This window comes from Micromonospora sp. WMMD736, assembly GCF_049179015.1.
Taxonomy (GTDB): Bacteria; Actinomycetota; Actinomycetes; order Mycobacteriales; family Micromonosporaceae; genus Micromonospora.
In genome coordinates this window covers 3794824-3907483 of the sequence record NZ_JBMHMI010000001.1, presented here as the reverse complement: position 1 = coordinate 3907483, position 112660 = coordinate 3794824, and the positions used below count along the sequence as shown (strand labels likewise).

113 protein-coding genes (1 of these 113 cut by a window edge) are annotated in these 112660 nt (G+C 72.0%); 59 read left to right on the top strand and 54 right to left on the bottom strand.

The features are described 5' to 3' along the window. Positions 1-111: the final stretch of a DUF47 domain-containing protein gene (locus ACN269_RS17390; protein WP_355050883.1), read on the top strand. It extends 516 nt beyond the left edge of the window; only the last 111 of its 627 coding nucleotides appear in the window; its start codon lies off the left edge, out of view; its stop codon occupies positions 109-111. A gap of 4 nt (positions 112-115) precedes the next feature. After that, the gene (locus ACN269_RS17385) at positions 116-1123 is read left to right on the top strand and encodes an inorganic phosphate transporter (RefSeq protein ID WP_421473415.1); all 1008 of its coding nucleotides are present in this window, start codon (positions 116-118) and stop codon (positions 1121-1123) included. A gap of 52 nt (positions 1124-1175) precedes the next feature. Here the strand turns inward: ACN269_RS17385 and ACN269_RS17380 are convergent, their stop codons facing one another. Both ACN269_RS17380 and ACN269_RS17375 read right to left on the bottom strand, forming a co-directional pair. Continuing rightward, on the bottom strand, positions 1176-2144 hold the full coding sequence (locus tag ACN269_RS17380) for a Gfo/Idh/MocA family protein (RefSeq protein WP_421473414.1): 969 nt from the start codon (positions 2142-2144) through the stop codon (positions 1176-1178). A 79-nt stretch (positions 2145-2223) separates the two neighbouring features. Further along, on the bottom strand, positions 2224-2658 hold the full coding sequence (locus ACN269_RS17375) for a hypothetical protein (protein WP_421473413.1): 435 nt from the start codon (positions 2656-2658) through the stop codon (positions 2224-2226). Between the two features lie 194 nt (positions 2659-2852). Here ACN269_RS17375 and ACN269_RS17370 point away from each other — a divergent pair, with 194 nt between their 5' ends. Further along, positions 2853-3686: an NUDIX hydrolase gene (locus tag ACN269_RS17370; RefSeq protein ID WP_421473412.1), complete on the top strand. Its 834-nt coding sequence runs from the start codon at positions 2853-2855 to the stop codon at positions 3684-3686. A gap of 259 nt (positions 3687-3945) precedes the next feature. Here ACN269_RS17370 and pstB read toward each other — a convergent pair whose 3' ends face one another. The 7 genes from pstB to ACN269_RS17335 all read right to left on the bottom strand — a co-directional run bounded on the left by pstB (position 3946) and on the right by ACN269_RS17335 (position 11001). Further along, a complete protein-coding gene (pstB, locus tag ACN269_RS17365; RefSeq protein WP_421473411.1) occupies positions 3946-4722 on the bottom strand; it encodes a phosphate ABC transporter ATP-binding protein PstB in 777 nt (258 codons plus the stop codon). Between the two features lie 17 nt (positions 4723-4739). Next, positions 4740-5828, bottom strand: coding sequence for a phosphate ABC transporter permease PstA (gene pstA / locus ACN269_RS17360; protein WP_421473410.1), 1089 nt, complete (start codon positions 5826-5828; stop codon positions 4740-4742). Then, positions 5825-6916, bottom strand: a complete 1092-nt coding sequence (pstC, locus tag ACN269_RS17355) for a phosphate ABC transporter permease subunit PstC (protein WP_421473409.1) — start codon at positions 6914-6916, stop codon at positions 5825-5827. Before pstC ends, pstA begins: the two co-directional genes overlap by 4 nt. Before the next feature lie 39 nt (positions 6917-6955). Beyond that, on the bottom strand, positions 6956-8062 hold the full coding sequence (gene pstS, locus ACN269_RS17350) for a phosphate ABC transporter substrate-binding protein PstS (RefSeq protein ID WP_421473408.1): 1107 nt from the start codon (positions 8060-8062) through the stop codon (positions 6956-6958). 213 nt (positions 8063-8275) lie between these two features. Then, positions 8276-9202: a mycothiol synthase gene (gene mshD / locus ACN269_RS17345; RefSeq protein ID WP_421473407.1), complete on the bottom strand. Its 927-nt coding sequence runs from the start codon at positions 9200-9202 to the stop codon at positions 8276-8278. Between the two features lie 63 nt (positions 9203-9265). After that, positions 9266-10138, bottom strand: a complete 873-nt coding sequence (locus ACN269_RS17340; RefSeq protein ID WP_421473406.1) for a polysaccharide deacetylase family protein — start codon at positions 10136-10138, stop codon at positions 9266-9268. Positions 10139-10281: 143 nt separating this feature from the next. Beyond that, a complete protein-coding gene (locus ACN269_RS17335; protein WP_179781168.1) occupies positions 10282-11001 on the bottom strand; it encodes a winged helix-turn-helix transcriptional regulator in 720 nt (239 codons plus the stop codon). A gap of 241 nt (positions 11002-11242) precedes the next feature. Between ACN269_RS17335 and ACN269_RS17330 the strand changes: the two genes are divergently transcribed. From ACN269_RS17330 to ACN269_RS17310, 5 genes are all read left to right on the top strand, one after another. Then, a complete protein-coding gene (locus ACN269_RS17330) occupies positions 11243-12295 on the top strand; it encodes a hypothetical protein (protein WP_421473405.1) in 1053 nt (350 codons plus the stop codon). 105 nt (positions 12296-12400) lie between these two features. Beyond that, complete coding sequence (locus ACN269_RS17325) at positions 12401-13198, top strand: DUF2993 domain-containing protein (RefSeq protein WP_421473404.1); 798 nt, start codon at positions 12401-12403, stop codon at positions 13196-13198. A gap of 116 nt (positions 13199-13314) precedes the next feature. Then, complete coding sequence (locus ACN269_RS17320; RefSeq protein WP_310503780.1) at positions 13315-13392, top strand: Ms5788A family Cys-rich leader peptide; 78 nt, start codon at positions 13315-13317, stop codon at positions 13390-13392. Positions 13393-13601: 209 nt separating this feature from the next. Next, positions 13602-14450 carry a sulfurtransferase gene (locus ACN269_RS17315; RefSeq protein ID WP_421473403.1) on the top strand — a complete coding sequence of 283 codons (849 nt, stop codon included), beginning with the start codon at positions 13602-13604 and terminating at the stop codon, positions 14448-14450. Positions 14451-14452: 2 nt separating this feature from the next. After that, complete coding sequence (locus ACN269_RS17310; protein ID WP_421473402.1) at positions 14453-14782, top strand: DUF1416 domain-containing protein; 330 nt, start codon at positions 14453-14455, stop codon at positions 14780-14782. A 67-nt stretch (positions 14783-14849) separates the two neighbouring features. On the opposite strand, the gene ACN269_RS17305 is transcribed toward ACN269_RS17310, so the two are convergent. The 3 genes from ACN269_RS17305 to ACN269_RS17295 all read right to left on the bottom strand — a co-directional run bounded on the left by ACN269_RS17305 (position 14850) and on the right by ACN269_RS17295 (position 20377). Beyond that, on the bottom strand, positions 14850-15599 hold the full coding sequence (locus ACN269_RS17305) for a hypothetical protein (RefSeq protein WP_421473401.1): 750 nt from the start codon (positions 15597-15599) through the stop codon (positions 14850-14852). Then, positions 15589-15774, bottom strand: coding sequence for a hypothetical protein (locus ACN269_RS17300; RefSeq protein ID WP_421473400.1), 186 nt, complete (start codon positions 15772-15774; stop codon positions 15589-15591). The genes ACN269_RS17305 and ACN269_RS17300 overlap by 11 nt, the downstream gene beginning before the upstream one ends. A gap of 208 nt (positions 15775-15982) precedes the next feature. Then, positions 15983-20377, bottom strand: coding sequence for a S8 family serine peptidase (locus tag ACN269_RS17295; RefSeq protein WP_421473399.1), 4395 nt, complete (start codon positions 20375-20377; stop codon positions 15983-15985). A 151-nt stretch (positions 20378-20528) separates the two neighbouring features. Between ACN269_RS17295 and ACN269_RS17290 the strand changes: the two genes are divergently transcribed. Further along, the gene (locus ACN269_RS17290; RefSeq protein ID WP_421473398.1) at positions 20529-21389 is read left to right on the top strand and encodes a hypothetical protein; all 861 of its coding nucleotides are present in this window, start codon (positions 20529-20531) and stop codon (positions 21387-21389) included. Positions 21390-21398: 9 nt separating this feature from the next. Here the strand turns inward: ACN269_RS17290 and ACN269_RS17285 are convergent, their stop codons facing one another. From ACN269_RS17285 to ACN269_RS17275, 3 genes are all read right to left on the bottom strand, one after another. Further along, positions 21399-23453, bottom strand: coding sequence for a glycogen debranching N-terminal domain-containing protein (locus tag ACN269_RS17285; RefSeq protein ID WP_421473397.1), 2055 nt, complete (start codon positions 23451-23453; stop codon positions 21399-21401). Next, positions 23450-23830 carry an SCP2 sterol-binding domain-containing protein gene (locus ACN269_RS17280; RefSeq protein WP_421473396.1) on the bottom strand — a complete coding sequence of 127 codons (381 nt, stop codon included), beginning with the start codon at positions 23828-23830 and terminating at the stop codon, positions 23450-23452. The genes ACN269_RS17285 and ACN269_RS17280 overlap by 4 nt, the downstream gene beginning before the upstream one ends. Before the next feature lie 71 nt (positions 23831-23901). Then, a complete protein-coding gene (locus ACN269_RS17275) occupies positions 23902-24276 on the bottom strand; it encodes a DsrE family protein (protein ID WP_421473395.1) in 375 nt (124 codons plus the stop codon). 12 nt (positions 24277-24288) lie between these two features. Here ACN269_RS17275 and mtfM point away from each other — a divergent pair, with 12 nt between their 5' ends. Together mtfM and ACN269_RS17265 are read left to right on the top strand one after the other, a co-directional pair. Continuing rightward, positions 24289-24393, top strand: coding sequence for a small membrane protein MtfM (gene mtfM, locus ACN269_RS17270; protein WP_267897534.1), 105 nt, complete (start codon positions 24289-24291; stop codon positions 24391-24393). Positions 24394-24400: 7 nt separating this feature from the next. Beyond that, positions 24401-24991, top strand: coding sequence for an FABP family protein (locus tag ACN269_RS17265; RefSeq protein WP_421473394.1), 591 nt, complete (start codon positions 24401-24403; stop codon positions 24989-24991). On the opposite strand, the gene ACN269_RS17260 is transcribed toward ACN269_RS17265, so the two are convergent. Continuing rightward, positions 24988-25869, bottom strand: coding sequence for an aminotransferase class IV (locus ACN269_RS17260; protein WP_421473393.1), 882 nt, complete (start codon positions 25867-25869; stop codon positions 24988-24990). The two genes, ACN269_RS17265 and ACN269_RS17260, sit on opposite strands and share 4 nt — an antisense overlap. Positions 25870-25937: 68 nt before the next feature. Here ACN269_RS17260 and ACN269_RS17255 point away from each other — a divergent pair, with 68 nt between their 5' ends. The 4 genes from ACN269_RS17255 (at position 25938) to ACN269_RS17240 (ending at position 29380) form a co-directional block, all read left to right on the top strand. Beyond that, positions 25938-26366: a Fur family transcriptional regulator gene (locus ACN269_RS17255; RefSeq protein ID WP_421473392.1), complete on the top strand. Its 429-nt coding sequence runs from the start codon at positions 25938-25940 to the stop codon at positions 26364-26366. Then, positions 26363-27475 carry a YgfZ/GcvT domain-containing protein gene (locus ACN269_RS17250; protein WP_421473391.1) on the top strand — a complete coding sequence of 371 codons (1113 nt, stop codon included), beginning with the start codon at positions 26363-26365 and terminating at the stop codon, positions 27473-27475. Before ACN269_RS17255 ends, ACN269_RS17250 begins: the two co-directional genes overlap by 4 nt. Before the next feature lie 23 nt (positions 27476-27498). Beyond that, on the top strand, positions 27499-28326 hold the full coding sequence (locus tag ACN269_RS17245; protein ID WP_421473390.1) for a 3-keto-5-aminohexanoate cleavage protein: 828 nt from the start codon (positions 27499-27501) through the stop codon (positions 28324-28326). Between the two features lie 94 nt (positions 28327-28420). Further along, positions 28421-29380 carry an asparaginase gene (locus ACN269_RS17240; protein WP_421473389.1) on the top strand — a complete coding sequence of 320 codons (960 nt, stop codon included), beginning with the start codon at positions 28421-28423 and terminating at the stop codon, positions 29378-29380. A gap of 698 nt (positions 29381-30078) precedes the next feature. Here the strand turns inward: ACN269_RS17240 and ACN269_RS17235 are convergent. Then, positions 30079-30876 (bottom strand): alpha/beta fold hydrolase, encoded by a 798-nt coding sequence (locus tag ACN269_RS17235; protein ID WP_421473388.1) that lies wholly within the window; start codon positions 30874-30876, stop codon positions 30079-30081. A 113-nt stretch (positions 30877-30989) separates the two neighbouring features. On the opposite strand from ACN269_RS17235, the gene ACN269_RS17230 reads away from it, so the two are divergent. From ACN269_RS17230 to ACN269_RS17205, 6 genes are all read left to right on the top strand, one after another. Continuing rightward, positions 30990-31613 carry a helix-turn-helix domain-containing protein gene (locus ACN269_RS17230; RefSeq protein ID WP_421473387.1) on the top strand — a complete coding sequence of 208 codons (624 nt, stop codon included), beginning with the start codon at positions 30990-30992 and terminating at the stop codon, positions 31611-31613. Continuing rightward, the gene (locus ACN269_RS17225; protein WP_421473386.1) at positions 31610-32347 is read left to right on the top strand and encodes a hypothetical protein; all 738 of its coding nucleotides are present in this window, start codon (positions 31610-31612) and stop codon (positions 32345-32347) included. The genes ACN269_RS17230 and ACN269_RS17225 overlap by 4 nt, the downstream gene beginning before the upstream one ends. 72 nt (positions 32348-32419) lie before the next feature. Beyond that, the gene (locus tag ACN269_RS17220) at positions 32420-32740 is read left to right on the top strand and encodes a DUF2516 family protein (protein ID WP_355050857.1); all 321 of its coding nucleotides are present in this window, start codon (positions 32420-32422) and stop codon (positions 32738-32740) included. Continuing rightward, on the top strand, positions 32737-33624 hold the full coding sequence (locus ACN269_RS17215) for an alpha/beta fold hydrolase (RefSeq protein WP_421473385.1): 888 nt from the start codon (positions 32737-32739) through the stop codon (positions 33622-33624). Before ACN269_RS17220 ends, ACN269_RS17215 begins: the two co-directional genes overlap by 4 nt. Before the next feature lie 11 nt (positions 33625-33635). Next, the gene (locus ACN269_RS17210; RefSeq protein ID WP_421473384.1) at positions 33636-34373 is read left to right on the top strand and encodes an alanyl-tRNA editing protein; all 738 of its coding nucleotides are present in this window, start codon (positions 33636-33638) and stop codon (positions 34371-34373) included. Positions 34374-34419: 46 nt separating this feature from the next. Then, on the top strand, positions 34420-35334 hold the full coding sequence (locus ACN269_RS17205) for an SDR family oxidoreductase (protein ID WP_421473383.1): 915 nt from the start codon (positions 34420-34422) through the stop codon (positions 35332-35334). Between the two features lie 45 nt (positions 35335-35379). On the opposite strand, the gene ACN269_RS17200 is transcribed toward ACN269_RS17205, so the two are convergent. Further along, on the bottom strand, positions 35380-36363 hold the full coding sequence (locus ACN269_RS17200; protein WP_421473382.1) for a helix-turn-helix transcriptional regulator: 984 nt from the start codon (positions 36361-36363) through the stop codon (positions 35380-35382). 68 nt (positions 36364-36431) lie between these two features. On the opposite strand from ACN269_RS17200, the gene ACN269_RS17195 reads away from it, so the two are divergent. Together ACN269_RS17195 and ACN269_RS17190 are read left to right on the top strand one after the other, a co-directional pair. Further along, on the top strand, positions 36432-37223 hold the full coding sequence (locus ACN269_RS17195; protein WP_421473381.1) for an EI24 domain-containing protein: 792 nt from the start codon (positions 36432-36434) through the stop codon (positions 37221-37223). A 1-nt stretch (position 37224) separates the two neighbouring features. Continuing rightward, the gene (locus ACN269_RS17190; RefSeq protein ID WP_421473380.1) at positions 37225-37740 is read left to right on the top strand and encodes an O-acetyl-ADP-ribose deacetylase; all 516 of its coding nucleotides are present in this window, start codon (positions 37225-37227) and stop codon (positions 37738-37740) included. A gap of 307 nt (positions 37741-38047) precedes the next feature. Here ACN269_RS17190 and ACN269_RS17185 read toward each other — a convergent pair whose 3' ends face one another. Then, positions 38048-38236 carry a DUF397 domain-containing protein gene (locus ACN269_RS17185; protein WP_421476388.1) on the bottom strand — a complete coding sequence of 63 codons (189 nt, stop codon included), beginning with the start codon at positions 38234-38236 and terminating at the stop codon, positions 38048-38050. A gap of 103 nt (positions 38237-38339) precedes the next feature. Beyond that, on the bottom strand, positions 38340-38762 hold the full coding sequence (locus tag ACN269_RS17180; protein ID WP_421473379.1) for a Scr1 family TA system antitoxin-like transcriptional regulator: 423 nt from the start codon (positions 38760-38762) through the stop codon (positions 38340-38342). 74 nt (positions 38763-38836) lie between these two features. On the opposite strand from ACN269_RS17180, the gene ACN269_RS17175 reads away from it, so the two are divergent. After that, positions 38837-39052: a hypothetical protein gene (locus ACN269_RS17175; RefSeq protein WP_421473378.1), complete on the top strand. Its 216-nt coding sequence runs from the start codon at positions 38837-38839 to the stop codon at positions 39050-39052. A gap of 256 nt (positions 39053-39308) precedes the next feature. On the opposite strand, the gene ACN269_RS17170 is transcribed toward ACN269_RS17175, so the two are convergent. From ACN269_RS17170 to ACN269_RS17135, 8 genes are all read right to left on the bottom strand, one after another. Continuing rightward, positions 39309-40202: a GNAT family N-acetyltransferase gene (locus tag ACN269_RS17170; RefSeq protein ID WP_421473377.1), complete on the bottom strand. Its 894-nt coding sequence runs from the start codon at positions 40200-40202 to the stop codon at positions 39309-39311. A gap of 1 nt (position 40203) precedes the next feature. Continuing rightward, positions 40204-40617 carry a RidA family protein gene (locus ACN269_RS17165; RefSeq protein ID WP_421473376.1) on the bottom strand — a complete coding sequence of 138 codons (414 nt, stop codon included), beginning with the start codon at positions 40615-40617 and terminating at the stop codon, positions 40204-40206. Between the two features lie 145 nt (positions 40618-40762). After that, positions 40763-41770 carry a LacI family DNA-binding transcriptional regulator gene (locus ACN269_RS17160; RefSeq protein ID WP_421473375.1) on the bottom strand — a complete coding sequence of 336 codons (1008 nt, stop codon included), beginning with the start codon at positions 41768-41770 and terminating at the stop codon, positions 40763-40765. Positions 41771-41789: 19 nt separating this feature from the next. Then, the gene (locus ACN269_RS17155) at positions 41790-43169 is read right to left on the bottom strand and encodes a GH1 family beta-glucosidase (protein WP_421473374.1); all 1380 of its coding nucleotides are present in this window, start codon (positions 43167-43169) and stop codon (positions 41790-41792) included. Next, positions 43166-43999, bottom strand: coding sequence for a carbohydrate ABC transporter permease (locus ACN269_RS17150; protein ID WP_421473373.1), 834 nt, complete (start codon positions 43997-43999; stop codon positions 43166-43168). The genes ACN269_RS17155 and ACN269_RS17150 overlap by 4 nt, the downstream gene beginning before the upstream one ends. Then, on the bottom strand, positions 43996-44988 hold the full coding sequence (locus ACN269_RS17145) for a carbohydrate ABC transporter permease (RefSeq protein WP_421473372.1): 993 nt from the start codon (positions 44986-44988) through the stop codon (positions 43996-43998). The genes ACN269_RS17150 and ACN269_RS17145 overlap by 4 nt, the downstream gene beginning before the upstream one ends. A 70-nt stretch (positions 44989-45058) precedes the next feature. Further along, on the bottom strand, positions 45059-46366 hold the full coding sequence (locus ACN269_RS17140; protein ID WP_421473371.1) for an ABC transporter substrate-binding protein: 1308 nt from the start codon (positions 46364-46366) through the stop codon (positions 45059-45061). A 183-nt stretch (positions 46367-46549) separates the two neighbouring features. Continuing rightward, entirely contained in the window at positions 46550-47308 is a 759-nt protein-coding gene (locus ACN269_RS17135) for a maleylpyruvate isomerase family mycothiol-dependent enzyme (RefSeq protein ID WP_421473370.1), read from the bottom strand. Positions 47309-47377: 69 nt separating this feature from the next. Here ACN269_RS17135 and ACN269_RS17130 point away from each other — a divergent pair, with 69 nt between their 5' ends. Next, positions 47378-48460 (top strand): UDP-N-acetylmuramate dehydrogenase, encoded by a 1083-nt coding sequence (locus tag ACN269_RS17130; RefSeq protein ID WP_421473369.1) that lies wholly within the window; start codon positions 47378-47380, stop codon positions 48458-48460. On the opposite strand, the gene ACN269_RS17125 is transcribed toward ACN269_RS17130, so the two are convergent. Together ACN269_RS17125 and ACN269_RS17120 are read right to left on the bottom strand one after the other, a co-directional pair. Further along, complete coding sequence (locus tag ACN269_RS17125; protein WP_421473368.1) at positions 48457-49248, bottom strand: class I SAM-dependent methyltransferase; 792 nt, start codon at positions 49246-49248, stop codon at positions 48457-48459. The genes ACN269_RS17130 and ACN269_RS17125 overlap by 4 nt on opposite strands. A gap of 16 nt (positions 49249-49264) precedes the next feature. Next, positions 49265-50029, bottom strand: a complete 765-nt coding sequence (locus tag ACN269_RS17120) for an SDR family oxidoreductase (protein WP_421473367.1) — start codon at positions 50027-50029, stop codon at positions 49265-49267. A 204-nt stretch (positions 50030-50233) separates the two neighbouring features. Between ACN269_RS17120 and mshA the strand changes: the two genes are divergently transcribed. The 3 genes from mshA (at position 50234) to ACN269_RS17105 (ending at position 53648) form a co-directional block, all read left to right on the top strand. Beyond that, positions 50234-51598: a D-inositol-3-phosphate glycosyltransferase gene (gene mshA, locus ACN269_RS17115; protein WP_421473366.1), complete on the top strand. Its 1365-nt coding sequence runs from the start codon at positions 50234-50236 to the stop codon at positions 51596-51598. 53 nt (positions 51599-51651) lie between these two features. Next, entirely contained in the window at positions 51652-52173 is a 522-nt protein-coding gene (locus ACN269_RS17110) for a YbjN domain-containing protein (RefSeq protein WP_421473365.1), read from the top strand. 683 nt (positions 52174-52856) lie between these two features. Continuing rightward, complete coding sequence (locus tag ACN269_RS17105) at positions 52857-53648, top strand: hypothetical protein (RefSeq protein ID WP_421476386.1); 792 nt, start codon at positions 52857-52859, stop codon at positions 53646-53648. Between the two features lie 372 nt (positions 53649-54020). Here the strand turns inward: ACN269_RS17105 and ACN269_RS17100 are convergent, their stop codons facing one another. Continuing rightward, a complete protein-coding gene (locus tag ACN269_RS17100; protein WP_421473364.1) occupies positions 54021-55292 on the bottom strand; it encodes an MFS transporter in 1272 nt (423 codons plus the stop codon). Positions 55293-55370: 78 nt separating this feature from the next. After that, positions 55371-56651: an MDR family MFS transporter gene (locus ACN269_RS17095; protein WP_421473363.1), complete on the bottom strand. Its 1281-nt coding sequence runs from the start codon at positions 56649-56651 to the stop codon at positions 55371-55373. A gap of 153 nt (positions 56652-56804) precedes the next feature. Between ACN269_RS17095 and ACN269_RS17090 the strand changes: the two genes are divergently transcribed. Next, positions 56805-57572 (top strand): phosphoglyceromutase, encoded by a 768-nt coding sequence (locus ACN269_RS17090; RefSeq protein WP_421473362.1) that lies wholly within the window; start codon positions 56805-56807, stop codon positions 57570-57572. A 51-nt stretch (positions 57573-57623) separates the two neighbouring features. Here the strand turns inward: ACN269_RS17090 and phoU are convergent, their stop codons facing one another. Then, positions 57624-58277 carry a phosphate signaling complex protein PhoU gene (phoU, locus tag ACN269_RS17085; RefSeq protein WP_421473361.1) on the bottom strand — a complete coding sequence of 218 codons (654 nt, stop codon included), beginning with the start codon at positions 58275-58277 and terminating at the stop codon, positions 57624-57626. 227 nt (positions 58278-58504) lie between these two features. Here phoU and ACN269_RS17080 point away from each other — a divergent pair, with 227 nt between their 5' ends. Together ACN269_RS17080 and ACN269_RS17075 are read left to right on the top strand one after the other, a co-directional pair. Next, on the top strand, positions 58505-59710 hold the full coding sequence (locus ACN269_RS17080) for a sensor histidine kinase (RefSeq protein ID WP_421476384.1): 1206 nt from the start codon (positions 58505-58507) through the stop codon (positions 59708-59710). Positions 59711-59733: 23 nt separating this feature from the next. Next, positions 59734-60417, top strand: coding sequence for a response regulator transcription factor (locus ACN269_RS17075; RefSeq protein WP_039906992.1), 684 nt, complete (start codon positions 59734-59736; stop codon positions 60415-60417). A 61-nt stretch (positions 60418-60478) separates the two neighbouring features. On the opposite strand, the gene ACN269_RS17070 is transcribed toward ACN269_RS17075, so the two are convergent. After that, positions 60479-61132: an NADPH-dependent F420 reductase gene (locus ACN269_RS17070; RefSeq protein ID WP_421473360.1), complete on the bottom strand. Its 654-nt coding sequence runs from the start codon at positions 61130-61132 to the stop codon at positions 60479-60481. Between the two features lie 623 nt (positions 61133-61755). Between ACN269_RS17070 and ACN269_RS17065 the strand changes: the two genes are divergently transcribed. Next, positions 61756-62334 carry a TetR/AcrR family transcriptional regulator gene (locus ACN269_RS17065; protein WP_421473359.1) on the top strand — a complete coding sequence of 193 codons (579 nt, stop codon included), beginning with the start codon at positions 61756-61758 and terminating at the stop codon, positions 62332-62334. Positions 62335-62344: 10 nt separating this feature from the next. Here the strand turns inward: ACN269_RS17065 and ACN269_RS17060 are convergent, their stop codons facing one another. From ACN269_RS17060 to ACN269_RS17050, 3 genes are read right to left on the bottom strand one after another with little or no spacing between them, the layout of a single operon-like run. Next, entirely contained in the window at positions 62345-62695 is a 351-nt protein-coding gene (locus ACN269_RS17060; protein WP_421473358.1) for a type II toxin-antitoxin system death-on-curing family toxin, read from the bottom strand. Between the two features lie 32 nt (positions 62696-62727). Next, entirely contained in the window at positions 62728-62928 is a 201-nt protein-coding gene (locus tag ACN269_RS17055; protein WP_355050827.1) for a hypothetical protein, read from the bottom strand. A gap of 34 nt (positions 62929-62962) precedes the next feature. After that, positions 62963-63760, bottom strand: a complete 798-nt coding sequence (locus ACN269_RS17050; RefSeq protein ID WP_421476382.1) for a hypothetical protein — start codon at positions 63758-63760, stop codon at positions 62963-62965. A gap of 80 nt (positions 63761-63840) precedes the next feature. Here ACN269_RS17050 and ACN269_RS17045 point away from each other — a divergent pair, with 80 nt between their 5' ends. Together ACN269_RS17045 and ACN269_RS17040 are read left to right on the top strand one after the other, a co-directional pair. Next, positions 63841-64785: a Ppx/GppA phosphatase family protein gene (locus ACN269_RS17045; RefSeq protein WP_421473357.1), complete on the top strand. Its 945-nt coding sequence runs from the start codon at positions 63841-63843 to the stop codon at positions 64783-64785. 75 nt (positions 64786-64860) lie between these two features. Continuing rightward, entirely contained in the window at positions 64861-65667 is an 807-nt protein-coding gene (locus ACN269_RS17040; RefSeq protein WP_421473356.1) for a sugar phosphate isomerase/epimerase family protein, read from the top strand. 9 nt (positions 65668-65676) lie between these two features. Here the strand turns inward: ACN269_RS17040 and ACN269_RS17035 are convergent, their stop codons facing one another. Genes ACN269_RS17035 through ACN269_RS17025 form a run of 3 tightly spaced genes read right to left on the bottom strand, consistent with a single transcriptional unit; the run spans position 65677 to position 67807 of the window. Further along, complete coding sequence (locus ACN269_RS17035) at positions 65677-66264, bottom strand: CGNR zinc finger domain-containing protein (protein ID WP_421473355.1); 588 nt, start codon at positions 66262-66264, stop codon at positions 65677-65679. 18 nt (positions 66265-66282) lie between these two features. Next, a complete protein-coding gene (locus ACN269_RS17030; protein WP_421473354.1) occupies positions 66283-67449 on the bottom strand; it encodes a glutathionylspermidine synthase family protein in 1167 nt (388 codons plus the stop codon). A 1-nt stretch (position 67450) separates the two neighbouring features. After that, complete coding sequence (locus tag ACN269_RS17025; RefSeq protein WP_421473353.1) at positions 67451-67807, bottom strand: hypothetical protein; 357 nt, start codon at positions 67805-67807, stop codon at positions 67451-67453. Here ACN269_RS17025 and ACN269_RS17020 point away from each other — a divergent pair. The 11 genes from ACN269_RS17020 (at position 67806) to ACN269_RS16970 (ending at position 77881) form a co-directional block, all read left to right on the top strand. Continuing rightward, positions 67806-68726 carry a proline dehydrogenase family protein gene (locus ACN269_RS17020; RefSeq protein WP_421473352.1) on the top strand — a complete coding sequence of 307 codons (921 nt, stop codon included), beginning with the start codon at positions 67806-67808 and terminating at the stop codon, positions 68724-68726. The two genes, ACN269_RS17025 and ACN269_RS17020, sit on opposite strands and share 2 nt — an antisense overlap. Before the next feature lie 68 nt (positions 68727-68794). Then, on the top strand, positions 68795-69370 hold the full coding sequence (locus tag ACN269_RS17015) for a TetR/AcrR family transcriptional regulator (protein ID WP_421473351.1): 576 nt from the start codon (positions 68795-68797) through the stop codon (positions 69368-69370). Between the two features lie 61 nt (positions 69371-69431). Further along, positions 69432-70721, top strand: coding sequence for a hypothetical protein (locus ACN269_RS17010; protein ID WP_421473350.1), 1290 nt, complete (start codon positions 69432-69434; stop codon positions 70719-70721). Continuing rightward, on the top strand, positions 70718-71257 hold the full coding sequence (locus ACN269_RS17005) for a hypothetical protein (RefSeq protein ID WP_421473349.1): 540 nt from the start codon (positions 70718-70720) through the stop codon (positions 71255-71257). Before ACN269_RS17010 ends, ACN269_RS17005 begins: the two co-directional genes overlap by 4 nt. Before the next feature lie 136 nt (positions 71258-71393). Further along, the gene (locus tag ACN269_RS17000; RefSeq protein WP_421473348.1) at positions 71394-72776 is read left to right on the top strand and encodes an efflux RND transporter periplasmic adaptor subunit; all 1383 of its coding nucleotides are present in this window, start codon (positions 71394-71396) and stop codon (positions 72774-72776) included. Next, complete coding sequence (locus ACN269_RS16995) at positions 72773-73669, top strand: ABC transporter ATP-binding protein (protein ID WP_421473347.1); 897 nt, start codon at positions 72773-72775, stop codon at positions 73667-73669. Before ACN269_RS17000 ends, ACN269_RS16995 begins: the two co-directional genes overlap by 4 nt. Further along, the gene (locus ACN269_RS16990; protein ID WP_421473346.1) at positions 73666-74850 is read left to right on the top strand and encodes an ABC transporter permease; all 1185 of its coding nucleotides are present in this window, start codon (positions 73666-73668) and stop codon (positions 74848-74850) included. Before ACN269_RS16995 ends, ACN269_RS16990 begins: the two co-directional genes overlap by 4 nt. Positions 74851-75050: 200 nt before the next feature. Then, on the top strand, positions 75051-75260 hold the full coding sequence (locus ACN269_RS16985) for a helix-turn-helix domain-containing protein (protein WP_007465625.1): 210 nt from the start codon (positions 75051-75053) through the stop codon (positions 75258-75260). 214 nt (positions 75261-75474) lie between these two features. Beyond that, a complete protein-coding gene (locus ACN269_RS16980) occupies positions 75475-75576 on the top strand; it encodes a 30S ribosomal protein bS22 (protein ID WP_007465623.1) in 102 nt (33 codons plus the stop codon). Between the two features lie 119 nt (positions 75577-75695). Continuing rightward, a complete protein-coding gene (locus ACN269_RS16975) occupies positions 75696-76772 on the top strand; it encodes an NAD-dependent epimerase/dehydratase family protein (RefSeq protein WP_421473345.1) in 1077 nt (358 codons plus the stop codon). Positions 76773-77023: 251 nt separating this feature from the next. Beyond that, positions 77024-77881, top strand: coding sequence for a lysophospholipid acyltransferase family protein (locus ACN269_RS16970; RefSeq protein WP_421476380.1), 858 nt, complete (start codon positions 77024-77026; stop codon positions 77879-77881). A 3-nt stretch (positions 77882-77884) separates the two neighbouring features. Here ACN269_RS16970 and ACN269_RS16965 read toward each other — a convergent pair whose 3' ends face one another. The 3 genes from ACN269_RS16965 to ACN269_RS16955 form a co-directional block, all read right to left on the bottom strand. Further along, positions 77885-78760, bottom strand: a complete 876-nt coding sequence (locus tag ACN269_RS16965; RefSeq protein WP_421473344.1) for an HAD family hydrolase — start codon at positions 78758-78760, stop codon at positions 77885-77887. Positions 78761-78964: 204 nt separating this feature from the next. Beyond that, on the bottom strand, positions 78965-79843 hold the full coding sequence (locus ACN269_RS16960) for a DUF5667 domain-containing protein (RefSeq protein ID WP_421473343.1): 879 nt from the start codon (positions 79841-79843) through the stop codon (positions 78965-78967). 289 nt (positions 79844-80132) lie between these two features. Next, positions 80133-81086: an ECF subfamily RNA polymerase sigma factor, BldN family gene (locus ACN269_RS16955; protein WP_421473342.1), complete on the bottom strand. Its 954-nt coding sequence runs from the start codon at positions 81084-81086 to the stop codon at positions 80133-80135. Between the two features lie 570 nt (positions 81087-81656). Between ACN269_RS16955 and ACN269_RS16950 the strand changes: the two genes are divergently transcribed. Genes ACN269_RS16950 through ACN269_RS16940 form a run of 3 tightly spaced genes read left to right on the top strand, consistent with a single transcriptional unit; the run spans position 81657 to position 84221 of the window. After that, complete coding sequence (locus tag ACN269_RS16950) at positions 81657-83294, top strand: AMP-binding protein (RefSeq protein WP_421473341.1); 1638 nt, start codon at positions 81657-81659, stop codon at positions 83292-83294. Beyond that, positions 83284-83538 (top strand): glutaredoxin family protein, encoded by a 255-nt coding sequence (locus ACN269_RS16945; protein ID WP_355050810.1) that lies wholly within the window; start codon positions 83284-83286, stop codon positions 83536-83538. The genes ACN269_RS16950 and ACN269_RS16945 overlap by 11 nt, the downstream gene beginning before the upstream one ends. A gap of 17 nt (positions 83539-83555) precedes the next feature. Further along, positions 83556-84221, top strand: coding sequence for an HAD family hydrolase (locus ACN269_RS16940; protein WP_421473340.1), 666 nt, complete (start codon positions 83556-83558; stop codon positions 84219-84221). Here ACN269_RS16940 and ACN269_RS16935 read toward each other — a convergent pair. From ACN269_RS16935 to ACN269_RS16925, 3 genes are all read right to left on the bottom strand, one after another. Then, positions 84202-84858 carry a response regulator gene (locus ACN269_RS16935; RefSeq protein ID WP_421473339.1) on the bottom strand — a complete coding sequence of 219 codons (657 nt, stop codon included), beginning with the start codon at positions 84856-84858 and terminating at the stop codon, positions 84202-84204. The genes ACN269_RS16940 and ACN269_RS16935 overlap by 20 nt on opposite strands. Positions 84859-84898: 40 nt before the next feature. Then, on the bottom strand, positions 84899-86200 hold the full coding sequence (locus tag ACN269_RS16930) for a sensor histidine kinase (protein WP_421473338.1): 1302 nt from the start codon (positions 86198-86200) through the stop codon (positions 84899-84901). Between the two features lie 203 nt (positions 86201-86403). Next, positions 86404-87378, bottom strand: coding sequence for an IS110 family transposase (locus ACN269_RS16925; protein WP_421472077.1), 975 nt, complete (start codon positions 87376-87378; stop codon positions 86404-86406). 686 nt (positions 87379-88064) lie between these two features. Between ACN269_RS16925 and ACN269_RS16920 the strand changes: the two genes are divergently transcribed. The 5 genes from ACN269_RS16920 to hemB are packed head-to-tail and all read left to right on the top strand — an operon-like array spanning position 88065 to position 93779. After that, positions 88065-88835, top strand: coding sequence for a redox-sensing transcriptional repressor Rex (locus tag ACN269_RS16920; protein WP_421473337.1), 771 nt, complete (start codon positions 88065-88067; stop codon positions 88833-88835). Then, positions 88832-90229, top strand: a complete 1398-nt coding sequence (locus ACN269_RS16915; RefSeq protein WP_421473336.1) for a glutamyl-tRNA reductase — start codon at positions 88832-88834, stop codon at positions 90227-90229. The genes ACN269_RS16920 and ACN269_RS16915 overlap by 4 nt, the downstream gene beginning before the upstream one ends. Beyond that, positions 90226-91194, top strand: a complete 969-nt coding sequence (gene hemC / locus ACN269_RS16910) for a hydroxymethylbilane synthase (protein WP_421473335.1) — start codon at positions 90226-90228, stop codon at positions 91192-91194. Before ACN269_RS16915 ends, hemC begins: the two co-directional genes overlap by 4 nt. Continuing rightward, a complete protein-coding gene (locus tag ACN269_RS16905) occupies positions 91191-92771 on the top strand; it encodes a uroporphyrinogen-III synthase (RefSeq protein ID WP_421473334.1) in 1581 nt (526 codons plus the stop codon). The genes hemC and ACN269_RS16905 overlap by 4 nt, the downstream gene beginning before the upstream one ends. A gap of 24 nt (positions 92772-92795) precedes the next feature. Further along, positions 92796-93779 carry a porphobilinogen synthase gene (hemB, locus tag ACN269_RS16900; protein ID WP_421473333.1) on the top strand — a complete coding sequence of 328 codons (984 nt, stop codon included), beginning with the start codon at positions 92796-92798 and terminating at the stop codon, positions 93777-93779. Here hemB and ACN269_RS16895 read toward each other — a convergent pair. Next, a complete protein-coding gene (locus ACN269_RS16895) occupies positions 93730-95256 on the bottom strand; it encodes a DHA2 family efflux MFS transporter permease subunit (protein WP_421473332.1) in 1527 nt (508 codons plus the stop codon). The genes hemB and ACN269_RS16895 overlap by 50 nt on opposite strands. A 9-nt stretch (positions 95257-95265) precedes the next feature. Then, positions 95266-95838: an NADPH-dependent FMN reductase gene (locus ACN269_RS16890; protein ID WP_421473331.1), complete on the bottom strand. Its 573-nt coding sequence runs from the start codon at positions 95836-95838 to the stop codon at positions 95266-95268. Positions 95839-95895: 57 nt separating this feature from the next. On the opposite strand from ACN269_RS16890, the gene ACN269_RS16885 reads away from it, so the two are divergent. After that, positions 95896-96243 carry a MerR family transcriptional regulator gene (locus tag ACN269_RS16885; RefSeq protein WP_421473330.1) on the top strand — a complete coding sequence of 116 codons (348 nt, stop codon included), beginning with the start codon at positions 95896-95898 and terminating at the stop codon, positions 96241-96243. 148 nt (positions 96244-96391) lie between these two features. Beyond that, entirely contained in the window at positions 96392-97033 is a 642-nt protein-coding gene (locus ACN269_RS16880) for a helix-turn-helix domain-containing protein (protein ID WP_421473329.1), read from the top strand. A gap of 57 nt (positions 97034-97090) precedes the next feature. Here the strand turns inward: ACN269_RS16880 and ACN269_RS16875 are convergent, their stop codons facing one another. The 3 genes from ACN269_RS16875 to ACN269_RS16865 form a co-directional block, all read right to left on the bottom strand. Then, positions 97091-100369 carry a lamin tail domain-containing protein gene (locus ACN269_RS16875; RefSeq protein ID WP_421473328.1) on the bottom strand — a complete coding sequence of 1093 codons (3279 nt, stop codon included), beginning with the start codon at positions 100367-100369 and terminating at the stop codon, positions 97091-97093. Positions 100370-100460: 91 nt separating this feature from the next. Continuing rightward, positions 100461-101477, bottom strand: a complete 1017-nt coding sequence (locus tag ACN269_RS16870; protein ID WP_421476378.1) for a GNAT family N-acetyltransferase — start codon at positions 101475-101477, stop codon at positions 100461-100463. A 67-nt stretch (positions 101478-101544) separates the two neighbouring features. Then, on the bottom strand, positions 101545-103149 hold the full coding sequence (locus ACN269_RS16865) for a lytic murein transglycosylase (RefSeq protein WP_421473327.1): 1605 nt from the start codon (positions 103147-103149) through the stop codon (positions 101545-101547). A gap of 37 nt (positions 103150-103186) precedes the next feature. Here ACN269_RS16865 and ACN269_RS16860 point away from each other — a divergent pair, with 37 nt between their 5' ends. Then, positions 103187-103396, top strand: a complete 210-nt coding sequence (locus tag ACN269_RS16860) for an FmdB family zinc ribbon protein (protein ID WP_421473326.1) — start codon at positions 103187-103189, stop codon at positions 103394-103396. A gap of 156 nt (positions 103397-103552) precedes the next feature. Continuing rightward, positions 103553-106429: an ATP-binding protein gene (locus ACN269_RS16855; protein ID WP_421473325.1), complete on the top strand. Its 2877-nt coding sequence runs from the start codon at positions 103553-103555 to the stop codon at positions 106427-106429. A gap of 103 nt (positions 106430-106532) precedes the next feature. Here ACN269_RS16855 and ACN269_RS16850 read toward each other — a convergent pair whose 3' ends face one another. Beyond that, the gene (locus tag ACN269_RS16850; RefSeq protein WP_421473324.1) at positions 106533-107072 is read right to left on the bottom strand and encodes a phospholipase; all 540 of its coding nucleotides are present in this window, start codon (positions 107070-107072) and stop codon (positions 106533-106535) included. Positions 107073-107250: 178 nt separating this feature from the next. Continuing rightward, on the bottom strand, positions 107251-108894 hold the full coding sequence (locus tag ACN269_RS16845; RefSeq protein ID WP_421473323.1) for a glycoside hydrolase family 10 protein: 1644 nt from the start codon (positions 108892-108894) through the stop codon (positions 107251-107253). 198 nt (positions 108895-109092) lie between these two features. Here ACN269_RS16845 and ACN269_RS16840 point away from each other — a divergent pair, with 198 nt between their 5' ends. Beyond that, a complete protein-coding gene (locus tag ACN269_RS16840; protein WP_421473322.1) occupies positions 109093-110586 on the top strand; it encodes an amino acid permease in 1494 nt (497 codons plus the stop codon). A gap of 112 nt (positions 110587-110698) precedes the next feature. Beyond that, positions 110699-111703: a LacI family DNA-binding transcriptional regulator gene (locus ACN269_RS16835; RefSeq protein WP_421473321.1), complete on the top strand. Its 1005-nt coding sequence runs from the start codon at positions 110699-110701 to the stop codon at positions 111701-111703. Here the strand turns inward: ACN269_RS16835 and ACN269_RS16830 are convergent. Beyond that, positions 111700-112425, bottom strand: coding sequence for a methyltransferase domain-containing protein (locus tag ACN269_RS16830; protein WP_421473320.1), 726 nt, complete (start codon positions 112423-112425; stop codon positions 111700-111702). The genes ACN269_RS16835 and ACN269_RS16830 overlap by 4 nt on opposite strands. Between the last annotated feature and the right edge of the window lie 235 nt (positions 112426-112660).

Below are 112660 nucleotides of genomic sequence, written 5' to 3'. Positions count from 1 at the left end.
GCGTTGACGGTGCTGAAGATGAAGGAGGTCGCCGACGAGCTGGAAGCCGCCTGCGACGCCTTCGAGCACGTGGCCAACACCGTCGAGACCATCGCGGTCAAGGAGTCCTGAACCGGTGACTCCCGAACTCATCGCCGTACTGGCGGTGATCGCGGTGGCCCTGGCGTTCGACTACACCAACGGCTTCCACGACGCCGCCAACGCGATCGCGACAAGCGTCTCGACCCGCGCGCTGACCCCCCGGATCGCCCTCGGCCTCGCCGCGGTCGGCAACTTCATCGGCGCCCACTTCGGCGCCGGGGTCGCCAAGACCGTCGGCGACGGCCTGGTCACCCTCCCCACGGGCGTGAGCAGCCTCGGGGTGGTCTTCGCCGGGGTGCTCGGGGCCATCGCCTGGAACCTGATCACCTGGTACTTCGGCCTGCCGTCGTCGTCCTCGCACGCGCTCTTCGGCGGCCTGGTCGGCGCGACCCTGCTGTCCACCGGCGGCATCGTGCAGTGGGGCAACATCGGCGAGAAGATCATCCTGCCGATGGTGCTCTCGCCGATCGTCGGCCTCACCCTCGGTTACCTGCTGATGCTGGCGATCCTCTGGCTGTTCCGCAAGGGGCAGCCGGGCAAGCTCAACCGGGGTTTCCGCCACGCGCAGACCGTGTCCGCGGCCGCCATGTCCGTCGGTCACGGCATGCAGGACGCCGCCAAGACGATGGGCATCGTGGTCCTGGCGCTCTACACCGGCGGCTTCCAGGAGAGCAAGACGCACATCCCGGGCTGGGTCTTCTGGACCTCGGCCACCATGCTGGCCCTCGGCACGTACGCCGGTGGTTGGCGGATCATCCGTACCCTCGGTCGTAAGATCATCGACCTCGGGCCGCCGGAGGGCTTCGCCGCCGAGACGGTGGCCAGCGCGGTGCTCTACTTCAACGCCCTGGTGCTCAAGGCCCCGATCTCCACCACCCACACGATCACCTCGGCGATCATGGGCGTGGGCGCGACCAAGCGACTCTCGGCTGTTCGGTGGAACGTCGCCGGCAACATCGTGATCGCCTGGGTCATCACGTTCCCGGCGGCCGCGCTGATCGCCTGTGTCACCTACCTGCTGGTCCGGCCGCTGTTCGGCTGACCGGTTCCGGTGCACGGAACGGCCCCCGAATGTCCGGGGGCCGTTTCGCGCATCACTCGTAGCGCACGCCGATCTGCTCGCGGACCGTGTCCAGCAGCGCCATCACCTCCAGGGTCGTGGCGTGCGGCACCACCGGGCTCTCGGTCAGCCCGGCGGCCAGGCAGCGCTGCACCTCGATCGCCTCGTACTGGTAGCCGTTGCCGGCCTCCTCGGCGGTGATCGTCTCGGGCTCGGCACCGTCCCGGTACAGGGTCAGCGAGGCCGGCCGGAAGAACGGCTCCGGCAGGTCGATGCGGCCGGTGCTGCCGGTGATCGAGGCGGCCAACGTGCTCGCCCCGATCATGCCGCAGCTCAGCGTGGCCACCGCCCCGCTGTCGTACCCAAGGAGGATGCCGGTGTTCTCGTCGGTGCCCTCCGGGCCCAGGTGCGCCCAGGAACGGATGTGCTGCGGCACGCCCAGCAGCAGGTGCGCCAGGCTGATCGGGTAGATCCCCAGGTCGAGCAGCGCGCCCCCGCCGAGCTTCGGGTTGCGCATCCGGTGCTCCGGCGGGAACGGTCCGGCCACCCCGAAGTCGGCCCGCACGTTGCGTACCGTGCCGATGGCGCCGTCCGCGACGAGCTGGACCACCCGCTGGATGATCGGGTTGGTCCGCATCCACATGGCCTCCATGAGGAAGACCCCGGCGGCGCGGGCGGTGTCCACCAGCTCGGTGCTGGTGGTCAGGTCGAGGGTGAACGGCTTCTCCAACAGCACCGCGCGGCCGGCGGTCAGGCAGGTCAGCGCCGCCTCGTGGTGCGCGGCGTGCGGAGTGGCCACGTAGATCACGTCGACCTCGGGGTCGGCGGCCAGCTCCACCCAGGAGCCGTACGCCCGCTGCGCGCCGTACGTGTCCGCGAACCGCCGCGCGCTGTCGGCGGAGCGGGAGCCGACCGCGACCAGTTCGGCGTCCGGCACCAGCCGGAGGTCTTCGGCGAAACGGCTGGCGATGTGGCCGGTGGCCAGGATGCCCCAACGAGTCATGCCCGAACGCTAACCGAGCCAGCTGAACGGCTCGCTGCCGGCCAGATCGCGGTGATTGGGTGGCGAAGAGTCCGGGGTGCTAACCAGCCGCAGACGCGTTGGTGGGCGCGCCACGGAGGGCGGGAGTGTTCGGCAGGCGGAGGCAGAATGCCAGGCCCAGGCCGGAGCAGACGAAGAACGCCACCCAGCGGACGCCATCCGACAGGATGGCGAACAGCGCAGGCAAGATCGTGAGCAGCAACCGTGCCAGGATCCGGTTACGCAGCCCGGTTGCCGAGATCGCCGCGATCAATCCTGAGCTGGCCATCCACGCTGCGGAGCCATAGCACGGCACAGTGAGTGCGACCGCGCCGAAGAGTCCGGCGATATCGATCGCGTCGCCCGTTGAGAACTGGTCAACCAGGGTAAGGGCCGCGATCGTCAGTGAGAGCACTGCCAGGCTGATCGGCCCGTTCCAGAGAAACCAGGCGATCCCCCAGCCGGACCCAGTTTCACGAACCGTCTCTGTCTCCACCAGCCCACCCTCAACCAGTCGCTGATCCCCTTCCGGCAAAGTGACACGGTCGAATCGCGAACAGCAAGTGCGCGTGATGAAGCGCTCGTTGGCCCTGCTCAGCCGTGAAGCTCGGGCCTGCTGGGCGAGTACCGGCGCTTCGTGGGCTGGGCGCGCGCCCGGTAGCGCCACCTGCGGCAACTAGGCTCGCGGGCATGACGATCGACAGCGACGGGTTCCCCGCACCGGCCGCCCTGGTCGAGCACGCCCGCCGGTTCCAGGCCGAGGGCGGCACCCCGGCGGTGCCGCGGGTCGCGGCCACGGTGTTGCTGCTGCGTCCGACCGACACCGACTTCGAGGTGTACGTCATCCGCCGCGTCGCGGCGATGACCTTCGGCGGGATGTATGCCTTCCCGGGCGGCGGTGTCGACCGCTCCGACTCGGAGGCACACCTCGGGTGGGCCGGCCCGACGCCGACCCAGTGGGCGGGCCGGCTCGGGGTGGCACCGGACGCCGCCCAGGCGATCGTCTGCGCCGCCGCTCGGGAGGTCTTCGAGGAGGCGGGCGTGCTGCTCGCCGGACCCGACCCGGCGACGGTGGTGGGTGATGTCAGCGACGACGGCTGGGAGGCGGCCCGGCAGGACCTGGAAGGGCGTCGGCTGGGCTTTGCCGCCCTGCTCGCCGATCGTCGACTCACGCTCCGGTCGGACCTGCTGCTGCCGTGGAGCCGGTGGATCACTCCGGAGTTCGAGCCGCGCCGCTTCGACACGTACTTCTTCGTGGCCCTGCTGCCGGCAGGACAGCGGACCCGCGACGTCTCCGGCGAGGCCGACCACACCCTGTGGATTCCGCCGGCGGACGCGCTGGCCCGCGCCGAGGCGGGCGAGCTGACCATGCTGCCACCGACCCTGGTCACCCTCGCTGAGGTGGCAGCGGCCGGTGACCTGGCCGCGGTGGCGCAGGCCGCAGCTGACCGGGACGCCGCCACCCCGATCACCCCGCGCCTGGACACCCCCCCGAACGGCGAGCCGCGCTTCGTCCTCGCCTGATCGCGCCCCGCGTCCACCTACGACCGCCACACGGCTTCGCCCGCGCCCGCTGCGCCACACGGCTTCGCCCGCGCCCGCTGCGCCGCCGCGTCCGCGCAAGATCGCGCTCGATCCCTGATGTAGTGGCCTCGTTGTGCGCAGGCGGCCACTACATCCATGTTCCAGCGCGATCTTGGACGCGATCGGGCAGAGACGCCCTCGGGAACGGCGTCGGCGCCCACGCCTGAGGGCGGGGCGCCGACGGTCGGGCGTGGTCGGCTCAGCCGAAGCGGCCGGTGATGTAGTCCTCGGTCTTCTTCACGCTCGGGTTGCTGAAGATCTTCTGCGTGTTGTCGTACTCGATGAGGCGGCCCGGGTCGCCGGTCTTCTCGATCGAGAAGAAGGCGGTCCGGTCCGACACACGGGCGGCCTGCTGCATGTTGTGCGTCACGATGATGATCGTGAACTTGTCCTTGAGCTGGAACATCAGGTCCTCGATGGCCAGCGTGGAGATCGGGTCCAGGGCCGAGCAGGGCTCGTCCATCAGGACGACCTGCGGCTCGACCGCGATGGTCCGGGCGATGCAGAGCCGCTGCTGCTGACCGCCGGAGAGGCCCGCGCCGGGCTTGCCGAGGCGGTCCTTGACCTCGTCCCACAGGTTCGCCGAGCGCAGCGCCTTCTCGGCGGCCTCGTCCAGGATCGACTTCTTGCGGACGCCGTTGAGCTTCAGCCCGGCCACCACGTTCTCGAAGATGCTCATGGTGGGGAACGGGTTCGGCCGCTGGAAGACCATGCCGATCATGCGCCGGACCGCGGTGACGTCCACGTCCCGGTCGTAGATGTCCTGGTCGTCGACGGTCAGGCTGCCCTCGACGCGGGCGCCCGGCAGCACCTCGTGCATCCGGTTGATCGACCGCAGGAAGGTGGACTTGCCGCAACCGGACGGGCCGATCAGGGCGGTGACCGTCTTCGGCTCGACGGTCAGGTTGATGTTCTCGATCGCCTTGAAACCGCCGTAGTAGGCGGTGACGTTCGAGGCTTCGACGCGCTTGGCCATGGTGGTACCTCCGGGGTTCATCGGCTGAGCCGGTTGCGACGGGCCAGCAACTTCGCCGCGATCGTCAGGATGAGCACGAGGGCGACCAGGGTGAGTGCCGCGGTCCACGCCCGTGCCGGCGCGTACTTCGACGCGTCGCCGGCCTGCTGGTAGACGAAGAGGGACAGCGACGACTGGTTGTTCTCGAAGGGGTTGGTGTTGATCGCGGCGCCACCGCCGGCGACCAGCAGCACCGGCGCGGTCTCGCCGGCCGCGCGGGCGATCGCGAGCATGACGCCGGTGACGATGCCGGGCAGCGCCGTCGGCAGGACCACCCGCAGGATGGTCTTCCACTTGGGTACGCCGAGCGCGTACGCGCCCTCGCGCAGCGGCGGCGGGACGAGGCGGAGCATCTCCTCGGTGGACCGCACGATGGTCGGGAGCATGAGCACGCTCAGGGCGAGCGCGGCGGCGAAGCCGGAGAAGCTGGGCCGGCCGTCGTTGAACCACGGCGACACGATCAGCACCCAGAACGCCAGCACGAAGAGGCCGGAGACGATCGACGGGATGCCCGTCATGACGTCCACGAAGAAGCGGATCGCGAAGGCGAACCGGCCCCGCCCGTACTCGACGATGTAGATGGCGCAGAGGATGCCGAGCGGGACGGTGATCAGGGTGGCGATGCCGACCTGCTCCAGCGTGCCGACGATCGCGTGGTACGCGCCACCGTTGGCGTCCCGGGCCCCGATGTTGTTCATCGAGGTCTGGAAGAAGTTGCCGTCGAACCGCTCGGTGCCCTTGCTGACGAGCGTCCAGACGACCGAGACGAGCGGCAGCACCGCGAGCACGAACGCGGAGTGGATCAGCGCGCTCCAGGTGCGGTTGCGGGCGGACCGACGGCCCTCGACCACGTTGGCCGCGGCGAAGAGCCCGGCCAGGTAGAGGATCGCGCCGAGAACGACGACGAGGACCGGGCCGCCGATGCCGGCGCCGTAGACGATCACGGCGGAGAGCGCGAGGGCCGCCACGGCGATGGCCGGTGCGGCGTACCAGGGCAGCCGCCTGGCCCGCAGCGAGGCGGGCTGGGCCGGCGGCCGGGTGCGGTGGGAGGTGACGGTTGTGGTCATGCGGCCGACTCCGTGAACTCCCGGCGGCGGTAGATGATCGCCCGCGCCGTGATGTTGACGATCAGCGTGATGGTGAAGAGCACCAGTCCGGAGGCGATGAGCGCGCCCCGACCGGTCTCGTTCGCCTCGCCGAACGCGTTGGCGATGTTGGCGGCGATGGTGTTGCCGCCGTTCTGGATCAGGTTGAACGAGATGTTGAAGGTGATGCCGAGGGTCAGCGCCAGCGCGATGGTCTCGCCGAGCGCCCGGCCGAGGCCGAGCATCACCGCGGCGATGATGCCGGGGCGGCCGTAGGGGAGGACCGCGGTGCGGAGCATCTCCCAGCGGGTGGCGCCCAGGGCGAGGGCGGCCTCCTCGTTGGCGGTCGGCGTCTGGAGGAACACCTCACGGGAGAGCGAGGTGATGATCGGCAGCACCATGATCGCCAGCACCAGGGCGCCCAACATGACGGACGCGCCGAACGGGCCGTCCCCGCCGAAGAGCGGGATCCAGCTGAAGTGCTCGTTCAGCCAGACCGAGAAGTCCCGGACCGGGTTGCTGAAGACGTCCCGCCCCCAGAGGCCGAAGACCACGCTCGGCACGGCGGCCAGCAGATCGACCAGGAAGCCGAGCGTGGTGCCCAGCCGCCGGGGTGCGTAGTGCGAGAGGTAGAGCGCGATGCCCAGCGCCACCGGCACCGCGATGAGCAGCGCGAGGGCGGAGCTGAGCACAGTGCCGAAGGCGAGCGCGCCGATGCCGAACTTCGGTTGGGTCTCGTTGGGGGACCAGCCCTCGTAGGTCCAGAAGTTCTCGGTGTTGGCGCGCAGGGCCGGCACCGCCTTGGCGACCAGGAAGATCGCGATGGCGGCGATGATGACCAGAACGGCGGTGCCGGCGGCCAGTGTGAGGCCACGGAAGGCCCGCTCGGCGCCGAACTTGCGGCTGCGCGGCAGCGCGCCGCCGCCGCCCAGCCCGGCGCCGCCCGGGGAACGGGTGCTGACTGGTGCCTCGGCCACACGCGCCGAGGCACCGGCGGGCCACTCGTGACTCTCGGTCACGCGCGTCCCGCCGGTGCCGGCGTCGGCCGAGCGGTGAGGGGTTTCACCCATCTGCTCGCTCGATTCGGTTGCGGAGGTGGTGGGTTCGGGTCAGGAGAGGTTCTTGACCGCGGTCTCGACCTTGGTGCGGACCGTCTCCGGCAGCGGGGCGTAGCCGAGGTCGGTCAGGGAGTTCTGGCCCTCGGCGCTGGCGGCGTAGCCCAGCAGACCCTTGACCAGCTTCAGCTTGTCGGCGGCGAGGCCCTTGCTGCAGACGATCTCGTACGTCGCCAGGACGATCGGGTAGGCCCCGGCCTCCTTGGTGTTGTAGTCGATCTTCAGCTTGAGGTCGTCGCCCTGGCCCTCGACGGCCGCGCCCGCGATGGTCTTGCCAGCCGCCTCGGCGGTCAGCGCCGCGAACTCGCCGTTGCCGTTACCGATCTTCGACATCTTCAGGCCGGCGTTCTCGGCGAACGACCACTCCATGTAGCCGATGGAGCCGTCGGCGCCCTTGACCCGGCTGGCCACGCCGTCCGAGCCCTTGGCGCCGGTGCCACCCGGGGCCTTCCACGCCTTGGCGTTGCTGAAGGTCCAGTCGCTCTCGGCGGTCTTCGAGAGGAACTTGGTGAAGTTGTCGGTGGTGCCCGACTCGTCCGAGCGGTGGACGGTCTGGATGGTGGTCGCCGGGAGGGTCGCGCCCGGGTTGTCGGCCTTGATGGCCGCGTCGTCCCACTTGGTCACCTTGCCGGCGAAGATCTTCGCCAGGGTGGCCGGCTTGAGCTGGAGGTTGTCCACGCCGCTGACGTTGTAGGCGACGGCCACCGGGCCGATGACCATCGGCAGGTGGATGGCCTTGCCGCCGGCGCACTTGGCGTCGGCCTGCGGCTGCTCCTCCGGCTTGAGCGCCGAGTCGGAGCCCGCGAAGTCGGCGGTCCCGGCGATGAACGCCTGGATGCCGGCGCCCGAGCCGGAAGCCTCGTAGTTGATGGTCGTGCCAGCACACTTCTGCTGGTACGCCTTGATCCACTCGGCCATGGCGTTCTTCTGGGCCGACGAGCCCTGGGCGTTGACCGTGCCGGTACCGCAGTCGACCGCGGCGGCGGAGCCCGAGGCGCTGGCGCCGGAAGTGGGCTCGTTGTTGTCCGAGCCGCATGCACTGAGGCCGAGCGTCGCGGCAAGAGCGAGGCAGGCAATAGTGCCGTACCGCTGGAGCTTCACCTGAGGGGTTTCCCTTCGCGTCTGACTTGGCGCCCCGATCCCGGGGCCCGAGGACCGGCACTGACCGGCTGACACGAAAGTTAGAAGTGCCAGGTAGCCGGTTCGCCGGTCGCAAATGAACGCGAGGTGAACAGGTACGGCCCCTGAGGTGACCGCTCGCTGAGGGTGAGTTGTCCGTTAAGTGAACCGGGGCACTTCAGTGCCCGTTGCTGTTCAGCCGAGGTGGTAGTTGATGTGCGCGGACCACCGGGCGAAGCCCACCCGCTCGTACAGCGCGACGGCACCGGTGTTCGAGTCGTCGACGTAGAGCATCACCCGGTCCAGGCCCCGCCTGTCCCGCAGGTAGGCGAGCCCTGCCGTGGTCAGCGCCCGGCCCAGGCCGCCGCCGTGCGCAGTGGGCTCCACCCCGAGCACGTACACCTCACCGATCCGGGCGGAGCCGGGCCGCTCGTGCACCTTCGTCCAGTGGAAGCCGAGCAGGCGACCGGTCGAGGTCTCCTCGGCGAGCAGGAAGCCGGCCGGGTCGAACCACGGCTCGGCGAGGCGGACCCGCAGGTCGTCCGGGGTCCACCGACCCTGCTCGGGGTGCTCGGCGAAGGCCCGCGCGTTCAGGGCCAGCCACGCCGTGTCGTCCGCCCCCGGCCGGAACGCGCGCAGCGCCACCCCGTCGGGCAGGCGCGGCTCGCCCAGTGGAGCCGCCAACGGCCGGCGGAGCTGCCAGAGCACCCGCGCCCGGGCGAAACCCAGGTCCACGGCGAGCGCCGCCGCCGACGGGTGGTCGCCGTGCGCCCACGCCCGCAGCGGCCCGGTCGCCGAGGCCAGCACCCCCCGGGCCAGCGCCCGACCGGTGCCACGCCGCCGGTACGCCGGGTGCACCACCAATTCGACACCGATCCCGCTTACCGGGTCGGTGGTGTCCAGGTGCGCGTACCCGGTCAGTGTGCCGTCGTCGGCGCGGGCGAGCAGGTGTACGGCCGGAGCGTCCGGGTCGCGCAGGCGGAGCAGGGTGTGCTCGTCCAGCGGGTCCGCGCCGTCGGTGTCGCCCGCCGTACGGGCCAGGGCCAGTACGCCGGCGATCTCCGTGGGGGACAGTCGGTCGGTCCGGGTGACCTGGTCGCTGGTCGGTTCCGCGCTGCTCATCCCGTCACCGTAACCGTTGCCTCCGGCGCGTCCCCGACGGTCGCCCGACGTGGCGTGCTCAGGTCACGTGGGGTCGGTGGGCAGCGCCTCCAGCTCGTACCGCGCGGTGAGGTCGGGCAGGATCCGGCGCAGCGCGTCGACCGTGCCCTGCCGGTCACCGCCGGCGTCGTGCATGAGGACGACCGCGCCGGGCTGCGCCTGCGTCAGCACCGTTGTGGCGATCTTGTTGGCGCCGGGCGTCTGCCAGTCCGACGGGTCGACCGACCAGTGCAGCGGGGTCATGCCGAGTTGCCGGGACACCGATACCACCGGGTAGGTCCAGGCACCGCCGGGTTGGCGGTACCAGACGATCGGGGCATCCGGCACCGCTGACCGGATGGCCTCGTTGGTGCGGATCAGGTCGGCACGGATCTGGTCGGCGGACCGGTTGCCCAGCGAGACGTCGTGGTGCCAGGAGTGGTTGCAGAGCGTGTGGCCGTCCGCCACGATCGCCTGGATCAGGTCGGGGTGGTCCTGGGCGTTCTCGCCCACCACGCAGAACGTGGCCTTGACGTCGTACTCGCGCAGCAGGGCGAGGACCTGCGGGGTGTAGCGCGGGTCCGGCCCGTCGTCGAACGTCAGCGCGAGTCGGGCGGTGCCGGTGTCCGTGTGGGCGCCGAACAGCTTGTCGCCCCCGGTGTCCTGACCGGTGCCCTCCTGGCTGGCCTCAGCCGGTCCGGCGGCGCTCTGACTGGTGCTCGGGTGTTCGGTCGACGGCTGTTCGGGAGGCTGGTCGGCGTAGTGGGGCCCGTTGGCGTCGGTGGTGACGCCCGTGGCGTGCTGCCGGGTCTGGTCCGGGACGAGGCTGCGGCCCAGCACGTACGCGGAGCCGAGCAGCGCCGCCACCACCACTGTCACGATCCCTGCCGCGCGTGCGGTCGAGTTGACCCGCGTCACGGCTTGCCCCCGGTCGGCCGGAGCCGCCGGCCCGTCGCCCCCGTGTCACCTGCGCGCACCCCTACCCCCTTTTGCAGCAAACCCGGCAGTCAGGATATGACCGCCAAGCTGCGCAAAAGGGGCATATGGGGAATCGGGCATAGCTAGACGGGCAGTGGCGCGTGCTCCGCCTCGGGCAGGGAACGCGACGGGGGCACGACGAACTTGTAACCCACCTGGCGGACCGTGCCGATCATCGACTCGTACTCCGAGCCGAGCTTGGCGCGCAGGCGTCGGACGTGCACGTCCACCGTCCGGGTGCCGCCGAAGTAGTCGTACCCCCAGACCTCGCGCAGCAGCTGGTCGCGGGTGAACACCCGGCCCGGGTGCTGGGCCAGGAACTTCAGCAGCTCGAACTCCTTGTAGGTGAGGTCGAGCGGGCGGCCCTTGAGCTTCGCCGCGTACGTGTCCGGGTCGATGGTGAGTTCCCCGGCCCGGATCGAGCCGCCGGCACCGGCGGTCGCGTTGCTCAGCCGCCCGACCGCGAGCCGCAGCCGGGCTTCGACCTCGGCGGGGCCGGCCGAGGCGAGGATGACGTCGTCGACGCCCCAGTCCGCGTTGAGCGCGATCAGGCCGGCCTCGGTGACCACCGCGACCAGCGGCACCCCGAGCCCGGTGGCGTGCAGCATCCGGCAGGTCGCCCGGGCCTCGCTCAACTCCGACCGGGCGTCCACGAGCACCGCGTCGGGGCTGGGCCCGGCAACCAGGGTGCGGACGTCGCGCGGCGCGGTACGCACCGAGTGCGGCAGCAGGTCGAGAGCCGGCAACACAGCCGACGGTTCGCCCGCGCGCGCGGTCACCAACAGCAGGATCTCCACGATCACCTCCGTCCCGGCGGCGCATCGCCGCACGCGACCAGACACACTCGTGAGGGAGTGCGCTGAGAAATTGCGTGGTCCCGGCGTCGCTGACGGGCGGGTAACGCGTTGAGCGTAACCGATCGCCTCGGCTGCACCGTCAGGCCATTTCCCGTTTGTCTAGCTTGCCCCTGATCGTGGCACAGGTTTTAACGTTGCTGAAACCCGCGACCACTGCACCGGGCGGTCGATCTGGCACGATCGGGGCGTGTTTCCCTCCACCTCGCCCGATGCCGGCCGCGACTCGTGGACCGACGGACCCCGTCCAGGTCCCGGCGCTCCGACCCGTGGCCACCCGCCCGCGCCGCGCACCGGACCGGCCGTCGCCGACGGCGAGCGCCGTGAACGTGGACCGCGCCGGGCCCGCCGTGCCGGAGAGCCGGCCCGTCGTACCGAGGAGGAGACCGACGAGCCGGAGGATGAGGTCGTCCCCCCGGTCGAGGTGCACCGCCCGCTGGCGCTGACCATCGCCGGCTTCGCCGCCCTGCTCGGCGTGGGACTGGTGCTCGGCGCGCAGACGTCGGGCCCGGGCCACCGACTGCCGTTCGCCGTCATCGTCTTCGGCGTCCAACTGCTGTTCGTGCTCGCCTGGACGATGGCCATGCGCCCACCGGCGTTGCTGCTGGTCGGCGGGGTGAGCGCGGCCGTAGCCGCAGCCGCCGACGTCGCCGCCGTCCGGAGTGACATCGCCGGCCTGGCACCGCTCGGCTACCTGGCCGTCGGCGGCTTCCTCGCCGCCGTGCTCGGCCAACTGGTCCGCCGGGTCGACCGGGTCCGGGTCACCGACTCCCTCGGCGCCACGCTGCTCATCGTGGTCGGTGTCGTGGCCTTCGGCACCCTGATCGTGCTCAGCCGCATCCCCGCCGGCACCCAGGCGATCACCGTCTGCCTGACCGCGAGCGGCGTCGCGCTCACCGTCGCCCGGCTCACCGACGCGGTACTGCCGTGGCCCCGGCTGGCCCCGCAGGTGCCCCGGGGCGCGGCCGGCGTCGTCGGCGGCGCGATGGTGGGCACGCTGGTCAGCGCACTGCTCGGCGGCTATCTGGTGACACCCTTCACCCCGACCAGGGCCGCGGTGATCGGCCTGGTCGCGGCCGTCACCGCCGTCCTCACCGACCTCGCGGTGGGGTACGCGGAGGCGGGCCGCCTGATGGCCGGCGAGCCGCCCACCATGTGGGTCGCCCGGCACATGCAGGGGCCCCTCGGCGGGTTCGCCCTGGCTGCGCCTGCCGCGTACGCCATGTGCATGCTCTTCCTCTGAGCCCACGGTTGAGGTCGGTGCCGCTCGGGTACCTACGGGTGCGCCGCGCTGCGGCACCGGTTCGGACGACCCGCCGTGTCGCGGCGGGCGGAGACAGGAGGCGGCGTGGCCCAGGAGTATCCGGTCGACGACGACCAGCAGGCCCGGCCCCGACGGCGCGGACGCAAGCTGCTCATCGGCCTGGTCGTCCTGCTCCTCGTGGTGGCGGGCCTGCTGGTGGTCGCCGACCGGGTGGCGGTCGGGGTGGCCGAGCGGCTCATCGCCGAACGGGTCAGCCAGGAGATCAGCAACCAGGGCGCGCAGTCCGCGCCGCCCGACGTCGAGGTCGGTGGGATGCCGTTCCTCACCCAGGTGCTCGACGGGCGGTACGAGCGGATCTCCATCTCGCTGCGGGACGTGCAGGCCTCGGTCGAGGGTGACGCCGTACGGCTGCCGGTGCTGGACGTCGACGCCCGCAACGTGCGGGCGTCGCTGGACACGCTGCGGACCGGGCAAGGCGACGTCGTGGCCGACACGGTCGACGGCACCGGCACGATCAGCTACGAGAGCCTCGCCGCGCTGCTGAAGCGACCCGGCCTCACCCTCGGCGAGCAGGGCGGCAAGCTGGCGGTCAGCGCCCCGGTCGACATCCTCGGCACGAAGTTCACGGTAGCCGGCACCGCCGACGTCACCGTCGCCAAGAACGGCGCGGTCGCCCTGCGCTTCAACGACCTCGACGCCGCCGGGCTGCCGAACCTGCCGCTGGCCCGCACACTCCTCAGCAACTACGCCAAGAGCATCTCCATCGACGTGCCGCTGCCCGACCTGCCGTTCCAACTCGCGGTCCGGAAGGTCCAGCCGCTGCCCGAAGGGCTGGCGGTCACCGCCGACGCGAAGAACGTACCGATCAACTCCGTCAGCTGACTGGCGCGTCAACAGTCCGGGCCACTGGGACACCACAGTGGCCCGGCAGCCTGACGATTCCCGGATGGTGGTCGGCACGGTGGCAGCCCTCCGGATCGCTGGTAGGCTGCCTGACCATGGGGACCCACCTCACCAAACGGCGCGCGGTCGACCTGTGCCGCGTGGCCACCTGCCTGTGTCGCCCTGTCATCTGACGGCGGGGCTGTCTTCGGCCGCCTGACGGCGGCCACCGGCACGCAGGGTCCTCGACCCTTTCCGGTGATCCCACCGAACGCCCGGCAGCGGCGCCGTCGCACGAACCCGTGATCCCGTCCTTCCGCTGGGTCCCGCGCGCGGTGCGACAGTTCAACCCATCGATATTCGCGCGTTGGCTCACCATCCATCCTCACCAGGGAGTGAATCGATGAGTCGCGACACCGCACTCGTCTCGGCCGAGTGGGCCGAGAAGAACCTCGACGCCCCGGGCGTCGTCTTCGTCGAGGTCGACGAAGACACCTCGGCCTACGAGACCGGCCACATCGCCGGCGCCATCAAGGTCGACTGGAAGACCGACCTCCAGGACCCGGTCCGCCGGGACTTCGTCAACAAGGCCCAGTTCGAGGCGCTGCTGTCCGAGCGGGGCATCAGCAACGACGACACCGTGATCCTCTACGGCGGCAACAACAACTGGTTCGCGGCGTACGCCTACTGGTACTTCAAGCTCTACGGCCACCGCGACGTCAAGCTCCTCGACGGCGGTCGCAAGAAGTGGGAGCTGGACGCCCGGCCGCTCGTCACCGAGACGACGACCCGCCCGGCGACCCAGTACGTCGCGAGCGAGCCGGACACCTCCATCCGGGCCTTCCGCGACGAGGTCGTCGCCGCGATCGGCACCAAGAACCTGGTCGACGTGCGCAGCCCCGACGAGTTCGCCGGCCGGCTGCTGGCCCCCGCCCACCTGCCCCAGGAGCAGGCGCAGCGGGCCGGTCACATCCCGACCGCGATCAGCGTCCCGTGGTCCAAGGCGGCCAACGAGGACGGCACCTTCCGGTCCGACGACGAGCTGCGCAAGATCTACGGCGACGCGGGGCTGGACGACAGCAAGGAGACCATCGCGTACTGCCGGATCGGCGAGCGCTCCTCGCACACCTGGTTCGTGCTGCAGGAGCTGCTCGGTCACCGCAACGTGAAGAACTACGACGGCTCCTGGACCGAGTACGGCTCGCTGGTCGGTGTGCCGGTCGCGCTCGGCGACGAGCCAGGGGAGGCCTGACGATGACCGCTCCCACCGCTCCCACCGCCGCCGGCTGCGCCGCGCCTGACCAGGCCGCGCCCCTGCCGGCCAGCCTGGACCTCGAGAAGGAGACCGTCATCACCGGCGTCGTCCGCTCAGCGGCGGACGAGGTCGTGCCGGGCGCGTACGTCCGGCTGCTCGACTCGACCGGCGAGTTCACCGCCGAGGTGGTCACCTCGGCCGCCGGCCAGTTCCGGTTCTTCGCCGCGCCGGGCTCCTGGACGCTGCGGGCGCTGTCCCGGCACGGCAACGGCGACACCGCCGTCACCGCCGGCCGGGGCATCAACGAGGTGTCCGTCACCGTCGCCTGACCCACCGCTCTGATCGACCGGGGCCGGTCACCCAGCAGGGTGGCCGGCCCCGGTCGTCGTCAGGCGGTCAGTAGGCACGCATCCGACCGTGGTTGTCGGCTGGTACGGATTCGGGCGCCATGATCTTGTAATCCAGCTCGTGTAGTGCTTGCGCCGCGACACCGGGCGCGTCGCGTACCGCGGCGAGCAGTTGTAGCCGACGCCACTCCTCGCGGCCCTCATCCACCGCGTCTCGCCATCCGTCGACGGTGTCGACGCAGAATTCCTCCACGACGGCTTGGAGGACGTCCTCGACGCAGGGCCGGAAGCGGTGTCCGCCGAGCGGGAAGTGGAACTTCGCCAGCCGTGGCACTTCGTGCCGGCGTTTGCGTGCCTTGGGACGTCCTCGTGCCCCGTCCTGCATTGCGAAGGCGAACTCGTCGCGGTGGCCGTGCACGTGCAGGTGTGCGCAGGGCACCCCGCTCTGGCTCTCTCGGACGTACTCATAGCGGAACAGTGGTGCCTTGTCGCCCTTCAAGGTGACATGGAGCCAGGACGAATCCGTGGCCAGATGCTTGCCACTCGAATCCATGCAGCAGTTGAACTTGACCAGCAGATCGAGCCGGTGCCGGTTGTCGATGTACAGGGGAAAGGTGCCGAAATCGTCTCCCTCGACGATGCCCACCATGACCCGGCCGCCGTTTCGGCCGGGCATCAGCAGTGCCGACAGGCTCTTCTCCGTTCTGACCACCCGGTGCACTCGGGCGGTGATGTCGTCGGCGAAGGCGCTGGCTCTGGCAATGAGGTCGGGAGAGACGGCGGGGCCGTCAGTCGTCATCGCCGAGCAGGTAGTCGATGGAACGGACCATCTCGTAGACGCTGCGTTCGTCGGCTCGAAGTTCGAAGTTGCGCCCCAGGTCGTACAGCGTCTCCTTGCTCATGTGGACGCGTTCCAGGAGTCGCTCTCGCCACTCGCGCAGCTCCTGCGGGGTCTTGACGATGGCGGTGCCCATTGCTGGTCCTCTCGCCGTCGACGACGTCGCTGTTGGCGTCACCCTACTGCCTCCCTCCGACGACGTGGACCACATCGTGGGCCCTCGCGTCACTAGTCCACTACTCACCGTTCATCGATGGCAGTGGCTTTGCGGACGTGTCGGTGTCGGTTAGTCGACAGCTGCAGGGTGACCGACGGCCGTGTAGCCGCCGGTCACCCGTGCGTGGTCAGATGCCGGTGGCTCTCGTGCAGGACGAGACCGGGTCGAGGACGACGTCGACGGTCTCGACGACACGGGCTCGGACGCGGATGCGGTGGGTCTGCGGTGTCCACCCGTCCCTGGCGACGATCACCTCGTAGCGGCCCTTGGGCAGCCACCAGACGTACCGGCCCTGCGGGTCGGCGGTCAGGGTCCAGCCGGTCGTCGTGCCCACCCGGTTCACCCGGACCGTAGCCGCGACCCCGACGGTGACTCCGGCGCAGGTGACCCCGGTGACGGTGCCCTGGATCCGGCCCCAGCTCGCCGGTGGCGAGACGGTCATTCGCAGGGGCACCGCCGCGACCCGGTACGGCGTGTCGGACGCGATACCCAGCTCGCCGGAGTAGGTGCCCGGCTGGGCCACCCCGGCGGCGGCCGTGGCGCGCATCTTGACGGTGACCGTGCGGGAGGCCCCCGGCGCGAGGGTGAACGTGCCCGGCTTGGTGGTCAGCCAGGGTAGGTCCGCCTCCCCGGCGCATAGCTCCAGGCCACCGAGCCGTTCGGCTTCGGGGGAGCCGACGAAGGGGGACGGCGAACCACCGATCTTGTACGCGCCGCAGGCGGCGGCGCCCCGGTACCGACCGAACTGGACGTTGGGCAGGTCGCGCCAACTGCCCGCCACCGGGTCGTACGCGATGGTCCGGTTGGTCACCGTGGTGGACGCCGCGGTGACCCCACCGGCCAGGACCAGGAGGTCACCGGCCGCCGCGTACTGGGCGCCCCAGAGGTCGACCGGTAGGTCCGGCAGGGGATGCCACGCGTCGGCCACCGGGTCGTACCGGTAGGCGTCCGTGTAGTCGGCGTCGCCGGTGCCACCGGCGCAGTAGACCGCGTTGCCGATCCCGCCGCAGGAGAGCCAGGCCACCGGGTGCGGGTACGCCGCGCCGGTGTGGAACGTGCCGGTGGCCGGGTCGAGGACGACGAGCCGGTCCGATTCGGTGCAGTCGTTGTCCTGGCAGCCGCCGACCAGGTAGATCTTCCCGCCGGTGACCGCCCCGCCGGCAGCTGCCACTCCGAACGGGTTGCCCGGTCCGGCCAGCGTGCTCCACGTGTCGGTGGCCGGGTCAAACACGTCCACGGCGGCGACGGTGTTGTCGTCAGCGCCCCAACCACCGAGGACGTACAGCTTGCCGCCGACGGCCGCCGCGACCGGCTTGGCCCGGGCGTTCGGCATGTCGGGCAGCGCCGCCCAGGTGTCCGTGTCGGGGTCGTAGCGCCAGGCCTTGCGCTCCAGGCCGCTGCCACCGCCGCCGCCGACGGAGTAGACCCTGCCGTCGAGGGTGGCCGCCGCGTTGTCGTAGACGGCGGCCGGAAGGCTGGCGACACCGGTCCAGGCCTCCTGCGTCCGGGGCTCGGTCTCGGTCCCGGTCCCGGACGCGCCGTACGTGGTGCCCGTGCGGGCCTTGCTGATCCCCTTGACCCGCAGTTCCCGCAGGGGTGCGCCGGCTCGGGTCAGCGCGTCGAACCGCCCGTTGCGCTCCACCAGGTTGACGGCGGCCGGCGCGCTGCCGGTGTTGCGTACCGTCAGCTTCGCGGTCCGGGTGCTGCCGTACGGCTGGGACGACGGGACGGTCGTCGGTGTGACGGTGAGCCGACCGGCGGCCAGCGCGACGTCCAGCCGACGGACACCGTCGGCCGGCACCGTCGTTGTGGTGGCGGCCAACTGGTACGGCGTCCGACTGGCCGTGAACCGGTGTGCCCCGGTCAGACCGGAGAACAGCCAGTAGAAGCCGTCCGGCATGTTCGGGTCGTCCGGCGTCGACGTCGACCTGCCCCGGTCCTGCGGGCGGTCGGCGCTGACCACGCTGACCCCGTCGAGCGGGGTGTCGGTGTTCCGGTCGGTGGTCACCCCGAACACCAGCCCGCCCGGGGCGGGTACGCAGTCGCGGTTGACCACCTGCACGTCGTCAACCTGCCACCACCAGGCGAAGCTGCCGTGGAAGCGGAACCGGACCCGTACCGTGGCGGCTCCGGCCGCCGGGTCGAGTGGCACCTCCTCGACGACGGGTCCGCGCCGGCTGGTGGTCTGGTGCCAGACGGTGGTCCAGGTGGCACCGCCGTCGGTGGAGACGTCCACGTCGGCGGTGTCGCTCACGCCGACCGCCCGCCAGTCGCTGTGGAAGCGCAGCACGGGTGCCGGTGTGCCGGTCAGGTCGACGCTCGGGGTCACCAGGTCGGTGTCCTGGGTCCGGCCGGAGCCGAGACGGTCGCTGTCGGCGATGGCGAAGGCACCGTCGCCGCCGGTGAGGTTGCCCCGCTCGCCCGCGTCGGTGAAGGTCCAGCCGCCGTCGTCGGTGCGGTTCCGTACCGACCAGCCGTCCGGCGTCGCCGCGCTGTCGAAGCTCTCGGTCAGCAGGGGTGCGCCGAAGCTGGCGGTGTAGCCGGCCGCCGTGCATCCGGTCTCGACCGGTACGGCGATGTCGGCCGTCACCGGGTCGCCGCCGGTGACCACGTCCCGGGTGACCGTACGGTAGCCGGGGTAGCGAACGGTGACGGTGAGCCGGTACGAGGTGTTGCCCGGCACGGTGAACGAGTACCGGCCGGTGGCCGGGTCGGTGAACACCGGTCCACCGGGACGCCCGGCGACCTCGATCCGGGCGTAGAGCGGCCAGCCGTGCCCCGATCCGTCGATGACCCGGCCGGCCACGGTGACCGTCGGGTTGGCCGACAGGGCGAAGTCCCGGGTGACGGCTCCGCCCTCGGTGACGGTGACGGTGGCGCTCTGTCCGGCGTACCCGTAGGCGCTGACGGTGACCGTCGCCGCGCCGGCCGGCACGGTGAGCGCGTACCGGCCGTCCGCGCCGGTGGTGACGCTGCGGGTGCCGTCGCCGACGGTCGCGTCGGCGATCGGGTCGCCGCCCGCCGTTCGGACCGTGCCGGTGATCTGTCCGACGGGGCCGCGCGGCGCGGCCCGCACCGCCGCGTACGCGTCCAGTCGACCTTCGCCGAAGACGTTGTTGTCGGCGGCGGTGCCCCCGCAGGCGGTGGCGTCGACGTCGCGGGCGGTCCGGTCCAACAGCTCCTCGGTGCCGGCGATGTCGCCCCGGAGAGTCGGTGCGGCCGACCAGAGCAGCGCCACCGTGCCGGAGACGTGCGGCGCGGCCATCGAGGTGCCGTCGAACGCGGCGTAGGAGTCGCCGGGGACGCTGGACCGGACGTTGCTGCCGGGCGCCGCCACGTTCGGCTTGTACGACCGCGCGTCGGTGCCGGCGCCCCGCCCGGAGAAGTCGGAGATGGTGTTCTGTACGTCGTACGAACCGACGGCGTACGCGTTGGCGTTGTCTCCGGGTGAGCCGGCGCTGCCGCAGGCCGGACCGTCGTTGCCGGCGGAGAAGACCCCGAAGATGCCGGCCGCGCGCCAGGCCGCGATGGTCTGTTCGAACCAGGGGTCGCCACCGGCGCCGCCCCAGGAGTTGTTGACCACGTCGGGGCGCAGGTCGGGGCGGGGGTTCTGCCCGTTGAGGTCGGTCGGGGCCAGCACCCACTGGCCGGCCGCGAGCAGCGAGGCGTCGGTGCAGGAGTCGGTCTCGCAGCCCTTCGCGGCGATCCACGTCGCGCCGGGAGCGACGCCGACCTGGTTGCCGGCACCGTCGTCGCCGACCATCGTGCCCATGGTGTGCGTGCCGTGGCCGGCGTTGTCGCAGGGCGCGGCGCTCGGGCACACGCCGGCAGGGTCGTACCAGTTGTGGTTGTGGTCGAAGACGCCGCCGCCGTGGTTGCCGCGGTACGCCCCGACCAGCGCCGGGTGGTCGTACTGGGCGCCGCTGTCGATCGTGGCGACGACCACGCCGTCGCCCCGGTCGCCGAGTTCGCTCCACACCTGCGGGGCATTGATGTTGGTGAGCCCCCACTCCGGGCCGTTCGCGTTCGCGTGGCTGCCGGTGGCCGGGGTGGGTCGCAACAGGGGATAGCTGCGGCTGGGTTCGATCCTCGCCACCTCGGGCCGCTTGGCGATCTCGTCGAGCAGCGCGCGGTTCCCGGTGACGCGTACCGTGTTGGCGATCCAGTACGAGGTGTGTGCGGCCTTGCGGGTCGTGAGCAGCGCCAGCAGACCCTTCTGGGTGCGCGTGGCGGTCGTGGTGAGCAGTCGGTGCACCTCGCGGGCCCGGTCGTCCGGGTCACGCAGCCTGGCGGTCCGCGCCACCGGCGCGGTGCTGCGCAGGTAGACGAGGAAACTGCGGGTGCCCGTCGTGCCCAGTTGGCGGAGCAGCCCTTGGTCGACGCGGGCGGGCGTGGGCGCGGGTCGGGCGGCGACCGCGGGTTGGGCGGTGAGGGCCAGCAGGGCCGCGCCGCACGCCACGGCCGCTCGCCAGAGGACGGATCTCGCATTCGGTGGTGGTTGGAGCACTGTTCCTCCCCACATGGGGTCCCGCTTGGTTCGGGACCTGCTCGGACGGTGCTCAATGCCTAACGATCGGCCGCTGACCTGGCGTTATTCCGACGGGGAGGCGGGCTGTCGGGTCGTCGACCACGGCCTTTCGAATGCGCAGGACAGCCCGTGACACCATGGCCGGGTGAGCGGTGCTGTCCAGACGGGTTGGCCCTCGTCGAGCGATCCCGTCCCGCCGGCACCCGTTCGGCGTGGGCGGCGCTGGCTGCTGGTCGCGACCGTGCTGTGGGCCCTCCTACTGGCCGGTCTCACCTGGATGTCGGTGCGCGACGACCCGCCGACGGTGCGGGAGCAGCGCACCCTGGCCGAGGCCGCACCGGTGGTCGAGCGGGCGGTCGGCGAGCTGGCCCGGGCCGCCGGCCCGGGCGGGCTGCTGGAGCTGGGACCGGCGCGGGTCAGCCCGGGCTGCCGCGTCACCCCGCTCGTCGACGGCGCGAGGCTGCGTCGCGAGGTCGCCGTGGTGGCGCCCGCCGGCACCGAACGGGCCGTGCTGACCGGCATCGCCGACCGGCTCCCCGCGAGCTGGCGGGCCGGGGTCGGTCCCGGCCTGGACGGTCCGGAACTACGCGCCGACGCCGGGGAGTTCGTCGCCGTCGCCGGACGGTCGACCGGGGACGGCCGGCTGCGGTTGACCGTCGACACGGGCTGCCGGCCGCCGGGTGCCGGTTACGACCCGTCGCCGGCCACCGCCGTCGGCCCGGAGGCGGCGGCGCTCACGGCCGCCCTGACCGCGCTGGGCCGGCCGACCGGCAGTGCGCCGGACCTGGTCACCGCGCCGTGCCCGGACGGCACGCTGGCCCGTACCGCACGGTCCGCCGCCGGTCCCGGCCCGAGCGGGACCAGCGCCCTCGCCGCGCTGGCCGGCGACGCGCCACTGCTGGACAACCCGCCGGTGTACGCGTACCGCGCGGGTGACGTCACCGTGCTCGCCGAACTCGGCCCGGACGCCGCACGGGTGGCCGCCACCGTGGGCTGTCCCGGCTGAGTAGGCGGGTCAGCCGTCCGTTCCCCGACCGTCCGCCTCGCGGCTGCGTCCCAGCGCGTCGATGAGGCCCCAGCGACCGGGGATGTCCAGCAGTTCCACGCGGCCCATGCCCGGCGGCACGGCCGGATCGATGATCAGGTGTTCGCCCTGCGGTTCCAGGCCGAGCATCACGCGTAGCAACAACATCGGTGTGCCGCTCGACCAGGCCTGCGGGCTGCACGCGGTCGGGTACTCCACCGGGTAGCCGGTGCGGCTGCGGGCGTAGCCGGCGAACGCCTCCGGCAGCCGCCCGCCGAAGTACGTGGACGCGGCCAGCATGGCGTCGCAGATCACCCCGGCCTCCTCCCGGTAGCCGTACCGGGCCAACCCCCACGCGATGATCGAGTTGTCGAACGGCCAGACGGTGCCCACGTGGTACCCGATGGGGTTGTACCGCCCCTCGCCCTCGGCCAGGGTCCGCACCCCCCAGCCGGAGAAGAGCCGCGGCCCGAGCAGGTGTTCGACCACCTTGCCGGCCCGGGGCTCGTCCACGATCCCGCTCCACAGCAGGTGCCCGATGTTCGACGTCAGCGCGTCGACCTGCTGACCGTCGGCGTCCAGGGCGAGCGCGTAGTACTCGCGGTCGGCGATCCAGAAGTCGCGGTTGAACCGCTGCTTGAGCTCCGCGGCCTCCCGTTCCAGCCGGTCGGCGTACGCCGGATCGTTCCAGACCTCGCGGGCCAGCCGGGCGGCGCGGACCTTCGCGTCGTACGCGTAGCCCTGCAACTCGCAGGTGGCCCGGGGGAAGCCGGGCAGCCGGCCGTCGGCGTACGAGATGCCGTCCCAGGAGTCCTTCCAGCACTGGTTCTGCAGGCCGGTCTCCGGGTTGCGGGTGCGGTACCAGAGGTAGCCGGTGCCGAGCAGGTCGCCGTAGCTGTCGATCCAGTCCAACGCCGCGCGGACCTGCGGCTCCAACCGTCGGACCAGCGCGGTGTCGCCGGTCCAGCGCTCGTACTCGTCGACCAGGATGACGAACAGCGGCGTCGAGTCGGCCGAACCGTAGTACGGCGAGTGGGGTTGCTCCTCGAAGCCGGCGGTCTCGCCGTACCGCAGTTCGTGCAGGATCTTGCCGGGCTCCTCGTCCCGGAAGTCGTCCACCCGGTGCCCCTGGAGACCGCCCAGCATCTGCACGGTCGGCGGGATCAGCTCCGGCAGGAACGGCAGCACCTGCAACGAGGTGATGATGCTGTCCCGACCGAAGAGGGTCATGAACCACGGCAGTCCGGCGGCGATCAGTCGTACGCCCAGGGCGATCGACTCGTAGCGCAGCGCGGCCAGGTCGTTGAGGCTGCGCCGGTACGCCCCGGCCAACGGCTGGCAGTCGCAGCCGAGCGTCGGCGCCCGGTCGATCAGCTCCCGGTGCTCGGCGCGGATGGCATCCCCACCGCGACCACCCGCGTACGGCAGGGTCGTGCGGATGTCCTCGCCCCGCGCACCGAAGACGGTGGTGGAGATGTGCAGCCTGGTCGTCCACTCGCCGTTGCTGTCGATCCGGGCCCGGAACGTCATCCCGGCGGGGTCGACCTGTGCCGGCGCCGAGGAGCGGATCAGCGTCTCCCGGTGGAAGGCGTCCCGCCGGTACGTCAGGCGCAGCGCGCCGTCGGCCTCCTCGATCGTCGTGCGGCCCACCTTCTGCTGGGCGTGTTTGATCTCGAACAGGTCGGCGAAGTCGCTGCCCATCTCGACCCGGATGCTGAACTCGGCCTCCTCGCCGGAGTGGTTCAGGACGGTCAGCTCCTCGTCGAAGCCACTACCGATCTCCCGACTGCGGATCACCGACGCCTTGGCGTCCAGGTAGTGGGTGGGTTCGCCGGGCGCGAGAAAGAACGTGGTCCGGTACGACTCGCTGTCGTCCACGGAGAGGGCGTGCAACCGCTGCCCGTCGAGGGTGAGCACCCAGCTCGACAGGAAGCGGGTGTCGAACGAAAACAGCCCGGTCGGGAAGTCGAAGGACGGCTCGATGTCCCCCCGACGATCAGTGACCAGGAAGGTGTTGCCGTCCAGGATGCTGACGAGGTCCTTCACGGACGCCGCCCGACTGCCTCGCGGGCGACCTCGCGCGGGTCCCTGGTGCCCGGTGGGTCCGGAAAGAAGCGGCGGAAGGCCAGGAAGAGCTTCACGTCACCGCTGAAGGTGCTCTCGTTGCGCAGCACGGCGGCGAGCGCCTGGGCTTCGCCGACGACCAACCTGTCGAACAGGGCCGAGCTGCTGTACCAGATGGCATCCGCCGGACCTCGCTCGCGGGTGACCCGCGCCTCTCCCGGCCGCATCCGGACCAGCCAGTGCTCGGTCTGGTGGTCGGTGCCGAGGTCGATCTGGAGGGTTCCGGCCACCAGGCCGCGCAGGACCGTCCGTGCCCGCGCCGGCAGGGATTCGAAGAACCGCTGGGTCGCCTCGGTCACCCTCGAATCGTAGGCAGCGCCCCGGGTTGCCGGGTCGGTATTCGAACTCTGGCAGCCGACTGAGTCGGGGGTCAGTAGACGAGCGCCTGCGCGCCCTCGGTCATCGCCTCTTCGACGAAGACCGCGGCGCCCGCGATCCGCACACCGGGCAGTACGTCCTCCGGGCCGATCTCGCGCCGGGCCGCGCACTGGGTGCAGGCGGTCACCTGGCCGCTGGTCAGGACGACGTGCAGCAGTTCGGCCAGCGGCGCGGAGTGCGGCAGCTCGAACTCCTGGGCGCGGCCGGGCAGCGCGAACCAGGTCGACTCCCCGGTCAGCCAGAGCGAGACGTCCACGCCGGCCGCGACCGCCGTGGCGGCGACCGTGAACGCCTGCGCGCACCGCTCCGGGGCGTCCGCCCCGGCGGTGACCTTGACGACGAGAGAGCGGGCCATGAGGCCCAGCATAGGATGGTCGGGATGGTTACCGAGATCGGGTTCGTCAGCCTGCTGGTCGCCGGCCTGGGCGCACTCGCCGGCGGCCTGGTCTACCTTGCGGTGAGGATTTCAAGGGGACGTTGGTGAGCGCACAGTGAGCGACGAGAATCCGCTGCAACCGCCGTGGCTGAACGCGCCGCCGGTCGAGGAGTATCCGTACGAGGAGAGCTACGACCTGCGCGTCGGGCCGAAGCTGCACCCGGCGCTGGACGGCCTGCTGCCGTACATCGGTCTGTGGCGTGGCCGGGGCAAGGGCGGCTTCCCCACGATCGAGGACTTCGACTACGCGCAGGAAATCAAGATCAGCCACGACGGCCGGCCGTTCCTGCACTACGAGTCGCGGGCCTGGATCCTCGACGAGCAGAGCCGGCCCGTCCGCCCGGCCGGGCGTGAGGTCGGCTGGTGGCGACCGGTGCTGGTGGACGGCCGGGCCACCGACGAGCTGGAGGCCCTGCTGACGACTCCCACCGGCGTGATGGAGCTGCACCTCGGCAAGCGCACCGGCACCCAGGTCGAGTTCGCCACCGACGCGGTGGTGCGGACGGCGACCGCCAAGGAGGTCACCGGGGGGCACCGCCTCTTCGGCATCGTCGAGGGCGCGCTGCTCTACGCCCAGGAGATGGCCGCGATGGGTCACCCGCTCAGCCCGCACCTGTCGGCGCGGCTCGTCCGGGTCGGCGGCTAATCGACGGGGAAACCCAGCAGTTCGTGCAGGGCGGGGGTACGCGGGCAGGGGGCCCGGCGTACCCCGTCCAGCGCCCGGACCTCGGCGAGGCCGCGTACCGAGGAGCTGAACCAGAGCCCGTCGGCGGCGTGCAGCTCCGCTGGCGTCACCATCCGTTCGGCACCGTCCAGGCCCAGCTCGTGCGCGTGGGCGAGCAGCCAGGCGACGGTCGTGCCGGGCAGGATGCCGGTGGTGGCGGCAGGCACCGTGCAGATCGTCTCGCCGGTGAGCCACACCACGTTGGCGGTCGGCCCCTCCAGGGCGTACCCGTCGGACGAGACCCAGAGCACGTCGTCCACCCCGGCCCGAAGCGCCCACCGGCGGGCGGCGCTGTTGGCCCCGTACGAGGTGGATTTGATGCCCGCCGGCAGCCAGTCCAGCCCGGTACGCGCGTCGGCGGGCACCCCCAGCGGCAGGATGGCCGCGGTTATCCCGTTCCGTCGCGCCGCCAGGGACGATGCCGGCACCGCGGCCAGCGTGGCGTAGACGGTCGGCGGACCGCCGGCCTCCGAGCCCCGGGTGCACACCAGCCGCAGCGCGCCCTCCACCTCTGCCGGCCAGCCCACGAGCACGGAGTCGAGCAGGTCGGTCAGCGCGTCGATCGGCGGCAGGTCCAGGTCGACGGCTGCCGCCGCCGCGGTCAGCCGGGCCAGGTGCTCGTCGCGGAGCCACGGTCGTCCCTGGCGCAGGTGCATCGACTCGAAGAGCCCGTCGCCGCGCAGGACGCCCAGGTCGTCGCCGCGCAGCACGGGTTCGTCCGCCGGGATCACGCCCCGTCCCAGCACGGCGATCCGGCTGCTCGGGTTGGCCGGGACAGTGCCGGCGGACGACGTCACCATGACCGTCGAGCGTAGCGGCGGACGCCGCGCGCGGGGGGCCGGCGCGATCGCCGAACTATGATCGGACGGTGTCCGAATCCTCCCTCGCGGAAATGCTCCGGGCCCGTGGACTGCGGTTGACGGCCCAACGGCAGCTCGTGCTCCAGGCAGTGCTCGATCTGGGCCACGCCACCCCGGAGCGGGTGCACGCCGCCGTGCGGGAGGTCGCCGCCGGGGTCAACATCACCACCATCTACCGCACGCTGGAGCTGCTGGAACGGCTCGGCCTGGTGACGCACACCCATCTGTCGCACGGATCACCGACCTACCACGCGGCGGGTGAGCACCAACACGTCCACCTGGTCTGCCGGGAGTGCGGCGCGATCGACGAGATCGATCCGGAGCTGCTCCGTCCGCTCGCCGACCAGTTGGTCGCGCAGCGCGGTTTCCGGGTGGACATCGGGCACGTGTCACTCTTCGGCGTCTGCGGCCGGTGCGAGAACGGGGACCACACATGATCGACATCGCGGGCGCGGTGGCCGTCGAGAGCATCGACGAGGCCAGCCGCGACCAGCCGGACCCGGCGCACGTCGCCGCGGGCGTGCGGCCGGTGGCCGCGCACTACGGCGATCCGCTGCGCGAGCAACGCGTGCTGGACACGGAGGTCGGTCTGGTCGACCGCTCCCACCGGGGGATCGTCGCGGTGCCCGGCGAGGAGCGTGCCGGCTGGCTGCACACGATCACCTCGCAGCACCTGTCGACGCTGTCCGCCGGTGAGGGCACCGAACTGCTGGTGCTCTCCCCGCACGGGCACGTCGAGCAGCACGCCCTGGTCGCCGAGGACGGTGAGACCACCTGGCTGGACACCGAGCCCGGAATGACCGACGGTCTGCTGGCGTACCTGGAGAAGATGCGGTTCTTCAGCAAGGTCGACCCTCGAGACGCCACCGCCGAACGGGCGCTGCTGTCGCTTGTCGGTCCGGCGGCGGCGGAGGCCGTCGGGACGCTCGGCGTGACCGGGCTGGCCGCACCGGACCTGCTCCCGGTGCCGGGTCCGAAGTTCGCCGCCGGGGCCGTGCCGCCCCGGGCGGGCATCCGGTACGACGTCCGTCCGCTGCCGATCGGCGGCTGGGCGCGACGTGGTCTGCTCGGGGTGGACCTGCTGGTGCCCCGGTCGGCCATGGAGCAGGTGGTCGCGGAGCTGCGCGGCGCGGGCGTGCCGGTCGCCGGCCTCTGGGCGTACGAGGCGATCCGGGTGGCCGCCCGGCAGCCCCGGGTGGGGGTGGACACCGACCACCGGACGATCCCGGCCGAGGTGGACCTGATCGGCCCGGCCGTGCACCTGGACAAGGGCTGCTACCGGGGTCAGGAGACGGTCGCCCGGGTGCACAACCTGGGTCGGCCGCCGCGCCGCCTCGTGCTGTTGCACCTCGACGGGGTGACCACCGACCAGCCGCCGACGGCCGGTACGCCGGTGACCCTCGACGGTCGGGCGGTGGGTTTCGTGGGCACCGCCGTGCTGCACCACGAGCTGGGTCAGGTCGCCCTCGCCGTCCTGAAGCGGAACGTTCCGGACGACGCCGCCCTCATGATCGGCGAGACCGCGGCGGCGATCGACCCGTCCTGACCGGCACGTCTAGGATCGCCGGCATGACGACAGGGACGTTGATCACGGTGGCCCCGACGGGCGCGGAGTCGGCCAAGGCGGAGGTGCCGGCGCTGCCGGTGACCCTCGACGAGCTGTTGCGCACCGCCAAGGAGTGCGAGGCGCTCGGCGCCGCCGTGATCCACGTCCACATCCGTGACGACGAGGCCCGGCCGACCCTCGACCCGGCCCGCCTGGCCGAGACGGTGGCTGCGCTGCGGGAGAGCACCGACCTGATCGTGCAGCTCTCCTCCGGCGGCGCGGTGACCGACCCGGAGGCGTCCCGGCTCGCCGTGCTCGACGCACGTCCCGACATGGCCTCCTGCACGATGGGCACGGTCAACTTCGGCGACGACGTCTTCCTCAACCGCTGGGAGTTCATCGTCGACCTGCACACCCGCATGCAGGAGCGGGGGATCGTGCCGGAGTACGAGATCTTCGACCTCGGCCACCTGTCCGCGTTGCAGCGGCTGCTCGGCAAGTACGGGCTGCCGGCGGGCGGGCACGTGCACGTCGACTTCGTCATGGGGGTGCCGGGCGGGATGCCGGGCACCACCGAGACACTCGTCGCCGCGCACCGGATGCTGCGGGACCTGCCCGAGGGCACCACGTTCTCGGCCACCGGCATCGGCCGCAGCACGATTCCGGTGCTGCTGGCCTCGCTCTCGACTGGTGGGCACCTGCGGGTCGGCATGGAGGACACGGTGACGTACGCCAAGGGCCGGCCGGTCGAGTCCAACATGCAGTTGGTCGCGCGCGCGGTCGGCTTCGCCCAGCTCGCCCAGCGGCCGCCGTTGACCACCACCGAGGCCCGCGCGCTGCTCGGGCTGTAAGGCCACCGGCTTCCCGCGCCCCTGTCACCCGGGCGGTTGACGACCTGGTCACCCCGCCGACGGGCGATCCGATCTCCTGGGTACCGTCCAGCACGTGGGAAAGACGTACGAGGGCGGCGTGCCGCTCGCCGAGGTGGTCCGGTCCGGGTTCGTGGAGGGTGGACACCGCGGCTCGGTGGTGGTGCTGGACGCGACCGGGGCGCCGCTGGCCGCCGCCGGGGACGTGACCGCGCCGATCTTCCCGCGTTCGGCCAGCAAGCCGATGCAGACGATCGGGATGCTCCGCGCCGGCCTGCCGCTGACCGACCCGGCCGACCTGGCGTTGGTCTCGGCGAGCCACGCGGGGGAGGACTTCCACCTGGCCCAGGTCGACGCGCTGCTCGACCGTGCCGGGTTGGACGCCGCCGCGTTGCACTGCCCGCCCGACCTGCCGGCGGGCGTGGCGGCCCGGGAGGCGGTGCTGCGCGCCGGCGGCGGGCCGACCCGGGTGCAGATGAACTGCTCCGGCAAGCACAGTGGGATGCTGCTGACCTGCGAGGCCGCCGGGTGGCCCCGGGACGGCTACTGGCGGCCGGAGCACCCGTTGCAGCAGCGGTTGCGGGCGACCGTCGAGGAGTTCACCGGTGAGCCGGTGGCGGCGGTGGGTGTGGACGGCTGCGGCGCACCGGTGCTCGCGGTGTCGCTGACCGGCCTGGCCGGGGCGTACCTCCGGCTTGTCGATGCCGAGCCCGGCTCGGCACCCCGCCGGGTGGCCGACGCGATGCGTGCCCACCCGGAGATCGTGGGCGGCACCCAGGCCGACGACACCCGGCTGATGCGCGGTGTCCCGGGTCTACTGGCCAAGATCGGCGCCGAGGGTGTGTTCGCGGTCGGACTGCCGGGCGTCGGCGCGGTGGCCCTGAAGATCGACGACGGGGCCGACCGGGCGCGGATGCCCGTGCTGGTCTCGGCGCTGCGGCGACTAGGCGTGGACGCCCCCGTGCTGACCGAGTACGCCGAGATACCCCTCTTCGGCGGCGGCGTCCCGGTAGGAGCGATCCGCCCCCTCTGGTAACCAAGGCCGCCCGCACGCCCACGCTGCCGCCCCCGCCCCCCGCCCCCCCCCGCCGCCCCCCGCCCCCGCCCGCCGCGCGCCGTCCCCGCCGGCCGCCCGCCGCCCCCGCCTGCCGCGCGCCGTCCCCGCCGGCCGCCCGCCCGCCGTCCCCGCCGTTGATCATGAAGTTATTGCCACGACACGCCGATGCGGATGGCAATAACTCCATGATCAACGGGCGATGTCGCGGTCACGGCGGCCTCGGCGGTGTTCGGGCCGGGAAGCTCGTCGGGTCCTGTCAGTGAGCGTGATGCCTCAGAGTCATAAATATGCCTCTGAGGCATCACGCTCATCCGAGCGCCAGCGCCGAGCGCCGAGCGCCAGCGCCGAGCGCCGAGCGCCAGCGCCGAGCGCCGAGCGCCAGCGCCGAGCGCCGAGCGCCAGCGCCGAGCGCCGAGCGCCGAGCGCCAGCGCCGAGCGCCGAGCGCCAGCGTCAGCCCCGGCCGCCGAGCGCCAGCGTCAGCCCCGGCCGCCGAGCGCCAGCGCGAGCGCCAGTGTCGGCCGCCGAGCGCCAGCGCGAGCGCCAGTGTCGGCCGCCGAGCGCCAGTGCCGGGCGTCGGCCGTCGGGCGTCGGCCGTCGGGCGTCGGCCGTCGGGTGGCGGGCGTCGGCCACCGAGCGCTGTCGGATGGCGAGTGTCGGGGCGTCGGGTGGGGGTTGCTCAGCGCAGGAAGTTCAGGAGGGCGGTGGTGGTCGGCTCCGGGCGCTCCAGCGGGAGCAGGTGCGCGGCGTCCGGCACGTCGGGCAGGCGTACCGCGTTGGGGGCCTCGGCGGCGATGCGGTCGGCGAGCCGGCGGATGTCCGGCACGTCCGCCGCGCCGGCGGTGACCAGGACGGGCATCTTCAGCTCGCCGAGGCGGCCGATCGCCGGTGGCGTCAGCTCTCCCACCTCGACCGCGCCGAGCGCCAGCTCGGCGGCCAGGGCACGCTGGTCCATCTCTCGCGCGAACGCCAGCAGTTCGGGGTCGACGTCGGCCGGCTGACGGGCCGGACCGACCACCCAGAAGCGCACCTCGCCGGCCGCGCCCGCCACGAAGTCGTCCGGGTCGACCTCGCCGACCAACTCGTCCCAGAGGTCGTTGGCCTCGTCGGACCACTCGTTGCCGGAGACCGCAGTGTCGAAGAGGGCGAGTGCGCTCACCCGGTCCGGATGGGCCAGGGCGGTGTCGACGGCGACCGCCCCGCCGAAGGAGCAGCCGACCAGGGCGGCCTGCGGCAGCTCCAGGGCGTCCAGCAGGCCGGCCACGTCGTCGTGGTGTGCGAACGGCGTTGGCGGCAGCTCCGAGTCGCCGTACCCGCGCAGGTCCGGGACGATCACCCGGTGCCGGGCGGCGAGCGCGGGTACGACGCCCCGCCACATGCGCCGGTCCGCGATGCCAGCGTGCAGCAGCACGACGGGTGAACCGCTGCCGACCTCGTCGTACGCGAGAACTGCTCCATTGACTGTGATCTTGTGCACGACCCGACCGTACGGACCGGGCGGGGCGGCGCGCAAACGGGACGCTGAGACCTTGCTAACTCTGGCTAGCGTTTTGCTTGCAGGAGTTAGCGGATCTGGTTAGCGTCGGCATCATGGCGACACCAAAGGACCTCCCCGACGTCGGCGGGTTCATCCGCGATCTGCGCCGCAACGCCAAGATCTCGCTGCGCCAGCTCGCCGAGCAGGCGGGGGTCAGCAACCCGTACCTGAGCCAGATCGAGCGCGGTCTGCGCAAGCCCAGTGCCGAGGTGCTCCAGCAACTGGCCAGCGCGCTGCGGGTGTCGACGCCGGCGATGTACCTGCGAGCCGGGCTGCTCGACGACAAGGAAGGCCACGGCGTGCTCGCCGCCATCGCGGTGGACCCCGACCTGACGATGGCCCAGAAGCAGTCGCTCAGCCAGATCTACGAGACCTTCCGCCGGGAGAACGCCCGGCTGTCCGAGGCCCAGGCCGCAGCCGGGGCGACCACCCCGACCGATGTCGCCGACGACCCGGCCGATGTGGCCAACCTGGCCGCGACCGGCCCCACCACCGCGGGCGGCACCCCGACCGAGGCCGTGCTCGAGTCGGTCGCCGTGACCGAGGCAGGCCCCGCACCCGCCCCGAGCGGCACGCCCGACAAGAACGCCCCGAGCGGCACGCCCGACAAGAACGTCCCGAGCAGCACCCCCGAGAAGAAGAAGGCCGTCGAGACGGCCGAGGAGGAGACGTCATGACCGAGCCGAAGACCAATCGCATCCCCGCTCCCATCTACGCCGCCGCCGGTGCGGCCGAGTTGGCCATCGAGCAGCTTCGCAAGCTGCCCGCGGTCGTCGGCGTGCACGGCACCCGGGTCGTCGCCGACCTGGGCGGCCGGGCGGTGCTGACCGGCTTCGAGCTGCGCCAGAAGGCCACCGAGACGCTGCGTACGGCCAACGAGACCGCCGGCACCCTGCGCGACCGCGCACAGGCCGAGCTGGACCTGGCCAAGCTGCGCGAGTCGGCCGACCTGGCCAAGCTGCGCGAGGTCGCCGACATCGAGAAGCTGCGCGCCGCCGCCACGCGTAACGCGGCGGTGGTGGTCACCGCGGCCCAGGCGGCCCAGGAGCGGGCGTTCGCCGCGTACGGCGCGTTGGTGGCCCGCGGTGAGCGGGTCGTCGGCGCCGGCGTGCTGGAGGCCGCCGAGACGGTCAACGCGGACATCGAGGCCACCGAGGCGACGACCACGACGACGACCGAGGCCGCCACCACGACGACCGAGGCCGCCACCACGACCCAGGCCGCCACGACGACCCAGGCCGCGACGCCCGCCCCGGCGGAGGTGCCGAGCCCGGCTGAGGTCGCCGAGATCGCCGAGGCCAAGCCGGCCACGGTCAAGAAGGCCACCCGCGCGAAGGCCGCGAAGCCGGCCGAGACCCCGTCGGCCAAGCTGCCCCGGGCCACCAAGCGGACCCGTCCGGCGGCCGAGTAGTTCGAACCGATCGGCGATCCCGACGGCGTCCTTGACGGACGTAGTCGGGGTCGCCGACATAAACTTGCCGGCATGGCCACCGCCGCGCCGATCTTCGCGTTCGAAGTCCGTTACGTGATCGAGCTGATTCTGCTCGTCTTCGCGTTGATCATTCAGGGTGTCGCGCTGGTGCATGCCATCACGCAGCGCTCCGACGCTTTCGCCGCCATCGGCACGCTGCCCAAGGGCGGCTGGATCGCGATCCTCGCGGTCTGTCTCGTGTTGATCCTGCTGAGCCGCGGTCCGATCAGCCTCTTCGGACTGATCGGCATCGCCGCCGCGCTCATCTACCTGCTCGACGTCCGGGTCGGCCTGCGCGACCTCAGTGACGGCAACGGCAAAGGGTTCTGGTGAGAGGTTTCCGCTGGCCTCCGCCACCGGACAGCGGCCCCCGCACCTTCGGTCCCGGCCCGGGTGGGCCGCGTACCGGTCGACCCGCCATCCCCGACCCGGAGACCGAGTTGGTCGCCACGCCGCACGGCGTGCAGCTGGAACGCCTGGTCACCGGCGTCGGTGACCCGGTCACCGTGTTCGCGCACGGGCTGGGCAACGGGATCGCCACCACGCGACCGTTCGGCAGCGGGGTGGCCGGTCGTCGGCTGTTCTTCCAGTTCCGGGGGCACGGCCGTTCGGACGCCCCGCCCGGCTCGTGGACCTACCTCGACCTCGCCCGTGATCTGCGGGCGATCGCCGACCTCGGCGGCGCCAGCCGGGCGTTCGGGGCGAGCCTCGGCGCGGGGGCGCTCTGCCGCCTGCTGGCCGAGAGTCCGGAGCGCTTCGAGAAGTTGGTGTTCTTCCTGCCGGCGGCGCTCGACCAGCCGCGTGCTCCGGTCGCCTGGGAACGCGTCGGCGCCCTGGTGGATGCCGTGGCCAGCGGGGACGCGGGTGCCGTAGCGGACGTCGTCTCGCTGGAGCTGCCGGCGGCGGTCCGCAACACGCCGGCCGGCTGGGCGTACCTGCGGCAGCGGCTCGACCAGTTGCTCCGCGACGGCCTGGACGAGGGCCTGGCCACCCTGGCGGGGCAGGTGCCGCTGGACGATGCCGCAGTGCTGTCGGCGGTCACCGCGCCGGCCCTGGTGATCGGGTGCGTGGGCGACGACCTGCACCCGGTCGAGGTCGCCGAGCAGCTCGCCGCCGCGCTGCCCCGGGCCACCCTGCACGTGTACGACCGCCCCGGGTTCCTCTGGTCGGAACGCGCCGACCTGCGGGGGCGCATCTCCGGCTTCCTCAACGAGTAACGTGCCCTGTCATGGGCGTCACACAGCATGGCCGGACGCACCGGCTGGATCTCGCCGACCCGACCCTGCGCGAGTGGACCTGCACGGTCCTGCACGCCGACCCGGAGCAGGGCATCGTGCTCGACCGCTCGGCGTTCTACCCGGGCGGCGGCGGCCAACCGCCGGACCACGGCGTGCTGCTCTGGCAGGGCGTGCAGACCCGGATCGTCGGCACACGCAAGGGCGACGACCCGTACCTGATCCCCGCCGAGGGTGACCCGCTGCCGCCGGCCGGCACCGAGGTCGTCGGAGCGGTGGAGGACGAGCGCCGCACCCGTCTGATGCGTACCCATTCGGGGTTGCACGTGCTCTGCGGCGTGGTGTTCCGCGACTTCGGCGCGCTGGTCACCGGCGGCAACATGGAACCGGGCGAGGCCCGGATGGACTTCAACTTGCCCGAGGTGCCGCCGGACTTCAAGAGCCGCATCGAGGAGCTGGTCAACGCCGAGGTGGCCGCCGACCGCTCGGTCGCCACGCGGGTGCTGCCGCGTACCGAGGCGTTGGCCCTGCCGGACATCATCCGCACCCAGTCGAACCTGATCCCGCCGGACGAGCAGGAGGTGCGGATCGTCGACATCGTCGGTCTGGACGTCCAGGCGGACGGCGGCACCCACGTCGCGTCCACCGCCCAGATCGGCAAGGTGCAGGTGGTCAAGGTGGAGAGCAAGGGTCGGGCCAACCGCCGGGTCCGCGTCCGGCTGGTGGATTGACGAATTCGGACGTCGGCTGTCAGGTATCGCTGGCAGCCTCGCAGGCATGACACAACCGCTCGTAGGGAAGGTCGCGCTCGTCGCCGGTGCCACGCGGGGCGCCGGGCGACAGATCGCCGTCCAGTTGGGCGCGGCCGGCGCCACCGTCTACGCCACCGGTCGCAGCAGCCGCGCCGGCCGCTCGGAGATGGACCGGCCGGAGACCATCGAGGAGACCGCCGAACTGGTCACCGCAGCCGGCGGCACCGGCATGGCCGTGCAGGTCGACCATCTGGTGCCGGAGCAGGTACGTGACCTGGTCGCCCGGATCGACGCCGAGCAGGGCGGCCTGGACGTGCTGGTGAATGACATCTGGGGCGGCGACCCGCTCGTCACCTGGGAGAAGCCGGTCTGGGAGCAGCCGCTCGACAAGGGTTTTCGCACCCTGCGGCTGGCCATCGACACGCATATCATCACCAGCCACTTCGCGCTGCCGTTGCTGATCCGCAAACCCGGTGGCCTGGTCGTCGAGATCGGCGACGGCACCAAGGCGTACAACGACGAGAACTACCGCCTCTCGGTCTTCTACGACCTGGCCAAGACCTCGGTCAACCGGCTCGCCTTCAGCCAGGCGCACGAGCTGAAGCCACACGGCGGCACGGCCGTCGCGCTGACCCCCGGCTGGATCCGCTCCGAGGCGATGCTGGAGCACTTCGGCGTGACCGAGGAGACCTGGCGCGACGGCGCCGCCACCGACCCGCACTTCCTGATCTCCGAGACGCCCGCCTTCGTGGGCCGTGCGGTGGCCGCGCTCGCCGCCGACGAGGACAAGGCCCGCTGGAGCGGCCAGTCCGTCGACGCGGGCACGCTGTCCAAGGTGTACGGCTTCACCGACGTCGACGGCAGCCAGCCGGAGGCGTTCCGCTACATCAGTGAGGTCGTCGACGCCGGCAAGCCGGCCGACGTCACCGGGTACCGCTGACCGGTCAACGCTGTGCCCGCCGACGTGACGGGCCGCTGACCGGCGTCACGGCACCGCCGGGTCGTCGTAGCGCGCGGCGGCCCGGCGCGCGGCGTCCGCCAGGCGTCCGCGCAGCTCCGGCGGGTCGAGCGCCTCCACCTCCGGACCCAGCGCCAGCAGTTGGGCGTACGCGACGTCGACCGTCTCCACGGGCAGTCGCGCCACCACCCAGCCCTGCCCGTCCGGTTCGCCGAGGGTGGTGACGACCTCGTCGTACACCTCGGGGGCGTCGACCACGTGCCGGAGCCGGCGCAGGCCGGCGGGGCTCAGCCGGACGGTGACCTCGGCCCGCAGTATGGTCCGCAGGAACGACCCGGCCTGCTCGCGCCAGTAGCCGGCCAGGTCGAAGCCCGCGTCGCGGGCGAACTGCTCCTCGCCCACCTCGACGCCGCTCACCCGGTCCACCCGGTAGGTGCGCATGTCGTCGCCGACCCGACCGACCAGGTACCAGGTCGCGTTCTTGAGCACGAGCCCGTACGGCTGAAGGTGCCGGGTCACCTCGTTCTCGCTCCGTCGGTAGCGCAGCCTTACCACGCGATCGCCCCAGACCGCCCGCGCCAGCTCGGTGAGCCAGGGCGGCGGCGGTGTCTCCTGGAACCACCCCGGCACGTCCAGGTGGAAGCGCTGGCCGGTGCGGACGGGCGCGTCGCGCAGGGCCGGCGGCAGCGCGGCGAGCACCTTCAACTCGGCGCTGGCGACCGTGTCGGCCAGACCCAGGTCGCCGGCCGGGCCGGGCAGGCCGGCCAGGAAAAGCGCCTCCGCCTCGTCGCGGGTCAGTCCGGTCAGCCGGGTCCGGTAGCCGCCGAGCAGCCGGTACCCGCCGGCCCGACCTCGGTCCGCGTACACCGGCACCCCGGCGGCGGAGAGCGCCAACACGTCCCGGTAGACGGTCCGCTCGGAGACCTCCAGCTCGCGCGCCAGCTCCCCGGCCGTCATCGAGCCACGCGCCTGCAACAGCAGCAGCAACGAGATCAGTCGGGAGGCGCGCACCCGACCATCCTGCCTGGTGCCGCTCGCCGTCCGGCGGATTCGATCACCGGTCGTTAGGCTGCTCGATCGTGGACGCCAGCAGAATCGCCAGCCCGGTGACCGGGGCCGTCGGACGTTTCCTTCTCGGGGTACGGCTGCTCCTGCGCGGGCTGGGCCTCTACGTGCGCAGCCCGAAGCTGATGCTGCTCGGCATCGTGCCGGCGCTGATCTCCGGCGCGCTCTTCGTGGCCGCGTACGCCACCCTCGTCTACTTCGTGGACGACCTCGCCGCCCTGGTCACCCCGTTCGCCGACGACTGGTCGAGCACCGGTCGCAGCCTCGTCCGGGTGGTCGCCGGACTGGCCTTCCTGGGGATCGGCGGGTTGCTCGCGGTGATCAGCTTCACGGCGGTCACCCTGGTCATCGGCGATCCGTTCTACGAGAAGATCTCCGAGGAGGTGGAGGAGCGGCTCGGCGGCACCCCGGACGCCGTGGACGTGCCGTTCTGGTCATCGCTGCGCCGCAGCACCGCCGACTCCGTACGCCTGGTGGCCCTCACCGCGCTCGTCGGCATCCCCCTCTTCGCCGCCGGGTTCATCCCGGTGGTGGGCCAGACGGTCGTACCGGTGATCGGGGCGGCGGTGGGTGGCTGGTTCCTCGCCGTCGAGCTGGTCGGAGCACCCTTCTACCGGCGCGGCATGCGGCTGCCGCAGCGCCGGACGATCCTCAAGGCGGACCGGCCCATGGCGCTCGGCTTCGGAGTGGCGGTCTTCCTGTGCTTCCTCATCCCCCTCGGCGCGGTGCTGGTCATGCCGGCCGCCGTCGCCGGGGCCACCCTGCTGGCCCGCCGCTCGTTGGGCCAGTCGATCGAGGAGAGCTGACGTGGAGATCACCCTGATCGAGGGCGACATCACCGAACAGCGGGTCGACGCCATCGTGAACGCCGCGAACTCGTCCCTGCTCGGCGGCGGTGGAGTGGACGGCGCAATCCACCGACGCGGCGGCCCCGCCATCCTGGCCGAGTGCCGGGCGCTGCGCGCGTCGAAGTACGGCAGAGGGCTCCCCACCGGGCAGGCGGTGGCGACGACCGCCGGGAACCTGCCGGCGCGCTGGGTCATTCACACGGTCGGCCCGGTCTTCTCGGCCGGCGAGGACCGGTCGGAGCTGCTGCGCGACTGCTACGCCAACAGCCTGCGGGTCGCCGACGAGCTGGGCGCGTCCACGGTGGCGTTTCCGCTGATCTCCGCCGGCATCTACGGCTGGCCGGTTGACGACGCGGTCCGCCAGGCGTTGACGGTGCTGCGCGCGGCCACGCCCGCGTCGGTCACGGAGGCCCGCCTGGTGCTCTTCGGCGCGGACACCCACGCCACGGCCCGCGAGGTCTTCGACGCGGCGTAGGCCCTGGGCGACTCTCACTTGATCACTTGATGCTGACAAGTTGAAAATCGCTCCTGAGAACTGCTCACCATCGAGTGATCAAGGATTCGATGTGCGGCGGGCTCGCGCGGCGCTACCGGCGCCGCCGGTCCCGCCGGTCCGCCGGGCTCGCCGGGTTCGCCGCAGATCTTGGACAGTTACCGTTCGCTCAGGACGGTAACTGTCCAAGATCTCGTCGTTTCGGCGCGATCACGGTTCGCCATCGCTGTCGGGCACGCATAGCGAAAGACCCCCGGGCTTGCCCGAGGGTCTTTGTCGATGCGGCGGCTCAGAGGGCGACGGTCTTCACCATGTCGACGATGCCCTGCCAGGTGTGAGGGTTGAAGCGGAGCGTGCCGCCATCGCGGTCCTTGGTGTCCCGGACGAGGACGACGCCCGGCAGGTTGTCGGCGACCTCGACACAATCGCCACCGTTGGAGCTGCTTCGGGTGCTGGTACGCCACTCGGCGCCGGTCAGGTCAGCCATGTTCGTGCCTACAAGAAGTCGATGGTGTGGCGGCGTGGGAGGGCCAGTGATCGCAGCGTATCCCAGATGGCCAAGAGCGGGGCCGTCTCGTTGGTCAGCCGGCCGGATGCCTGGTCGTCGAGGTCCCCCACGTCGCCATCCTCAGTGGTCGCAATGACGAACGGCCCGGCCTGCCCGGCATGCACGCGTCGAGCGGCAACACATGAAGGAAGGTGGTGGGCCGCTGCGCCATTTCGATCAGGTGGTCCAGCTGGGGATGCATGACGTCGGGCTCCCCCCGGAGTAGCGCGCATTCGTCGATAACCGCGATGAAGAGCGGAGGCTTGCGCCGGTTGAGGACCGCGGCCTGTCGGCGGGGCCGCGTCTCCACGTAACCCGCAACCTCGTCCGCGTCCAGCAAGCCACTACTGAGGACTAGCGATGCGTACTCCGGTGTCTGTAGCAGGCCGGGGATTACAGACGGCCGCAGCCACGCCGGCTCACGGCGCTTCAAAACGTCCGGCCAAATGTCCTCCACATCGAGCCCCAGGGCAGACGCCGCAGCCGCTCGATGGCGGGGGCGGCCCCTCCTGGCCCACCGGAGGGGGAACCATGCCCACACCACCAGGACCGACGTTCCGGGCCGGCGACCTGCTACGCCTGTCGGCGACCGCGAGCGTGCAGTTCCTTCGCCCGATCACCGTGCGGGTCATCCGCGAGCTGGAGTGGGACACGTACGAGTTGGGCGCGCGCGGCGACGCGGTCGCCCGGCGGGGGGTCTACGTGCGGCGCGAAGGCGTGCAGTTAGTCAACGGGTGCGCCGAATGAGCCCGCGTCCGCGTGCGCACAACGCCGGCCTGCCGCACTGGCGCTGTACCCGCTGCGGCGCGCACTGGCCGTGTTCGGCCGCGCGGCTGTCACTGCTGTCCCGTTGGCACGGCGACCCGGTCGGGATACTGCTGATGTTGACCACGCTCGCGCGCGAGGCGTGCGCTGACGCGCTCAAGCTGGGCCGCGACCCGACCCGGCGGTGTACGTGGCGCGGTTCCTGGAATGGACGCGCCCACGCAATCAAGCTGACTGATCAGGTCAGGTCGGCCAGACACGCCCACAGGGTCGTCACCGGTCGGTAGCCCAGCCGGGCGTTGATCGCCAGCATCGGCGCGTTCGACTCGTCGTTCGAGGTGTACGCGATCCGTACGCCGTCGGCGGCGGCCCGGTCCAGCGCCGCCGTCTTGGCCAGTCGGGCCAGTCCTCGACCCCGGTACGCCGGGACGGAGCAGGTGTAGTCCGACCACATCCGGTCGCCGTCCCGCTTGACGAGGCTGAACGCGCCCACGTCGCCGTCGACCTCGGCGGCGGTGCTGGCGAACTTGTCCAGTCCGACGTTGTCCCACACGTCGTACCGCCAGCTCTCGAAGGTGACCGCGTCGACGGGCACGTCACCGGGTTCGTCGACGGCCGAGGCGACGTCCGCCGCATAGAGCAGGTGCGGGTCCAGCTCGGCGATCGGCCGCAGCCGTACGCCCGGCGGCGGTTCCGGCAGCGCGGGCGGTGGGGTCAGGTCCAGCGCGGAGTAGCGCACCTCGCGGCTGGGCGTGAAGCCGTGCCGGCTGGCGAAGGGCAGCGAGTCCGCCGTGGCCATGGTGCGGACGCGGCGCACCCCGAGCGGGCGGAGGTGGTCGGTCGCGGCGGTCAGCAGCGCGGTCCCGATGCCTCGGCGACGGTGGTCGGGGTGTACGTGCAGCGTGCTGACGTCGCCGAAGCCTTCCATCGAGGTCGAGGTGTTGGGTTCGGCGGACGTCCAACCGACCACCTGGCCGTCGACCTCGGCCACGAACGCGGCCCAGCCACCGTGTGGTGGTTCGGCGATCATCTTGCGGGTCGACTCGACCCCGCGCACCAGGTACGGATGGACGATCGCCCGCAGCGCCACCACGGCGGCGGCGTCGTCCGGTCGGGCTTCGCGGATGCGCATGTCAGGCCCCCGTCCGTACGGCGGCGACGGCCTCGACCTCGACGAGCTGGTCGTCGTAGCCGAGCACGGCCACCCCGAGCAGGGTGCTGGGCGGGTCGTGGTCGCCGAAGAAGTCCCGGACCACCTCCCAGACGGTCACCAGGTCGGCCTGTTGCGGCGATGCGACGTACACGGTGGTCTTGACGACGTCGGTGAGCCGCGCACCGGCCGCGCCGAGGGCGGTCTCCAGGTTCGCCATCACCTGCCGGGCCTGCGCGGCGTGGTCGCCCGGCGCGACGGTACGACCCTCGGCGTCGAGCGGGCACGCGCCGGCCGTGAACACCAGCCGGGCGGGCGGTTCGACGCTGGCCGCGTACGCGTACTCGGCGACGTCGGAGAGAGCGGGCACGTGCAGCAGCGCGACAGGATCCGGCATGCCGGCGAGGCTAACGACGATCGCCCGCCGCAGCGACGCATTAACGGGCAGGCAGCAAGTTCAGGGTTGTTGCTGGCTCCCGACGCCGGGAAGCAGCAACAACACCGAAGTTGCGCGGATCTCGAGAAACGGATCTTGCAACGGGTCACGCCGACGCGCGGATGATCAGCTCGGTGTCCAGCATGATTGCCGGTTCGATCGCCTCGCCGGCCGCCAGCCGGAGCAGTTGGCGGGTCATCCGTCGGCCGAGTTCCACGATCGGCTGGCGGACGGTGGTCAGCGGCGGTTCGGTGTACGCGGCGGTCTCGATGTCGTCGAAGCCGACCACCGCCACGTCCTCGGGCACCCGCCGGCCGGCCTCGCGCAGCGTCCGCAGGGCGGCGTGCGCCATCAGGTCGGAGGCGGCGAAGACCCCGTCCAGGTCGGGGTGTTCGCTGAGGAGCTGGTGCATCGCCGCCGCGCCGGACTCCCGGGTGAAGTCACCGACGGCGACCAGTTCGGGGAGCCCGGCGGCGGCGACCGCCTCCCGGTAGCCGTTCAGCCGTTCGATGCCGGCCACCATGTCCTGCGGGCCGGCGATGGTGGCGATCCGCCGCCGACCGCTGTCGATCATGTGCCGGACGGCGGCGGTGACCCCGCCGACGTGGTCGACGTCCACGTACGGCACGGGTACGTCGCCGAGCGGCCGGCCGCTGACCACCACCGGGATGCCGAGGCGGGCCAGCGTGCCGGGCAGCGGGTCGGCGCCGTGCAGCGAGGCGAAGAGCACCCCGTCGACGTGCCGGCCGGTGGTGTACCGCTCGACTCGCTGGTGCCCGGCCGGTGAGCCGGCCAGCATCAGCACCAACTGCTTGTCGGCGGCCTCCAACTCCTGGCTGACGCCCCGGATGATGCCGGGGAAGACCTGGTCGTCGGAGAAGACCCGGGTGGCGGCCTCCGGCATGACCAGGGCGATCGAGTCGGTGCGCTGGGTGACGAGGCTGCGGGCGGCGAGGTTGGGCACGTACCCCAACTCGGCGACCGCCCGCTTGACAGCCTCCCGGATCGGCTCCGCGACGGTGGTGGAGCCGTTGACCACCCGGGACACGGTGGCCCTGGACACCCCGGCCCGTGCCGCCACCGCCTCCAACGTCGGCCGGTGCGCCGTCGTCATCGTGACTGTCCCCCGCTCGTCACAGCCCGTTCCGGGAGATCACCTCCTGGTACCACCGGGCGCTGGCCTTCGGTGTGCGCCGCTGGGTCAGGTAGTCGACGTGCACGATCCCGAACCGCTTGCGGTAACCCTCCGCCCACTCGAAGTTGTCCAACAATGACCATACGAGATACCCGCGCAGATCAACGCCCCGGGAGATCGCCTCGTGGGCGGCCCGCAGGTGCCCGTCGAGGTAGGCGATCCGGTCGTTGTCGATCACCTGTCCCAGCCCCTCGGACGACTCGGCACCCGCCTTGTCTCCGAACGCCGCGCCGTTCTCGGTGATCAGCAGCGGCACCCCCGGGTAGTCGGCGGCGATCCGTTCCAGCAGCCGCGTCAGTCCGGCGGGCTCGATCATCCAGCCCATGTCGGTGAGCGGTCCGCTCGGCGGCAGGAAGTGCACGGCGCCCGCGGTCCCCGGGTACGCGCCGTTACCGTCGCCGTCCGGCCGACCCGCCACGTAGGTGGGCGCGTAGTAGTTGAGCCCGAGCAGGTCGATGGGGGCGGCGATGAGCTTTTCGTCGCCGTCGTGGATGAACGTCGGCTCGACGATGCGCGCCACGTGCTCGCGGACGTCGTCGGGGTAGCCGCCGGTCAGCAGCGGGTCCAGGAAGATCCGGTTGTGCAGGCCGTCGACCAGCCGGACGGTGGCCGCGTCGGCCGCGCTCTGCGGGTCCGCCGGTCGTACATCTGCCGGGTTGATGGTGATGCCGACGCTGCGCGCGCCGGCCGCGCGCAGCGCCCGCGCGGCCAGGCCGTGCGCCAACAGCAGATGGTGTACGGCGGTGAAGGCGGCCGCCCCGTCCCGCTCACCCGGGGCGTGCACTCCGTTGCCGTAGCCGAGGTAGGCCGAGCACCACGGCTCGTTGAGGGTGGTCCAGGTGTCGATCCGGTCGCCGAGGCGGGCGTGGACGGCGGTGGCGTACGTGGCGAAGTGCTCGGCGGTCTCCCGGTTGGTCCAGCCGCCCCGGTCCTGGAGGCTCTGCGGCAGGTCCCAGTGGTAGAGGGTGACGATCGGGTCGATGCCCCGGGCCAGCAGCGTGTCGGTGAGCCGGTCGTAGAAGTCCAGCCCGCGCGGGTTGACCGGGCCGCTGCCGTCGGGCTGGATCCGGGGCCAGGCGACCGAGAAACGGTACGCCTGAAGGCCCAGCTCGGCCATCAACGCCACGTCGTCGGCGTACCGGTGGTAGTGGTCGCAGGCGACGTCGCCGGTGTGGCCCTGGTAGACCTTTCCCGGCGTACGGCAGAAGGTGTCCCAGATGGACGGACCGCGACCGTCGTCGCGGGCCGCGCCCTCGATCTGGTACGCGGCGGTGGCCGCCCCCCAGAGGAAGTGTTCGGGAAATCGGATCTCGTTCACGCCTTGACCGCACCTTCCATGATCCCGCCGATGATCTGGCGACCGAACAGCACGAAGACCAGCAACAGGGGCAGCGTCGCGATGGCCGTGCCGGTGAACACCTGTGACATGTCCTGGTAGTACCCGTCGGACAGCGCCCGCAGGGAGAGCTGAACGGTCGGATTGGCCGGGTCGTTCAACACAGCGTACGGCCACAGGAAGTCGTTCCAGGTGGTCATGAACGTGAGCAGACCGAGCACGGCGGCGGCCGGGCGCAGCGCCGGCAGCACGACGTGCCACCAGATGCGCGCGGTGCCGCAGCCGTCCATCCGGGCGGCCTCGATCAGCTCGTCGCTGATGGCCTGGCCGGCGTACTGCCGCATCATGAACACCCCGAACCCGGTGACCAGCACGGGGACGATGACCGCGGGCAGCCGATCGTTCCACTGCAACTTGGTCATGAGCAGGTAGAGCGGGATCACCCCGAGCTGCGTCGGCACCATCATGGTCGCGATGATCACCAACAGCAGCGCGTTGCGGCCCCGGAAGCGCAGCTTCGCGAAGGCGAACCCGGCCAGGCTGGAGAACAACACCACCGAGACGGTGACCGTGGTCGCCACGATCACCGAGTTGATCAGGCCGGTCAGGAAGTACGCGTCGGTGTTGTCGAACAGCCGGGCGATGTTCGCACCCAGGTTGTTGCCCGGCGTGATCGGGGGCGGCAGTTGGCCCATGGCGTCGCTGGTACGGCTGGCGACGACGAACATCCACCAGATCGGGAAGATGGACAGGACGGCGGCGGCGACCAGGGCGAAGTAGGTGAGCGGGCTGGCCCGCCAGAGCCGGCTCATCGGGATCCCTTCCTGCCAGTGCCGGCTGTGCCGCCGAGGCGGCGCAGGACCAGCACGTTGACGGCCGCGACGAGTGCGATGAGCGCGAAGAGCAGCCACGCCACCGCCGAGCCGTAGCCGAAGTTGTAGTGCGGCGCGAAGGCGTTCTCGAACATGTACATGGTCAGGGTCTGCGACTCGCGCAGCGGTCCGCCCCGGATCGGGTTGGTGCCGGAGTGGAACATCCGGGGCTCGGTGAAGAGCTGGAGGCCGCCGATGGTGGCGATGATGGTGCAGAAGATGATCGTCGGTTTGAGCAGCGGCACGGTGACCGACCAGAACTGGCGGGCCCGGCTGGCGCCGTCGATCGCCGCCGCCTCGTAGAGGTCCCGGGGGATGGCCTGCATCGCGGCCAGCAGGATCAGCGCGTTGTAACCGGTCCACCGCCAGTCGACCATCGCGGAGATCGCGACCCAGGAGGCGATCCGGTTGGACTTCCACTCGATGGCGTCGATTCCGACCAGGTCGAGCAGCCAGTTGACCATGCCGAAGTCGCGGCCGAAGAGCACCCCGAAGACGATCGCCACGGCGGCCGTGGAGGTGACGTTGGGGACGAGCACCGCCATCCGCCAGCCCGTGCGCCCGCGCAGGCCCCGGTTCAGCAGGTTGGCCAACCAGAGCGCGGCAAGCAACTGCGGCACGGTGGAGATGACGAAGATGCCGAGCGTGTTGACCAGCGCGTGCCAGAAGTCCACGTCGGCGAGCAACCGGGTGTAGTTCTCCGCGCCCACGAACGGGTGGTCGGTGCCGAGCAGGTCCCAGTCGTGCAGCGAGACCCAGAAGGTGTACGCCAGCGGGTAGACCCCGAACACCGCGAAGAGCAGGAAGAACGGGGCGATGTAGAGGTACGGCGAGTAGCGGGTGTCGAGGTGGCTGAGCCGCCCCGACGATGGTCGGCGGGGTCTGGTCGTCGGTGCGACCGGTGGGCGGGCGTCGAGCTGGACGGTCATGCCCGGAAACTCCTTTCCGTCGTGCGGGCGGCGCCCCGGCTCCCGGAGCCCGCCCGCACGCTGGCTCGGGCTACTTGGCGGCGGCCTTCTTGGCGTTGGTCACCGCGTCCGTCCAGCCCTGCGCGGGGCTGCGCTGGCCCAGCTCCACGGTGCGTACGGCGTTCTCCACCTCGGTACGCACGGCCTGGTTCTTGGGGCCCATGTAGACCGGCTTCAGGCTCTTCGCGCCGGTGCCGAAGATCATTCCGACGGGCGCGTCGGAGAAGTACGCGTTCGTCGACTGAGCGATCGCCGGGTCGTCGAGCGCCTGCGGCGACGACGGCAGCGGGCCCTTGGCCTTGAACGCGCCGATCTGGCCCTTGGCGCTGGTCAGGAACTTCGCCAGCTCGATGGCCTCGGCCTGGTGCTTGCTCTGCTTCGGCACGGCGAGGTGCGACCCACCCCAGTTGCCGCCGTTGCCCGGTACCCGGGCGATGTCCCACTTGCCCTTGGCCGCCGGGCCGGCGTTGCCCTCGATGACCCCGGTCATCCACGCGGGGCAGGCGATGGTGGCGAACTTGCTCTGCTTGAAGGCGGACACCCACTCCTCGGACCAGGAGCCGTACTTGCCGGACAGGCCCGAGTCGATGATGTCCATCGTGGTGTCCCAGGCCTGTCGTACCGCCGGGTTGCTGTCGACCACGACGTTGCCGCTGGTGTCGTAGTAGCTGTAGCCGGTGGTGTTGCCGGCGTTCTGGAGCAGGATCGTGTTGAAGGTGTTGGTGGCCGCGTCGAGGAAGGACGCCCCGGTCTTGGCGGCGACGAACTTCTCCCCGGTGGCGATGTAGTCCGGCCAGGTGGGCCAGAGCTTGGACACCGCGTCCCGTTCGGTGGGCAGACCGGCCTTTTCGAAGAGGTCCTTGCGGTAGCAGATGGCGATGCCGCCGACGTCGGTGCCGAGGCCGATGAGCTGCTTGCCGTCGGCGGTCAGGCCGGCGTTCCACTTCCACTCCAGGAAGTTGCCCTTGAGGTCGGCGGCGCCGTGGTCCAGCAGGTTGACGAAGTTGTTCGGGTTCGCCTTGTACTCGACCAGCAGGCCCTCCTCGATGGCCACGATGTCGCCGGCGCCCCGGCCGGCGGCGAGCCACTGGGTCAGCTTCGGTGAGTACTCGTCGAGGTTGCTGCCGGTGCCCCGTTCGACGATCTTCACGTCGGGGTGCGCGGCCATGTACTCCTGGTAGAGCTGGTCGTAGCCGAACTGGCCGAAGACGTCGACGGTCAGCGTGATCGGCCCGCCCGCGTCGGCGTCGTCACCGCCGCCGCAGCCGGCGGTGACGAGCAGGGCGGTGGTTGCGGCGAGGGCCACCGCGGCGAGGCGGCGGCGCGGAAGGACAGCCATCGTATGGACCTCTCTCAGGGTGATGAGGTGGTGGCAGAAAGCCAAGAGAGCGCTCTCACGTCAGGGTGGTGGCTGTCCCCTCAGCCTGTCAAGAGAGCGCTCTCACGAATCTGTCCATCGATACACGACGAGGGCGTCACCCCGGTCGGAGTGACGCCCTCGCGTCCAAGCGGTGGCGCGAGATCAGCCGGTGCGCAGACCGTCCAGCAGCGCGCGGTCGCCCGTGACGTCGAGCGTCTCGAAGCTGACCCGGCCCCAGAGCGCCAGCAGCAGGTCGCTCGCGGTGCCACTGACCTGCACGCGGGCGTGGTGGTCGTCGTGGTCGAAGATGGTCGCCGTGTCGAGCAGCGCCACCCCCTCGCCGCGCAGCCGCAGATACCACTCCTGATCCGCGTCGGTCGCCGCGAGTTGGACCACCCCGCGCCAGTCGCCCTTCACCTGCCGCCGGCCGGCCGGCAGCCAGGTGTCCAACACCTCGCTCACCCCGTCGGCGGCCAGCTTCGCCTCGACCGGCTCACCGGCCGCGATGGCGAGCTGGGCGTCCCAGCGGTGCACCGCCGTCTCGTGCGCCATCCGGCGGGGCCAGAAACCCGCCTTCTTCGGCTGCGGGGCCCAGTTCCACGCCGGCGCCTCCGGGTCGAGCCCGTCGAACAGGGTCATCAGCTGGTCGTACCCCTGCTGCCAGAGCTGGAGCGCGCTCACGCCGGACGGCACCGCGGACGCGTCCCGGCGGGGCGGGGCCTCCGTGCTCCCCGACCCGGCAAACGAATAAACCCAGTGGTAGATGCCTGCGAGGTGCAGAGTGAGATCATTGACCGTCCAGCCGGGACAGGACAGCACGGGTGTCTCCGGCGGTGCCTCGGCAACCGCCGCGGCGAACGCCGGACCCTCGGCCCGGAGTGCCCCAATCCAGAAATCCTTGCTGCCCTGCACTCTGCTCATCGCCATCCTCCCGGGGGTGCCGGGCCACCAGTGGGTGCCACGGCTGCCCATCAGCCTAAGGTGAAAGACGTGTCAGACGCCTACGCCCAGCCGACAACCGAAGCCGATCGTGCCATTCCGGGTCCACTGGCTGGCTACACCACGCTACGGATGGGCGGGCCCGCCGGGCGGATCGTGGCCGCGACCAACGCCGACGAGATCATCCAGGTGGTCCGGCGCACGGACCAGCCGATCCTCGTCCTGGCCGGCGGCAGCAACGTGGTGATCGGCGACGACGGCTTCCCCGGGACGGTCGTGCTGGTGCGCTCGGGTGGCCTGCGGGTACTGGCCCAGGACGCCGAGTCGGTCACCGTCCGTGTCGAGGCTGGCGAGCCGTGGGACGACCTGGTCGCCACCACGGTCCGTAACGGCTGGGCCGGCCTGGAGTGCCTCTCCGGCATCCCCGGCTCGACCGGCGCCACCCCGATCCAGAACGTCGGCGCGTACGGCCAGGAGGTCGCCGAGACGATCACCGGAGTCGAGGTGTACGACCGCCTCGACGGCACCCGTCAGCTCGTCCCCGCCGCCGAGTGCGGGTTCGCCTACCGGGGAAGCATCTTCAAGTACCAGGATCGCTGGATCGTGCTCTCGGTCGACTTCCGGCTCGCCCGCTCGCCGCTGTCCGGCCCGGTGCGGTACGCCGAACTGGCCCGGGCGCTCGGCGTCGAGGCGGGCGACCAGGTGCCGCTGGCCGACGCGCGCGCGGCGGTGCTGCGACTGCGCGCCGGCAAGGGCATGGTGTTGGACGCCGCCGACCCGGACACCCGCTCGGTCGGCTCCTTCTTCACCAACCCGGTCCTTGACCAGGCGACGTACGAGCTGCTCCGCGAACGCGCCGCCGAGCTGGGCGAGCCGCCGGCCTGGCCCGGACGCGACGGCTCGGTCAAGGTGAGCGCGGCCTGGCTGATCGACAAGGCGGGCTTCGCCAAGGGCCATCCCGGCCCCGGTGGCGTGGCCATCTCCGGCAAGCACACCCTCGCCCTGACCAACCGCAGCGGCACCGCCAGCACCAGCGACCTGCTCAGGCTGGCCAACACCATCCGCGACGAGGTGCACGACCGCTTCGGCGTGACCCTGCACCCCGAACCAGTCCTGATCAACTGCGCCCTCTAACCCGCAAGGGGCCAGGGGAGGGTCAGTTCGCCCTGACGCCAGCGCTTCGGAGTGGACAGGACGGGCCAGCCCTCGGCCCTCAGGTGGGTCACCGCGCGCACCCAGCGTTGGCGGGGGCCGAACGGGGCGTACGGGGCGGCCGTCCGCCAGGCGTCCTCCAACGCCCCGATCAGGTCGTGGATCGCCTCGCCCGGGACGTTGCGGTGGATCAGCGCCTTGGGTAACCGCTCGGCCAGCTCGGCGGGGCTGCCCAGCGTGGTGAGCTTCGCGGCCAGGGTCAACGTCCGGGGGCCGTCCGCGTCGAGGAGCAGCCAGGTCGCCAGCCGGCCCAGCTCGTCACAGGTGCCCTCCACGAGCACCCCGCCCGGGGAGAGCGCGGCGGTCATCGTGCGCCAGGCCTCGTGCACGTCGCTCTCGTCGTACTGTCGCAGGACGTTGAACGCGCGGACCAGCGCCGGCCGGAGCCCGGCCAGCTCGAAGCCACCCCGGGCGAAGGTCAGGCCCGGCGGGTCGGCGGCCGGCGTCGCGGCTGCCACCCGCGCCGGGTCGATCTCCAGCCCGACCAGGCGTACGTCCCGACGGACCCCCGCCGCCAGTCGGGCCCGCAGCTCCACGGCGGTGACCGGCGTGGCGCCGAAACCCAGGTCCACCACCAGCGGATCGGCCGCGGCCCGCAGCCGGTCACCGCACGTCGCCACGATCCAGTTGTCCACCCGGCGGAGCCGGTTCGGGTTGGTCGTGCCGCGGGTGACCACCCCGAGGGGCCGGCGTGGTGGCACCTGGCTCATGGGTCCTGTCTCCGACTCAGGAGACCCGGTGCACCTTGTGCTGTGCGGCCTGCGCCCGCGGCCGGACCACCAACCGGTCGACGTTCACGTGCTCGGGGCGGGTGGCGCACCAGGCGATGCAGTCGGCCACGTCCTCGGCCACCAGCGGTCCGGGCACCCCGGCGTAGACGGCGGCGGCCCGCTCGGCATCCCCGTCGAAGCGGACCAGCCCGAACTCCTCGGTCTGCACCATCCCCGGGTCGATCTCGATCACCCGCAGCGGCCGGCCGCACAGCTCCAGCCGGAGCGTGCCGGCGATGGCCGTCTGCGCGTGCTTGGCCGCCGTGTAACCGCCACCACCCTCGTACACGGTCAGCCCGGCCGTGGAGGAGACCACCACGATGGTCCCCGAGCCGGACGCCTCCAGCGCCGGCAGCAGCGCCTGGGTCACCCGCAGCGTGCCGAGCACGTTCACGTCGTACATCCACTGCCAGTCGTCGAGCGAGCCGGACTCCACCGGGTCCAGGCCGCGCGCGCCGCCCGCGTTGTTGACCAGCAGGGTGACCGGCCCGGGCGCCCGGGCGGCGGCCTCGGCGAGCCCGGCCACCGACTCGTCCGAGGTGACGTCGCAGGTCACTGCGGTTGCCTGCCCGCCAGCGGCGGTGATCTCGGCGACGAGGTCGGCGAGACGGTCGGCGCGGCGGGCGGCGGCGAGTACGTGGAAGCCCTCGGCGGCGAGCCTGCGGGCGGTGGCCGCGCCGATTCCGCTGGACGCTCCGGTGACGATGGCGACAGAGGTCATCGGGTCATTGTCACCCGCGCCGCACCGTCGATCCCGAGCGGGCGTCGGGCTGCGCCGGAGGGTGTCGGTGATGAGGTCCGTCACGCCGGGCGGCCGCGCTGAGGCATTTCCGTAGCCCGATGGGGAAGATGACACCCGGCGTACAGGTTGACCGAGAAGCGCCGATCGTGCGTGACGGCATTAACCGTGACAGAAGGAGCGGACGTGGCGGAACTGCACACCGGTGTCGGTCGTCAGCGAGGTGCCCGACCGTGGCCCCGACCCCGCCGCATCGCCACCCTCTCCGTCCACACATCCCCCCTGCACCAGCCCGGAACGGGCGATGCCGGGGGGATGAACGTGTACATCCTGGAAGTCGCCCGGCGGCTCGCCGAGGCCGACGTCGAGGTGGAGATCTTCACCCGGGCCACTTCGAGCGACCTTCCCCCGGTTGTCGAGATGGCCCCTGGCGTGCAGGTTCGACACATCATGTCCGGCCCGCTCGAAGGGTTGACCAAGGAGGAGCTGCCCGGCCAGCTCTGCGCCTTCACCGCCGGGGTGCTGCGTGCCGAGGCGTCCCGGCCGCCCGGGCACTACGACCTCATCCACTCCCACTACTGGCTCTCCGGCCAGGTCGGCTGGCTGGCCAAGGAGCGCTGGGGCGTGCCGCTCGTGCACACCGCGCACACCCTCGCGAAGGTCAAGAACGCCCAGCTCGCGGCCGACGACCGACCGGAGCCGAAGGCCCGGGTGATCGGCGAGGAGCAGGTGGTCGCCGAGGCGGACCAGCTGGTCGCCAACACCCGGGTTGAGGCCCGCGACCTCGTCGAGCGGTACGACGCCGACCCCGCCCAGGTCACGGTCGTGCAGCCGGGCGTCGACCTGACCCGGTTCCGCCCCGCACCGGGCGACCGCCACCTGGCCGCCCGTGCCGCCCGCCGCCGGCTGGGGCTGCCGGTCGACGGGTACGTGGTGGCCTTCGTCGGTCGGATCCAACCACTCAAGGCACCGGACGTGCTGATCCGCGCCGTCGCCGCGCTGCGCGAGCGGGACCCCGCCCTGGCGGACGAGGTGACCGTGGTGATCTGCGGCGGGCCCAGCGGCAGCGGCCTGGACCGGCCGACCGCCCTCATCGAGCTGGCCGCCACGCTCGGGGTCACCGACCGGGTCGTGTTCCTGCCGCCGCGCACCGGCGACGACCTGCCGGCCCTGTACCGGGCCGCCGACCTGGTCGCGGTGCCGTCGCACAACGAATCCTTCGGGCTGGTCGCACTGGAAGCCCAGGCCTGCGGTACGCCGGTGCTGGCCGCCGCCGTCGGGGGCCTGGTGACCGCCGTGCGGGACCACGTGAGCGGGGTACTGATCGACGGGCACGACCCGGTGGACTGGGCCCGCGCGCTGAGTCGCCTGCTGCCGGACAGCGCCCTGCGGGCCACGCTGTCCCGGGGCGCGGCGCAGCACGCCCGGCACTTCTCCTGGGACCGTACCGTGTCGGGTCTGCTCGACGTGTACGGCGAGGCGATCGCCGCGCGTCGGGCCCGGCTCGCCGCCGATCTGGCCTGCGACCCGGCGCTGTCCTGCTCCTGGTGACCCGGGCGCTCGCCACCGGGTGCGGGCGCCGGGTCGGTCGTAGAGTGGGTCCGGTGAGCCCGAAGAGCGATCTTGCGACCCTGATCGAGTCGGTCTGCGCCGACCGTGACCTGGCCTGGGAGTCGACCAGTCCCGGCTCGTACGCGGTGACCCTGCCGGGCACCCACAAGCTCAAGACGGTCTGCAACCTGATCGTCGGCGAGCACGCGCTGCGGATCGAGGCGTTCGTGATGCGCCAGCCCGACGAGCGCCGCGAGGAGCTGTGGGCGTGGCTGTTGCAGCGCAACGCCCGGATGTACGGCGTGTCCTTCTCCATCGACGCGGTCGGCGACGTCTACCTGACCGGCCGGGTGAATCCGGCCGGCGTGGACGCCGACGAACTGGATCGGCTGCTCGGTTCGGTGCTCACCTATTCGGACGAGTCCTTCGACACCATGCTGGAGATCGGCTTCGGCAGCTCGATCCGGCGCGAGTACGAGTGGCGCGTCAAGCGCGGCGAGTCGACCGCCAACCTGGCCGCCTTCGCCCACCTCTTCGAACCCTCCACCCCAGCCCCGACTCCCGACCCCGCCTGAAACCGCAACCGGGGCGCGCGGGTCCGCGCGCCCTGTGACGCGCGCCCGGTTGCGGGATCGACCGGGCGGGGCTGCGGGACCAAGGTGCTGCGTCGCCCCCTTTGCTCTGCTTCAACCGAGGCAACACTTGAGGGCTCCGAGTGTCGCCTGGGTTGAAGCAGAGCAAAGGACGTGTGGGGTGTGGGGGAGGGCGGCTCTTGGTCCCTTCCGTCCCCGTCCCCACCGGGGATGCGGCATCACCGCGGGATGCGACGCACGGAGGGTTCGGGACGCTCCTGCGGGGTATGCCGCGGCGCGCGGTGCGGCACAGGGACCCCCGCGCGCCGAGGACGGAGTGTCGAGGAGCGGAGCGTCCCATGGCTCAGCGGAACAGCTCAGGTCGCGGCGGGACTGCGACCCGGACCAGACGACAGGCCGGCAACCAGACTCCGGGTACCCCGGGGGTCTCGGAGTCGGCGATCTCGCAGATGCGGGTGGACGACATCCGCGGGCAACTGCGCAAGCGCGGGGTCTCCGGTATCTCCGCGATGCGCAAGCCCGACCTGGTGAAGCAGTTGGTGCGCTCGCTGCGCTCGGACGCCGGTGGCGCAGGTCGGCGCAGCACCGGGCCGGCCGGCCGGGCATCCGGCAGCAGGGCGTCGGCGGGTCGGGCCGCCGCGACGAAGAAGTCGGCGGCGCGGGCGGTGCCGAGTCGTGCGAAGGCCGCGCCCGCGAACAAGAGCGCCCCGGCGAAGCGAGCCGCCGCGAAGAAGACGGCCGCCGCGAAGAGCGCCCCGGCGCGGAAGACGACGGCTGCGAAGAGGACGACGACCGCACGGACGTCGACGGCGGCCCGTAAGTCGGCCACCGCGAAGAAGACCACGGCGGCGAAATCGACGGCGGCCCGCCGGCCCTCGGCGACCGCGCGGACGACGGCCCGTACCGCTCCGGCGCGCAAGGCGCCCGCGAAGAAGGCGCCGGCCCGGCCGGCGGCCAAGCGCACGGCTCCCGCGAAGCGCGCGACCGCCAAGAGCACGGCGACCGCCAAGAACACGGCGACCGCCAAGAGCGCGTCTCCCGCGAAGCGGGCCACGGCGAGCCGGTCGACGGGCACGGCGGCCGGTGGGATCCGGACCGGTCGGGGCAGCGGACGGTCGGTCCGCAGCTCGCAGGTGATCGCGTCGATCGCCGATCGGCCGGAGCGGCCGGGCCGGAGTCTGATCACCGCGAATCACGAGGTGATCCAGCGCTGGGCGCGGGCGCGGGGCGCGAAGCCGGCGACCATCGCGGGTACCGAGCGGGAGGGTCGAGCCGGTGTGCTGACCTTCAACATTCCCGGATACCGGGAAAGCAGCCGGATTCGGGAGATCACCTGGGATGAGTGGTTCCACACATTCGATCTGCGCCGGCTCAATTTGATCTACCAGGAGCAGATGCGCGACGGTCGGCCGAGCAACTTCTTCCGGACCGAGTCACCCGATCGTGAGGACGGGTGAGGTGTTTGCGGGAATGCTCGACGGGTAACCGGCTGTTGCCAGAGACCGAGGCCCGAGCTGGGGATACTCGTCAGTTGTGACCGGCGAGACAGCCGTTTGAGTTGAATCCAGAATCCGGCCGAACTAGCTTTATTGCGCCGCACCACGCTTGGAAACGTTCGGGGGAGCGGCGGATCGATCAGATCCGCGCACCAGGCGAGGTGCGAGGGGACGGGTGGACCAACCGTTGGGGGACGGTGCCCACCTGTTTGGACCGGCGGCGCGAGCGGGCGATGCTTACGGGGGTGAGTGTTGCCCGCCGCCGCCGGCCCCACACCGGCGAGCGCCCACCAATGACCTTCGGGACATGGTGGGCGCTTTGCCGTCGTACGGTCAGCCTGTCGGGATCCGGTCTGCCGGCTCCCGCTCGGCGGCCCGGCGCAGCGCGTCGACGTGCCGCTCACGGGACGGCCCGGCCAGCAGGTGGCCGACGGCGGCCAGCACGCCCAACCCGCCCACGATCAGCCAGTGCCGGTCGCCGAGGTACTGCAGGCTCACCCCGCCCAGCATGGGGGCGACGAAGGCCGCGGCGGGGAACGTCAGGTAGAAGACCGACTGGTAGCGCGCGCGTAGGTCGGGCGGCGCGAGATCCGCGTTGATCTGGGCGTTGGGCGGGGCGGCGAGCATCGAGCCGATCGTCCAGACGACCGCCGCGCCCAGGTAGACGGCCAGGTGGTCGGCGACCGCGAGCACTCCGAAGCCGACCGCAAGCAGGGCGGTGGAGGCGGCCAGTACGACGGCCTTGCGGCGTCGGTCGATCAGGCGGGGCACGAACAGTTGCCCCAGCACGATCAGCGCGCCGCCGAGTGCCACGACCACGCCGTACGCCGATGGGCCGAGGCCGTCCGCGCGCATCGCCAGCGGCATGATCGTCGAGGTCTGCAGGGTGAGGACGGCCAGCACGAAGGTGAGCCCGACGAAGACCAGGAAGATCCGGTCGCTAAGTACGGTGAGCAGTCCGGGTCGGCGAGGTCGGACGGCGGTCGGCTGCCGGGCCGGTGGCGGGGGAGCGGACCGTCGCAGGGTCTCCGGAACCTTCCAGCCGATGACGGCGGCGGCGGTCAGCGTGGCGCCCGCGTCGACCAGGAACAGCGCGGTGAAGCTTGCCTCGGCCACCAGCCCGGCGAGCAGCGAGGCGACCGCCATCCCGAGGTTCAACGCCCAGAATTCCAGGTTGAACGCGCGCGAGCGCCGGTCGGCGGGCACCACGTCCACGATCGCCGCCACGAACGCCGGGCCGGGCATCGAGTGCGCGACGCCGACCAGCGCGGCGAACGCCGCGATCAGTGGCAGCGGCCGGCTGAAGGCCAGCGCCACCATCAGGGCGGCGGTGGCCAGGTGGGCGGCGAGCAGGGTCGACCGGCGACCCCACCGGTCGGCCAGCACGCCACCGAACAGCACGCCGACCGCCCCGCCGGCCCCGTACGCGCCGACGACGACGCCGGCCAGCGCCTCGGTCGCCCCCCGGGCGTCGGTGAGATAGAGCGACAGGAAGAGCATGGCGAACGCGCCCGCGCGGTTGATCAGCAGACCGGCCCACAGGTACCAGAACGTGCCGGGTAGCCCGCCTGCGGTGTCGTGCCACCAGCGCCGCAGGGCGTGCATGCGACCTCCCGACAGTTCAGTTTCTTAACCGTTTCCTCGGAACGGTAGTCGGGCCTCCGCGCGGTGGTCGTACCGGACTCAGGCCGTGGCCTCGGCGGCCTGCGGAGCACGCGCGCTCACCGGCGCCGCGACCTCGGCGGCGTGCCGCAGCGCGGCGGCCCGGCGCTCCCGGGCGGGGCCGGATGCCAGGTGGGCCACCGCCGTCAGCATGCCGATCAGGGCGCAGCCGAGCCACAGCGCCGCGTTGCCGACGTGTTCACGCACCAGTCCGCCCAGGATCGGCGCGCTGGCACCGGCGATCTGCCAGGAGAGGCCGAACACGCCCTGGTAGCGACCGCGTAGTTCGGCCGGGGAGAGCTCGGCGATCAGCGTGGAGTTCGACGGCGAGTTCAGCATCTCGCCGACCGTCCAGATCAACACGGTCAGCCCGTAGAACCAGGCGCTGCCTGCGAACGCGGTCAGCCCGAACCCGACGCCCATCACCACGGCGGCGACGGCGAGCACCTGCGAGCGGTTGCGCCCCCGGATCAGCCGGGGCACGAAGAGCTGGCCGACGACGATGAGCAGGCCGTTGAGCGCGATCACCGACCCGTAGGTGGCCGGGCTCAGGCCGGAGTCGCCCATGGCGATCGGCAGCATCGAGATGTGCTGGAGGAAGACCAGTGCGGCGAACAGGTTCAGCGTCACGAAGCCGAGAAAGACCCGGTCGGTGAGGATCGTGCGCAGGGCGCCGCGCGGGGCGGTGGTCGCCGCGACGGTGAACCCGCCGCCGTGTCGCGTCTCCGGCACCCGGACGAAGATGATCAGGGCGGTGATCAGCATGGTGCCGGCGTCGACCACGAACAGCAGCAGGTAGTCGGCCTGCGCGGCGAGGCCGGCGAGGATGGCGGCGCAGGCGAAGCCGAGGTTGATGGCCCAGTAGTTGAGCGAAAAGGCGCGCAGTCGGTCCCTCGCCGGCACCACGTCGATCATCATGGCCCCGAACGCCGGGCGGGCGGCCTCGGCGAACATGCCGAGCAGCAGGGCGCCCAGCGCGACCGCCCAGAGGTCCCGGGCCAGCCCGAGGGCGAGCATCATGGTCGCCGCGCCCACGTGCGCGGTGAGCAGCGTCGGCCGGCGACCCCACCGGTCCGCCAGGGCCCCGCCCGCCGTGGTGCCGACCGCGCCGCCGACGCCCCAGAGGCCGAGCACCAGGCCGGCCTGGGACGGGGAGAAGCCACGTTCCTGGGTCAGGTAGATGGCGAGGAACACGAGCACGAACGACCCGAGCCGGTTGATCAAGGTGCCGGACCACAGGTACCAGAAGGTCCTCGGCAGTCCGCCGGTGGTGTCCCGGAACCAGCCCCGCATCGTCCGCACGTCGTGCCCCCGCTTACAAGTAATGACCGATCTGACTACCGCGCCTTACGACCCTAGTGCCGGTCGGAATCGCAGGTCACCCGCTTTTTCACGTGGTGGTCGTCACCACGGGTGCCCGCGTGTCCGCAACCGGGTTGAGGCAGGATGATCCGCATGACTGCGAGCGAGGGGCCCACCGTCGGGACGCTGGTCCTGCTGCGGCACGGCGAGAGTGACTGGAACGCCAAGAACCTCTTCACCGGCTGGGTGGACGTCGACCTGACCGAGAAGGGCGAGGGCGAGGCACGGCGCGGCGGCGAGCTGCTGCGCGAGCACAGCCTGCTGCCGGACGTCGTCCACACCAGCGTGATGCGCCGGGCGATCCGCACCGCCGAGCTGGCGCTCAGCGCCGCCGACCGGCACTGGATCGCCGTGCGCCGGTCGTGGCGGCTCAACGAGCGCCACTACGGCGCCCTACAGGGCAAGAACAAGAAGCAGACCCTTGACGAGTACGGCGAGGAGCAGTTCATGCTCTGGCGGCGCTCGTACGACACCCCGCCGCCGCCCATCGCGGACGACGACGAGTGGTCGCAGGTGGGTGACCCGCGGTACGCGCTGCTGCCGACCGAGCTGATGCCGCGTACCGAGTGCCTCAAGGACGTCGTCGAGCGGATGCTTCCGTACTGGTACGACTCGATCGTGCCCGACATCCTGGCCGGCCGTACGGTGCTGGTGGCCGCGCACGGCAACTCGCTGCGCGCCCTGGTGAAGCACCTCGACCAGATCTCCGACGAGGCGATCGCCAAGCTCAACATCCCGACCGGCATTCCGCTGCGCTACGACCTCGACCCGCAGCTGCGTCCGCTCACCCTGGGCGGCACCTATCTCGACCCGACGGCAGCGAAGGAAGCCGCCGCCGCGGTCGCCAACCAGGGCCGCTGAACGACGCGGAAGGGGCCCCGCGTCGGCGGGGCCCCTTCCGCGTATGCCTGATCAGTTGCCGGTCGGGTTGTTCTCGCCGGTGATCAGATAGATCACGTGCTCGCCGGCGTTCACCGCGTGGTCGGCGAAGCGCTCGTAGAAGCGGCCCAGCAGGGTGGCGTCGATCGCGGTCTCCACCCCGTACGGCCAGTCGTCGCCGAGCAGCACCGCGAACAGGCTCTTGTGCAGCTCGTCCATGGCGTCGTCGTCGCGGTCCAGTTCGGCGGCGAGGTCGACGTCGGGCTTTGCCAGCACGGAACCGATCTTCGCGGCCATCCGGTCGGCGATGTCGGACATCTCGGTGAAGACCGTCCGCAGTTCGGCCGGAACGGCCGGGGAGGGGTGCCGACGCAGCGCGGTCTTCGCCACGTGCTCGGCGAGGTCGCCCATCCGCTCCAGATCGGCCGCCACGTGCAGCGCGGTGATCATCGCCCGGAGGTCGGAGGCGACCGGCGCCTGTCGGGCGAGCAGGTCACACACCCGCTCTTCGACGTGCCGGTAGAGGTCGTCGATCTCGGCGTCCCGCTCGATGACCGTCTCGGCGGCCTGCCGGTCGGCGGTGAGCAGGGCCCGGGTGGCCTGGCGCATGGCGGCGCGGATGCCCTCCGCCATGTCCACCAGCAGTTGGCTGACGATCTGAAGGTCGGCCCGGAACTCGTCGCGCATCATCACGTCCTGTGGTCGGTCGCCGCCGACGGGTGTCGGCGCAGGGGTTGAGCAGGTGCGACGCCAACGGTAGGGCGCGTGGACGGACCCCGGATGAACCAGGGTGAACGACGCCAGACGTGGGGGTGAACACTTCCGGAAGTGAGGGTGGTTCGTCCCGTTCTGTGCGGTAGCCAGGTTAACAATGACCCTACGATCGCCGGGTGGAGTGGGCAGTGGCGGTCGTGGTGGCCGTGGCGTTGGCGACCGGAGTGGTCGTCGGTCTCCTGCTGCCCCGCTGGAGCAGGGGGAGGCCCGCGATAGCCGACGAGCAGCAGGCCGGGCTCGGCCGTCGGACGATCGACTCGCTCCGGGCCGGTGTCGTGGTACTCGACGACGACGACGAGCCGGTGCTGATCAACCCGGCCGCCCGCGCCATGGGGCTCCTGCGCACCGGCAGCACACCGGGTTCGATCGCCGCGCATCCGTTGATCCGTACCCTCGCGGGTCAGGTGCGGCGCACCGGGGTGCGGCGCGAGATAGAGCTGGATCTGCCGCGTGGCCGCGACAGCGCGGGCGAGAACCCGCTGGGCGTGCACCTACGGGCCATGGGTCTCGGGAACGGCTTCATCGCCGTCGAGGCCGTCGACGTGACCGAGTCACACCGGCTGACCCGGGTCCGGCGCGATTTCGTGGCGAACGTCAGCCACGAGCTGAAGACCCCGATCGGGGCGCTGCAACTGCTCGCCGAGGCGCTGCTGGACGCCACCGAGCCGGCCGACGCCACGACGCCCGACCTGTCCGAGGACCTGGTCGCCGCCCGTCGGTTCGCCGAACGGATCCAGCACGAGTCCACCCGGCTGGGGCGGCTGGTGCAGGAATTGCTGGAGCTGACCCGACTCCAGGGCGCCGAGCCGCAGCCGCCGCCGGAGCCGGTCGCGCTGGACTGGGTGATCGCCGAGGTGGTCGACCGCACCCGGACCACGGCCGCCGCCCGGGGCGTCGAGGTGACGGTCGAGGGCGTGCGTGGCCTCACCGCCTACGGCAGCGACAGTCAGCTCGCGACGGCCGTGGCGAACCTGGTCGAGAACGCCATCAACTACTCGGGCGAGGACACGACGGTTCGGGTCACCCTGCGCGGTGACGACGAGCACGTCGAGATCGCGGTCGCCGACCAGGGCATCGGCATCGCCCCGACGGACGTGGACCGGATCTTCGAGCGGTTCTACCGGGCCGACCAGGCCCGGTCACGCGCCACCGGTGGCACCGGCCTCGGCCTGGCCATCGTGAAACACATCGCGAGCAACCATGGCGGTCGGGTGGAGGTGTCGAGCACTCTTGGTGGTGGATCGACGTTCACCCTCCGGTTGCCCGCCAGCCCACCGGACGACCTTCTGGCGACACTGCCGCCGGCTGGGATCGAGGCCGGTCCGGCCGAGCTACGGCAGGTCTGACAGCAATGGAAAGGAAATCCCCGTTGAGCCGCGTTCTGGTGGTCGAGGACGAGGAGTCGTTCTCCGACGCCCTGTCGTACATGCTCCGTAAGGAGGGCTTCGAGGTTTCGGTCGCCGCGACCGGAACCGACGCCCTCACCGAGTTCGACCGGACCGGCGCCGACATCGTGCTGCTCGACCTGATGTTGCCCGAGATGTCGGGGACCGAGGTGTGCCGGCAGCTCCGGCAGCGCTCGGCCGTGCCGATCATCATGGTCACCGCGCGGGACAGCGAGATCGACAAGGTGGTCGGCCTGGAGATCGGTGCCGACGACTACGTCACGAAGCCGTACTCCCCCCGGGAACTGGTCGCCCGCATCCGGGCGGTGCTGCGGCGGCAGAGCCCGGAGGTCGCCGAGGCGGGCGCGCCGACGCTGGCCGCCGGCCCGGTGCGGATGGACATCGAGCGGCACGTCGTGACGGTCGAGGGCGGGGCCGTGCAGCTGCCGCTCAAGGAGTTCGAGCTGCTGGAGCTGCTGCTGCGCAACGCCGGCCGGGTGTTGACCCGTGGCCAGCTCATCGACCGGGTCTGGGGTGCCGACTACGTGGGCGACACCAAGACGCTGGACGTGCACGTCAAGCGGCTGCGTTCCAAGATCGAGCCGGAGCCGTCGGCGCCCCGTTTCATCGTCACCGTGCGGGGTCTGGGCTACAAGTTCGAGCCGTGATCGACCGATCCGAAGGGGGTCCACGCCCGGCGTGGACCCCCTTCGGGCTGCCGGCGTCCGCTCAGCGGACGACCTTGACGTTGAAGATGGCGGTGTCGAGGCGGCCGTAGAGCCGCAGCCAGAGGGGCATCAGCAGCTCGACGCCCCGGGCGGTGGAGAGGTCACCGAGGTCGATCACGTCGGTGTGCCCGAAGCTGACGAGCAGGTCGGTGACGACCCGTTTCGCCTCCGCGTCGTCGCCGGAGACGAAGACGCTGTGGTCGCCGTCAGCGAGTTGGCGCGGGCGCACCATCAGCTCCGCGGTGAGCGTGTTGAGTGACTTGACGACCTTGACCTGCGGGAACTCCCGTTGGATCCGCTCGGCCAGGGAGTCGGTGTCGTCCACCGTCAGGCTGGGCGGGAAGCCCGCGCCGAAGTCGAGCGGGTTGGCGATGTCGAGCAGGACCTTGCCGGCCAGGTTCGCCGCGCCGGCCGCGGTGAGCGCCGGCAGGGACCCGGTGCCACTGGTGGCGTTGACGACCAGCTCTGCGTCGGCCGCCGCCACGGCCATCGTCTCCAGACCGACCTCGGGGTGCTCGGCGGCCCAGGCGGCGTACGCGCCGGCCCGGGTGGCCGCGACGTCCCGGGTGCCGATGGTGACCTGGTGGCCCAGCTCCGCCGTACGGGCCGCGATGGCCTGCCCCACCGAGCCGGTGCCGAGAACTGCGATGCGCATGTCGATCGATCCTCCACTCGGGCGCGGGTGGTTTCGCGCCGATTGATCGTAGGCTAACAGACAGGTCTGTCTACTGCTGTCCCTCACGGACGGCGGCATCGAACCTGTCCCTCGCCCGTGTCGAGCTGCCCCGGATATGGGGCGGCGGGGGTTGGGCTGCGGTGCGGCGCGGCAGGGTGCCTATCGCTCGCCCCGTGTCGAGCTGCCCCAGAAATGGGGCGGAGGTTCGGTCGCGGTTGCGGTCGCGGTCGCGGCGCGGCATGGCGCCCGTCCTTCGCCCCGTGTCGAGCTGCCCCAGAAGTGGGGCGCCGCGGGCGGGCGTGCGCGGGTGGCGCGTGGTCGCTCGCCCGAACCCTTGGTGGCTCAGCTCCGATGGCTCAGCTCCGTTGGCTCAGTTCCGTTGGCTCAGTTCCGTCGGCGCAGCCCCGGTTGCGCAGCTCCGCTGGCGCAGCCCCATTGGTTCAGCCCCATATCCGGGGCAGCTCGACAGGAGGCGAGGACACCGTCAGCCCCTGCGGCGGACCGACGAGTGGCAGAAGACGGAGCGGCAGCAGACGGAGCTGTCCGTAGACGGAGCTGTCTGTAAAATCGTGCGCGCCACCAGCAACGACGAGGGAGTGCCGATGTCCGCGCAGCGCACGCCGGCCGGGTCGGCCCGGGACCGGATCCTGGACACCGCGTTCCGGCTCTTCTACGCGCACGGGCCACGCGGCGTGGGGGTGGACACGGTCATCGCCGAGTCGGGCGTGGCCAAGGCGACGCTCTACAAGCACTTCCCCCGCAAGGACGACCTCGTGCTGGCGTACCTGGACCGGGTCGACCAGGCCTGGTTCGGCGCGTTACGGGCGGCGGCCAGCGATGCCGGCGACGAGCCGCGCGACCAACTCGTCGGGATGTTCGACGCCCTCGTCGGCGCCTGTCGCCGGGACGGCTACCACGGTTGCGCATTCATCAACACGGCCGCCGAGTCGCCCGCCGGGGCCCCCGTGCACGCCCGGACGGTCGAGCACAAGACCGTCGTCCGGGCCTGGGTGACCGAGCTGGCCCGCAAGGCCGGCGCGGCCGACCCCGAGCTGCTTGCCCGGCAGCTCACCCTGCTGCTCGACGGCGGGCTCGCCAGCGGGGTGCTGGACGGCGATCCGGCGATCGCCGAGGCGGCCCGGCAGGGCGCCCGCACCCTGGTCGACGCCGCAGTCGACTGATCCCGAGTGCTCAGAACAGCTTGCGCAGGGCGGCGGCGATTTCGGAGACTTCCGTCAGGCGGCTCTCCGCGACGGCGATGACCAGGTCGTACGCGACGTCCTGATCGGTCTCGTCGAGCTGGTCGATGCTGACGGCACGGTTCTGCACCAGGCAGGCGACAGTCACGATCCAGCTGATCCGTTTGTTGCCGTCCAGGAACGGGTGGTTGTTCGCCAGTGAGTGCAGCAGCGCCGCCGCTTTGGTCCAGAGATCGGGATAGGCGTCTTCGCCGAAGACGCTCGTTCTCGGCCGAGCGACCGCCGACTCCACGAGGCCGGCGTCCCTGATCCCCACACCGAGCTTGCGGGCGATGCCGGCCACGTCGGCGAGCGTGGGGTATCGGACCTCTGCCATCACTCGGCGAGGCGCGCGAGCAGGGTGGCGTGTCGTTCGATGATCTCGTCGGCTAGGTCGCCGAACTCCTTGGCGTTCCGTCGCGCCAGGTAGTCGTCGATGGCGGTGACCACGACGGCGTGCATGGATCGGTCCTCCTCGTCCGCGACGAGGCGGAGTCGCCGTTCGCGTTCGTCGTCCAGCCGGAGGGTCATTGCCATACGCATATGGTAGCAACACTGCTACCAAGATCGGCTAGAGATCGTCGGCGGGGTGGGGGGCGACCAGGCCCTGCCGTACCCGGGCCGCGCACAGCTCAGCCAGGCGCTCGTACGCGGCGGCGCCGATCAGCGCGGTCAGCTCCGGGCCGTACGACAGGTACATCGGCTCGGCCCCGACGTGCGCGTCCGTCGACGAGGTGCACCACCAGTCGAGGTCGTGCCCACCGGCGCCCCAGCCCCGCCGGTCGAACTCGGACAGCGTGGACACCAACACCTTGGTGTTGTCCGGACGCTTCACCCAGTCCTGGTCCCGCCGGATGGGCAGCTGCCAGCAGACGTCCGGCTTGTACTCGAGCGGGTGCACACCGTCGCGCAGCGCCTGGGCGTGCAGCGCGCAGCCACCCCCACCGACGAAGTCGGCGTCGTTGAGGAAGACGCACGGACCGTCGGCGCCCTGGGTGGCGGTGCGGCGCGCGGGGTTCTTGCCGTCGATGGTGTCCTCGTCGGTCCAGTTCTTGAACCCGCGCTGGAAGTGCTGCCAGGTCGACGGGGTGAGCAGCTTGACGGCCCGGCGGACCCGCTTCTCGTCGTCCGAGTCGGTGAAGAACGCCCCGTGCGAGCAGCAGCCGTCGGCGGCCCGGCCGGCGATGATGCCGTGGCAGCCCTGGCCGAAGATGCACGTCCAGCGGGAGAGCAGCCAGGTCAGGTCGGCCCGGATCAGGTGGTTCTCGTCCGCCGGGTCGGCGAACTCGATCCACTCCCGGGGAAAGTCCAGCGGTACCTCACGGCTGCGCGGGTCGCCCGGGTCGTCCACCAGCACGCGGAGCTCCATCGTCACCCGGACCAGCGTACGCGTGGTGCCGTCCGCGGGCCGACGAGCCGCACGAACGTGTTGCACCTAGGGTCTTCACCATGCGACTGGGTGTCCTCGACGTCGGATCCAACACGGTGCACCTGCTGGTGGTCGACGCGCATCACGGCGCGCACCCCTGGCCGGCCCACTCGGAGAAGGTCGTCCTGCGTCTCGCCGAACAGATCGGCCCGGACGGGGCGTTGACCGAGGTGGGTGCGGACAGCCTGGTCAAGGCGGTCGGTATGGCCCGCGCGGCGGCCACCGGACTGGAGGCCGACGACCTGATCGCGTTCGCCACCTCCGCGGTCCGTGACGCCACCAACGCCGCCGACGTGCTCGCCCGGGTCCGTGACGAGACCGGCGTACGCCTGGAGGTGCTCTCCGGCGCGGACGAGGCGCGGATGACGTTCCTGGCGGTGCGGCGCTGGTTCGGCTGGTCGGCGGGGCGTCTGCTGGTGCTCGACATCGGCGGCGGCTCGCTGGAGATCGCCGCCGGCATCGACGAGGACCCGGATGTCGCGCTCTCGCTTCCGCTCGGCGCCGGGCGTCTCACCCGCGAGCAACTGCGGGTCGATCCGGCCAGCACCACGCCGTCGTCCGCCGAGGCGGTCGAGAAGCTACGGGAGTACGTCGACAGCCGGCTGGACAAGGTCGTCGACCGGATGACCGAGGTGGGCTGGGACCGGGTGGCGGCCACCTCGAAGACGTTCCGCACCCTGGCGCGACTGGCCGGCGCGGCACCGTCCGGCGCGGGCCTCTGGGCCCGGCGCAGCCTGACCCGTGCTGGCCTGCGGCAGATCATCGGCTTCATCCGGCACATGACGCCCGCGCAGTTGATGGAGTTGGAGGGTGTCGGCGCGGGCCGGGCCCACCAACTGTTGGCGGGCGCGGTGGTCGCCGAGGCGGTGATGCGCCGGCTCGACCTGGATGCCATGGACATCTGCCCGTGGGCCCTGCGGGAGGGGGTCATCCTCCGGCGGCTGGATCAACTCGAACCGATGTGACCGCCCCTGTCCGCCGACCGGGTTTGCCGGTGCTCGTCCGGATGACCCCGTGACAGCCGGGCTACGCTGGCTGGTGTGACGTCCCGAGTACCCGTACTCCTGTCCAGCTCGTCGGTCTTCCCCGAGCCGACCGCGGCGGCGTTTCAACTGGCCGCGGCGCTCGGCTACGACGGCGTCGAGGTGATGGTCTGGACCGACGTGGTCAGCCAGGACGCGGGGGCGTTGCGCGGCCTGTCGGCGCACTACGGCGTTCCGGTGCTCTCGGTGCACGCGCCCTGCCTGCTGGTGACGCAGCGGGTGTGGAGCCCGGACCCGTGGCAGCGGCTGCGCAAGGCCGCCGAGTTGGCCGAGACGCTCGGTGCGCCGACCGTGGTGGTGCACCCGCCGTTCACCTGGCAGCGCGACTACGCACGTGGGTTCGCCGAAGGGCTCGCCAGGGTCGAGGAGCGCTTCTCCGGGCTCCGCTTCGGGGTGGAGAACATGTACCCGGTGCGCATGGCCCGGCGGCAGTTCGTCCCGTACGTCCCCGGATGGGATCCCACCGACACCGGCTACCCGTCGTACACCCTCGATCTTTCCCACTGCGCGGCCTCGCACAGTGACCCCCTCGCGATGGCCGACCGGATGGGCGCGGGGCTCGCCCACGTGCACCTGGGCGACGGCACCGGCGAGGGTCGTGACGAGCACCTGGTGCCCGGGCGCGGCACCCAACCCTGCGGGGAACTGCTCTCCTCGCTGGCCGGCCGCGGCTTCACCGGCGCGGTGGCCGTCGAGGTGGCGACCCGGGGCGCGAAGAGCCGCGCCGTGCGCGAGGCGGACCTGCGGACCGCGCTCGAGTACGCCCGCGAGCACCTCACTGCGCCGTCGCCGGTCGACGTCTGACCCGGCGGGTCAGCTGACCGGGGTCAGCGACTCGGTGGTCGAGGTCGGCTGCGGGGCGACCGTCGGTTGCTCGCCGACGGCGGCACGCTTGCGGGCCCGGTGTGCCGCCACGTGCGAGCGGGTGGCGCAGCGCTCGGAGCAGAACCGCCGGCAGCAGTTGGACGACGTGTCCAGGTAGACGTTGCCGCACCGCTCGTCGGCGCAGACCCCGAAGCGGGCGCTGCCGTACTCGCAGAGCCACACCGAGAGCCCCCACACCGCGCCGGCCAGGTATTCGGCGCTGACCGAGGCGCCCCGGCTGGTCACGTGCATGTGCCAGTCGCTGGAGTCGTGCCCGGAGATGCGCGGCTGGACCGGGAACGCCTCCAACAGCGTGTTCAGCTCGGCCACCGCCTGGGCGTCGCGCCCCGAGGTGCCGTACTCGAAGACGTCGCGCAACCGCTTCTGAGCCCGCCGGAAGATGGCGACGTCCCGGTCGGCGACCTCGTCGCGCATCCAGGCGTTGTCGTCGGGGAACAGGGCCCGCAGGTCGTCGAGGTCGTCCAGGCGGGCGTTGACCAGGTCAACGCCGGTCCGGGCGTACGCGTCGAAGTTCACACCCCAACGGTAGACGACTCACGGGGTGCGCGGCGCGTCGATGTAGTGCGGTAGGAACCGCGCGTAGCCGTCGGTGATCAAACTCGCGCTCTCGCGGACACCCAGCCCGGCCGACTCGCCGTCCACGATCCAGCTACCCAACACCGTCCGGTTGCCGTCGAACTGCGGCAGCGCCCGGAACTCCTGGTAGCACCAGCCCTCGTCACCGTAGATCCCCGGGTTGGTGATCTCCTCGCTGGCGGTGACGATGCGTACCGAGCCGCCCTCGCGGCCGAGCAGCGGCTTGGCGACGTACTCGGACATGCCGCGCGGCGAGTCGAGGTACGCCGGGAGCAGGTACTCGTGACCGGGGTACAGCTCCCAGAGGATCGCGAGCAGCGCCTTGTTGGACAGCAGTAGCTTCCAGGCCGGCTCGATCCAGGTGGTCGGGGTGCCCGGGGCCAGCGCGGGCGGCCCGTACGGCTCGGCGAGCATCCACTCCCACGGGTAGAGCTTGAAGCAGGTGGTCACCGGCTGGTCGGCGGCGTCGACGAAGCGCCGGCCGTCCCAGCCGATCTCCTGGATGGGTTGCAGCTCGACGTCCAGGCCGGCCTGCCGGGCGGTCTCGGCGAGGTAGCCGGCGGTCATGTGGTCCTCGCCCGACTCCTCCTCGTTCGACCAGAGCACGTGCACCCGGGGAGCGTGCAGTCCGGCGCCGATCTTGGCCCAGGCGCCGACCAGCCGCTCGTGCAGGCTGTTCCACTGGTCCAGGTCGGGGCGGGTGTGCTCCAGCCAGTACCACTGGATGATGCTCGCCTCGACCAGCGCCGTCGGGGTGTCCGCGTTGTATTCCAGCATCTTCGGCGGCCAGGTGCCGTCGTACGCCAGGTCGAAGCGCCCGTAGAGGGTGGGTGGCGCCTCGCGCAGGGACCGGGCCACCGCCTCCGCGGCCCACTCCGGGATGCCGAACTCGGCGTACCGGCGCTGGGCCACCACGTACTCCGCGGCGGCCACCGACATCCGGTGCAGCTCCTCGGTGGCCTCCTCCAGCCGCAGCACCTCGTCCAGGTCGAAGGCGTACGCGGCGGTCTCGTCCCAGTACGACATGATTCCGCCGTCGGGCAGTTCGGTGTCGACGTAGACCAGGCCCTGGGCCCGGATGGTGGCGTCCCAGTCGGGTCGGGGTGTCACGGCCTCGCGACGCACGTCAGCCGCCGCAGGAGGCGAGGTGGGTGCCGAACCCGCCGCGCTCGGGCAGCGCGGCGGTCGTCGGCTCGCCGCTGGTCCGCTCCGTGGTGGGGGCGGCCACCCGCATCCCCAGCGCGACCGTGTCGCCGCCACCGATCGGTCCGAGGGCACAGTCGTCATCGTCGTCGTCGGAGGTCATGTTGCAGCCGGAGAGGGCGAGCGCGAGAGCGGTGAGCGCGCCGAGTTGCACGGAGGCCGACCGGAGCCGGCGGCGGGGGCTTTGGTTCACGGCATCGTTGTAGCCGATCGACGCCAGCGCCGCAGCCCCCGCCGCCGCCGGGCGGGGCTGCTGGCAGGGGCGATACGCTCGGGCCATGCTCCGTTCCGTCATCCTCGCCGCCTCCCGGTCATCCCAGGTCGAGCGGCTCGTCGCGACCGCCCCGTACACCCGGGACGTCGTCCGCCGGTTCGTCGCCGGCGCCGCCACCGACGACGCGTTGCGCGCGACCCGCGGGCTCGTCGACGACGGTCTGGCCGTCACCCTCGACCACCTGGGCGAGGACACCGTCACCCCCGAGCAGGCCACGGCCACCCGGGACGAATACCTGCGGCTGCTGTCGATGCTCTCCGGGGCCGGGCTCACGCCGGCCGCCGAGGTGAGCGTGAAGCTCTCCGCGCTCGGCCAGATGTTCGACGAGCAGTTGGCGTACGACAACGCGCGGGCGATCTGCGCCGCCGCCGACCAGGCGGGCACCACGGTCACGCTGGACATGGAGGACCACACCACCACCGACTCGACGCTGGAGGTGCTGGCGAAGCTGCGCAAGGACTTCCCGTCGACCGGCGCGGTGCTCCAGGCGTACCTGCGGCGGACCGAGTCGGACTGCCGGGAGCTGTCCTCGGCCGGGTCGCGGGTGCGGCTCTGCAAGGGCGCCTACAAGGAGCCGGAGTCGGTGGCCTACCAGTCGGCCCGCGAGGTGGACAAGTCCTACGTCCGCTGCATGAACATCCTGATGTCCGGCGACGGGTACCCGATGCTGGCGACGCACGACCCGCGGATGATCTCGATCGGCGAGGACCGGGCCCGCTGGTTCGACCGGGGTCCGGAGCGTTTCGAGTTCCAGATGCTCTACGGCATCCGCCCCGAGGAGCAGGCCCGGCTGGCGGGCGAGGGCTACACGGTGCGCACGTACGTCCCGTACGGCGACGAGTGGTACGGCTACCTGATGCGTCGGCTCGCCGAGCGCCCGGCGAACATGGTCTTCTTCGGCCGCGCTCTGATCTCCAAGAAGTGACGATCGCTTGACGCACCTGGCTAGCAGCGTTAGCTTGCAGGCTATGACTGATAGCCAGGTGCGTGGCGGTGCCTAGGGCCGGGCTCAACCAGCAGGCCGTGGTGCGCGAGGCCGCCCGCCTCGCCGACGAGGTCGGTTACGAACAGCTCACCCTCGCCGCGCTCGCCAGCCGACTCGGTGTCGCGCTGCCCAGCCTCTACAAGCACATCCGCGGAGCGGACGCGCTCGACCAGAAGCTCTCCGCGCTCGCCACCGCCGAACTGGCCACCGAACTGACCACGGCCGCCACCGGGCGGGCCGGCGGCGACGCCCTGCGCGCGATGGCCGACGCCTACCGGGCGTACGCCCGCCGGCACCCCGGGCGCTACCCGACCACCCAGCGGGTGCCCGAGCCGTCCGACCCGGAGCACGTCGAGGCGGGCGAACGCGCGGTGGGCGCCATCTTCGCGGTGCTGCGTGGCTACGGACTCACCGGCGACGACGCGGTGGACGCCACCCGCGCCCTGCGCAGCGCCCTGCACGGTTTCGTCGCCCTGGAGGCGGCCGGTGGCTTCGGTCTGCCACGCGAGGTCGACCGGTCGTACCACCAGTTGGTCGCCGGGCTGGACACCGCGTTCCGCTCGTGGCCGGCTCGCGGGGCCTGACCGACCCGATCGGGCCGGGTCGGCCTCGCCCGATTCGCCGATTGGTCGTACCCTTCGGCGGGTGACTGACGGGGTGCAGCAGCCAGCACCGCGGCGGCTCTGGCCGCTGTGGACCGTACTCGTCGTTGTCGTCCTGCTGCTCGGCTGCGGCCTTCCGGCGGCGCTGGTGGTCGGGGTCATCCGGGAGGCCGGCGGCCGAGCCACGCTCAGCCGGGCCGGAGTGGCCGCCACCGACGACCCGGCCACCGCCGTCGCGAGAGGGTTGTCCGACCGGATGACCGCGCAGCTCCGGCAGCAGTCCACGGCGCTGCTCGGCGGCGACCGCACCGCCTTCCTCGCCATCGCCGACCCGGCCGCGCACGCCGACCTGCGTCGCCGCTTCGCCGCCCTGCGGGCCCTCAAGGTGACCGTCTGGCGGGCCGAGCCGAGCGGTCTGCCCACGCCGGTCGTCGGCAGACCGGGGGAGTGGCGGCTGCTGGTGCGCTTCCAGTACTGCTTCGTCGCGGCCGACTGCCGACCGAGCCCGGTGCTGATCGGCACCCGTTGGCGGGAGAACGGCGAACAGCCCCGACTGGTGGCCGTCGAGGAGTCCAAGTCCGCCGAGACCGGCACCCGGCCGTGGGAGATCAGCACCCTGGTCGTGGCGGTCGGCGCGCGGACCATCGTCGCCACCACACCCGCGCTGCGCGGCAAGCTGCCCGCCCTGCTGACCCAGGCCGAGGCGGCGGCCAAGGTCGCCGACACGTACGTCGTGGCGGGTTCGCCCCCGGACCGCTACCGGGTCTTCTACGCCGGCCGTACGGAGTGGCAGCGTTGGTACGGCGGCGGGCGGCCACAGTGGACGGGCGGTTACGCGGTGACGGTCGGCGGGGGCCACCACGAGGTGGTGCTCAACGCCGAAGGGCTGCCCGCCAGCGGCGCCGACGAACTGCTCCGGCACGAGCTGACCCACGCCGCCTCGCTGCCCGAGCGCGGATATCCGGGCAAGACGACCTGGTGGCTGGTCGAAGGGCTGGCCGAGTTCTCGGGTTCCGGAGGTCGACCGGTCGACCGGTACGAGGGGCTCGCCGAGGTGCGCAAACTGGTCCGGGGCGGTTGGGACGGCCGGCTGGAGGGCGTCACGCCCACCGACGACGCGCCGGCCGACCGGGTCGGGGGCAGCTACGGCGTCGGCTACCTCGCCGTCCGCCACCTGGTCGACCGGTTCGGGCCGGAGCGGCTGTTGACCTTCTTCAAGGCCGTGGTGCACGACCGCAGGACGCCTGCCGCCGCCGCCGACGAGGCGTTCGGTGAGGACTGGTCGACGTTGCACGACGAGTGCGTGGCGTACATCCGCGCCACCGCCGCGTGACCATCACGGACCGCGGCTCGCCCACCTTCTACCAGTTCGAGGACGTGATGTCTGCCGTGGCTCAGCGACGGGGTCGTGCCGTACTCATGTCGGTGGCGGTGTTGGCCGCCGGGGCCGTTCTGAACGCCTGTGGTTCACCAGAACCGACACCGGTGACGGCTGAGGAGGTGCCCGGTGTCTGGTGCTCTGCTCAACACGATCAACTGACGCTGAACGCCTCTGGCGAATTCGGATTGGCCCACATCTCCCGGGACTACTTCTCGGTGCTGTACGACGCCGGTGAGTACACCGAAGAATCTGCTCTCAAGAGGGACTTCGGAGGTGAGTTTCCGACCACCGGCCACGGTGTCTGGACGTTCGACACCTCCTCCGCGACGCCGCGTCTGGAGCTGGTGATCCGCGCCCTCGGGTCATTCCTGGAGCCTGCGTCGAGTGAGCTCAAGGCCCGGCGCGACGAGCAGGGCGTGCCCGGCCTCTACGGCTACGAAGGCGATCCCGACGCGGGATACATGGTCAAATTCACCAAGTGTCGATGACCGATCTTGTCGAACCCGTGCTCTTCGCACCGCGCCGGACCAAGCTCTCGTACGCCCGTGCCATCGTCGGGCGGGTGCGTCTTCGGCACGTCGGGTGGGACACGGTCGACGTGACGGTGCGCCGTACCATCGATGGGTGCGCCGCCCCGACCTGCCGAGGCCCGCAAGCGCCACGCGGCCCCGCCTGCTCATCGCCCTGACCGCCGTCGCCGTCCTCACCACCACCACCGCCGCCTCCTGCGGTGACGACCAACCGCCGGTCGCGCTCGCCTCGGCCGCCCGTAACCCGGTCAGCGAGGTGATCGACGCTCCGGCGACGGTGACGGCCCGCGCCGCCGCCAGCCTCACCTCGCCCGCCGACGGCACCCTGGCCAGCCTGCGGGTCCAGCCCGGACAGCGGGTGAAGCGCGGCCAGGTGCTCGCGGTGGTCGCGTCCCCGTCGGCCCAGGCGCGGCTGCGCCAGGCGAAGGAGGCGCTGGACGCGGCGAAGCGCGCCGGTCGGGGCGTCTCCACCGGCAACCTGACCAGCAGCCGCCGGGGCACCGACAAGGCCGCCGACGAGGCGTTCGACGCCGCCCGCAAGGCCGCCGAGAAGATCGCCGACCAGCAGTTGCGGGACGCGCTGCTGGCCCAGGTGACGTCCGCCCAGCGGCAGTACGCCGCAGCCGCGCGCAGCGCCGATGACGCCGTCCGGGCGGTGCAGCGGGGGATCAGCGGGTTGAACTCCGCCGTCGGCTCGCTGTCCGCGGCGCAACGGCTACAGGCCCAGCAGGCGTACGACCTGGCGAAGGCGACCGTCGACGCGTTGACCCTGCGCGCCCCCATCGCCGGGGTGGTGCAGCCGGGCGGCACCCGGGCCGGCGGGGGCGCGAGCGGCGGCCTGGCCGGGCTGCTGGAACAGGCCGGTGGGGCCGGGCTCGCCCCGTCGGCCCTGTCTCCCGCGCAGGCCGGCCCGCCGGCCGGGGTCGACGACGCCGTCGTGGTCGGCGGTCAGGTCACCGCCGGCACGCCCGTGTTGACCATCGTGGACACCGGGCAGCTCGGACTGCTCGCCGACGTGGACGAGACCGACGTGCTGCTGGTCAAGCCCGGCGTGACCGCCACCGTCGAATTGGACGCGGTCGGCGGTGCCAGCTACGACGCCACCGTCCGCTCGGTCGACGTGCTCCCCACCAGCTCGGCGCAGGGCGGTGTGACCTACCGGGTACGCCTCGCGCTGGGCGCAGGGAAGCTGGCCGAGGACGAGCCCGCCCCCGCGCCCCGCCCGGGCATGAACGCGATCGTGCACCTGCGCGTACGCGAGGCGGCCGACGCGGTGACCGTCCCCGCCTCGGCGGTCTTCTCCGCCGACGGCCGGGACGCCGTCTGGGTGGTCCGCGACGGAAAGGCCGACCGTGCACCGGTGACCGTGGGCGTCCAGGGGTCCGACCTGGTGCAGATCCTCAACGGCGTCCAGGCCGGCGACCGGATCGTGGTACGCGGCACCGACCAGGTACGCGACGGCCAGGAGGTGCGGTGACCGGCACCCCACCGGCCATCGAGGCGGTGGACGTGTCGCGCACGTACCAGCTCGACGGGGTGTCGGTCGAGGCGCTGCGCGGGGTCTCGTTGACCGTGCGGTCCGGGGACTACGTGGCGCTGGTCGGGCCGTCCGGCTCCGGGAAGTCCACACTCATGCATCTGCTGGGCGGTCTGGACCGGCCGACCGGTGGTCGACTGGTGATCGGCGGACGGGACGTCAACGCCCTCTCCCCGCCGGAGATGGCCACCCTGCGCAACGAGACGATCGGCTTCGTCTTCCAGGCGTTCCACCTGCTCCCGCGTACGTCGGCGGTGGAGAACGTCGCGTTGCCGCTGGTCTACCGGGGGGTGTCGGCCCGGCAGCGCCGGGAGCGGGCGGCGGCGATGCTGGGCCGGGTCGGTCTCGGGCACCGGCTCGACCACCGGCCCAACCAGATGTCCGGTGGCGAGCAGCAGCGGGTCGCCATCGCCCGCGCGCTGGTCACCGAGCCGACGGTGCTGCTGGCCGATGAACCGACCGGCAACCTGGACAGTGTGACCGGCGCGGCGGTCCTGGAGCTGTTGGAGCGGTTGAACGCGGAGTCCGGGGTGGCGTTGGTGATGGTCACCCACGACCAGGAGGTGGCGGCGCGGGCCGCGCGCCGGATCGCCATGCGCGACGGTGTGGTGGTGGCGGACAGCGCCGGCGACCTTCATGATCGACCGCCGTCCGTCGACCACGGTCGACCTGAGACACTGGTGCCCGCTCCCAGCGCGGAGCCCCGGTCCGTGTCCGGAAACGGCCCGGGGCACCCGTCCGGTGGCTCCGGTGGCGCCGCCGGAGCCACCGGACGCCTTCCGCGCGACCCCGCGCGGGCCGAGGCGCGCGAGCCTGGGGACGGTCCGGCGTGAGGGTCGCCGAGGCGTGGCGGGTCGCGCTGGACGCGTTGCGCGCCAACCGGCTGCGCAGTTCGCTCACCATGCTCGGCGTGATCATCGGTGTCGCGTCGGTGGTGCTGCTGGTCGCCATCGGCACCGGCACCAAGCAGAAGGTCGAGCAGCAGGTCGAAGGGCTCGGCTCCAACCTGCTGCTGGTGGTCCCCGGCAAGATCGAGGTGGGCAACGCGCCGGTGGTCTCGCCGTTGACGCTCAAGGACGCGGATGCGGTCTCCCGCGTCGTCGGCGATCCGCAGCGGGTGGCGGTCACCGTCGCCTCGGGGGCGACCGCGCGGGCCGGCGCGCGCTCGGACTTCACCACCGTGCAGGGCGTGCTGGAGACCACGCCGACGGTGTTCACCCGCTCGCTGGCCCGGGGCCGCTACCTCACCGGTACGGACGTGGACACCAGCCGGCGGGTGGCGGTCCTCGGCGACTCGGTGGCCCGCGCGTTGTTTCCCGACCGCGATCCGCTGGGCCAGCAGGTCACCCTCGCCGGCGTACGGTTCCGGGTGATCGGCGTGTTCGCGCCCCTCGGGCAGAGCCTCGGCGTCGACCGGGACGACGAGGTGCACGTACCGGTGACCGCCGCCCAGCGCCTCTGGGGCACCCAGCGGGTGGACGGCATCGCGGTCAAGGCGCCCGACCGGGAACGGATCGACGAGCTGGGCGAACGCATCGTCGCCGAGCTGAACCGCCGGCACCCGGACACCGAGTTCAGCGCGGTCACGCAGCAGCAGATCCTCGGGGTGCTCGGTGACATCCTCGGCGTACTCACCGGGGTGCTCGCTGCCATCGCGGGCATCTCGCTGCTCGTCGGCGGCGTCGGCGTCTCCAACATCATGCTGGTCAGCGTCCGCGAACGGACCCGGGAGATCGGGCTGCGCAAGGCCGTCGGCGCACGCCCCCGCGACATCGGCGTGCAGTTCCTGCTGGAGGCGGTGCTGCTCACCACCATCGGCGGGCTGACCGGGATGGCGCTGGGCGTGGGAACCGCCCTGCTGGTGGACGCGTTGTCGCCGATCCCGGCGGCGATCACGTGGTGGTCGTTGGCGCTGGCCTTCGGCGTCTCGGCGGCGGTGGGGATCGTCTTCGGCGTCGTCCCCGCGCAGCGCGCCGGCCGGCTCGACCCCGTGGTGGCGCTGCGCGCCGAGTGAGCAACCGGACGACGGACGCGGCAGGGGAGATAACGGCGGGCCGGATCGGGTGAACCGACCACCGAAACATGATCAGTTGTACGAAGGGATCGCGCCGGTCACAGCCGCCCCGCTACCGTACTGGTAACACGCGCGTCGCCGCCCGGCCCGGAGCATCCGTCGGGTTGGCCCGCGCCGGGCATGGGATGGGTCGGTGAGCCATGGCCGGGTCGCAGTCCGACGGACGGCTGTCGGAGGTCAAGTTCCTGACCGTCGCGGAGGTGGCGACGGTCATGCGGGTGTCGAAGATGACGGTCTATCGCCTCGTGCACAGCGGTGAGCTGACCGCGGTCCGGGTGGGCCGGTCGTTCCGGGTGCCCGAGCACGCGGTGCACGAATACCTGCGGGGCGCGTTTCAGGAAACCGCCTGAGCCACCGCACGGCCGATCGAGCGCCCCGTAGGCGTCATTGACGGGGGCGCGTTGGTCCTGCTGACGCTCTGCGGCTACCCTGGAGCGCGACCGAGACCCCGCCGGTGCGCCCCGCCGCCCAGACTGGTCCGGTCCGTTGTCCGCATGCGGTCTCCGTCGTCACCTGCGTGGTGTCATCCGGTCCGCCCCGCACGTTGTATCGAAAGGCTGTCGTATGGGCTCGGTGGTCAAGAAGCGCCGTAAGCGCATGGCTAAGAAGAAGCACCGCAAGCTGCTGCGCAAGACCCGCGTCCAGCGTCGCCGTCTCGGCAAGTGACCGGCGCCGGGCTCAGCCCGGCACCAGCGTCGCTTGCCAAACTGTCGACCTCCGGAGGCTCAGGTGATCAGGCCGTGGTCGTCCCGGCTCGATCCCGCCTGTCGGCGTAGGTGCGTCAGATGACCCCCGGTAGCACCCCAGGTGCTCCGGGGGTCGTCGTCGTGACCGGGGTGGGTCGTTACCTGGGCGCTCACGTGGCCGCCCGACTCGCCGCCGATCCGCGCATCGAGCGGGTCATCGGCGTGGACGCGCCGGAGCCGGCCGCCGAGTTCACCGATCTGTTGGATCGGGTCGAGCGGATCCGTGTCGACCCGGGTTCCCTCGGTGGACTCCTCGCCGACCTGGACGTGGACGCGGTGGTCCACCTCGCGTTGGTCAGCTCTCCCGACCGGCAGCACGGTGGCCGGTCGGCCATGAAGGACCAGAACGTCATCGGCACCATGCAGCTCCTCGCCGCCTGCCAGCGGGCACCCCGCCTGCGCAAGCTCGTGGTCCGGTCGTCGACCGCCGCGTACGGGGTGTCGTTCCGCGATCCGGCGGTGTTCACCGAGGAGACCGAGCCGCGCGAGGTGCCGCGCGGCGGGTTCGGCCGCGACATCCTCGACGTCGAGGGGTACGTCCGGGGTTTCCGCCGCCGTCGGGCCGACGTGACCGCGACGGTGTTGCGCTTCGCCCCGTTCATCGGTTCGACCGCCGACACCACCCTGACGCGCTACTTCGCGCAGCCGTTCGTGCCGACCGTCTTCGGCCGCGATCCCCGGTTGCAGTTCCTGCACTTCGACGACGCGTTGGAGGTGCTGCACCGGTCGATCGTGGAGGACCATCCGGGCACCTACAACGTCGCCGGGCCGGGGGTGCTGTCGCTGTCCCAGGCGATCCGGCGGGCCGGCCGGGTGGCCGTGCCGGTGTTCGAGCCGGGCCTGTCCGGCGCGGCGGCGCTGGCCCGCACCATGGGGGTCGGCCGCTACGGCCTCGACCAGGTCGACCTCTTCGTGCACGGCCGGGTCGTCGACACCACGCGCCTCGAGCAGGAGTACGGCTTCACGCCGCGCTCCACCGCCGAGGCGTTCGAGGACTTCATCCGCGCCCACCACGGTAGGGCGGTGCTCAGCCGGGGTCAGTTGGCCGCCGCCGAGCAGTTGGTGCTGGACGGCATCCGGCAGGTCCGGGCCGCGGTGCGGGAGCGCACGTCGTGACCGGGCCGGGGCAGGACCCGCAGGGGATCGGGCGGTTCGACGTACCGCCGGTTCCGCCGGTGCCGGACGCGGAGCCGGCGCGGCGCAACGGCCATCGCCCGGGGGCCCGGCTCGCGCCCGCCGCGACACCCGGTGACGAGGTCGACATGCCGACCGACGGCCCGGCGGCCACGGCCGCCGACGAGGTCGACGCCACGGCCGTCGACGAGCCGACGAGCGGTTCGACGTCCGGCGGTGGTACCGCGCCCGCGGTGGCGGACCGGCCCGGGGACCAGTGGGACCGCCGGGTCGCCAACGGCCTGGCGTTCCTGCGTCGACGGTTGGCCGGGGACTACGAGGTCGACGAGTTCGGCTTCGATCCGGAGTTGACCGACGCCGTCTTCCACCCGTTGCTGCGGCTGCTCTACCGGGACTGGTTCCGTACCGAGGTCAGCGGGGTGGAGCACGTACCCGTCGACGGGCCGGCCCTGGTGGTCGGCAACCACTCGGGCACCGTGGCGCTGGACGCGTTGATCCTGTCGGCGGCCCTGCACGACAAGCACCCGGCCCATCGCTACCTGCGCCTACTCGGTGCCGACCTGGTGTTCCGGATGCCGGTGGTGTCGGAGATCGCCCGTAAGACCGGCGGCACGGTGGCCTGCAACCCGGACGCCGAGCGGCTACTCGGCGGTGGCGACCTGGTCGGCGTGTTCCCCGAGGGGTTCAAGGGCATCGGCAAGCTCTACGCCGAGCGGTACAAGCTGCAACGCTTCGGTCGGGGCGGCTTCGTCTCGGCGGCGCTGCGGACCGGCACCCCGATCGTCCCGGTCGCCATCGTCGGCGGCGAGGAAATCTATCCGATGCTCGCCGACATCAAACCCCTCGCGCGACTGCTCAAGCTTCCGTATTTTCCGGTGACGCCGACCTTCCCGTGGCTCGGGCCGCTGGGCATGGTGCCGCTGCCCAGCAAGTGGCTGATCGAGTTCTGCCCGCCGATCCCCACCGCCCACCTGACCGACTCGGCGGACGACCCGCTGGTCGTCTTCAACCTTGCCGACCAGGTACGGGAGACCATCCAGCAGACCCTGCACACGCTGCTGGAACGGCGACCCGATCCGTTCGGTCCCTGACCCTCAGTCGGCGCGGCGGCGACGCTGCAGGGCCAGGCCGGCGGTGACCGCGCCGGCGACGAGCCCGGCCGCCGCCGTCGACGGTACGGCGATCTTGACGGCGCGACGGCCGGTACGGAAGTCGCGTACCTCCCAGCCGCGTCGGCGGGCCTGCCGCAGCAGCGTGCCGTCCGGGTTGACCGCCACCGCCCGGCCCACCGCGGAGAGCAGCGGCAGGTCGTTGGCCGAGTCGCTGTACGCCGCGCAGCGGGTCAGGTCCAGTCCTTCCACGGCGGCGAGCTGGGTCACCGCCTCGGCCTTCGCCGGCCCGTGCATGAGGTCGCCCACCAACCGACCGGTGTACGCCCCGGCCCGCACCTCGGCCACCGTACCGATCGCACCGGTCAGGCCGAGTCGGGCGGCGATCACCCGACCGATCTCGACGGGGGCGGCGCTGACCAGCCACACGCGCTGCCCGGCGTCCAGGTGACGTTGGGCGAGCTGGCGGGTGCCGGCCCAGATCCGGGGAGCCATCAGCTCGTCGAAGATCTCCTCCGAGAGGCGTTCCACGTCGTCGACCCGCCACCCTTCGACGAAGGCGAGCGCGGCCTCCTTCGCCTGGGACATGTCGCCCGCGTGTTCCCGGGCCAGCAACCGGAACCGGAGCTGTTGCCAGGCGAAGCGGGCCAGGTCGACGGTGGTGAAGTAGTTCCGGGCGGCGAGCCCTCGCGCGAACCAGTAGATCGACGCGCCCTGCATCATCGTGTTGTCGACGTCGAAGAAGGCGGCGGCGGTCGGGTCCGGTGCGGGCGGGGTGACCGACGCCAGGTCGGTCTCCGCCCAACCGGCGGTGTGTCCCTGGACGTTGGTGCTGACCGTCACCCTGCGGCTGCGCGCCACGCGACTTCTCCTCCTTCGGCAGCTACGACGATGCCTCCAGCGAGGGTATCCGGAGCGCACGGTCGACCGGCCGGGCACAGGGAACCGTGCCGCGACCGGTCGGTCGAGCGATCTCGCGGTGCGGTTCAGCGGGCCCAGGCTCGCCGTGCGGGTTCAGCGGCCGGTTTCGCCGTGCGGATTCAGCGGCCGGTTTCTCCGTGCGGGTCAGCGCGCCCCGGGGCAGGTGGTCGGGGTGGGGCCGAGCGTGTCGCTGCCGGTCGGGGCCGGCAGGCCGCACGCGATGGCGGCGCGTACCGCGTCCGATCGCTCCCGGATGCTGTCCAGCAGGGCCAGCGACCGCCGGGTCCGTTCCCGGTCGGCCCGGCCGGCACCGTCGAGCAGGTTGCCTACCGCCCGTCGCTGGCTGGCGACGAACGTGTTGACGGCGTCGAGGCTGGCCGGCTCGGCCCGCTGCACGGCGGCGGCGGTGAGCAGGCGGACGCCCTGTCGGGTGTCGGCGTCCATGTCGTCGAGGACGGCGCTGTAGCCGACGCGGTCGCCGCGCAGCTCGGCCGCCTCGCCGAGCCGGGTCCGGGCGAAGTCCAGGAAGAGCTGGCCACGGCTGATGTCCGAGCTGGCCAGGGCGAGTTGTGCTCGCTCGGTGGACCGCTTCATGCCGTACAGCGCGTCGCCGGGAACGGCGTTCTCGCTGGCGGCGGAGATGCCGGAGACGGCGATGGCGCCGGCCGCGATACCGACCAGGATCGCTCCCCGGGCACGGGCCCGCCGGGCGGTGACCGCCGGCAGCAACGAGCCACGGCTCGTGGTGGCGGCACGCGGGGCGGCCGGCTCGGCGGTCGCCGGGGTCGTGCCGATTCCCTCACGCTCGGCGGTGGCGAGCAGCATCGCCCGCAGGCCGGTGCGGAAGTCGGGATCCACCTCGACGGTCGGAGGATCGGCGCTGATCCGCTGGCCCACCGCGACGAGCGGCGCCAACTGGCTGTCCACCCGGGACCGCACGTGGTGCCGCCGGCCGCCGTTGGCCTCGTCGAGAAGTTGCGCGAAGCGCTCGGCACGCCGGCGGGAGAAGAGGTCGTTGTCCACCGCAGGCACCTCCTCTCGCTGGTCACGGCCGGTCGGCCGCCGTGGTTTACGGCGACCGGGCGGCGTTTGTGACACCACGGAGGTGAGGTGCCGTCCGGCCTGCCGGGCGGACCTCGGTGCCCCGGCCCTGCCGGGACATCCACCGGTCGCACCCGGAGAAACGCGGCGGACCGGGCACGGGTTACGGGCCGGGCGGGGCGGAAATCACAGAAAGTGATCGGCGTCACCGAGTGAAACCTGTCCTGAGCTGCGCAGACAGTGATCGACGCCGCTCGGGACCGCTAGCGGATCACGGTTGGAAGCCGTCGGGCAGCAGTCGTGCCAGCGCACGGACGGCCCGGTATTGCAAGGCCTTGATGGCACCCTCGTTCTTGCCCATGGCACGGGCCGTCTCGGCCACCGAGAAGCCCTGCAGGAACCGGAGCACGATGCACTCCTGTTGCTCCGGGTTGAGCTGTTTGACGGCGGTGAGCAGGGCGACGTTGGTGATGTGTTCGACCACCGCCGCTTCCGGGCTGCCCTCCGGGCCGCGATCCTCGCGGTCGGCGTCGAGCACGTCGCCCGTGGTGACCTCCAGCCGGTACCGGCCCGACTTGAAGTGGTCGGCGACCAGGTTGCGGGCGATCGTCACCAGCCAGGCGCCGAGATCGCGGCCCTGCCAGGTGAAGCTCCCGATCCGCTTGAGGGCGCGCAGGAACGTGTCCGACGTCAGGTCCTCTGCGAGTTGTCGGTTGCCGACCCGGAAGTAGACGAACCGGAAGACGGTGTCCACGTACCTGTCGTAGATGAGACCGAACGCCTCGGACTCGCCGGCCTGCGCCCGCTCGACCAGCGTCCAGACCTCGGTGGCCGGGTCGGACGGGTCCGGACGGCTGGGGAAGCCGGTCGGCGTGGTCGGCGTGGCGGCCGGTACCGCCGGGATCACCGCCGTCTCGCCCGCCGCCGGGTCGGCGGCCGCAGCCGGGGCGTCGCCGGCCCGGCGGCCCTGCGACGGCATGGTCGGTCGGGCCGGCGCGGCGACCCGACCGCCGGTCGGCATCGCGTTGCCACCGGGGACCGCCGGTCTCGGCGGAGGCTCGTTGGTGTGCGGGCGATTACGGGTGCGCTGCGCAGGGCTCTCGCCACGCAGCGCGGCGTGCGGGTCGCCCAGCGGCGCGCGGGTTGCCGGCCGCTCGTTGACCTGCGAGCGGGGCGTCTGGCCGGTCAGGCCGACGGGGCGTTCCGCGTATCCGAAGGTGGTCATCGCGCCGCCCCCGTCCCCTGGATGGCCGGACGGGCCGGTTTGCGGGTCGTCGGTGCGGACCGGCCGGGCAGCCGGTCGGGCAGGACTGTTCCGGGGTGTGCCGACGGGCGGCAGTTCCCCTTGAGGTGCTGGTCCAATGCGCTCACAGGCACGGGGGCCTCCTCGGGCTGAGGGGTGTCGACTCACGGCAAATGGGGTGAGCCGACCCGAGTGATAATAGGGCCAACGTCACCCGCGCGTGGCAAGTCCGTTACACAGGGCGGAAGTATTTCCCGCTGTGTCGCACCGGTGGCGGACCGGTTGTCCGTCGTGTGCGTTTGACTTTCGGCCGGCCGGTTGTTCCAGGATGGATCCCCAGGTCGGACGGCACATAGGCCGATCAGGTGAGCGGTCGTCGCCACCCGCCGCTCCGGCTCGGCCGAACCGTCGGCCGGGCGCGTCGCACGTCCCATCAGCCGGACTCGATCGGTGCGTCGGTGACACGGTGGGCGTCCCGTTGACGGGACGCTCTGCGGCCGTCACCGGGGCCCTGTCGGGCGTGGCCGGTCGACCGCCGCTGTGCCAGACTCGATGACCGTGCAGGACTTCCCGCCGGCCTCGCCGCCGAACCTCGCCGACCGCGTCCGCCGGGCGGCTCTCGACCACGGCGACCGGCCCGCGCTGCACTGGCGGGACCAGCGGGTGAGCTGGTCCGAACTGGACGCCGCCGTGACCGCCGCCGCGTACGGCCTGGCTTCCGCCGTTGCGGCCACCGAGCCGGCCGACACACCGCCCCGGGTGGCGATCGCGCTGCCCAACACCCCCGACTTCATTCTCGGGTGGCTCGGGGCGCTGCGGGCGGGGCTGGTCGTGGTGCCGGTCAACCCCGGATTCACCGCCCCGGAGCTGCGACACGTGCTGGCCGACTCGGGTGCGTCGTTGCTGATCGGCACGGAACGGGTCCGCGCCCTGGTCGCCGAGGTCGCCGCCGACCTGCCCGCGCTCACCGCCGTGCACGACACCCCGCCGACCGCCCCGCAGCCCGGGCCGCACCCCCGGCCCCGCCGCGGCGGGGACGACCTCGCCGTGCTGCTCTACACGTCCGGCACCGCCGGCCGACCGAAGGGCGCGATGCTCTCCCACCGCGCGCTGCTGGCCAACCAGGAGCAGGTCGACGCCATCGAGCCGCCGGTCGTCGGCCCGGACGACACGGTGCTGCTGGCCCTGCCGCTGTTCCATGCGTACGGGCTCAACGCGGGGCTCGGCGCCGTCGTCCACCATGGCGCCACCGGCGTGCTGCTCGACGATCCCGACCCGACGGCGGCGCTCGCCGAGATCGCCCGGCACCGGGTCAGCGTGCTGGTCGGCGTACCGTCGATGTTCCTGGCCTGGGCGGACGCCGACGCGGTCCGCGCGGCGACCTCCTCGGTACGGGTCGCGGTGTGCGGCGCTGCGCCCCTGGAACCCGCCGTCGCGGCGCGCTTCACCGCGGCGACCGGCCACCCGGTGCACGTCGGCTACGGCCTCACCGAGACCGCGCCGGTGCTCACCTCCACCCTGGTCGGCAACGTGGCCAAGGCCGGCTCGATCGGCCGGCCGCTGCCCGGCGTCCAGCTGCGCCTGGTCGGGCCGGACTCGGTCGACCTGTGGCGCGACGGCCAGGCCGTCCCCGACGACGACACGGACGAGCTGGACATCTCCGACGCCGGCCCGGGCACCGACCCGGGGCAGATCGTCGTCCGCGGCCCCAACCTCTTCGACGGCTACTGGCCGGACGGCCGCGACGGTCCGGACGCCCACGGCTGGTGGGGTACCGGCGACATCGCGTACGCCGACTCCGACGGCGACCTGCACCTGGTGGACCGACTCGGCGACCTGATCCTGGTCAACGGCTTCAACGTCTATCCGCACGAGGTCGAGTTGGTGCTCGCCGGGCATCCCGGGGTGGCCGAGTCGGCGGTACTGGGTGTGCCGCACCCGCGAACCGGCGAGACTGTGCGGGCGTACGTGGTGCCGGCGCCGGGGCTGCCGGTCAGCGGCGAGGAGTTGCTCGCACACTGCGCACGGAACCTGGCCCGGTTCAAGTGCCCGACCGCCGTCGAGTTCGTCGACGCACTGCCCCACTCGGCGATCGGCAAGGTACGAAAGACCCAGCTCCGGTCGGCGACCCCGGCCGGTGCGCCCGCATCCGCCGACGACGCCCGCACGGAGGTACCCGATGGCCACTGACGCCCGGCTCGCCCTGATCACCCGACCCGGCTGCCATCTGTGCGACGACGCCAAGGCCGCGCTCGACCGGGTGGTGGCGGTCACCGGTGACAAGTGGGTCGAGTGGGACGTCACCGGCGACGAGGAGCTGGAACGGGAGTACGGGGACCGGCTGCCGGTGGTGATGCTCGACGGCAAGGAGCACGGTTACTGGCGGGTGGAGGAGGATCGGCTGCTGCGGGACCTGACCACCCCACAGCTCTGAGGGCCTAGGGTGCTCGGATGACCTCCGCGCACCCCCACCTGGTCTGGGACTGGAACGGCACCCTGCTCAACGACCTCAGCCTGGTGGTGGCCGCCACCAACGCCGCGTTCGCCAGCGTGGGCGGGCCGACGGTAACCGCCGACGAGCACCGGACACGCTTCCGCCGGCCGATCGCCGACTACTACGCCGAGGTGCTCGGGCAGGCCGTGGACGACGAGGCGTTCGGTCGGCTGGACCGGATCTTCCACGACGCGTACCGCGACGGGCTGACCACCTGCGAGCTGGCCGCCGACGCGCGGACCGCGATGGCCGCCTGGGACGGCAGCCAGAGCCTGCTCTCCATGTGGTTCCACGAGGAGCTGGTGCCCACGGTGCACACGTACGGGCTGACCGGCCACTTCACCCGCGTCGACGGACTGCGGGCCACGGTCGGCGGCGACCGCAAGGCCGAGTCGCTCCGGCGGCACCTGGCCGAGCTGGACGTGGACGGCAGCGCGGTCGTACTCATCGGTGACTCGATCGACGACGCGGACGCGGCTCTCGCCGTCGGCGGTCGTGCGGTGCTCTACACCGGCGGGTTCACCGACCCGGCCCGGCTGCGCGACTCCGGTCACCCGGTGGCCGACACCCTCACCGACGCGGTGGCCCTGGCCGCCCGGGTGGTCAGTTCCGCAGGTAGGTGAGGACGGCCAGCACCCGCCGATGCTGCTCGGTGTCCGGCGGGAGGGTGAGCTTGGTGAAGATGTTGCGGACGTGCTTCTCCACCGCGCCGTCGCTCACCACCAGGGCGCGGGCGATGGCTGTGTTCGACCGACCCTCGGCCATCAGCGCGAGCACCTCCCGCTCGCGCGGGGTCAACTCGCGCAGCGGGTCGTCGCGGCGGCGTCGGGCGAAGAGCTGGCCGACCACCTCCGGGTCGAGCACCGTCCCGCCGGCCGCCACCCGGCGCAGCGCGTCCAGGAACTCGTCGATCGCCGCCACCCGGTCCTTGAGCAGATAGCCGATCCCGCCGCCGCCGGCGCCGCCGGTGGTGGCGAGCAGATCGTCGGCGTACGACACCTCGACGTACTGGGAGAGCACCAGGATCGGCGTACGCGGCACCAGTTGGCGGGCCTGCACCGCCGCCCGCAACCCCTCGTCGGTGTGGGTCGGGGGCATCCGGACGTCGACGATCGACACGTCGGGCCGGTGCTCGACCACCGCCTCGACGAGCGCGTCGCCGTCCCCGACGGCGGCCACCACCTGGTGCCCGCTCTCGGTCAGCAGTCGTACCAGACCCTCCCGGAGCAGGACGGCGTCGTCGGCGATCACGATGCGCATGGGTGTGGTGTCTACCACGCCGAGGCGCTTCCCGGGTGGTTCACAGCGGCAGTTCGGCGCGGATCTCGGTGGGCCCGCCGTTCGGGCTGACCACGGCCAGCTCACCGCCGGCCGCCCGCACCCGGTCGGCGATACCGGCCAGCCCGTGCCCCTTGGCCAGGTGCGCGCCACCCTGCCCGTCGTCGCCCACCCGTACCTCGAGGTGGTTGCCCTGGCGGGCCACGGCGACCGTGGCCTCGGTGGCCCGGCTGTGCTTGGCGATGTTGGTGAGCGCCTCGGCCACCACGAAGTACGCGGTGTTCTCCACCGCCGGGTCGAGTCGGCCGTCCCGCGTGCCCAACTGCTGGTCGACCTGGAGCTCGATGGGGATGAGCCCACGGCCGGCGAGCGCGGCGAGCGCGCTGGGCAGACCCCGGTCGACCAGGATCGGTGGGGCGATGCCGCGCGACAGCGCCCGCAACTCGGCAAGCGTCTCCCGGGTCTGGGTGACCGCCTCGTCGATGGTCCGGCCGGCCTCCTCCGGGTCGGAGGCGAGCTGCATCCGGGCCCGGTTCAGGTCCATCGCGAGCCGGACCAGGCGCTGCTGCGGGCCGTCGTGGATGTCGCGCTCCAGTCGGCGCAGCGCGGACGCCTCGGCGGACACCGCCGCCCGCTTCTGCTCCTCCAGCACGGTGATCCGGTCCCGCATCTCGGCCACCCCGGTCAGCAGAGCCCGGGCGAAGCTGGCCTGGAGCAGCGCGCAGCCCCGCACCACGATCGGCAGGGTGATCAGGAAGAACACGCCGACCGCGGTGTTCAGCCCGATCCGGGCGGTGGTCGAGTCACCCAGGCCGAGGAGTTGCGCCAGGTCCTGGTCGCCGTCGGAGGGGCGGGGCAGGGCCCAGTCGAACGCCCAGTAGAGCGAGCCGGCGAGCGCGACGCCCCACCAGACGACGGTCACCACGAAGGTGGCCAGCGCCACGATCAACCGCAGGATTCCGTGCGCCAGGTCGAGCCAGGACTGCGCGTCGCGCATCGGCAGGAAGATCCGCCGCCAGGCGCTCGCGCCCGCCTCCGGCAGCCGGTAATGCGGTCGGATCCGGGGCTGCCGGAGCACGGCGGGCAGCCGCAGCCGCTCGACGTCGGCCAGCCCGCGGGCGGCGTACAGGGTGCCGCTGAGGATCGGCAGGCCGATCACGGTGACCATCAGGCCGAGGCCCGCCGAGAGGCCGGCGATGAGGACGACGAAGCTGGCCACTGCCAGGGGCAGGCTGAGCAGCACGTACCCGGAGTCGACGAAGAGTTGGCGGGGGATGCTCCGGGCCAGCGGCTGCCGATCGCTGGTGGCGGCAAGGGCGGTCATGGCTCAAAGGCTAGGCAGCCGACGACCCGCCCCCCATCCCGAAGCCCGGTCTCTCCCCGGTAGTGCTGCCCCCACCCAAGCCCCCCGCACCCGCCCCCGCGAGCCCCTCCCTCCCTGCGCCGATCTTGCAGCTTCTGTTGGCGATTTGTGTAGTGCGCGGGGGTATGCGGCGACAGAAAGTGCAAGATCTGTGAGGGTTGCTGTCAAGCGGTGGCTTCGAGGATGCGCCAGATTTGGCGGGCTATGTAGCGTTTGAGGCTGCGGGTGATCTCGGCTGGGGTGTGGCCTTGGGTGGTGCGGCGGTTGACGTAGTCCTTGGTGGGTTGGTGGCAGCGTTGTCGGGCTTTGGCGATGGTGTGCAGGGCGGCGTTGAGGGTGCGGTCGCCGCCTCGGTTGAGGCGGTGGCGGACGGTGCGGCCGGAGCTGGCGGGGACGGGGCTGACGCCGGCGAGTGAGGCGAATGCGGCTTCGCTGCGGAACCGGCCGGGGTGTGACCAGGCGGTCAGGGTGATCGCGGCGGTGACGGGGCCGATGCCGGGTTGGTCGAGCAGGGTCGGGCAGAGTTTGTCGACCAGGGTGCGGATCTCGGTGAGGTTGGCTTTCAGGAGCCGGTCGAGGGTCAGGATCTGCTCGGCGAGGGCTGCTAGTTGACTGCGGCGTAGGTGGTCGCCGCTGTTGTCGTTGGTGAGGGTGGTGGCGTGCTGGACCTGCCGCAGGGTGCTCAGGCCACGTAGTTGGGTGCGTAGGTCGTCGTCGGCGGTGAGGATCACCGATTTGAACAGGTTGATGGTGGCGGTACGGGTGTCGCTGTAGTGGCGGCGGCAGACGTGCAGCAGGCGCAGGGATTCCCGGTCGCCGTCGATGCGGGGCACGGCGACGTGATCGGCGGCCAGCACGGCACGAGCGGCGTGCACGGCGTCCAGCGCGTCGGACTTGCCGCCTCGCCGGCGGCGGCCGGTCGCGGGTTTGGGTGCTTCCAGGACATCTTCACCCGCGGCACGCAGGACCCGTAGCAGGCCGACACCGTGACAGCGGGCACCGTCCAGGGCCCAGGCCCGCCGGCCCGTTCCCAGCACGCTCGTCTGCTGCCGGGCCCAGGCCAGCAGAACAGCGGCACCGTCGGCGGTGGCCGGCACGGTGATCTCGGCCAACACGGTCCCGACCGGGGTGCTGACCACAGCGGTGTGCGTATCGGTATGGGTATCCACACCGATAACCGCGTCGACACGGTCGGCCAGGCGATCTGTCAGGATGCAAGACACGGACGCTTCTCCCTTGCACGGGACGACGTTCGGACGGCGTCGGCCCGGGAGACGATCACCCGGCGGCATATCTGTGATGAGTCACGCGATACCAGTCGCGGACAGGCTTCTGATCAGGCCAGCAAGGTGGGCCGGGCCGACGCCGGTAACCCACGAGGACAAGTCGCACTCCACGGCACACCCTCTGACGGCGGCCAGATCTTGCATGAGTCACTCGTCGATCACCGACGTCGAACCCTACCGATGCCAGCCTCCCGGAACCGGCCCACCTATAGAAGCGTCGCGGGGTTGGGGGCGGGGTGGCGTGGCGGCGGGAGGGGGTCTGGGCTGGGCGGGAGCGGGGCGGCGCGGGATTGGTCAGAGAAGTCGGGATTGAGCAATAATCGCGCGGGCGGTGAGCGCTCAATCGATCTTGTGGAATGGAGGGGCGGGTGGGGTCGCGTGCTGGAGCGGCAAGATCGCGATTTGTGCACGTCTTCACAAGCGCCTACTCTGTAGTTCCGACGCGCCCTGCTAGCACAGCCGGCAACCACGGTCGCCAGCGGGAGTCCATAAGCGGCCGACCAGCGGAGTTGGCCGAGGATCGCACCGCACGGAGTCTCATGAGTCAGCACCGTCAGCCAGGTGCGCCCGGCCGCGCCGGTGCCGTACCGGCGCTTCCGGACCTTCCCGAGGCGACCGTCGCACGGCTCCCGGAATACCTGCGCGCGCTGCACAACCTCGCCGACGCCGGCCACGAAACGATCTCCAGTGAGGGTCTGTCGGCGGCCGCCGGAGTCAACTCCGCCAAGCTCCGCAAGGACCTCTCCCACCTCGGCTCGTACGGCACCCGGGGCGTCGGCTACGACGTGGCGCTGCTGATAGAGCAGATCGAGTACGTGCTCGGGCTCACACAGCGTCGCGCTGTCGCCCTGGTCGGCGTGGGTAATCTCGGTCACGCTCTGGCCGGCTACGACGGGTTCGCCAGCCGGGGTTTCCGGATCGCCGCACTGCTCGACGCCGATCCCTCCCGGGTCGGCGAGGAGATCAACGGGCTGGTGGTACGCCATGTCGACGACCTGCCGGCGGTCGCCGCCCAGGAGTCCATCGCGATCGGCGTGATCGCCACCCCGGCACCGGCCGCCCAGCGGGTCGCCGATCAGCTGGTCGCGGTCGGCGTGACGAGCATCCTCAACTTCGCGCCCTGCGTACTCTCTGTTCCGGAGGGGGTCGACGTACGCAAGGTCGACCTCGCCATCGAGCTGCAGATTCTGTCCTTCCACGAGCACCGTAAGGCGTCGCTGACCGCGCTGCCCGCCACCGGCGGGTCCGCTCTCACCGCCCTGCCCGGCGGTCTCGCGGCCACCGACACCCAGGAGGCGATCGGCACGTGAAACTGCTCGTCGTCGGCGCGTCCTACCGGACCGCCCCGGTTGCCACGCTGGAGCAGCTGGCCGTGCCCCCCGCCGACCTCACCCGCACCCTGGACCGCCTGGTCGCTCAGCCGTACGTGAGTGAGGCGGTGCTCGTCTCCACCTGCAACCGGGTGGAGGTGTACGCCGCCGTGTCTGGTTTCCACGGTGGGCTCGGCGACATCTGCGCCGTCCTGGGCGAGCAGGCCGGCAGCACCCCGGCGGCGCTCGCCAACCACCTGTACGTCCACTACGACACCGCCGCCGTGGACCACGTCTTCCGGGTCGCCACCGGGCTGGACTCCATGGTCGTGGGCGAGGCGCAGATCCTCGGCCAGTTGCGCGACGCGTACCACTGGGCCACCGGCGCCGACTCGGCCGGCCGGCTGCTGCACGAGCTGATGCAGCAGGCGCTGCGCGTCGGCAAGCGGGCCCACGCCGAGACCGGCATCGACCGGGCCGGCCAGAGCGTCGTCACCGCCGCGCTGGAGTTGGCGGCCGGGTACCTCGACGGTGACCTTGCCGGCCGCCCGGCCCTGGTGATCGGGGCCGGTGCGATGGGCTCGCTCGGGGTGGCCACGCTGTCCCGGCTGGGCGCCGGGCCGCTCACGGTCACCAACCGGGGCATCGACCGGGCCGTCCGGCTCGCCGAGTCGTACGGTGCGGGCGCCGCGCCGATGACCGAGCTGGCCGCCACGCTCTCCACAGTGGACATCGTAGTCGCCGCCACCGCGTCCACCGAACCGGTCCTCACCCGGACGGTCGTCGAGGCGGCGCTCGCCGAGCGCGATCCGGCCCGGGGTCCGTTGGTCCTGCTCGACCTCGCCGTCCCGCGTGACGTGGAGGAGGGCGTCGCCGCCCTGACCGGCGTCGAGGTGATCGACATCGACCGGATGGCGGCGCTGCTCGCCGACGGTCCGGTCGCGGCCGACGCCGCCGCCGTCGAAGGAATCGTGACCGGCGAGGTGGAGGGCTTCCTCACCTGGCTGCGCGGTGCCGACGTGGCGCCCACCGTGGCGGCGCTGCGGGGTCGCGCCGACGACGTCGTCGCCACCGAGCTGCGTCGCCTGGCCCAGCGCCGTCCCGACCTCGGCGACGACCTGCGCGCCGAGGTGGCCCGTACGGTGCACCGGGTGGTGCAGCGGCTGCTGCACCAGCCCACCGTCAAGGTCCGCCAACTCGCCGCCGAGCCCGGTGGCGACCAGTACGCCGCCCTGCTGCGTGAGCTGTTCGACCTTCAGGTGCCGCAGACCTCGCCGGTGGACACCGTCCCCGACGTGCTGAGCCCCGACCTCGGCCTGCCGCCCGCCGACAGCGACCCGGCGCCCGGCTCGGACGCCACCGATCCCGTCCCGCCCACCGGAGGTGCGCGATGACCGCCCCCCTGCGCCTTGGCACTCGGGGCAGCACCCTGGCCATGGCCCAGTCCGGCCACGTCGCCGAGGCGGTGACCGCCGCCACCGGCCGCCCGGTCGAGCTGGTCGAGGTGGTCACCGCCGGTGACCGCTCCAGCGCGCCGGTGCACCGGCTCGGCGTCGGCGTTTTCGTCTCCGCGCTGCGCGACGCGCTGACCGCCGGGACGATCGACTTCGCGGTGCACTCGTACAAGGACCTGCCCACGGCCGGCGCGGGCGGGCTGCACATCGCGGCGGTACCGCCCCGACAGGACCCGCGCGACGCGCTGGTCGCCCGCGGTGGCCGGACGCTCGCCGAGCTGCCGCCCGGCACCACCGTGGGCACCGGCGCGCTGCGCCGGATCGCCCAGTTGCACGCCCTCGGCCTGCAACTGGAGGTCACTCCGATCCGCGGCAACATCGACACCCGCCTGGCGCGGGTGCTCGGTCCCGATGCCGACCTCGACGCCGTCGTGCTGGCCCGGGCCGGGCTGGCCCGGATCGGCCGGACCGACGTGATCACCGAGACGCTGGACCCGATGCTGATGCTGCCCGCGCCCGCCCAGGGCGCGCTGGCCGTGGAGTGCCGGGTCGACGACCAGGACCTGGTCGAGCTGCTCGGAACGCTCGACCACGCACCGTCGCGCGCCGCGGTCATCGCGGAGCGCGCGCTGCTGGCCACCCTGGAGGCCGGGTGCAGCGCACCCGTGGCCGCCTACGCCGAGCTCGCCGAAGGCGAGACCGGTGATGAGATCTACCTGCGCGGGGCGGTGATCAGTCCGGACGGCACTCGTGACCTCCGGCTGTCCCGCACCGGAACGCCCGCCGACGCGGCGGAGATCGGTAAGGCACTCGCCGCCGAACTCCTCGAACTCGGCGCCGACTCGATCCTCGGCCACGAAGGACACACCGGCCCGGGGACCCAGCAATTTGGGAGCACAGAATGACCCGCACCCGTAAGCCCGTCGGCCGTATCGCGTTCGTCGGGGCGGGCCCCGGCGACCCAGGTCTGCTGACCCGCCGGGCGCACGACGCCCTGGTCGACGCCGACCAGGTGATCTACGACCGGGGAGTCCCGGAGTCGCTGCTCGCCGCCGTCCGCGCCGAGGCCAGGGACGACGCCGAGTTCACCCCGGCCGAAGGCGCCCCGGGGGACGTGGCGAAGGTGCTGATCTCCGCGGCCCGGTCCGGGCTGAACGCGGTGCACCTGGTCGCCGGCGACCCGTTCGGCCACGACTCGGTGGTCAAGGAGGTGCAGGCCGTCGCCCGTACCGCCGCCCACTTCGAGGTGGTACCCGGCGTGGGTCAGGCCGAGGGTGTGGCCACCTACGCGGGCGTTCCGTTGCCGGGTGTGCGTACCGCCGCCGACGTCGAGGACGTCAGCGCGCTGGACTTCGAGGCGCTGGCCGCCGCCGTCGGCCGGGGTTCGCTCGCGCTGGCGGTGGACGCCGGTGACCTCGCCGCCGTCCGGGACGGTCTGCTGGCCGCCGGGGTCGACGGCAGCACCGGTGTCGCGGTGACCGGCGACGGCACCGGCGAGACCCAGTACACGACCACGTCGACCGTGGACAGCTTCGTGGCCGCCGCGCTCGGCTTCACCGGCCGGGTGGTGCTCACCGTCGGCGTCGGGGTGGGCCAGCGGGACAAGCTGAGCTGGTGGGAGAACCGCCCGCTGTACGGCTGGAAGGTGCTGGTTCCCCGCACCAAGGAGCAGGCCGGCGTGATGAGCGCCCGGTTGCGCGCGTACGGGGCGATCCCGTGCGAGGTGCCGACCATCGCGGTCGAGCCGCCGCGTACCCCGGCGCAGATGGAGCGGGCGGTCAAGGGCCTGGTCGACGGCCGGTACGCCTGGGTGATCTTCACCTCGGTGAACGCGGTCCGCGCGGTCTGGGAGAAGTTCGCCGAGCACGGCCTGGACGCTCGGCACTTCGGCGGCGTCAAGATCGCCTGTATCGGCGAGGCGACCGCCGACGCGGTGCGCGCGTTCGGTATCCAGCCGGAGCTGATCCCCGCCGGGGAGCAGTCCTCCGAGGGGCTGCTGGCCGAGTTCTCGCCGCACGACGAGATCCTCGACCCGGTCGGTCGGGTGCTGCTGCCGCGCGCCGACATCGCCACCGAGACGCTCGCCGCCGGGCTCACCGAGCGCGGCTGGGAGGTCGACGACGTGACCGCGTACCGGACGGTGCGGGCCGCGCCGCCGCCGGCCGAGATCCGGGACGCGATCAAGTCGGGTGGCTTCGACGCGGTGCTCTTCACGTCTTCGTCGACCGTGCGGAACCTCGTCGGTATCGCCGGGAAGCCGCACGCGCGCACGGTTGTTGCCGTGATCGGGCCCAAGACGGCGGAGACCGCGACGGAGTTCGGCCTGCGGGTCGACGTCCAGCCGCCGCACGCCTCGGTGCCCGACCTGGTGGAGGCGCTCGCCGCCTACGCCGTCGAGTTGCGCGAGAAGCTGGCCGCCATGCCGGCCAAGCAGCGCCGCGGCTCGAAGGTGCAGGGGCCGACCGCTCTGCGCTTCCGGTAGTCGTCGTTCGAGGAGGACCCTTCCATGTCGTACCCCGAGATCCGGCCCCGCCGTCTGCGCCGCACCCCCGCGATCCGCCGACTGGTGTCCGAGACCCGGGTCGACCCGGCCGAGCTGGTCGTGCCGATGTTCGTCAAGGAAGGGTTGACCGAGCCACGGGCCATCGCGTCGCTCCCGGGGGTGCTCCAGCACTCCCGGGACTCGCTGCGCAAGGCAGCCGCCGAGGCCGTGCAGGCCGGCGTCGGCGGGATCATGCTCTTCGGGGTCCCCGCACGGCGTGACCCCACCGGGTCCGGCGGCATCGACCCGGACGGCATCCTGAACGTCGCCATCCGCGACGTGGTCTCCGAGGTGGGCGACAGCACGGTCGTGATGAGTGACCTGTGCCTCGACGAGTTCACCTCGCACGGGCACTGCGGAGTGCTCGCCCCCGACGGCGACGTCGACAACGACGCCACCCTGGCCGCCTACGCCGAGATGGCGGTGGCCCAGGCCGCCGCCGGGGTCCACGTGGTCGGGCCGTCCGGGATGATGGACGGCCAGGTCGGCGTGGTACGCCGGGCGCTCGACGCCGCTGGACACCAGGACGTGTCCGTGCTGGCGTACGCCGTGAAGTACGCCTCCGCGTTCTTCGGCCCGTTCCGCGACGCCGTGGAGTCGGCGTTGGAGGGCGACCGGCGCAGCTACCAGCAGGACCCGGCGAACCTGCGCGAGTCGCTGCGCGAGGTGGCGCTCGACGTCGCCGAGGGCGCCGACATGGTGATGGTCAAGCCGGCGCTGCCGTACCTCGACGTGGTGTCGGCGGTCCGGGCCGCGGTGGACGTCCCGGTCGCCGCCTACCAGGTCTCCGGCGAGTACGCGATGGTCGAGGCCGCCGCCGCGAACGGGTGGATCGACCGGGAGCGGGTGATGATGGAGACCCTCACCTCGATCAAGCGGGCCGGCGCGCAGATCATCCTCACCTACTGGGCGGTCGAGGCCGCCGGTCTGCTCCGCCAGCGTTACTGAGCGATTCCCCGGCTCCGCCCGGGCCGACCGCCTCGTCGGCACCGGCGACGGTGGTCGGAAGTCGCCGGCTGGTCAGCCAGGCGAGCGCCAGCAGCACGGCCGAGACCGCCAGCGTGAGCCGGGTGGCCATCGCCAGTTCCGGCGCAAGGTCGAGGCGTCCGGCCGGGTCGAGCCTTCCGGCCGCCGTGATGCCCCCGCCACCCAGGCTCGGGGCCACCCGGTCCGTGAGGAAGGACAGGACGGCGGCGATCAGCGCCGTGCCGGCCGCGACCGAGGTGTGTGACACCGTGGTGAGCAGCGTAGAGCCGGACGGTAGGTCGTCGGGCGGAAGGGACCGGCTGGCCGCCGTCATCGTCGGCATCAGCGTCGCACCCATGCCCAGGCCGATGACCGCCCCCAGCGCGGCCAGCAACGGGTACGACGTGTCGGCGTCGAGCACCAGCACCCGGACCACCGTGCCGGCCACGGCGGTGCAGATGCCCAGCCCGACCACCCGCCGCGCCGAGACGCGATCGACGAGCCGGGTCGCGACCTGGAGCGTGAGCCCGGTGGTCAGCGCCTGCGGGATGCCGATCATGCCGGCCAGGGTGGCCGAGTCGCCACGTACCACCTGCACGTAGGCCGGGATGATCAGGAACGAGCCGAAGTATCCGGCGGCGAAGAGGGCCACCGTTGCGGCGCCGGGGGTCATTCCCGGCGCGCGCAGCACGGCCAGACGCAGCAGCGGCTGCCGGATCCGGCCGGCCCGTACGGCGAAGATGACCACGAGCAGGACGCCGAGCGCGAACGGCAGCAGTACGGGTGCGGTGACGACGCCGCCCCGCTCACCGGTGACGCTGAGGCCGTACACCGCCAGCGCCAGGCCGGGGCAGAGCAGCAGCAGCCCGACGACGTCCAGCCGGACCGGTGGTCGTCGCGCGTCGGCGACCGGCAGCACCGAGCGTCCGAGCAGCATCGCCACCAGCCCCACCGGCAGGTTGATCCAGAAGATCCACCGCCAGGACGCGTGATCGAGCAGCAGCCCACCCAGCACCGGTCCGATGAGCGGCCCGACCAGCACCGGAAGGCCGAGCAGGCTCATCATCCGTCCGCGCCGCCCCGGCGGTACGGCGGCGAGCGCGACGGCCATCCCGACCGGGTTGAGTAGTCCGCCACCCAGCCCCTGGAGGACCCGGAACGCGATCAGCGACCCGACGCTCCAGGCGGCCCCGGCCAACACGGAGCCGATGGTGAACAGCAGCAGCGCGGCAAGGTAGGTGCGGCGGGCACCGAAGCGGCCGATCGCCCAGGCCGCGGTGGGCATCACCGCGACCAGGGCGAGCGCGTACCCGCTGGTGACCCAGCCGATCGTGGCGAGGTCGGTGTCGAGGTCGTCGACCAACCTCGGCAGGGCCACCACGGTGACCGTGGTGTCGATCACCGCGAGGAGACCACCCAGGGTCAGGTACCAGCCGAGCCGTCGCGCGGACGTGTCCATGTCGGCTGCTCATGGCCGAATCCGGCGGGCGGTACGCAGCGCCTCGGCCCACCAGGCCAACTCGCTCAGCATGGCGTCGGCCGCCTGCCGGAGCGGCTCGTCGTCGACCAGCCGCCCGTCGACGTCGAGCCGTTCCCAGGGCGCCCGGAGCACCACCCCGGAGCGGGTCGTGGCGGCCTGCACCTCGGCGAAGACCAGCCGGAGCTGCTCCACCGCGCGGATCCCGCCGGAGCTGGCGCCGTACGACACGAAGGCCACCGGCTTGCGGGCCCACTCCCGGTAGTGCCAGTCGATGGCGTTCTTCAGGGCGGCCGGGAAGCTGTGGTTGTATTCGGGCGTCACCACCACGAACGCGTCGGCGGCGGCCAACCGGGCGCTGATCGGGCTGGTCGAGTTACCGCCGGGAGGGGTGTCGGCGAACGGCAGCGCCACCTCGGCGAGGTCGACTAGGTCCAGGTCCAGGTCGTTGCGGCGGCTCCCGTGCGCGACGAACCAGTCGGCGACCGAGCGGCCCAACCGGGGTTGCCGGACGCTCCCGACGAGCACGGCGACGGTCGGTGCGGTGTCCTCTTGCATGGTCATGCCTCGGACGCTAGGACTTGAAGTAATGGTGAAGTCAATGGCGGCGGGGGACTGGCGATGGGCACGTTGACGGTCGGCGAGGTGGCCCGGGAGAGCGGGGTCAGCGGCTCCGCCGTACGGTTCTACGAGCGGCAGGGCCTGATCACGGCTGCCCGTACCAGCGGCAACCAGCGGCGCTTCGACGTCGACGCGGCGTGTCGGATCAGGGTGGCGCGGGTGGCCCAGCGCGTCGGCCTGACCGTCAACGAGATCCGCGACCTGCTCGCGGCGCTGCCCCCCGACCCGCAGCCGGCCGACTGGCAGAGCCTGCACGATCGGCTGACCGCCGAGGCCGAGCGGCGCATCCGCGACCTGCACGCGGCGCTTGACGACATCGGCTCCGGCCGCCGCCTCTGCGACCTCTGACCTCGCCCGGGCCCTGAGCGACCCATCCTGACAACCGGCCCGAGGAGGTCCGGTACCCCTTCACGCGCCCTTTGCTCTGCTTCAACGGACGCAACACTTTTGGGTTTCAACTGTTGCGTCCGTTGAAGCAGAGCAAAGGCGGTCAACCATGCCCGGCTGTCCCGGCTGTCCCGGCTGCCCCGGCTGCCCCGGCCCGGCGCTGGCCCGGCGCCAGCCCGGTCCTCAGTTGTCCACAGGTTTATCCACAGGGATTGAGCCGGGTGCCGACACGGGCGATGGTGGTGAGATGACGTCGGCGCTCGAACCTCCTCTTCCCCCTGGCCCTACCGTCGGTCGGTTTCCCATCGCCGGTCTGGTTCGCCGCGCACGTCGGATCGTCGGGCTGAGCCAACTTCGGCTCGCCCGCTTCGCCAGGGTGTCACCGTCGACGGTGGGGCGGGTCGAGGCGGGCAGCCTGACACCGAGCCTTGCTGTACTGGAACGCCTGCTCGGCGCGGGCGGCCTCTACCTGGTCGTGGTGGATCAGGAAGGACGGATCGTCCAGCCGATGGCCGACCGGGAAGACGTCCACGACGGTGCGGGTCGGCGCTATCCTTCGCACCTCGACACGATCCTCGATCCCGAGCCGGGGGAGTGGTGGGGGGACATCTACGGGCTGGCGCGGCCACCGGAGACCTACCACCGCAGCTCCGCGGACCGTGCGGCGCGGCGCCGCCGCAGCCAGTGGGAGGTGCGGGTCGCGCAGCATCGGCACGTGCCACCGCCGCCGATCATCGACGAATACTACTGAGACCGCGAACGGCCCACCCTCCGGGAAAACCGGACGGTGGGCCGTCAGCGCCCTGGTTCAGTCGTCGTTGGTGATCGTTCCGGTGGCGAGCGGATCGGCCAGCCGTAGGCCGGGCACGCCGGCCACCAGCAGGGTCAACTTCTCGTCCGACTCGCGTCGCCGGTCACCCCGCACGCTGACCGGGAAGGTCAGCGAGGTGTCGCCGGCGGCCAGCACCTTGCAGCCGGCGTACGCGTCGAAGTCCGAGCCCGCCTGCGCCGTGAGACCGACGGTCGCGGCACACAGCAGCACGGGCTGCGACAGCGGCCGGGAGACGGTGGCGGTGAACACCATCTGCCGGGTGCCCTGGTCACCCTCGACCACCGTCGTGTCGGCCACGGTCAACGCCGCCCGCGAGCGGAACCTCGCCACCTGCGGGTCGTGGTCGCTGGAACCCCGCGAGCCGTCACCGGTGAACTCCGCCGGCCAGTCGGCGTTGATGTGCGCCGCCCGCACCTGCACCAGGTCCCCGTAGAGCGCGTCGTTGACGAACAGGTGGTCGAGCGTCTGCGCCTGACCCTCGAAGCTGTACGAGTACGCCGAGGCCGGCACGTCCGCCACCAGGTTGTCCCACAGGTTGTGCAGGCCCGCCTCGTACAGCGGAGCGAGCTGGTCCGACGGTGTGGGCTGGGCGGCGGTGGCGAGGGGATCGTCCGGCCGGGGGAAGACGTTCAGGTCACCGCCGTACACCACCCGGGCGTTCCGGTCGGCCGCCTCGATCGCGGTGACGATCGCCGCTCCGTACGCCGCCTGCTCCCGCCGCTGCCCGATCCGACTGTCCGGACCGGACGAGTAGTGGTTGCTCAACGCGTACAGGGTGAACCGCTCGGTCGAGCCCGGTGCCGCGGCCACGCTGAACTTGCCCAACTGGGGTGCCCGGGTGAAGACGTTGTTCCCGTCCTTGCCGGTCGACGTGTCCACGTCGGACGGCAACACCGCGTTGAGCGCCTTGGGGTTCTGCACGTCGGCGTTGCCCGGCAGGCCGGCGGCGCGGTACTGCACGGTCGGCGTCGCGCCCAGCAGCGGATCGCTCGCCGTCGCGGACGCCAGGGACAGCCGGTCGGTGCGGTACAGGAACGCGGCGGTGATGCCGCGGGCGTCCGCGCCGGTCCGGTCGTAGGCAGCCGCGTACGCCGGACCGCCGGCCGCCGCCACCGCGAGCGCCAACTCCTGGATGCTGTCCGGAGCGCCGTCGGCGTCGTTGGTGTCGCCGCAGGCCAGCGCCGTTCCGGAGACCGTGCAGATGTCCTGGTCCTCGGCCTCCTGCACCAGGATCAGATCGGGTGCGTGCAGATCCTCGACGATCTGGTCGGCGAGCGATGCCAGGTGCTGGCGGTAGTCGGCCTCGCTGCTCGGCACGTAGTCGAACGGCGGGGTGACACCGGTGCAGCCGGCGTTGCCGGTGAAGTCGCAGCCGTCGAACGGGTCGTCGCGGTAGTCGTACAGGTTCTCCACGTTGTAGGTCGCCACCGCGACCTCCTGGGAGCGGTCGGCGGGCTTCGGCGGGTTGTTCTTCGACGGGTCGGCCCCGGCGTCGAACTCGGCCCGCTCGACCTGCACGCCGTACTTCTCGAACGAGTAGTAGACGCCGCCCACCGCGTCGGCGCGCAGCGTGTCGAAGGTGTGCGCCGGCGGGAGCAGCGCGGTGCTGTCACCGGCGGTCGCCTTCACGCCCATGCTGCCGAGCAGCACACGCTGCCCGTTGCCGTCGTCGAAGCGCCGGGTCGGGTCATTGTCCAGCGGGTGCGAGTCCCGGAAGACCCGCCGGGCGTACGGGTCGGCACGGTCCAGCAGCGGATCGTCCCGGTCGACGACCCACAGCTCCGCGTCGGCCGTGGACGAGAAGACGTCGCGGCCGCTCACCGCGCCGCTGCCCGCGCGCACCCGCAGCCGGACGCCCTCGTGCCGCTCCCACCAACGCTGCGCCTCGATCACCTCGACCGGCGGCACCGCGTCGGTCACCGCGACCGCCGTGTCCACGTCCAGGCCGGTGGCGATCCGACGGACCAGCGAGGCGCCGGAGAGCTGGGTGAAGTTGTAGTACTCCGAGACCCGCGCCCGCAGCACGACCTCGTCACCGACCGTCGGCACGTAGCCGCCGACCAGCGAGGTGAACGTGCCCATGAAGACGAAGATGCCGTCGGAGCTGGTCGGGTCGCCGTCGGTGTCGCCGCTGCGGCTCTGCAGGAAGAAGCCGTTCTGCTCCGCCCCGGCCGACGTACGGGCCAGCGTCCGCTGGGTGATCACGCCACGGACGTCGTACATCGTGCTGCTCGTGCCGTTGCCGCTCGCCGGTGCGAGCGGCGACCGGTCGGCGGGGCCGGACTCGGCGTCGGTGGTAGGGCCCTGCACCTCCCCGACGGTCAGCTCCCTGGTCACCTGCACGACCAGCGCGCAGCTCGCGGTGCCACCGCCCGCATCGGTCGCGGTCACGGTGACGGTGTACGCCCCGGCGGTGAGGTCGGCGCTCGCGCCGACCGTGGCGCGGGCCGTGCCGCCCACCACGTCGGCGGGGGTGAACGCGGTACGGGTGATCGAGCCGCTGGCCGGCGTCGGGCTGACCCCGGTCACCGCCAGGTCGACGATCCGATCGTCCGGGTCGGTCGCGGTGACCTCCCGGCTCGCTGCCGTGCCCGATCCGGTGACCAGTGGGCCGCCGCAGGTCACCGTCGCCGGGACGTCGACCGGCCCACCGCCGTCCACGCTGTGCGCGCCGAGCCCGTCGAAGGTGTCGACCGGGAAGCCGGCCCACTGGGCGGCGGGGTCGAACGCGTCTGACGGATCGGTGTCGCCCACCGTCACCGAGGGCAGCCGACGCAGCGTGTTGTCCGCCGTGCTGGTCGTGCCCGTGCCCCACTCGGTGCCCGGGTCGACGCCCACCTGCCCAATCGAGTCGAGCACGACCGTGCCCCGCCGCAACACGATCGCGTCGTCACCGTTGAACAGGCTCGCCCCGGTGGTCTGGTCCGCCTGGGCGAGGATCGCCGCCCCGGCCGAGGCGCTGGCGAACACGAAGGCGTCCCCGGCGGCGACCGTCCCGGTCAGCGCGATCGTGGTCGCCGTCGTGGAACCGTTGAAGTAGAGCTGGAGCTGGTAGCCACCAGCGGTGAGGTCGACGGGAGCGCCGGTGCCGTTGAACAGCTCGATCGCCTTGTTGTTCGACGAGCCTTCGACGTACTCGGAGATGAAGAGGTCGGTGGGCGCGGCGCTGGCCGCGGTGGGTGTGACGCCGAGAGCCGTGACGGTCACTGCGGCGGTGGCGATCGCGAGCGCGGCTGTCGTGCGGCGCGGGCGCATAGGGCCTCCACGATGGGTGGACGGGGTCAACGCACGTTAAGGTGCCCCACTGTCCACCGTCCATCCCCCAGTGGACACTTTCGTGAATTCCTCAGCGCGGTGGATCGAGGCGGTGCACCAGCTCAGCGACGTCGACGCTGTACTCGCACCAGTCCCGGTCGGGCCGGTAACCCAGCTCCGCGTTGACCTTGAGCATCGCCTCGTTGGCCTGCGCGTTCCAGGTCTGCACCTCGACCAGCTCCGGCTCGGCGGAGCGCAGCTCCAGCAGCATCCGCGCCTTGATCGCCCGGTCGATGCCGTAACCCCGGTGGTCCTGCGCGACGATCGTGTCGTACTGGTCGGCGCGGGTCGGGTGCTGCGCGGGCACCACGACCTCGGTCAGGCCGGCCACCTCACCGCTCTGCTCGTGCCGGGCCAGCACGATGTACGGCTTCATGCCGCGCCGGTGCAGGGTGTCCAGGCTGTCCCGCAGGCGCTCCGGGTCGTAGGAGCTGGGACGTAGCTCGCCGTCCTCGACGTCGCGCACCTCGGCCTTGGCCCGCGCGTACGACTCGATCAGGTCGTCCGGTGGCCCGCCCGGGTAGAACTCCAGGTGGTAGCCCGCACCGATGCCGGTGGACATCTCGGTCAACTCGGCCCAGTCCACCGAGGTCAGGTCGAGCACGCTGCGCGTCTCCACGTACTCCCGGGTGAAGCCGAGCGACTCGTAGAAGGCCACCGCCGGCGTGTCGCCGACCACCTCGACGCCGATCGACCGGAAGCCCTCCTGGTAGACCCGCCGGGCCGCGCGCAGGACCAGGTCACGACCGAGGCCGCCGCGTCGGGCGGAGGGGTGGACCAGCACCTCGATCACCCCGATGTCACCGAGCAGCAGCACATGGACCTGCCCGAGAACGGCACCGACCGCGCCGGGATCGGTCGGTTCGGCCTGGGCCAGCCAGGAGATGCGCCGCTCACCGGGCATCACCTCGGCCAGGTATTCCCGCAGTGAGGTCTCCCGCCACGGCGGGTCCTGGGGCAGATCGGCCGCGAGTACCGCGTTCAACGTGGTCAACAGCGACGCGATCTCGGCGGAGGACGCGGTCCTGGGGTCCCACTCGCGCACCATCACCCGTCTAGCTTGCCGCTAACGGCTGCCCGGGGGAAGTGTCCGGCCCTCCAATGTACGTGGACGATCACATCGTCCGGCTGACCCGTCCGTACCGGTCAGCGGTGTCGTAGACGGCCTTGGCGTACCGCCGTACGTCGTTGTACGACAGGATCGCGTTCCACCAGTCGCCGGGGATGCTGAGGTTGCGGCCACCCTTGCAGAGGTAGTTGCCGGCCGCCAGCGCCGCGTCGTCCAGGTCGTGCGGGTCCTTGACCCCGTCCCCGTCGCCGTCGGCCCCGATCTCCTGCCAGGTCGTCGGGATGAACTGCATGGGCCCGATCGCCCGGTCGTAGACCTTGTCATCGTCGAGCACGCCGCGGTCGGTGTCGATGATCCGCATCCGGTCGCCCTTGCCGTCCAGCGGCAGTCCGATGATCTTTGGCAGCGCCTTGCCGTCGGCGCCCAACCGCGCGCCGTTGGCCGAGCCGTGCCCGGACTCGACCTGACCGATCGCGGCCAACGTCGTCCAGCTCAAGGCGCAGCTACGGTTGGTCTGGGCGAGCATCAGCTCCGCGTATCCGTACGCCTGCATGGCGGTCGGTGGGATGCCGACCTTGGCCCCGACCTGCTGTGCCCAACCGGCCAGGGCGTCCGACGGACGACCGCCGAACGTGGGAGCGACGGCCGGCCCGGTCGGCACGACGCCGGTGGGGAACACCCCGGTCGGCACCGCACCCGTCGGCACCGCCCCGGTGGGCAGCGGGCCGGTCGGCCGTGGCTCGAGGGGCAGCGCCGGCGGCACGGCCACGGTCGGCTCTGCCGAGGCGTCGACGGCCACCGGCTTCGACCCGCCGATGGTCGCCGGCACGAGCAAAGCTCCCGCTGCGGCGGTCGCCGCGACCAGGGCCAGCAGGAACACCCCGGGGACGGTGAGCCGGCCGCTGGGTCGGCGGGACCACTCCCGGGTCGCCCGGGCGGCGGTGACCGCGGCCTGGCGCGGCGGTGGCAGCCGGACGGCGTGCGCGAACGGCACGCGCCGTCGCCGACCGGGCGTGACCGTCGGTACGGCAGCGACGCCGTCCACCTTGGTCGCCGTCAGGTCGGTGGCGCCGGCCGCGACCGTCCCGTCGCCGGTCTTGGCGTCGCCGGTCTTGGCGTCGCCGGTCTTGGCGTCGCCGGTCTTGGCGTCGCCGGTCTTCGCGTCGCCGGACTTCGCCGGGTCGGCGGTCGTGGTGCTGGCGGTCGCCATGTCGGCGTCGGTGGTGTCGGTCTTCGCCGGGTCGGCGGTCGTGGCGCCGGCCTTCGCCGGGTCGTCGCCGTCGCCGTCGGCGCGCGGAGGGCTTTCGGTGCTCGGCTCGGCCCGGTCCGCGACGGCGGTGTCCGTACCGACGGCATCGGCGGTGGGGACGGCCGTCCCGGCGATGTCGTCGGTGGCGGCGTCCTCGCGCTGGTCAGCGGCCGGAGCGTCGACTGTCGAGGGGGGAGCGGCGTCCGCCGAGGCCGGGGGTGTGGTCTTCGCGTCGGTCGTGCCGCCGCTCAGCCACGGCCGGCGGGGGCGAGGCACGGCCGGAGGCGTCGGATCCGGCGCGGCACCCGACTCCGCCAGGGGCCCGTCCAGCGGCGCGGCCGGTCGAAGCGGTTGCACACGCGTCTTGTCTTCCCCGTCCACCACTCGTCGAGTATCACTCATGTCCCGACGGGCGTCAGGTCCACGTACTCTTGGTCGCATGCCCCGGTACGAGTTCCGATGCCGCGCCTGCGGCGACACCTTCGAGGTCAACCGTCCGATGGCGGAGGCCGGAGCGCCGGCCACCTGCCCGCAGGGCCATGCCGACACGGTCAAGTTGCTCTCGGCGGTGTCGGTCACCGGTCGCGGCACCGGCGCCGCCCAGGCGTCCGGTGGTGGCGGCTGCTGCGGTGGCGCCTGCGGCTGCTGACCCGGCGGCGGTTTCGGCGGCAGACTCGTGAACCGGCCTTGCCGGGACCGGGTTCGAGTGGCACCTTGAGGCGGCACGTGCCCGGCCGTTCTCACGATGCGTGACCGCTCGGACTCAGGCAGCATGAACCCGACGTCACGGGCGGAGGTTCCACGCATGTCGCCACGGATCCAGCTCCCGAGGGGTTGGGTGACCTTCGTGTTCACCGACATCGAGGGCTCGACCCGGCTGGCCCAGTTGCTCGGCGCGGACTACCGCCCGGTGCTCGCCGAGCATCGACGGTTGCTGCGCCGCACGCTGGCCGCCACCGGTGGTGCCGAACTGTTGACCGAAGGCGATTCGTTCTTCCTGGCCTTCGACGACGCGGCCGCGGCGTTGACGGCCTGCCTGACCGCCCAGCGGGCCCTGGCGAACCACGACTGGCCGACCGAGGAGGCCGCTCCCCGGGTACGGATGGGTCTGCACACCGGCTACGCCGAGCCCCGCGACGGGGAGTACGCCAGCCCCGAGGTGCACCGGGCCGCCCGGGTGGCCGCGGCGGCGCACGGCGGTCAGGTGCTCTGTTCGGCGTCCACGGCCCGTCGGGCCGACCCGCTGCCACCGGGCGCCACCCTGCTGGACCTGGGCCTGCACCGGCTGCGTGGCTTCGACGACCGGGAGCGACTGTTCCAACTGGTCGCTCCCGGGCTGGAACGGCAGTTCCCCCGCCCGCGTACCGCCGAGGCGGTGGCGCACAACCTGCCGACCCAGGTGACGTCGTTCGTCGGGCGGCAGGTCGAGCGCGCCGAGTTGAGTGGGCTGGTCGAGCGGCACCGGTTGGTCACGGTGCTGGGCGCGGGCGGCGCGGGGAAGACCCGACTCGCCGTGGAGCTGGCCGGTGGCGTGGTCGAGGCGTACCCCGACGGGGTCTGGTTCGTCGACATCGCCGCGGTGACCGACCCGGGGTTGGTGGCGTTCGCGATCGCCGCGGTACTCGGGCTGCGGCCCGAGCCGGGCCGCCCGATGCTGGACACGCTCGTCGAGTACGCGGCGGCCCGCCGGATGCTCGTCGTGCTCGACACCTGCGACACGCAACCCGCCGCCTGCGGCGAGGTCATCTCGCGGCTGCTCTCCGGCGGGGGCGGCGTGCGGGTGCTGGCGACCAGCCGCGAGTCGTTCAGCCTGCCCGGCGAGGTGGTGTGGCGGATACCGCCGCTCTCGGTCGACCCACGCGCCGACGGCGCGGAGAGCGACGCGGTCGCGCTGCTGCTGGACCGTACCGCTGCGGCCCGTGGCGGCCGGCAGCCGGACCCGGCCGAATCGGCCGACCTGCGCCGGGTGGTGCAGCGGTTGGACGGGCTGCCACTCGCCATCGAGCTGGCGGCCGCCCGGCTGCGGGTGCTCTCCGTCGGTCAGCTCGCCGAGCGGCTGGACGACGTTCTCGGCACGCTGGACGCCGGCCGGGAGGACCCGGAGCCGCCGCCGGTGGAGCGGGGCTGGTCCGGCAACCAACAGGACACCGTGGACCTGGTGGCCGCCGCGATCGGTACGCCGCCGCCCACCGCAGCGAGCCGGGCCGTGCAGCGGTCGGCCACCGAACGGCACCTGACCATGCAGGCCACCGTGACCTGGTCGTACCGGACGCTGGGGCCGCGGGCCGCGCGGCTGTTGCGCTGGATGGCCGTCTTCGCCGGGCCGGTGGACCTGCCGACGGTGGAGTGGCTGCTGGGCGACGACCCGCTGGATCCGCTGTCGGTGCTGGTGGACAAGTCGATGGTGTTGGCCGAGCCGCGTGCCGCCGGCAGCTCGTACCGGATGCTCGACCCGATCCGGGCGTACGCGGCCCGACGGCTGGCCGAGGCGGGCGAGGAGCAGGCCGCCCGCGACCGGCACGTGGCGTGGTCGGCGCACGCTCTGGAACGGGCCCACCTCGGCCCGGACGGGCGGCCCGTGACGCTGTCGCTCTACACCCTCGATCCGCTGGCCGACGAGCTGCGGGCCGCGCTGCGCTGGTGTGCCACCGGGGGCAACGCCCGCGCCGGTCTGCGCCTGACGAGTGGGCTGGACCAGTGGTGGCGCGAGCGCGGGCTGGCGCGGGAGGGTCGTCTCTGGCTGTTCCGGCTGTACGGACGGATCGCCGAGACGGGTGAGCGGATCCCGGACGCGGAGCTGGCGGCGGCGTACCACATGCACTCGCTGCACGCCGGTGCCGACGGGGAGTTCGCGGAGGAGTTGCGCTACTCGCAGCGGGCGGAGGCCGCCGCCCGGCAGGCCGGTGACGCCGGTCTGCTGGCCCGGGTGCTCGCCGGCCGGGCCGCGCCGCTCGTGGACATGGGTCAGTTCTTCGAGGCCGAGCGGGTCTGCCGGGAGGTCATCGACTGGGCGCACGGGCAGGACGTGGTGGGCGAGGCGCTGTTCGCGGTGTTCAGCCTGGCCGAGCTGCTCTGGCGGCGGGGCGCGCTGGCGGAGGCGGCGGACCTGCTGGGCGCGGCGCGTCCGGTCGAGGCCGCCCGCCCGGTCGAACGCGGTCGGCGTTCGGTGGACATGCTCCTCGGGATGGTCGCGCTGGCCCGGGGCGACGTCATCGCCGCGCACGAGCACCTGCTGGTGGCGCTGCGCTCGCGGATGGGGCACGGCTACCACGGCCGGGCCTGCGACACGCTCAACGCGATCGCGGTTCGGTGTGCGCTCGGCGGGGACCGGACGACCGCCGCGCGGCTGTTCGGCGCGGCGCAGGCCACCCGGACGACCATGCGGGCGACACCCGGCATCTACGGCGGTTACTGGGCCGACCAGCAGGCCGAGCTGCGGGCGATGATGGGCGACGTGGCGTTCGACGACGCGTACTCGGAGGGCGCCGAGTTGAGCCTGGACGAGGCGGTTGCGCTCGCCCTCGACGTGGAACACCCGGACCTGGCGGCGGACTCGACCCGCTTCAGCACGGACCTCTCCCACCCCACCCACCCCACCCACCCCTCCCACCCCTCCCACCCCACCCACCCCACCCACCCCACCCCACCCCAACACCCCGCCACGAAAACCGAACACGCCTAACCCGGCCCCCCGGGTCGATCATGAAGTTATTGCCACGACACGCCGGTGGGCCGGGCAATAACTCCATGATCACCGCTAAAGGGGTAGGGGTAGGGGTAGGGGGTCAGGCGCGGGTGCGGGCTTGGGATTCGGCCTGGGCCTTCATTCGGGCGGCGCGGTCGATGTCGGCCTGTTGAACGGCGGCTACCGAGCCGAAGACGTGGACCGCCTGGTAGTACGTCCAGGCCAGGCTGTAGCAGGCCGGGCGGACGACCGCGTTGTACGTGGCGCAGACCCGCTTCAGGTCCGCGTAGAAGGCGTTGTCGAGGCGGGCCTTGTTGGCGGAGAACTGGCCGACCGCCTTGTAGTTCCGGTAGCCGAAGTCGTGCCGGTAGCAGCCCAGGTTGAAGGTGAAGCCGAGCGGGTTGTCGGGGCTGGACGAGCAGTAGTCGGTGGACCAGACGAAGTTGTACTCGGCCCAGGGGGCCCGGTTGAGGCGGGCGCTGTTCCAGGAGTTGTAGCTGGACGCGCTGGTCTGGGTCCAGCTCGACAGCACGGACAGCTTCTGGGCGGGGGTGACGGCGGCGGCGGGGGAGGCGATGGCGAGGGTGGCGAGCAGCGCGAGCGCGCCCGAGGTGAACAGGGTGGCGATACGACGGGGCACGGCTTACCTCCGCGGGGTGTGCGGTGGGACGGAAGTTACCGGCGGGTCACCGGATGTCGACAAGTGTCGATCAACTGATCAGCCTGTCGGTATGCGCCCGGCCAACTATCGGTGACATGCGTCGAAACAGACGAATGCCCCGGACGCTCCGTGCGCCCGGGGCATCCGGCGGACCTGATCAGCGCAGCAGGAAGGCCGGCGGGCTGGCCGGGCTCTCGTTCGCCGTCCGGTCCAGCGCGGTCAGCCGGTAGGTGTAACGGCGGCCGGGTTCGGCCGACGTGTCCACCCAGGACTGCGCGCCGCCCGAGGTGGCCCGGACGGTGTCGACCAGGTGTGTGGCGTCCGCGGTGGCGCACTGCCCGGGCAGCGTGGTCCCGTCGAACCGGTAGATCGCGTACGAGGTGGCCGTGCCCAGGGGGCCCTTGCCGTCGGCCGGCTGACGCCAGGTCAGCCGGACCCCGTCGGCGTCCCGCCCGACCCGGGTGACGACCGGCGGGAGCAGCGGCTTCGCCGGCAGGTGCGGCATGGCCGGTACGAGGGCCGGGCGCGAGTAGTGCTCGGCCGCGTAGCTGTCGGTAGCGCCGAGCCGGTTGGCGCGTACCTGGACGGCCGAGAAGTGTACGTTGCCCTGTACCTCGGGGTACGACCGGTTGAGCGTCAGGTGGTCGGACAGCTCACGCGGGTTCTGCCAGTACGGCCCGTACGCGGGGTCGCCGCTCTTGTAGTCGGCCTGGCCGATGTAGAGCTGCACCCGGGTGCCGCGTACCGTCTCGGCCCACCACGGCACGAGTCGCGCGTAGTCGGCCGCCGGGTACTGGCCGATGTACCAGTAGAGCTGCGGCACGACGTAGTCGATCCACTCCTGCTTGATCCACTTCCGGGTGTCGGCGGAGATGATGTCGTACGACTGGCTGCCGGTGGTGTCCGAGCCGAGCGGGTCGGCGCTGGCGTTGCGCCAGATGCCGAACGGGCTGACCCCGAACTTGACCCATGGCTTCGCCGCCTTGATCTTGCCGTTCATCTCCTGGATCAGCAGGTTGATGTTGTCCCGCCGCCACTCGGCCCGGTCGGTGAAGCCCCGGTTGTGCGCCGCGAAGGTGGCATCGTCGGGCACCTGGTAGGTGCCGCTGGGGTAGGGGTAGAAGTAGTCGTCGAAGTGGACGCCGTCGATGTCGTACCGCTGGACCGCGTCCATCATCGCGGTCTGGACGAACTCGCGGACCTCGGGGATGCCGGGGTTGTAGTAGAGCCGGCTGCCGGCGACGCCGGCCGGCGGGTAGGCGAAGGTCCAGTCCGGGTGCTGCCGTGCCGGGTGTCCGGGGGCGAGCTGGCCGACGTCGGCTCCGGCGCCGCCGGGGGCCGGCATGGAGACGCGGTACGGGTTGAACCAGGCGTGGAATTCGAGGTTCCGCCGGTGCGACTCGTCCACGAGGAAGGCCAGCGGATCCCAGCCGGGGTCCTGGCCGCGCACCCCGGTCAGGTACTCCGACCACGGCTCGTACGCCGAGGGCCAGAGCGCGTCGGCGGTGGGGCGGACCTGCACGACGACCGCGTTGTGGTGCAGTCGCTCGGCGAGGTCGAGCAGGTCACGGTACTCGGCCTGCTGGGCGGCGATCCGGTCCGGGCTGGTCTGGGAGGCCTTGCTGGGCCAGTCGATGTTGACCACCGACGAGATCCACATGGCCCGGAACTGCCGCTTGGGGGTGGCCGGGTTGGTGACGCAGGCGGTGGCGGAGGGGGTGGTGGCGTTCGCGGGGGTGGCGGCGAGTGAGCCGAGCAGTATCGCGGTCAGGCCGGCGGCGGTGAGGCGGAGTGCTTTCATGCGGTATGTCCCTTCGTTGGGGCTCCCGGTGCAGTCCGGATACGGCAAGATTCACCGCTTCCTATCTGCGTACAGAAGGAAATTTTCACAATCGCGTCGCCGCCGCAAGTGTTCGTGGTTGACCATTCGTCCCGCTGGGTAGCAACGCCGGTCACCGGCCGCCACGGTGGTGGTCGCACGGTGTGAAGGGGTGAGCGCATGTCCGTGCTGCGAACCAAACCGATCAAGGACGTCATAGCCCAGGGCGAGGCGGACGGCAGTGACGGCGGAGTCGGACTCAAGCGGCGACTCGGCGCCCTCGACCTCACCGGCTTCGGCATCGGCATCGTGATCGGCACCGGCATCTTCACGCTCACCGGCATCGAGGCCCGCGACAGCGCCGGGCCGGGTGTGGTGATCTCGTTCGGGATCGCCGGCGTGGTGGCCCTGCTCGCCGCCCTCTGCTACGCCGAGTTGGCCTCCAGCGTGCCGACCGCCGGCAGCGCCTACACCTACGCGTACGCCACCATGGGCGAGATCGTCGCCTGGATCATCGGCTGGGACCTACTCCTGGAGTTCGCGCTCGGCGCGGCGGTGGTAGCCCGCGGCTGGTCCGGCTACCTGGCCGAACTGCTCGACCTGCCGACCCGGTGGTTCGGCGAGGAGGGCAGCGTCGTCAACGTCGGCGCCATCGCCATCGTGCTGATCCTCGGCATCGTGGCGATCGTCGGCATCCGGGAGTCCGCCCGGATCACCAACCTGTTGGTGCTGGTCAAGGTCGCCATCTGCGTCTTCGTGGTGGTCGCCGGCCTGTTCTTCGTCAAGGCCGCCAACCTCACCCCGTTCATCCCGCCGGCCGAGCCCGCCGGCAGCGGCGACGACGGCATCAAGCAGCCGGTGACGCAGGCGCTGTTCGGGTTGGAGCCGTCGGTCTTCGGCTTCGTCGGGGTGCTCAGCGCCGCCGCGGTGGTCTTCTTCGCGTACACCGGCTTCGAGGCCGTCGCCAACCTGGGCGAGGAGACCCGTAAGCCCAAGCGGGACCTCACCCTGGGCCTGCTCGGTACGCTGCTGATCTCCACCGTGCTCTACATCGGCGTCTCGCTGGTGGTCGTCGGCATGGTGCCGTACACCGAGATCGACCGGGGCGCTCCGATCGCCTCGGCCTTCGAGTCGGTCGGCGCGGGCTGGGCGGCCGTGCTGGTCTCCATCGCGGCGGTCGCCGGCCTGACCAGCGTCATCCTGGTCGACCTGGTGGCGATGGGCCGGATCGGCTTCGCCATCGCCCGGGACGGGCTGATCCCGCCCTCGATCGCGGCCGTGCACCCGCGCTGGGGCACCCCGTACCGGATCTCGGCGATCATGACGGTGGCCGTCGCGCTGCTGGCCGGCTTCCTCCCGCTCTCCGCCCTGGCCGACCTGGTCAGCATCGGCGCGCTCTGCGCGTTCGTGCTGGTCTCCATCGCGGTACCGATCCTGCGCCGCAAGCGTCCGGACCTCGACCGTCCGTTCCGGGTGCCGTTCTCGCCGGTGCTGCCGATCGTCTCGGCGGTCGCCTGCTTCTACCTGATGCTCAATCTGTCCGTGGAGACCTGGCTGCGGTTCCTGGCCTGGATGCTGCTCGGCGCGATCATCTACTTCGGTTACGGCTATCGACGTAACCGCCTCGCCCGCCACGAACCGGCCGTGCCGGAGCAGCGCGAGCCGAGCGCCTGACCGCCCGCACACAGCTGGGCCCCCGCCACGTGGGGGCCCAGCTGTGCGCAGGACGCTTCTGCAACGTTGTAGATCAGGTATGGTGCGCTGGGTCACAGCGGGAGGTTGCGGGGTGCGGCACAGGCTCAAGGACGTGGCCGAGCGGGCCGGAGTCTCGGTGAAGACCGTCTCCAACGTGGTGAACGGTTACGTGCACGTACGTCCGGACACCCGGGCCCGTGTCGAGGAGGCCATCGCCGAGCTGAACTACCGACCCAACCTCTCGGCCCGTCACCTGCGCAAGGGCCGTACCGGGGTGATCGCCCTGGCGGTGCCGGAACTGGACATCCCGTACTTCGCCGAACTCGCCCGCCACGTCGTCACCGCCGCCGCCGAGTACGGCTGGACCGTGCTCATCGACCAGACCGGCGGCCGGCGTGAGCAGGAGCGGGTCGTCGCCTCCGGCATCACCGACCACCTGATCGACGGGCTCATCTTCAGCCCGCTGGCGCTCACGGCGGAGGATCTGGCCAGCCTCGACGGCACCCCGATGGTGCTGCTCGGCGAGCGCGTCGACCACGGTCCCGCCGATCGCGTGGTGATCGACAACGTCACCGCCGCCCGGGAGATCACCGACCACCTGATCCGGCTCGGCCGCCGCCGCATCGCGGCGATCGGCGCGCAGCGCACCGACGAGGGTGCCAGCGCCCGCCTCCGCCTGGCCGGCTACACCGAGGCGCTGCGCGCCGCCGGCCTGGCCTACGACGAAGCCCTCGTGGCGTCCGCGACGGCCTGGCACCGCGCCGACGGCGCGGCCGCGATGCGCGGCCTGCTCACCACGGGAGTACGCCCCGACGCCGTGTTCTGCTTCAACGACACGCTCGCCCTGGGCGCCCTGCGGGCCCTGTACGAGGCGGGTCTGCGTGTGCCCGAGGACGTGGCGGTGGTCGGCTTCGACGACATCGAGGACGGACGTTTCTCGGTCCCCACGCTGAGCACCGTCGCCCCCGACAAGGAGCGGATCGCCCGGCTGGCCGTCGAACTTCTCGCCAGCCGCCTCGACGGCGACCGCGCCGCCCCCGCCCGCGCGCTCAAGGCCCCGTACCGCCTGGAGCTGCGCGAATCCACCGGACCCTAGTCGAAGAAGCGGGCCAGGTGGGAGTTCGAAGCGGGCTCGGCATCGGCGGGGAGGGGCGTCAGGTCGGCGAAGATCGATGCGCCGTCGCACCCGGCGTGCAGCGGGTACCAGCGCGGGGTGCCCGGCGGCCGGAGCTGGCAGATCCCCTTGAAGGTCTGGACGTCCATCAGCCGGACGTGCGTCGGGTCGGCCACCGCGTTGACGTGCCCCCACCACGGGCTCATGACGTGCAGGACGCCGCCGGGGCGCAGCACCCGGTGACACTCGTCCACCAGGGGCAGGAAGTCGATCAGGTGCTCCAGGATGTGCACCGCGAACAGCACGTCCACCGAGTTGTCGGCCAGCGGCAGCGAGCCGGAGAGGTCCGCCACCGCGTCCACCCCCGGCGCGGGATAGATGTCCAGCCCGAGGTTGCCCGACCACTGCTTGGTCGGGCCACAGCCGAGGTCCACCACCACGGGCGCCCGCCCGCCGACGCCGACCTTGCACCAGACGCCGTAGACGCCGGCCAGCCGCCCGACCGTGTCCCGTACCAGCCGGAGGTCGGCGGGCTCGGCGACCTCTCCGCTGAGGTGGGCGACCCCACGGTCGAACCGCACCTCGACGGCCAGGCCCCGGAGCCGGTCGTCGTGCCGGACCTGGTCCGCCCACGCCTGCGCGAGAAATTCGTCGATCAACCGCAGCCGGTCGGCCGAGGGCGGAGTCTGTGCCAAAGCGACCATTCGGGCCACCTCCCGCCGCGCGTTACCCGGCTACGCGCCCGGTATTCCCCTCTTCGCCGTCGCGCGACCGCGCGGGCGGGCCTGTCGGGCCGTCCCGAGGCACCTGGTCCGTTGAGCGTGATGCCTCTGTGGCATCAAGATGACACACAGGCATCACGCTCAACGGAGTGCCGCCCGCCGGCCCACGGCCCGCGCTCCGGCCCAGGGCCCGCGCTCCGGTTCAGCGCCGTCGAAG

Bases quoted from the DNA above. Each gene is read 5' to 3' on its own strand.
- ACN269_RS17275 (WP_421473395.1), bottom strand. From the start codon at position 24,276: ATGCTGGGCCTCATGGCCCGCTCTCTCGTCGTCAAGGTCACCGCCGGG.
- ACN269_RS17225 (WP_421473386.1), top strand. From the start codon at position 31,610: ATGACCGAGCCGAAGACCAATCGCATCCCCGCTCCCATCTACGCCGCC.
- ACN269_RS16895 (WP_421473332.1), bottom strand. From the start codon at position 95,256: ATGGACACGTCCGCGCGACGGCTCGGCTGGTACCTGACCCTGGGTGGT.
- ACN269_RS16870 (WP_421476378.1), bottom strand. From the start codon at position 101,477: ATGGTGCGCGAGTGGGACCCCAGGACCGCGTCCTCCGCCGAGATCGCG.
- ACN269_RS16950 (WP_421473341.1), top strand. From the start codon at position 81,657: ATGACCGTGCAGGACTTCCCGCCGGCCTCGCCGCCGAACCTCGCCGAC.
- ACN269_RS16855 (WP_421473325.1), top strand. From the start codon at position 103,553: ATGTCGCCACGGATCCAGCTCCCGAGGGGTTGGGTGACCTTCGTGTTC.
- ACN269_RS16845 (WP_421473323.1), bottom strand. From the start codon at position 108,894: ATGAAAGCACTCCGCCTCACCGCCGCCGGCCTGACCGCGATACTGCTC.
- hemC (WP_421473335.1), top strand. From the start codon at position 90,226: ATGACCGCCCCCCTGCGCCTTGGCACTCGGGGCAGCACCCTGGCCATG.
- ACN269_RS16875 (WP_421473328.1), bottom strand. From the start codon at position 100,369: ATGCGCCCGCGCCGCACGACAGCCGCGCTCGCGATCGCCACCGCCGCA.
- ACN269_RS17245 (WP_421473390.1), top strand. From the start codon at position 27,499: ATGACGACAGGGACGTTGATCACGGTGGCCCCGACGGGCGCGGAGTCG.
- ACN269_RS17250 (WP_421473391.1), top strand. From the start codon at position 26,363: ATGATCGACATCGCGGGCGCGGTGGCCGTCGAGAGCATCGACGAGGCC.
- pstA (WP_421473410.1), bottom strand. From the start codon at position 5,828: ATGACCACAACCGTCACCTCCCACCGCACCCGGCCGCCGGCCCAGCCC.
- ACN269_RS17175 (WP_421473378.1), top strand. From the start codon at position 38,837: ATGCCCACACCACCAGGACCGACGTTCCGGGCCGGCGACCTGCTACGC.
- ACN269_RS17220 (WP_355050857.1), top strand. From the start codon at position 32,420: ATGGCCACCGCCGCGCCGATCTTCGCGTTCGAAGTCCGTTACGTGATC.
- ACN269_RS16985 (WP_007465625.1), top strand. From the start codon at position 75,051: ATGGCCGGGTCGCAGTCCGACGGACGGCTGTCGGAGGTCAAGTTCCTG.
- ACN269_RS17145 (WP_421473372.1), bottom strand. From the start codon at position 44,988: ATGACCGTCCAGCTCGACGCCCGCCCACCGGTCGCACCGACGACCAGA.
- ACN269_RS17315 (WP_421473403.1), top strand. From the start codon at position 13,602: ATGAGTCGCGACACCGCACTCGTCTCGGCCGAGTGGGCCGAGAAGAAC.
- ACN269_RS17055 (WP_355050827.1), bottom strand. From the start codon at position 62,928: ATGGCAATGACCCTCCGGCTGGACGACGAACGCGAACGGCGACTCCGC.
- ACN269_RS17210 (WP_421473384.1), top strand. From the start codon at position 33,636: ATGGGCGTCACACAGCATGGCCGGACGCACCGGCTGGATCTCGCCGAC.
- ACN269_RS16905 (WP_421473334.1), top strand. From the start codon at position 91,191: ATGACCCGCACCCGTAAGCCCGTCGGCCGTATCGCGTTCGTCGGGGCG.
- ACN269_RS17150 (WP_421473373.1), bottom strand. From the start codon at position 43,999: ATGAGCCGGCTCTGGCGGGCCAGCCCGCTCACCTACTTCGCCCTGGTC.
- ACN269_RS16945 (WP_355050810.1), top strand. From the start codon at position 83,284: ATGGCCACTGACGCCCGGCTCGCCCTGATCACCCGACCCGGCTGCCAT.
- ACN269_RS17165 (WP_421473376.1), bottom strand. From the start codon at position 40,617: ATGCCGGATCCTGTCGCGCTGCTGCACGTGCCCGCTCTCTCCGACGTC.
- ACN269_RS17125 (WP_421473368.1), bottom strand. From the start codon at position 49,248: ATGAGCCAGGTGCCACCACGCCGGCCCCTCGGGGTGGTCACCCGCGGC.
- ACN269_RS16840 (WP_421473322.1), top strand. From the start codon at position 109,093: ATGTCCGTGCTGCGAACCAAACCGATCAAGGACGTCATAGCCCAGGGC.
- ACN269_RS17140 (WP_421473371.1), bottom strand. From the start codon at position 46,366: ATGGCTGTCCTTCCGCGCCGCCGCCTCGCCGCGGTGGCCCTCGCCGCA.
- ACN269_RS16890 (WP_421473331.1), bottom strand. From the start codon at position 95,838: ATGACCATGCAAGAGGACACCGCACCGACCGTCGCCGTGCTCGTCGGG.
- hemB (WP_421473333.1), top strand. From the start codon at position 92,796: ATGTCGTACCCCGAGATCCGGCCCCGCCGTCTGCGCCGCACCCCCGCG.
- pstC (WP_421473409.1), bottom strand. From the start codon at position 6,916: ATGGGTGAAACCCCTCACCGCTCGGCCGACGCCGGCACCGGCGGGACG.
- ACN269_RS17020 (WP_421473352.1), top strand. From the start codon at position 67,806: ATGCTCCGTTCCGTCATCCTCGCCGCCTCCCGGTCATCCCAGGTCGAG.
- mtfM (WP_267897534.1), top strand. From the start codon at position 24,289: ATGGTTACCGAGATCGGGTTCGTCAGCCTGCTGGTCGCCGGCCTGGGC.
- ACN269_RS16865 (WP_421473327.1), bottom strand. From the start codon at position 103,149: ATGAGTGATACTCGACGAGTGGTGGACGGGGAAGACAAGACGCGTGTG.
- ACN269_RS17205 (WP_421473383.1), top strand. From the start codon at position 34,420: ATGACACAACCGCTCGTAGGGAAGGTCGCGCTCGTCGCCGGTGCCACG.
- ACN269_RS16980 (WP_007465623.1), top strand. From the start codon at position 75,475: ATGGGCTCGGTGGTCAAGAAGCGCCGTAAGCGCATGGCTAAGAAGAAG.
- ACN269_RS17320 (WP_310503780.1), top strand. From the start codon at position 13,315: ATGGGGACCCACCTCACCAAACGGCGCGCGGTCGACCTGTGCCGCGTG.
- ACN269_RS16830 (WP_421473320.1), bottom strand. From the start codon at position 112,425: ATGGTCGCTTTGGCACAGACTCCGCCCTCGGCCGACCGGCTGCGGTTG.
- ACN269_RS17065 (WP_421473359.1), top strand. From the start codon at position 61,756: ATGTCCGCGCAGCGCACGCCGGCCGGGTCGGCCCGGGACCGGATCCTG.
- ACN269_RS17120 (WP_421473367.1), bottom strand. From the start codon at position 50,029: ATGACCTCTGTCGCCATCGTCACCGGAGCGTCCAGCGGAATCGGCGCG.
- ACN269_RS16860 (WP_421473326.1), top strand. From the start codon at position 103,187: ATGCCCCGGTACGAGTTCCGATGCCGCGCCTGCGGCGACACCTTCGAG.
- ACN269_RS17090 (WP_421473362.1), top strand. From the start codon at position 56,805: ATGACTGCGAGCGAGGGGCCCACCGTCGGGACGCTGGTCCTGCTGCGG.
- ACN269_RS17370 (WP_421473412.1), top strand. From the start codon at position 2,853: ATGACGATCGACAGCGACGGGTTCCCCGCACCGGCCGCCCTGGTCGAG.
- ACN269_RS17045 (WP_421473357.1), top strand. From the start codon at position 63,841: ATGCGACTGGGTGTCCTCGACGTCGGATCCAACACGGTGCACCTGCTG.
- ACN269_RS16880 (WP_421473329.1), top strand. From the start codon at position 96,392: ATGCCCGGCTGTCCCGGCTGTCCCGGCTGCCCCGGCTGCCCCGGCCCG.
- ACN269_RS17050 (WP_421476382.1), bottom strand. From the start codon at position 63,760: ATGGAGCTCCGCGTGCTGGTGGACGACCCGGGCGACCCGCGCAGCCGT.
- ACN269_RS17380 (WP_421473414.1), bottom strand. From the start codon at position 2,144: ATGACTCGTTGGGGCATCCTGGCCACCGGCCACATCGCCAGCCGTTTC.
- ACN269_RS17295 (WP_421473399.1), bottom strand. From the start codon at position 20,377: ATGTGGGGAGGAACAGTGCTCCAACCACCACCGAATGCGAGATCCGTC.
- ACN269_RS16940 (WP_421473340.1), top strand. From the start codon at position 83,556: ATGACCTCCGCGCACCCCCACCTGGTCTGGGACTGGAACGGCACCCTG.
- ACN269_RS17100 (WP_421473364.1), bottom strand. From the start codon at position 55,292: ATGCACGCCCTGCGGCGCTGGTGGCACGACACCGCAGGCGGGCTACCC.
- ACN269_RS17070 (WP_421473360.1), bottom strand. From the start codon at position 61,132: ATGCGCATCGCAGTTCTCGGCACCGGCTCGGTGGGGCAGGCCATCGCG.
- ACN269_RS17260 (WP_421473393.1), bottom strand. From the start codon at position 25,869: ATGGTGACGTCGTCCGCCGGCACTGTCCCGGCCAACCCGAGCAGCCGG.
- ACN269_RS17170 (WP_421473377.1), bottom strand. From the start codon at position 40,202: ATGCGCATCCGCGAAGCCCGACCGGACGACGCCGCCGCCGTGGTGGCG.
- ACN269_RS16975 (WP_421473345.1), top strand. From the start codon at position 75,696: ATGACCCCCGGTAGCACCCCAGGTGCTCCGGGGGTCGTCGTCGTGACC.
- ACN269_RS17300 (WP_421473400.1), bottom strand. From the start codon at position 15,774: ATGGGCACCGCCATCGTCAAGACCCCGCAGGAGCTGCGCGAGTGGCGA.
- ACN269_RS16955 (WP_421473342.1), bottom strand. From the start codon at position 81,086: ATGACCACCTTCGGATACGCGGAACGCCCCGTCGGCCTGACCGGCCAG.
- ACN269_RS17025 (WP_421473353.1), bottom strand. From the start codon at position 67,807: ATGGCCCGAGCGTATCGCCCCTGCCAGCAGCCCCGCCCGGCGGCGGCG.
- phoU (WP_421473361.1), bottom strand. From the start codon at position 58,277: ATGCGCGACGAGTTCCGGGCCGACCTTCAGATCGTCAGCCAACTGCTG.
- mshD (WP_421473407.1), bottom strand. From the start codon at position 9,202: ATGAGCAGCGCGGAACCGACCAGCGACCAGGTCACCCGGACCGACCGA.
- ACN269_RS16930 (WP_421473338.1), bottom strand. From the start codon at position 86,200: ATGACCGCCCTTGCCGCCACCAGCGATCGGCAGCCGCTGGCCCGGAGC.
- ACN269_RS17310 (WP_421473402.1), top strand. From the start codon at position 14,453: ATGACCGCTCCCACCGCTCCCACCGCCGCCGGCTGCGCCGCGCCTGAC.
- ACN269_RS17230 (WP_421473387.1), top strand. From the start codon at position 30,990: ATGGCGACACCAAAGGACCTCCCCGACGTCGGCGGGTTCATCCGCGAT.
- pstB (WP_421473411.1), bottom strand. From the start codon at position 4,722: ATGGCCAAGCGCGTCGAAGCCTCGAACGTCACCGCCTACTACGGCGGT.
- ACN269_RS16885 (WP_421473330.1), top strand. From the start codon at position 95,896: ATGGGCACGTTGACGGTCGGCGAGGTGGCCCGGGAGAGCGGGGTCAGC.
- ACN269_RS16920 (WP_421473337.1), top strand. From the start codon at position 88,065: ATGAGTCAGCACCGTCAGCCAGGTGCGCCCGGCCGCGCCGGTGCCGTA.
- ACN269_RS17305 (WP_421473401.1), bottom strand. From the start codon at position 15,599: ATGACGACTGACGGCCCCGCCGTCTCTCCCGACCTCATTGCCAGAGCC.
- ACN269_RS16935 (WP_421473339.1), bottom strand. From the start codon at position 84,858: ATGCGCATCGTGATCGCCGACGACGCCGTCCTGCTCCGGGAGGGTCTG.
- ACN269_RS17135 (WP_421473370.1), bottom strand. From the start codon at position 47,308: ATGAGCAGAGTGCAGGGCAGCAAGGATTTCTGGATTGGGGCACTCCGG.
- ACN269_RS17160 (WP_421473375.1), bottom strand. From the start codon at position 41,770: ATGACGACGGCGCACCGGCCGACGTTGGAGGCGGTGGCGGCACGGGCC.